The following is a 115,343-nucleotide window of genomic DNA, read 5'->3' on the forward strand; positions in this document are numbered from 1 at the left end:
CACGTTCACAATTTGCCAGTACGGTATGACGGTCATGACCGGTAAACAGTGCTTTTACATCCATCCATGCGCGGTAGATCTTACCACTGGTTGTTGTAGATGTTTCCATGTCACCACCTAAGGCGTTAACTTCTGTACCTAATGCCAGTCTGATTTCATGGCTTTCGCTGATCATAGATGAGAAAAGTGCTCTCAGATCATTATCTTCCTCTTTCAGTTCTCCTAACGCTTTTTCATAACCGTCGATGCGATCATTGTTGATTTGTACCAGATCATTCAGGATCTCTATGGTTTCCATTGTCGCTTGCATAAAATACATTTTTATTGGTTAACAGATAAGACCGTAACCGGCCCCTATGTTTGTGATTACCAATAGAAAAATTATGCCATCATGCCAAAAGTGCTATCCATAAGGGTTTGGAGAACTTAGCTGAAAAATAACGGGCAACAAGGACTGGAAGCTAGTCACCAGTTTGTGTAAATAAGGAGACGTGCTCAGGAATAATCAATGACCAGGCGTTCCTATAGGAATGTCAAATGACCAGGAGTTCCTATAGGAATTAAATGACCATACGTTCCTATAGGAATATTAAATGACCAGGCGTTCACATCGGAATATTCAATGCCGGCTGTCACATCATTTTAGCCCATTTACATCGTTTAAGCTATTTAGGCTTATATGAGGCGAAATTATTCATGAATTGGCCACCGGCTGCTTCACTGCCTGGCGTGCGATCAGTTTCCATTGGCTCCCCTCCTTCACCCAAACTAATAAGATATGCAGGTGTACATTGCCGGGTTTGCCATTATCATTTGTAGCGGCTGCCAGGTTATGTCTTACGATAGCGGTATTCCCACTTATTACAATTGTCTGGTCTGTGAGATCTATCGATAAGAAATCAGAATGGCCGCTTACAATATTCTCAACAAATGTGGACTTGTCTTCTATTTTCCCACCGGAGTGTCCATAAGTCAATTTTGCATCTGTCAGTTTTTCCAGGGTGGCTTTATCAGCGTCTACCATTGCTTTTCGCAGGGATTCTACCTGTGTGGCGACCGCCTTTTCATCTTTGGATTGGGCAAAAGTGAGCATAGTTATACAACAAAAAAAGACCAGTAAACAATACAATTTAGTTTTCATAAAACGTCATTATGGTTATATAATTTAAAAAGACAACACTATTAATATACTTCATTTCTATTTCCTTACGGCAAAAGCTACACGATAGAACTCATAGCCCTTCTCTGTTCGCCCCGGCATGTATTGCCTGCGATATTCCACCGCGCTGTTATCTTCCAGCAATTCCAATCCGAAGGCTTGTAAATATTTACGCAAAGTGCCTGGTTTCCAACCAAATGTCCACTTCTCTTCCAGTCCGGCTACATCATTGAGTAATTTCTCTCCGCCATAATAAGCCGCCGGCTCCCGCAATACTTTCTCATCCACATAGGTAAAAATCACGAAGGATCCTGGCGGAAATTTTTGCATGAAGTGAAAGGTGGCTGCGATGGCTTCTTCCTGCAGGTAATTGGTCACTCCTTCCCAGATAAACACGGTAGGCAGGGATGTATTCAGGGCCAGATCATCCAGCTCCTGTTCATTGAGATCAATCTGTAAATATTGAACATGTGCGGGCAGGGTGCCCAGCTTTTCTTTTTTGACAGCAGAGGTATTGGGATGGTCAATTTCAACTACCGGCAGCAGGCGCAGGAAATCCAGGCGAAGCGCCCGGGTATCGAAGCCGGCACCTAAGATCACCACTTGTTGTACCCCCTGGTTCACAGCTTGTTGCACAAGTTCATCGATGTACCTGGTTCGGGCTATGCCCGACGAGTAAGCGCCTGGGATCCTCTTTTGAATAATACGCTGAATCACGCGGCGGAATGTTGGCAGGGCAGCTAAACGTATGGCGATCCGGAGACCAGGGTCGAGGAAGTTGATGGCATATGGGTCATAGACCAGTTTATCATGTGGTCGCTGGCTTTCCAGGGCCCGGAATAACGCCATGTACTGGGCCGTCCGGCTGGCGGAGAATTTTTTCATAACGACGTAGTAGGTTGTGCTTAGGCTTAAAGATATAAAAAAACGCAGAAAGGCTTACGTAATGTAAGCCTTTCTGCGTTTTAATACTATATAAGTGTACTTTACCGCTAGTTCAACATATGTTCATGTTCCACAAATGCTTCGAATGCTTCCAGCGTCCAGGCCTGGTAGTCTTCAAGACCTATACCTAAACGTTCATCACGTTGAATTTCCTTATCATCCCTGGAGTCCCAGTAACCATTTGCGAGTGATTGAACATTTTCAGTAGTTGCTACTGATACTTCATTATACTCTTCGGGATAGCTTTTGTAATTTCCCATGGCCAGCTCCTGTATGGATTGCTTTACACTTTCTTTGTTATTCTTAGACATGGTATCTGTTTTTTGGTTCAGGATATAAAAAACAACAACCATTCCGCTATGCCAAAGTTGAGGCGTTCTTAAGATAATTTTAACTTATCGTTTAGGTTCTTTTTACATTTCCTGTTACTTCGCTTTCCTGCATTTTTTTTATTCACTTTCCTATATTTCCTGTTTCTTCACTTTCCTATATTTCCTGTTTCTTCGCTTTCTTACATTTCCTGTTTCTTCGCTTTCTTACATTTCCTGTTTCTTCGCTTTCTTACATTTCCTGTTTCTTCGCTTTCTTACATTTCCTGTTTCTTCGCTTTCTTACATTTCCTGTTTCTTCGCTTTCTTACATTTCCTGTTTCTTCGCTTTCTTACATTTTTTGGCTACCTATTTCTTCAATTTTCTTGCATCAACATATCCATTAAACAAAATTGGCTGCCTGTTGATCCCTATTACCTGCAATGTGCTATAGCCTCCTGTTGATACATTCAGGATCAGTTGACTTGCTTCGTTCGTATCCTTTGGTTTAATTACAATTGTCCATCCACCTTTCTTCTTCTCAGTCAACTTGTAATCAAACTTTGTGGATGTAAACTGGATACCTCCTTTTGATGGATCCATGGGCGCTGTATAGGCCCGGCCAAAATAAGGCAGATAACTGATCACAGAGTCCTTCGTTACGGTGAGATCATAATTGCCATTCAGCTGCCTGTCAGGCGAAGGCCCTGGAGGCATTGAAGACTGGGCTGTAAATACATATGTCTGGGTGTTTATCAGGTTTGTAATAGCTGCTTTTTTCTCATCGCTTTTGGATTGGGCAGAAGTGAGGCTGGGCAGGGATATAGCAATGGCCATAACGCCTGCTATCAGTATATTTTTCATAAAATGTTGTTTAGGTGAGTAACTGCGAATATCATTCCAATAAAATAATTGGTGAGTATTACAACTACTATCACATTTTCGTGTTATAACATATTTAATTTGCATCCCCGACCTTTGTTGGGCACTATCGAGGGACAATGACTAACTAATAAAGACTCACTCTTGCGAAATGTATTGCGTAAACTTACCAACTTGTGGGATAAGGTAGTGGGAGATCCGGCGGAGTTCACGCTGGAGAACCGTGCTTTCAACTCCATCAGTGTCATTACATTGGCACTCCTTACTGTACTGTTGCCATTCAATATGTGGCTGGGCCTCACTGCGATATGGATTATCGTACTGGTGTTGCTGATCCTGCAGATTTTCTTTCTCTGGCTTTCCAGGTTTAAACGCATTTACAATGTGAGTATGCTGGCTTATGTGATTGTCAGCTATATCACCCTGACGGCTACCTATTATCTGAACTCCGGCAGTCATGGCCCTGCGCTGCTGCTGTTTTTCCTGACATTCAATCTGCTGATTGCATTTAGTCCCCGAAAACAACACTGGCTCTGGGCGACCCTGCACCTGGTCATCCCCATCGCCCTGCTCACGAAAGAATACCTGCAACCCAGCTGGATTGAGGATAGTTACAAGAGTGCCCAGAACAGGTATATTGATCTTGCATCGAGCTATTTTGTGACGTTGACCTGCACTTTCCTGATCACCAATTATCTGCGTAACAACTATAACAGGGAGAAGAAGAATGCGGAAGACCGGGCGGACAAGATCGATATCCAGAATGCTAACCTTGAACAGCTGAACCAGAAAAAGGATAAGCTTTTCTCTATCATTGCGCACGACCTGCAAAGTCCGCTTAATTCTATTATTACGACCCTGCACCTGATTGCAGAATATGAATTGTCCGAAGAGGAGCGCAAAATGCTGGGCGATGAGCTGCTGACAATGACCAAGAATACTTCTAATATGCTCACGAACCTCCTTACCTGGTCCAAGATGCAGATGGATGGGCGGGGCGTTCGCCTATCACCCGTACATGTATACGATGTGGTACAAAGGGTATTGGCGATTCAACAGATTCTGGCAGATAAGAAGCATGTGACGCTGACCTCGAAAATTGACCCGGCGGTGTATGTGACGGCGGATAACAATATGCTGGAACTGATTATCAGGAACCTCGTTAATAATGCGATTAAGTTCACACCTAATAATGGGCAGGTAAAGATCAGCCTGAATGTGAAGGATGGTATTTGCCAGCTGATGGTGACGGACAATGGGATTGGCATCGATAGTTCGCATAAGGATGAGATCTTCTCGCTGAAGACGCAGTCTACCTTTGGAACGAACAATGAGAAAGGGATTGGATTGGGATTGGTGCTTTGTAAGGAATTGCAGGCTTTGCAGCATGGGGAGCTGTGGTTTGAGAGTGTGCCGGGTAAGGGAACGACCTTTTTTGCTACGATACCGGTGGCGAATCCGGCAGCGGATGGAAGGTTGTCGGCGTAAAAGGCAAGACGGGAAGGTTATTGAATAAAGAATTGTGTTATCTGGATATGAAGGAGATTGCGTTATCCGGATATAAAGGAGAATGACGGTATCCGGATAAGAAGGAGAATGACATTTTCCGGATATGAAGGAGAATGACGTTATCCGGATAAGAAGTAGAATGACGTTTTCCGGATATGAAGAAGAATGACGTTTTCCTGATATGAAGCCGAATTGTATTATCCGGATAAAAAACAGCGGAGCCGAAGACCCCGCTGCTTTCCGGGTTCCGCTTACTTATCCCACCAGAGAAAATCTGCCAAATTATTTACCTCCGGCACATTTGCCGCATTCCGGCTGGTCTCAGAGGCCGGATAACTCACCCTCCTGATAAACGTACTCAATAGCGCATTCGCTGGTAATTTAAAATCTTTGTATTTGTAATCATACCTCCGGGCATCTGTCCAGCACTCCGGCTGCAGGAACAGGGCCACATATTTCTCTTTGAAGATAAGATCCCTGGAGAATGCTGGTAATTGTGCCAGATAGGCTGCCTTGTCAGCCGCAGACACGCCCACTTTATCCATATTGGCTCCTATCCCATCCAGGTAAGCCTGGTAGGCCTTTGCCGGATCTGTGTCATAGTAAGCTTCGGCAGCTATGAACCTGGCTTCTGCATAGGTCAGCAACAGTAAAGGAGCCCCTGATTTACTATAATACCCGTTTACGGAGAGGTAGCACTGCCCCTTGTCTGTTCCGGAGCCTACGCGGCCTGCCCCATTTACTGTGCCCCTGTAATCACCATACCGGGTCGTATCGGTGATCAGCGGCAGACGGGGATCAAAAATGCCATAAGTGGTGCCATTCAGGGCATTGATAAAGGTGGCACTAAGCCAGCCATCCAGGTTACCGCTGGCATTGCCTACGGCGACTTCATTCCAGAGGCTCAGGCTTTCAAAACGGGTGATGGCAGCATCGTCACTATTGCTGATATATCCATTTTCCAGGGCAGCCAATACGGCAGCAGGATCATAGTTTGCCTGTTTGCTTAGGCGATTGAGTAAGCGTGCCTTGAGGGTATAAGCAGTTTTGATCCAGGCTGCGGCTGAACCGCCATGTACCAGGTCGTTTTCCGCATCCAGGGTAATGAGTGGGTCAGCCTGGTTGAGCGCAGCGATTCCCTTTTCTATGAGCAATAAGCAGGTATCGTAAATGGCTTCACCTTTGTCATAAGCGGGTGTAAGGTAGGTTGCTCCCTGCCATGCCTGGGAATAAGGCGCATCTCCCCAAAGATCTATCAGCATACTCATGTTGTAAGCCTCCAGGATCTGACCTACACCCATGTGCTGATAGGCGTTTTTCGCCGCAGCCAGGGCTTCCATCTGCCGGATGTCTTCAATTGTAAGGTAGATATTCTTCCAGGTACTGCTGGCATCTATATCATCATACACATCAGTGGCGCTGCTGGCATTGGGCGAAGCCAGCTGTTGTACATAATATGACGTGATATTGGCTACGTTGAAGACATTGACACCTGTCTGGTAGGTGACTTCTGCCAGGAGCCCGTTGATAGGTGGATGAGTGGTTTGATTTGGATTGGTCTGATTGACATCCAGGTAGCCTTTGGAGCAGGCTGTAATGGTGAGCATCAGGAAGATATATACTCGTTTCATGACTTTAGAATTGAAGGTTTACACTAAACAAAAAACTCCGTGTGGCAGGGTATGTAAAACCCGCAAAGCTATCAGCCCCATTACTGCTGGCGGCGGCAGAACTCGTTTCAGGATCGAAGCCTGTATACTTTGTATGCAGCCAGAGGTTATTGCCCGTAAATGAAACGGTAGCCCCTGAAATAGTATGGGTGGGTTTCAGCCAGCCGGCAGGCAGGGTATAAGACAGGCCTGCTGAACGGAGGCGGATCCAGGAAGCATTTTCAATGAACTTGTCACTGGCACCCCGGTAGTAATTCCTATAATAACCGGCTCCATAATCGATACCGTCAGGGCCTGTGCTTTGGCCGAGGTAAACAGCTTTCTGGTTCCGGGTACCATCTGCCAGCACGCCGTCAAACACGATTGTCTGGTTCCTGTTTTCCGTAATCTTTGATTCTCCGAAAGCGGCGAGGAAATTGGAAAGCTGGTTATACTTGTACTGCCCCTGTCTCACATCCAGCAATAATGAAAGTGTAAAGTTTTTGTAGCGGAAGGTCTGCAGGGTGCTAGCCATCCACTTAGGCAGGGTACTGCCCAGGTAGCGCTGATTGGTGACATCGTCCAGGATGGGGAAACCATTTGCCCCGATCAGCAATGGCAGGTCTTTACGCAAGGTCACACCATCATCATCATCTTTGGGATAGTAGCGTTTGTAACTACGGCCATAGAGTGCACCATAGGCCATACCGGGCACCAGTTTGCTGGTAACTGTTGAACTGAGGTAACCATACTGGCTGGAGATCACGATCTCTTTTAGTTCGGCTCCCTGTTGTTCATTCAGCTTGATCACCCTGTTTCTATTGGTAGAGAAATTGATCTTGAAATCCCAGCCAAAGTCCTTGCTGCGTACCGGCATTGCCGTGACTGTTACTTCCAGTCCTTTATTATTAATCTCACCTGCATTTACATAGGCCTGGTCATAGCCCGTTGCATTGGAAACGTATACGGGTACCAGCAGATCCTTACTCTTTTGCTGGTAAGCATTTACTTCCAGTCCTAAGCGGTTGTCCAGGAAACGGAGTTCCGTGCCGATCTCACTGGTATTGGTAAACTCCGGACGGAGATTGGCATTGCCCAATGTCCTGCTCTGGTAAAAAGGCACTGTGGTGCCGATAGGATCACCGGTTTCAAAGCCATTGGTAATCGCATATGCATCGCCGTCTTTACCGATTTGTGCATAAGAGAGTTTCAGTTTTCCATAACTCCACCATCCCGGTAGTTTGAACATATCAGAGAAGATATAGCTAAGGCTGGCGCTTGGATAGAAGTAACTGCGGTTATCGCGGGACAAGGTAGAAGTGAGGTCATTTCTGCCTGTAAGTTCCAGGAAGAGCAGGTTCTTCCAGCCCAGGGTGAGGTCGCCAAAGTAGCCATAGTTGCGATAGTCGAGGATATAGGAGTCCCCTTTCACACGTTTGGCATTGCCCAGTAAAAAGAGGTCAGGCACTACGAGGGTATCCCCTTCCACGCTGCTTCTGCGTACCCGTTGATCACGAAGGTCATGGCCGACTTTGAAATCAACCGAGAATTTCTCATTGAATGTCTTTGTGAAATTCGCCATCAGTGTGGATGTAAGGTTCCTGCTGCGCAGGTTGTATTCATCTATGAAACCATAGGCATTGTCATCGAGGTTGGGTGCTTCATCCACTACACCCAATGGCCCGGGGGCTGTATGTGTACGGCCGTCGGTATAGAAATCATTTCCGAAGCGGTAAGAGAAATTTAACCAGTCTATGGGTTTGTAAGTGATATAGGCGCTGGCTATTGCCCTGTTGACATTGTCTTTGAATTTATTGGTTGAGAGGGTGTAAATGGGGTTGTTTGTACCACTGCTATAAGTTTGTTGGGTGCCGTCCGGCTTCAGGTAATCTTTCATATTCCAGCGGGGTGCCCAGTAGATAATTTGTTCGCCATAACGATCGGAGTTCACCCTGTTGCCGCCGGAATTGATGTAATTGAGAGAAGCCCCGGCAGTCACCTTATCACTGATTTTGAAGGTGGCGTTCAGGCGGGCATTGTAACTGGTGTAGTCGCTAAAGGGGATGACACCATTCTGTTTGAAATAAGACACGGAACCCATTACCTGTGCGGCTTCGGTACCACCGCCCAGGCTGAGGGTATGCCGGGTTTGCATGCCGGTCCGGAATGCCTGCTTATAGTTATTATAGAGTGTAGCCGGGTGCGTAGGATCTTCCTGCCTGGCTTCGGCGACGGTGGGTCCCCAGGTGGGCCAGAAGCTGGCAGCATCGTATACGCCCAGGTAACCCTGTGTGTAGGTAGATTGCACATCGGGGGTTTTGTTTACCTGGTCAAAGCCGTACATGCCATTGTAGGAGACCTTGATCTTGCCGGCCTTTGCGGATTTGGTGGTGATGATGATTGCACCATTGGCAGCACGAATACCATAAAGGGCGGTAGCAGCGCCACCTCTCAGTACAGAAATATTGTCGATATCATCGGGGTTGATGTCTGAAGCGCGGTTACTCATGCCACGGGTTTCGGCACCGCCGGTGGTGTAGGTGCTATTGTCTATTTCCACACCGTCTATGATAAAGAGGGGTTGATTGTTTCTATCGCCGGCGAGGGAGTTGATGCCGCGAATGATGATACGGGAACTTTGCCCCGGGCCGCCGCCGGTACTGGTGATCTGCACACCTGCTACTTTGCCTTGCAGTGCATTGACTACATTGGGCTGGCGGTTTACATTCAGGTCTGCATTGTCTACCTGCTGAATGGTGTAGCCAAGGGCCCGTTTTTCCTTCTTCACACCAAAGGCGGTGACAACGACTTCGCTAAGGTCTTTTTGAGATGTCTGCATTACAACATCTATAGCAGCCTGATCGCCTACAGGTATTTCCTGTGTGGTGTAACCCACATAACTAAAGATGAGTGTGGCGTTGTTGTTTTTTAAAGTGATCGTGTAAGATCCTGCCGCATCAGTGTAGGCGTGATTCTGGGTGCTCTTTTCAATGATGACGACTCTTTCCAGTGCTTGTTTATTATCCCCGGCGGTGACAGTGCCGTGTACGGATTTTCCCTGCTGTGCAAGGGAAATCGAGGTGATGCATAACAGTAGCATCAGCCATGACAAAAATTGCATAAGCTGAATTTTAGGTGAACAATGTATCTGTACAGATGATTGAGTTAGACAAATCTTCCTTAGGCGATTGATTCTGGTTTCTCTTTAAATGTAGGAAATATATTTTACAAACAAACGCTTCCACCTTCGGCGGAAGCGTTTGTTTGAACGGGTGACCGGGTGCACCTCAATCTGTGGTATGAAAAATGATGATTTCTACTCTCCTGTTTTTTCTCCTTCCCTCTGGTGTTTTATTATCTGCAACCGGCTGTGATTCACCCGCACCACTGATCTGGCGTATATCGTTCCCCACACCATATTGTTGCATATAGGTGGCTACGGCATTCGCTCTACGCAATGATAAATTGTAATTATAATCATCATTGCCCGCATTGTCAGTATGCCCTGTCACCTGCAATTGTACACTTCCATCGCCGGGGATTTTTTTCATCAAACTATCAAGTGCTGTATGCAGCGCCGGATTTAACTCACTGCTGTTAAACTTGAACAAGATGTCAGGTATGACGAGGGTATCGGGTGGCGGCACAGGTTTCTTTACTATAAGTACGGGCGGGGCTGTTACATGGCAAAGGATCATCTCTACCCTGTTGTTATCTCCGCCACCTGCTGATGTGTCATATCTTGGATTGCTCTTCCCTTCTCCGCTGATCTGGAAATCATCAAAGCTGTAGCCTTCATTATATACCAGGAAAGTGGCTACGGCCTTCGCTTTATCGTAAGATATAATCTTATTGTATTCTTCAGAAGCTGCCTGCCAGGCGTGGCCTACGAGTTTAATACGCATGCTTGTATCTCCCCTGTAGTTTTTCAATGCCTCGTTGATCTGTTGTTTATATCGCTCACTGATGGTGGTATGGTCCTGGTTAAACAGGTCATCTTTCAGGATCAGGGTATCGCATCCTTCATGCGTTCCGTTCAAGGTATGCACCACAGTGCGGCCGGGGGTCAGGTTTTCAGGGATGGTATGCCTGTGATGTTCGGCATAGAGTGCAGCGCGGGTGGCCGCAGTATCCGGGCACATGGGCAATTGTTCATTGACGGGTGTGATACTAATGCTATCTATGAGCAGCTGTGCATTGCTATAGCCCGAAAAACCATTTTTGCGGATTGGTGCTTTGAAATTGCCCAGGATCAGGTGAGTGGCATTGTTAGGTGCCACATAGGTCTTCTCCAGGATGTACCAGGGCATTTTAGTATGCCAGAGTTTCTTTTGCTGGTCCACCTCATTGAGTTCCACGCTGACTGATTGCGACAGGCAACCAGCGTTTTCACTAAAGATAAACGCTGTATCAAAACGGAGTCCTATCCGTAAAGGATAATTCTCCGTATTCATATAGACCCTGATCTTATAGGCCTGTCCTTTTTGCAGGGCACAGAGGAGGCGGGTTTGAATATAGACCCTGGAATCCGGATTTTCTACCGGTCCTTCCTGCAGGAGGGATACATAGTGCTGCCCCTGCAAAGCGGCTCCGTTGCAGAGATATTTCATTTTGATCATCTCAGGTGCAACGGCCATCCACCCGCAGGGAGCGCAGGGCGCTATGTATTCCGTGCAGATATTTACTTCTTCAAAACTGGCATTCGGCACTATATTTTGTGCCATCAACAGCTTAGTACAGTAACAGAAAAATAATATCAGGAAGCTTAATTTCATTCAGCCACAATTTCCAATACTTTGCTGGATAATGGCTCATGACCGGATACATTGATACCCGCTTTCATGAGATAGTCACCCGAAAATATCTTATTGTGTTCATATAAATGAGATTCTTCGCCGGGCTTCAGGTTGATTTCCGTCACCCTGTATTGTCTTTGGGGATCTAAGCCCTGTAACTTCACCGGTGTGAAGTTTTCACCGAAACGTGTATGGAGGTTATAAGCGAATAATACGGATTTGGATTTTGCAGGATCCACATACATGAGCACTGCCCTGTTTTCCTGGTAAGGAGAGATGAGGCGGTACAGGTCACCATGTGCCAGTACAGGTTGCAGGCGTTTATAATTTGCTACTGCCTGCTGACTGAATGTCCATTCATCGGGAGTGAATTTATCCAGGTTGATGTCATATCCCAGTCTGCCCATCATGGCAACATCGGTGCGGAACTTCAGGGATTGTTTGCCCCATGAGGTTACGTGGTCTGCCACAGTGAATGAAGGGAAGAAATAAGAATAGCCCCATTGGATAAATACTCTTTCAAACGGATCTGTGTTATCACTTGCCCAGAACTCTGTGAAGTATTGGAGACCACCATAGTCCACCCTGCCACCGCCGCCGGAGCAGAGCATAATGGCCAGGTGCGGATACTTACTACGTATGCGTTTCAGCACCTGGTACAGGCTGCGGGTATATTCGATATACAGGGCAGACTGGTTGTCTTTCAGGTAAGGAGAATATGCATTTGTGATCATACGGTTACAATCCCATTTGATGTAGGCAATGCCGGGATTTGTAGTCATCATATGATCAACAATGTTGTAGACGAAGTCCTGTACTTTAGGATTTATGAGATCCAGGACCAGCTGGTTACGGAAGTAGTCCTCACTTCTGTTAGGCAGTTTGAGGATCCAGTCAGGATGCTGGTGGTACAGGTCACTGGCAGGGTTTACCATTTCGGGTTCGAGCCAGATGCCGAATTTCACCTTTTTTTCTTCCGCTGTTTTTACGAGGTAGCCCAGGCCATGGGGCAGTTTGGCTGTCATTTCCTGCCAGTCGCCCAGGCCAGCATTATCTGCGTTGCGTGGGTATTTGTTACCAAACCAGCCATCGTCCAATAAGAACAAGTCAGCACCTAATTTATGTGCATCATCGAACAGGGCAGTGAGTTTTTCTTCATTGAAATCAAAACCGGTCGCTTCCCAGTTATTCAGTAAAACGGTACGTGGTTGATCGCCATCGATCACACCATACTTAGCACCCCAGCGATGGAAGTTGCGGCTGATGGTACCGCGGCCATTATCACTGTAAGAAAAGATGAATGCAGGCGTTTCGAAGTTTTGATCAGGCTGTAATTTGTATTGGGAAGCGTAGGTGTTCATACCGGAAATCACGCGCAGCATGTTCAGTTCATCTACTTCAAATGCAAAGCGGAAGTTGCCCGTCCAGGCCAGGGTGCCTGCCATAACAGCACCATGTGTTTCAGTAGAAGGTTCATCTAAAGAAACCATATAGAAGGGCATCTGGTACATATCTGCACGGGTACCCAGTTTGGAATCGAGTATTTTGATGCCACTGGTCAGTTCATTTTCATCCATTTTCATTTCTTCTGCCCAGTCACCATGGAAATTGGTGAGGTAGTATTTATGTGCGTTGAAATGGAGAATGGACGATGCGAAATTGGCCAGTACGACAGCGCCTTTTTCTTTATGACTGATCTCTGTCCATACTTTGAAAACATCTTCTTTTGTATAGGTATTGACATGCAGTAATACGGTAAAAGGATATTTCGGATCACGCAGGGTGATGGTAGTGGCAGTTACGTTGTCGTCCGTCTTTACGGTGCTGCGGGTATTGTATAAGAGTTCAAGCGAAGGGTTGCCATCGGAATGAGTAACCTGTATAGCCGGTTCAAACAGATTGTTGGTGCCTGCGGGCGTATAGGCCTCCCAGCGTTCTACAGGGCGGAGTTGCTCACCACCATCGGCGAGCCTGGGACCGAAATATTTTTGCAATAAGTGGCCTTTCCCATCCACTTCAAATTCCAGTTGCAAATGATCTGTGCTGACAGTAAATCGTTCCTGTGCCAGGAGTCGTGTACCAGGTAAACAACAAAAAATAAAAAAAGCAATAGTGACCTGTTTAATCATAACGTAAAATGGTTAATTAGCTGGTTAAGCTATTACTTTTTTTCAACTTTTACTAACCATTTATCGATGAGCAGGCCGGCGGCGGTATCGCCTGTGGCATTGAGCAGGGTGGCGACAGGATCCAGCAGGGTACCGATGATCATGATTACCGGCAATACTTCCATAGGCAGGTGATAGGTACTTACGATGAGCATCTGACCTACGTAGCCTCCATTGGGGATCCCCCCCTCAATGATACTTACCAGCAATGCGATAACGAAGGCGAGGATCCAGGTATCTGTGCCGGTGACAGGACGGCTGACGAGGGCAAAGGCAACGGCGATTTTGATTACGGCTGCAATGGCAGAGCCCTCCTTGTGCAGCGCTGCTCCCAGGGGAATAGTCATATCGGCCACCAGGGGCGAAATGCCCATTTTACCAGCAGCCTCCCTGTTCGCCGGAATGGTGGCTACACTACTACAGGTGCCCAGGGCCATGGCAGAGGGTAAGAAATTATTTTTCCAGTACCGGCCTACCGCATTCCAGCCACCGGCAATGAATGCGTAGCAGGAAAAGAATAAAAGGTAGTAGCCAAAGGCGACCAGATGCCCGGTGAGTAGTGCATGGGCGTAGCTTCCAAAGATTCGGGGCCGGCGATGCCGCTTTGGTATGCGAAATAAGCCCCCAGGCCCAGTGGGGCGAGTTTCATAATATATGCCAGCAACTGTTTCATCACTTCATTGGCCGAGTGCAGGAATGCCCTGAATGCAGTGCCGCTCTCCCCTGCTTTGCGGGCGGCGATCCCAAGGAGGATGGAAAATCCCAGCATTGCCAGCATGTTCCTGCGGGACAACAATTCGTAAAACTCTTCGACGGTGAGCAAATGTACCAGCTGCTCTCCCGGGGTTTCGGCTACAGGTGTGGCCATGGCAGCCAGGTGTGGGATTTGATGGGTAACGGGGAATATAGAAATGATAACAATCGTAACAATTGTTGCGATACTTACAGTGCATGCAAAGACGGCTAATAATGCAGTCACGATCCTGGCCGTATGAAGGCGGGCCACTGCATCGGCGACGGCAAAGAACACCATGGGAATGACGGCGGTAAACAAAAAATTCAGGAACAGATCGCCTAATGATTTGATGACTGCCACCCGTTCACCGTAGTAAATACCTGCCAGGCTACCCAGGATGATTGCTGCGAGCAGCCAGCCTATGGAGCTATAATTTCTGCGCATAGCGGGATTTATCTGGTTAACAATCCGGCATCCAGTACGAACTGTGCGCCGGTGACATAGCGGGCCTTATCTGAAGCGAGGAAGACCACCATATTCGCCACATCGGAGGGCTCTACCCAGGGAACGTCTATGAGGTTGCCGGCGGAGCGTTCGGCAATTTCCTGCGGGGTAGCGCCTTCCAGTGCAGCCAGGCCATCATTCATAGGAGTATTGACACCAGTAGGATGGATAGATACGACCCTGATATTATGGGGGGCCAGTTCTATAGCCCAGGATTTGGTGAGGCCTGTCAGCCCCCATTTCGAAGCGGCATAATGGCTAAGGCGGTTCATGCCACGCAGGCCTGCGATGGAAGAATTATTAATAATTACGCCTGATTTTTGCCCAATCATAACAGGAATTACGTGCCTGCCAACGATCCAGGCACCTTTCAGATTGATATCGATCATGGCATCCCATTCTTCTTCCGGCATTTCGTGGGCAAGGCCATAGGCGCAGATACCGGCGTTGTTAAAGAGGATATCGATCTGTCCAAAGTGCCGGTAAGTGGCATCGACGGCGGCTTTGATGGCAATATTATCCCGCACATCCGCAGTAAAAGTGAGGCAGTCGGCACCTAAGGCTTTCACGTCTGTAGCCAGGGAATTGAGTTCATCCGGGGTACCGAGGGCATAACCGGGGTAGGCCAAGGGTTTTGCCAGGTCTACAGCGGCAATGTGCACGCCTTCTGCCGCCAGGGCTAATGCGGTAGCCCTGCCCTGACCGTGGGCGGCACCGGTAATAAATGCAACTTTATTTGCCATAGGAAGAGAGGTATTCGTCAATGTCTGTTTCCAGCACGTTGTTAAAAACATTGGTGGCGATCATCTGGCCGGCAAAGGCCACAAGTTCCACAATTTGTTGTGAGGTATATAGTTTTGCGATCTTTTCGAACAATTCATCGGGAATTCTGCCTTGTTCCCGGGCGATAGCGCTTCCAAAATCCATCAATAGCTGCTCATTTCCGGAGAATTTCAGGTCTTCCGGCACTTCCCCATGATCGATGATTATTTTGCGGAAAAAGGTGGTGCAAAGGGGGCAGTTACTTCCCACTGACACCGTATATGCAAAGAGGTATGCCGGGCGGTTACCAATAAATGTTTTGATCTGCTCATAAAGGGGGTACCAGTCCATATACACCTGAAAAGCCAGCAGAGAACGGCCCAGGGTTGCTTTCATATTTGTAATCCGGGCATTGTATTGAGTAGTATGCGCCGTGTATGCAGATTTAACATCTTCAGGCGTTTCTGATAGTGGCAGCGGGTCGATTCTGGGCATATTCAATGGTTATATGACCTAAAATACGATTTTCCTACAAAACAAGTGGACTAATTTGAATAATTTGGCCTGTGACTTGTACAAAACAGTAGATGCACAGTCGCTTTCATAATAGTTTTTTCCTTTAACTGTTAAATCTTAACTTTGGGGGTACTGATATTTTTATAGAGTACTGACAAAAATGTAAGTAATGAGAAAAGAAAGCTCTGCTAATACATTGAACAGGAATAAAATCAGCAACAACTGCGGCATGGCGTATACGCTGGACGTTATAGGCGGCCGATGGAAACCGACTATCCTGTGGAGCCTGTTGAATGGCAAGCTGCGGTACAGCGAACTGAAAAAATCTATTCCTGATGTATCTGAAAGAATTCTCGTCCTGCAGTTGAGAGAACTGGAAAAGGACGGGCTAATCAACCGCCTTGTTTATGCGGAAGTGCCTCCCAGAGTTGAATATGAACTCACCAAAGACGGGGCTTCACTCCAACCTATGTTACAGATTATTTCTGAATGGGGTGACATACACAGACCTAAAAAAACAAAAGATTAATTTGCTATTAAATAATTAAGACACGCAATAATGAGCATAGAAATATTTTTTACCATCTTCCTGGTGCTGTTGAACGGTTTTTTCGTTGCAGCGGAATTTGCTATCGTTAAGGTCCGATCCTCGCAGATAGAAGTCAATGCAGGGCGTAATAAGACCGTATCTGCGGTGGCCAAAGGCATCCTGAACAATCTTGACGGCTATCTGGCAGCAACACAATTAGGTATCACACTCGCATCTCTGGGCCTTGGCTGGGTAGGTGAAAAGGTGATGACTGAAATGATCATCAATTTATTTACCTCCATAGGTTTTAAACCTGATGTAGGTGTAGCGCAGAAAGTAGCGATTGGCTGCGCATTCCTCGCTATTACCATTTTGCACATTGTGTTTGGTGAGCTGGCACCCAAATCGCTCGCCATCCGCAAACCAGTGCCTACTACCTTTACAGTAGCATTGCCCCTCAAATTATTCTACATCGTTTTCCGTCCATTCATCTGGATCCTGAACGGCCTGGCCAATGTGATTCTCCGTATCATTGGTATCACACCTGTTCATGAAAATGAAGATATACATTCGGAAGAAGAACTCCGCGTGATCATTGCCGAAAGCCACCAGGGCGGCGTGATTGAGGAGACGGAGAAAGCCCTGATTCAAAATGTGTTCAACCTGGGCGACCGCCATGTATCCACCCTTATGACTCCGCGCAATGAGGTAGTCTGGCTGGATATCCAGGATAGTCCGGAAGTAAATAAAGCCAAGATCCTGAAACATAAACATACCATGTACCCGCTGGCAAACGGCGACCTGGATCATACTACCGGTTTTATTTATTCCAAGGACCTGCTGAGCGATAACTTCAGCACTGCTATTACCAACCTTTCCTCCCTGAGCCGCAAGCTGCTCGTGGTGACAGTGCATAACCGTACTTACCAGTTGCTGGAACTCTTCAAGAAAGAGCGTATTTACCAGGCGATGGTGGTAGACGAATTTGGTTCTATCAAGGGGCTTGTGACCATCAATGATATCGTGGATGCACTGGTAGGTGATATCTCTGAAACAAATGAATTTGAATACGAGGTAGTCCGCCATGAAGACGGTAGTATGCTGGTAGACGGTCAGCTGCCATTCGTAGAGTTCCTGGAGCTGATTGGCGTGGATGCTGACCAGCAAAGAGTGAATGTAACTAATTTCGTAACCCTGGGTGGTTTTATTCTCGATAAACTGGGTAAGATCCCGCAGAGCGGTGATAGCCTGAAATGGAAAAACCTGAAAATGGAAGTGGTGAAGATGGACCAGCATCGTATCGCAAAAGTACATATCAGTAATATTGAAAACGATCCTGAAGAAGAGGAATAACACGCAACGCTAATTTTCAGCTATGAAACCCAACTGGTTTAAATCCCTGTTGCCGCACCTGGCAGCCATCGTGGCATTGCTGGTTCTGGCGGTATTGTATTGCAAACCTGTATTAGAAGACAAGGTCATCAGTCAGAGTGATAATGTGCAGTGGCAGGCGATGGCCAAAGAATCCATGGACTATAAAAAAGAACATGGCATTCCTCCCTTATGGACCACGAGTATGTTTGGCGGTATGCCAACATTTCAGCTGGCCATGGAATCTCCTTATCACATCGATAGTGCTATTCCTGCTATCCTGACTTTGGGATTACCCAAGCCTATCAATGTACTCTTTCTTTCCGCACTTTGTTTTTATCTCCTTTGCGTGGTTATTGGTGCACGCCCATGGATTGGATTTGCCGGTGCGATAGCGTATACCTATGCCAGTTATTCCCCTATTATCATCGCCACGGGGCATGATACCAAGATGGTGGCGCTGGCGTACCTGCCGGCTGTAATAGCAGGCCTGATACTGATTACAAGGCGAAGTTACCTGGCGGGTACGGGTATCATGGCATTGTCTCTCTCCTACCTCATTGCTGCCAATCACCTGCAGATGACGTATTATTTCTTCCTGATCCTGGCGATTGTGGGCATTGCATATGCCGTGCATTGCATCAGGGAAAAAGCATTTCGTCATCTCATTACGGGTAGTTTACTGGTAATTTTAGCTGTTGGTCTTTCATTGGCCTCCAATGCGGTGAGCCTATGGACGACTTACCAGTATTCGAAAGAAAGTAACCGCGGGGGTAAATCACCATTAAGTCCATTGCCGGGTGAAACTGCTGAGCAACATGATGGAAAGGAATATGCTTTTCAATGGAGCTATGGTAAGTTTGAAACACTCACCCTGATTGCCCCGGATATTTACGGCGGTAGTTCCAATGGCAAACTGGATGAAAATTCGCAGACCTATAAAACATTGACCAATATTGGTGTGCCACCTAACCAGGCAGCACGCATGGTAAGCAGCTGGAACCTCTATTGGGGCGATCAGTCTATACTGGGCACTTCGGGACCTGTGTACCTGGGGGTGGTTGTTTGTTTGCTGGCATTACTGGGATTGTTCATCATCCGTTCCTGGCATAAGTGGTGGCTCATTGGGATCTCTGTGCTGGGCATCCTGCTGGCATGGGGTAGTAACTTTGCAGTGTTCAACTATTTCATGTTCGATCATTTCCCATTTTATGATAAGTTCCGCGCACCTTCGCAGGCTTTGATCATTCCGCAATTATCCTTTGCCATACTGGCGGTGATGGCATTGCAGGAACTGGTCAGCAACGAAATTAAAAAAGAGGTATTGCTGCAAAAACTGAAATGGTCCGGCTATATCATGGGCGGCCTGCTGGTATTGTTACTACTGGCATCTACCAGTGCACGCTATACTAATGCCAGTGGAGACAATGCGAACCCGCATAGTGACGATCAGTTTCATAGTCAGCTGGTACAACAGGCCCAGGGACATACTGAAATAGCTGACCAGCTGATGGCAGCAACGAGAGCAGACAGGTCTGATTTATTCAGGAAAGATGTGTTCCGCTCCATTTTCTTCGCAGCATTTGCCTTTGGGCTGCTGTGGTTTTTTATAAAAGGGAAATTACAGGCAAGGTATCTCACTATTGGTATTACGCTCTTAATAATGATCGATCTCATACAGGTAGACAGGCGTTACCTGAATGAAGATAGTTTTATGGATGCAGGTTCATATAGCATGCCCTTCCAGGCCACTCCTGCCGACCAGCAGATCCTGCAGGATAAGGATCCATATTACCGCGTTTTCAACCTGACACGTAATCCATTCCAGGATGCGATGACTTCTTATTTCCATAAGAGTGTGGGCGGTTATCATGCTGCCAAACTTCAATTGTACCAGGACCTGATCGAAAGACAGATTAGTCAGAACAACATGCAGGTGCTGAATATGCTGAATACAAAGTATATTATCACGAATAGTGTGGAAGGTCCGGTTGTGCACCGGAATCCGGATGCACTGGGCAATGCCTGGTTTATAAAGGCGATTCAATGGGTACCGGATGCGGATGCGGAAATGAATGCGTTGACGAACTTTCATCCGAAAGATACGGTGGTGATCGATCAGCAATACAAGCCGCTGGTAAATGCAGATTTTCAGTTTGATTCCAGTGCCACGATCTCATTACTTTATAATCACCAGGACACCATTGCCTATAAATCAAAGGCGGCAACACCTCAATTTGCCGTGTTTTCCGAGGTGTATTACCGCCAGGGATGGAAAGCATACATCGATGGAAAAGAAGCGCCTTATAGCAGGGTCAACTATGCTTTAAGAGGAATGTCCGTGCCGGCAGGAGAGCATAATATCACTTTCATCTTTGCACCGGAAGCCTATTATGCAGGTGTGAAATTATCACTGGGGAGTTATATAGTGATGTTGATCTTATTAGCAGGAAGTCTGGCATTGTACTTCCGGAAAAAATAATTTATGAAAGTCCGTCTTCCGTATTTTTTGAAGGCGGACTTTTGCTTTTCATCTATACATTTTAACTGTTCGTAGTAAAAACGCGCGATTACTGCTTTCCCAGAGCAAATTCCCCTATCTTGCGTGAAATTCAGGGCTGTCCTGCCCTTCGGCTATCTGCTTTACCATTTCATCTATACTTTTCTCCTGTCTGTAGCCAACAAACAATAGTACTGTAAAAACGCCCGTTTGAAGCGAAGCCGCTTTTCGTATAGTCGGACTATACGGGCGTGTATTTATTGGTATTTACGAATTGCTGCTATAGAAAGAACGCGTGAAGAAATCCCTTAGAAAACGTCTTAGAAAGCACTATGCTGCCCTAACTGTATTTAGCATAGTGACCTTTTTCATGGTAGATTCAGCAGCAAGAGGAGCCAGAGGCGTTAGTTACTATCCAATTAGCGCTACTACTGATCATGCTGCGTACGACTCCGTTATACCCGTGAAAGATTCTGTGGATACTTTAAAATATCCCATCAGGGACAGGCATTCCCCACAGCTCGTAGAGCCTGTGCAGAACGCTATTGACCTGAAAGATCCGAAAGGTATAAAGCGCGATGTAGAATACGATCCTGCAACAAAGGAATATATTATCTCCGAAAAAATTGGTGATAAATATTACAGGAATCCTACGTCTATGAGTTTCCAGGATTTCTATAATATGCAGGCCCGTAAAAGTGAGAATGACTATTTCATAAAACGGGCCTCCACACTGGGGAACCTGAACAGAAGCAGTGGTGTGGAACTGAAAAAATCAAATACACTTTTCGACAGATTATTCGGTGGCAATAAAGTTGATATCAAACCACAGGGTTACCTGGAGATCTCTATGGGTTATGCAGGGCAGTATATTAACAACCCTGTATTGACGGAGAATGCACGCCGCAGTGGCGGGTTTGACATGAATATGAATATCAACCTGAACGTAACTGGCAAGATCGGCGACAAACTAAAAATCATCACCAACTATAATTCCCAGTCCACTTATGATTTCGAAAACCAGATCAAACTGGAATACACCGGTTATGATGATGAGATCATCAAAAAGATGGAAGCAGGTAATGTCAGCTTTCCGCTGCCTACTACCCTGATCAGCGGGATGCAATCACTATTTGGCGTAAAGACCCAGTTGCAATTCGGCCGCTTAACTATGACCAGCGTGCTATCCAGTCAGAAGTCGCAGAAGCAGACGCTGACCCTGAAAGGAGGTAACCAGACGACCAGCTACACCATCAAGGCAGATGCGTATGATGAAAATAAGAATTTCCTGCTGGCACAGTTTTTCCGTGACACCTTCAACTATGCGATGGGGAACCTGCCTAATATCCGTGCGCTTTCCAACATTACACGTATTGAAGTATGGGTAACCAACAAAACTGGCACTACGACCAATACCCGTAATGTAGTAGGCCTGATGGACCTTGCAGAATACAATCCTTATAATACGAATGCCGTACACGTCGTAAGCAGTGGTAAACTGCCATACAACGGTATCAACGATCTCTATGGCAAACTCTCTGCTGACGATGCGGCCAGGCAGCCCAGTACTGTCATCTCTCAACTGCAATCCTATGGTCTTTCTGCCGTACAGGATTATGAAAAGACCTATGCACGTAAACTGGATAGTACTGAATATACCCTCAATAAAAAACTCGGTTACATTTCCCTGAACAGTGCCTTACAGGCAGACCAGGTGCTGGCTGTGGCATTTGAATATAGTTACAATGGCCGTACTTACAAGGTGGGTGATTTTGCGCAGGATGTACCACCGGATGCGACGAACAATAACAACAGCCGCATGCTGTTCCTGAAAATGCTGAAAGCTACTGCAGCACGCCCGATCCTGCCTATCTGGGACCTGATGATGAAGAACATTTATTCCACGGGTGGTTACCAGCTGAGTAGCAGTGATTTTTCTGCCGATGTATATTACAATGATCCGGGCAGCGATACCCGCGCCGCCAGCCCCAGACGTTATTTGCCGGATGCTGTCGGGACCTATAGCGGTGCACCGATCATTACCATTCTTAACCTGGACAACCTGAATAGCAATAATGATCCGCAACCGGATGGTGTGTTTGACTTTGTAAGCGGTTATACTGTAGATGTAAGCAATGGTAAACTGATCTTTCCTGTACTGGAGCCTTTTGGTAAGGACCTGGCCAAAGCTTTTGGAGGAGACGCAGCGCTGGAAAAGCAATACCTGTTTACCAAATTGTACGACACTACTAAAACCGCGGCGCAACAGTACTCCTCCCTCAACAGGTTTGTCATCAAAGGCAGTTATAAAGCAGGTAGTTCCTCTGAGGTTTCTTTGAATGCCTATAACATTCCTTCCGGTTCGGTTACCGTAACCGCAGGCGGTAAAACGCTCGTGGAGAATATCGACTATACGGTAGACTATAACCTGGGGAGAGTAAAGATCATCAATGATGGTATTCTCAGTGCAGGTACTACTATCAACGTCTCTTTTGAAAATAGTGGTTTGTACGGACAACAGGTACGTAACTATCTCGGTACACGCTTTGACTATGCAGTCAATGAGAAGCTGAACATCGGTTCCACCATCGTACACATGAGTGAACGCCCTTATACCAACAAAGTGAGTTATGGCGAGGACCCCATCAATAACACGGTTGTAGGTCTGGACGGTAACTACAACTCTGAATGGAAAGGACTCTCCCGCTTACTGAATAAGCTACCTAACTATAATACCAGGTCGCCCTCCACGATTAGCCTGACAGGTGAGGTAGCCCGTTTATTCCCGGGTCATAGTAAACTGATCAACGCCTTTGGTTCCAGCGAAGGACAGGTATACATCGATGACTTTGAAGGGACAGAAAGCAACTACGACCTGAAGACACCGAGTAGCAGCTGGGCACTGGCATCTACACCGGCAGGTGCGACAGATAGCTCAGGCAATATCCTGTTTCCCGAAGCTACGCTGGGTGATTCTGTCGATTATGGTAAGAACAGGTCCCTGCTCTCCTGGTATATCATTGAACCTACCCTGCAGGTAAACAGTACATCCAGCCAGCCCGCAGGGATTGACAAAAATGATCAGTCAGATCCCCGCACGCGGATCGTGTATCAAAAAGAGATTTTCCCGAACCTCTCTACGGATTATACTTCTACCCAGCTCACTACGCTTGACCTGGCTTATTATCCAAAAGAGCGTGGTCCATATAACTTTGAAGCCAGCCGTACGGAAGTCAATGCAGATGGTACCCTGAATAACCCGAAGAAACACTGGGGCGGTATCATGCGTGCCCTGGATAATACGGACTTTGAAACTTCAAATATCCAGTATATCGAATTCTGGGTACAGGATCCCTTCATCAATAACACGACCAGTACTGGTGGTGATCTGTATTTCAACCTCGGTGCGGTTTCCGAAGATGTGCTGAAAGACTCCTATAAGTTTTTTGAAAACGGGATGAAGGTACCCAGTACCACGCTTAACTACGATTCCAGTACCTGGGGGCATACACCTAATTATTCCACGCAGCTCACACGCGCTTTTGACAATGACGAAAGTGTAAGGGAATACCAGGACGTAGGCTATGATGGTCTGCGTAATGCAGACGAAGTGGCTTATCGTACACACTTCCTGAACCAGTTGCGTACCAACTTTGGTGTAAGCGCAGAGGTATATACCCAAGCCCTGGCTGACCCCTCAAACGACAACTATCATCACTACAGGGGAGACGATTATGATAAGGAGAAATACGGGATCCTGGCGCGTTATAAACGCTACGCTATGGCAGATGGCAACTCTCCCGCCACTACCAGCGGTTCCACGTATTCCACTGCTGCCACTAATATCCCGGAGTCCGAAGACCTGAACTTTGACAACACCATGAATGAAACGGAAGCCTATTTCCAGTACAGGGTACATTTGACTCCTAACATGGAAATTGGCCAGAACTATATCGTGGACAAGGTATCCGCGAATGTATCCTATACCAACGGCAGCACCGGCACCGAAACCTGGTACCAGTTCAAGATTCCGATCGAACAATATAATGCAGCGATCGGGGGCATTGCTGACTTCAAGTCTATCCAGTTCATGCGCATGTTTCTCACGAACTTCTCTGACTCAGTTGTGCTACGTTTCGGCAAACTGCAACTGGTCAGGAACCAGTGGAGACAGTACAGCTATGAGTTGCAAACAGGCTCCGGCGACCTGGTAACTACGGACGATGCAACCACTTTCAATACGACCTCCGTCAATATCGAGGAAAACGCCTCCCGTACTCCTATCAACTACGTACTGCCCCCGGGCTTACAGCGTGAGAGTACCCTCAGCACCAGCAATACGACCCTGCTGATGAACGAACAATCTCTCTCCTTACAGCTGGATAAACTGCAGGATGGCAAGTCAAGAGCAGTATACAAAACACTGGGTATGGACCTGCGCAGGTACAAGAAACTGCAGATGTTCGTACACGAAGAAGCCGTGGACGACGATAATAGTTTAAAGGATAAGGACCTGCAGGCAGTGATCCGCATAGGGAGTGATTATACTGAAAACTTCTACGAATACCGTATTCCGCTTACAAAAACAGCCTTTGGATCTACCTCGCAGGCTGCCATCTGGCCTACGGCGAATAATATCGATATCACCCTGACCGATTTCAGTACCCTGAAGCAAACCCGTAACAATGCCGGTGCCTCAACGGCGACCCTGTATGAAAAAACACTGGCCAACGGGAATGTGATCGGGGTAATCGGTAATCCGAACCTGGGTGATGTAGAAGGGATGATGATCGCCGTTTACAATCCCCTGGATGACGGACTGACTAAAAATGCAGAGGTCTGGTTCGATGAACTGCGATTGACAGGGCTGGATGAGAAAGGAGGTTATGCCGCTACAGGAAGACTGAATATGCAGCTCGCCGACCTCGGTCAACTGGCCGTGACCAGTACGATGCACACCGCTGGCTGGGGAGCGGTGAACCAAAGTGTGAATGAACGCGCGCAGGACAACCTCGTCTCTTACGATGCTTCTTTGAGCCTGGATATGGGTAAACTACTTCCTAAAAGGGCAAAGCTGATGGTTCCCCTCTATATTGGGCAATCTAAGACCACCAGCATGCCTGAATGGGATCCTTTTGACCTGGACATCAAACTGAAAGAAAAACTAAAATTAGCGGCTAATAAACACGAAAGAGACTCTATCAGGGCACAGGCAGAAGATGCCACCACAACCACCAGTTTTAACGTGACCAATATGCGCAAGATGAGTGACGGTAAAAAGAAGCTGAGACCCTGGAGCCTGGAGAACTTTGACATCACTTATGCGTATACCGGTACTAAGATGCATAGTCCTACAACCGAGAATTATGAATTGACCAAGAACAGAGGGGTGCTCGGATATAATTTTACAGGTACCAATAAATTCTGGGAACCATTCAAAAAGACCATCAAAAGCAAATCGCCCTGGATGAAGTTATTTAAAGACATCAATGTAAATCCACTGCCTTCGATGATCAGTTTCCGGGCAGACCTGACACGGCAATTCAGCGCGACTCAGCTCCGGAATGTAGGGAGTAATTATAAACTGACGGAGACGTACAACAAGTACTTCACCTTTGACCGTTACTATGGCTTAAAGTGGGACCTGACACGTAGCCTGAGCTTAGACCTGACAGCTACCAACAATGCCCGTATTGACGAACCAACCGGACGACTGAACTCCTCTGCCAAACGTGATACTGTATGGAACAATTTCCTGAAACTGGGTCGTAATACCAATTACTTCCAGACTTTCAATGCTACCTATACCCTGCCTTTATCCAAAATCCCGATCCTGAGCTGGACAAACTTTGCCGTACAATATACGGCGCAGTATAAATGGACGGCGGCTTCGCTTTCCAACCGCATCCAGGGAAATACCATTGAAAACACACAGGTTACCGCGGTGCTGGCAGAGTTTAAATTTACGGAGTTATATAATAAATCAAGGTTCCTGAAAGCTGTCACGGCGACAAAACAAGCGGCTAAGCCAACGACTAATGCAAAGAACCAGCCGGCTAAAAAAGAAGAAAAACTGCCTGAGCTATCGCCTTTGGTAAAGTCACTGTTCAGACCCATATTAGCCATCAGGCGGATCAATATCAACTACTCTGAAAACAACTATACAAGTTTGCCGGGATGGATGGACAGTACCCAGGCACTGGGTATGAACTGGCGAAGTATGGAACCGGGACTGGCGTTTGTATTCGGGTATCAGCCTGATAAAAACTGGTTCGACAAAAAGGCGGCAAAGGGTTTGATCTCGGCGGATACCCTCTTCAATAATCAGCTCATCCAGCAGTTCTCACAAAACCTGCAGGTACAGGCGCAGTTAGAACCTGTGCCTGGTTTAAGAATTGATATGAGTCTGACGAAGACATTCAGTAAGAATCATTCTGAAACCTTCAAGGACAGGTATGGTGTTGGCAACTATGAGCACCTGGATGGGTATGAAACAGGTGGTTTCCAGGTTACCACTATCATGCTGAAGACCTTGTTTATGAAGGGTGGACTAGCCAAAGCGTTTACAAATTTCAGGAGGTACAGAGCCATCTTATCAAAGCGGTACTGGTCAAAGAACCCTTATACACGGGACGCGTCCCTGCCTACCTACGATACCAGCGACAATGCTTACATGTATGGTTATGGCAGGTATGAGCAGAATGTACTGATCTCTTCTTTCATTGCGGCTTATACCGGGCAGGATCCGAATAAGGTGGGATTGATAGCCACTTCAGGTTTGGATAAGATCAGGAGTAACCCGTTCAGGAATATCATTCCATTGCCCAACTGGCGTATCACCTATGATGGTCTGGCCAAACTGGCACCTTTCAGCGATTTTGTGCAAACACTGACGCTGAATCACGCTTATGTGAGCAACCTGAGTATGAACTCGTACAATACCTCTTCCAGTTACATGGATATAAACTCCCTGGGGAATCCGAGTTTCATTGATTCTGTTTCGGGCAACTACGTACCTTACTATACCGTGCCGAATGTAACGATGATAGAGCAGCTCTCCCCTTTGTTAGGTGTGGACGTGACACTGAAGAACAATATGAATGTGCATATAGATTATAAACACACAAGATCATTGAGTCTGAGCCTGACGGATTACCAGCTGGTAGAGGCGCGGACAGCGGAAATCACTGTAGGTGGCGGGTATAGGTTGAAAGGTTTGCAGTTACCTTTTGCAGTAGGGAAAAATGGTTCACATAAACTGGATAATGACTTAAATATGCGACTGGATTTAAGTTACAGGAATGAGAAATCGGTCAACAACCAGCTGGACGGAGGTATTTCGACACCGACTTCCGGACAGAAAGTAATCAGTATAGCGCCGAGTATCGATTACGTATTGAATAAGCGGATGAACCTGAAATTTTATTATACCAGGAAACAAACAATACCGGTGTTGTCGACTTCGAGTCCGACAGTGACAACTACAGGTGGTTTGACTTTAAGATTTGTATTTGGACAATAAAAAGACGGCTGGCAGTAGGCCAGCCGTCCTTTTATTACCGGATATCTTTTCTGCTGTAAACATCATCCCCAAAGTTCACAAGATAATCAGAGGGGAATAAGGTACTCCTGATATAATAATCAGTAGTAATAATCTGTGCTCCTGACTCACAGGCTGCCTTATACCTTGTATAATCATTCGTTCTTGCCTCCTTTGTATCCATATCTGCACGTGTACGTACGATATAACCTTTGGCCACCATATTGCGAATTAATTGCTGATCCCTGATCGCATCATTGATAATCATAATCGCTGCTTCCGGTTGGCCTGCAGCAGCATTTACAAACAGCACACGTCCTTCCAGGGAAGGATGTCCCTGCATATAATCTGTCATTTTAGGGTCTTTTTCATCCAGGATGAAAATAAACTTACCTCTTGCCTGGGCAGTGGTAGGCCAGCCACCTTTCAGCACCGCAGCTTCCAGGGTCTTCTCCTTACCACGGATATCATCAGGGGTAATCAGTTTAGCCTTTCCTAAATAATCGATAATTTCCCTGTCGAGGCGGTCATATACCGCAGGTGTGAATGGTTCAGGTTTCGCAAATTCGGGGCGTTTGGAGATCTCATCTTTCGCATTCATGGTGATGAATACAGGGGAATGACCCGGGTTTGCATCAGACCATTTTTTCAGTTGTTCCAGTGCCATTTTGAAGGTAGGGCAATGGCTGTTTACATCCAGGTCCTGCATATGAAAGACTTTGAATCCCGGTTCTTTCATGACATCGGTATTGTAGACAGGTTTTACACCTAATTGTTCCAATACGTAGGGATGCGCATATTTCCCGCCTGCACTATCGGCATATACATCCAGCTCCAGTCCTCTCAGGCCGATGTCCAGCTGGTTCTCCAGCGACAGGTGGGTATATTCCAGGCCTAAAGCACCGTCACCGCTATGCTGGCGGATCACGTCCATCACTTTAGGGTCTATGGCAATTTTATAACTGTTGTGGGATCCGATGCGTTGTACTTTGTTCAGTGGTAACTGTTCCTCTCCGGGAAACGCGAATGCTGTAAGGCCCAGCATCAGGGCAATCATGGCTACTTTCATCTGTCAGTTTAAAGTGTTGTTTCTACAGACAAAGGTTAAAATTTATTTAGATGGGGTATATTAAGAAACTATTACCAGTTCACACAAAGATGTTATACAGACAGGAGACGCGAGGCCTCCTGTCTAATATACTTATCGTACTAAGAGGTTCGATTTGACATAATCGTAGCTCTTTTTGATACTTTCAAAGGGATCGATGCTGATCTGATCCTGCTCAACAAAGGCGTATTTCACGCCCGCTTCACTGGCGTTTGCAAAGATTTTTTTGAAGTCGACTACCCCGGAACCTACCTCGGCGAACTTAATTTCACTCATCAGGTCTTTCAAACCTTTCTCATCTTCACCAGGACCGGTTATTTTGCCCGCGGCTGACTTATCGATATCTTTTACATGCCACATGGAGAAACGGCCCGGATGCGCCTTAAAAAGGGCGATTGGGTCTATACCTGATTTCTCAGCCCAGAAGATGTCGAGTTCCAGTGTTACCAGGTTAGGATCAGTTTCTTTGAGCAGGATGTCGTAGCCGGTACCTTTTACATCGGGGAGTTGTTTGAATTCCCAGAAGTGGTTGTGATAGCCGACTTTCAGTCCTGATTTTTTGGCCAGTTCTCCCGCTTTGTTCAGCTGGGAGGCCATAAACCGGAAGTCTGCCCCGGTCAAATTGGAGATCAGGTTCATAGGAGGTACAGGTACTACCAGGTAATGTTGCCCTAATGTAGCGGCGATTTCCAGTTGTGCTTTCAGGGCATCGTCCTTGCCATTACCCCTGGTGAGGAAGTCGTTCAGCTGGTAGTGGCCGCTGTGGGTGCTGAGCCTGTTTTCAGCCAGGAGCGCCTTCAGTGCCTTAGGATCCAGGCCCCAGAACTTAGCTGGTGTATTGGGGCCACTATAGCTGTAGTAGGTCTCCACATGATTATAGCCTGTCTTTGCCACCTTCTGAATGGTATCCTTAACGTCTTTGGTCAGCTGATCCCGCAGGGTATATAGCTGGATACCGATTTGGGTAACAGTGTTTGCGCGACTTCGGCTGAAGATGTCCGACGGGTTCAACATAAGTCCGGCGGCGATCAGGCCGGCTTGTTGCATAAAAATTCTCCGAGAGCTCATGATGATTTTTTAGTTTTTAACGTGGGCATAAGAACAGTTCCATTTCATGTGCTTATTTATGAAGCACTGAAAGTTGAATGTACAAAAAATTAGTGTAGGATAAAAAAGTAAAGGGGCAATTGCTGTCCGAGGCCAGACAGAAAAGCCCCTTTGTTCGTACGTAGGATAGGGATATAGGATAGGTAATAATGCCTTAAGCAGCAATTGCAACTCAATTACTTATATTGTTCACTGTTTGGAATAAGATAGTTGGATGGAAAAAAGAGACACGCCTCCTGCGTGCATAATTCACTCTTTTCAGATTGTGGTGAAGTGATGGTTTCGTTAATGAAGGTTGCCCCAGATTGTAGCTGTTTAAGAATTTATACTCACTATTTGCACTAAATCACATGAAACAAAATTATATATCTTAATAAATCAAATTGTTAGTACTAATTGTATTCTTTTGTAGTTTTTTTACTACAAAAAAAGCAGCTCCCGTTTTGATGTTTACGCGTTACCCCGTATATTTACCTAATATCTCCATATGCCTAACATTTTAGTTGTAGACGATCAGGAGGTTGTACGTTATGGGACAACCCTCATTTTACAGAAATCCATAGAAGATGTGCATGTGAGTGAAGCGGGGAGTTTTGAAGATACTTTGAAAATTTTGGCTTCAAAACCATTTGATCTTGTGATTCTGGACATAGATATGCCTGGTGGTAATAATCACCAGATGCTGGATGTTATCCGCTTAAGGCATCCGGATATTAAAATTCTCATCTTCAGCAGTTATGACGAACAGATCTTCGGCTGGCGCTACCTTGAAGCGGGTGCCGACGGTTTCCTCTCGAAAAAGATGGGGATTGAAGAGATTAAAAATGCGACCAAGAGCCTGCTGAGAGATGAAAAATACCTAAGCCCTGCACTGAAGCAAACACTCCTCAATAATATCACCAAAAAGAAAACGACTGTCAATCCCCTGGACCGCCTGTCTAACAGGGAAAGCAATATTATGCAGTTGCTGATAAAGGGCTTGAGTGTGGCGGATATTGCAGATAAACTGAGTCTGCAGGTATCTACGGTGAGTACTTATAAGAAACGGATCTGCGAGAAACTGCAGGTGACGAATATCGTGGAGATGATCGAGAAGGTACAGTTATATTCTTGATGAGTGGGCCCCGCCGGGCTGTGATCCCGGCAGGGCGGCAAATTATTTCAGGTATTTTTTCAGGCGCAGCTTTTTAATCCCTTCTATCACTTCCCCTGCATTAAGCTTCGCTCCTGCTTCCAGCGTATGCGTATGATCTTTTGATCCAAAATAAGTACCCGCTACCTTCGCTTCCCCTTCCTGATCATATATATCCGCAATCAATGTATTGAGGTCTATAAAATCCACTCCTTCCCGCTCTGCGACCTGTTTTGCCCACAGACCATAATCCTGGTTATTTCTTGCTACTTTTCCATCCTTCCATACATTGCGGGGAATGGGTGAACACACGATGGGAGTTGCACCTTTGGCTTTGGCTTCTTTGATGATCTGCGCCAGGTACCAGCCGTAAGAATGCACAATTTCCTGTTGCCTGGTAATTGGATTATATATTTCCTTCTGCTCGTCGCCAATACCTTTGATAGTACCCCTGGCCCGGGCTGTATCATCCAGTGGGGCACCGTCATTATGACCAAATTGCATGATGACATAATCACCGGCCTGTATTTTGGACAGCACGGAATCCCAGAGTCCTTTGGTCCTGTAAGTACGGCTGCTGGTGCCACCCAGTGCACGATTTACCACCGTTATTTTTGTAGTATCAAAGTAATCGCCTATGAAATGCCCCCATCCCCACAGGTCGCCATCGCCCTTATCTTTCCCGTTTTTGACAGTACTATCGCCTATCAGGTACAAGGTAGGCTTATGCGGCGCTGCGCTCATTAAAAAGGCAGCGGTGATAACAGTTAACAACAGTTTGTACATTATTGGTAAATTTTAAAGTCACTAATTATTTGCCTGGACCAGGTGGACCTGAACCCAAAATAACCTTTGCGTAGGGGCTGAGGATCAGTGTATGTAAAATATTGCACTCCATCTACAAACACGCTACTGGTTCCATCTTTTACAACGATACGAATGGTATAAATATGATTTGCTTTGAGTAAATGTGCGCTGTCTGTATATTCCCGGATCAGTCTTCGCTCGCCGGTACCTTCATACTTTCTGAAGCGGGTCGTAGTGTTTGTATTACCTCCTATGCCGATATAGTACAATTGCAGGGAGTCGTATTCCTCCAGCACCCCATGACGTTGAAAGCCCGGGTTCTGCGCCATCCAGAACATATTGAGATCAGAAAGACGGTCATTGACTCCACCATTTACGGCCACCGTTCTTTTGTATTCAATGGTGAAATTGCCGCTCAGTTCCTTATTTAACCATACGGTAACGCCGCCTTTGGTATCCAGGACAAGTCTGCCGTTTGCAGTGTATACCCGGGATCCAGGTTTAGGCGCTATTTCTGCTTTCCACAATGTAGTATCCAGTGGCGTAGTAAAGCTGATTTTCTGCGCCAGGGCGATTTGTGAAAAGAGGAGTAAGATCAGTAATTGTTTCATCGTTTTATTCGTTGTAGGCATTTCCTGCCAGGTCTAACATAGCCATTGCCGTTAAGCCCCATTGTGCAACCGCGTTTGTAGATACACCGGGAGCTTCCTCCAAGGCATTTAATACTTCGGGACCATGCAGGGTATCCACTTTGGTACTCATCTTTTTAATACCTGCTTCGCCACCCAGGAATTCATCCCAGGCACGGGCAGCCAGTTTTGGGTCTTTCTTCACGCGGGCCGCAAATGCAGTGAGGCGGGCATGACCTTGTTTCAAATTCAGTTTGCCCAGTGATTTTCCCAATGCAGCCTTCTGTTCTTCGGGTGTCGCATTGTACAATGTACAATAGGCTATCCAGGCCTTTTCAAATGCAGGCATCGGGATCAATGCCACCAGTTCCATGCAGATTTCCGGTAGTCCAAATACGGCGCTCAGGTGAGATACGGAAATCTTATCTGCTGCTGCGGGGCGGAATTTGCCGGTAGCGAGTTCCATCTCTGCGGAACCGGTAAAGAATCCATGCGGTTGAGCAGCGATAGTTTCCATACTGTTGAGTAACCTTTCCTTCGCAAGCGGTGTTCCGTGCCTTTCCCATTCAGTGAGCCATGCAGCGGCCAGGGAGCCCCAATCCGTACCAAATGACACGCCTGCATATTTCCCATCCGGATCGCCAATAGGCTGCCCTATTTTACGTCCGGGTACAATTGTACGTAATGTATATGCAGCATCTACTTCTGCCTGCATCAGGTCTCCGACCCTTTCATCGGCTGTGAGGTAATAGTAGAAACGGCGATTGGCAACAGTTGAAATACGTAGTTGTTTAGCACTACATCCCCAGTGTTGTACATTGTGCCGGGAACCCAGCGGGGCAAACCTGCCGATATGATATACGTCTACTTCCCCCGTATGTCGTGTCATCGCCTCCGCCATGCGAAACGCATCTTTACGGCCGGTATGCAGGTAATAATACCAGAGCCAGAGGTCTGTAGACAATTCAGAATTATCCCAGGCAAAGCCTCCTACATCATAGCGCCACACATGCCGGTCACTATCATAGGTGTGCATCACATCGCCATAGTTCCAGAAGCCGTACCAACGTCTTTCTTCCACCTGTTGGTGATAATAGTTGAAATAAAAATCCAGTTGCTCCTGCATTTTATTTTTAGCCGGAGATGGCGTGAAGGCCTGGTTCCAGTTGCCCCCAAATACGCCGGCCAACTGCCATTGATTTGTTGCGCAGGTAATGGTATCCGGATCCTGGATGTAGGCGGCTACCTGGCTTAAAAACGCGTTATCAGGTGTAGCGGAGAGGGCCCAGATCTGTGCTTCGCTGGTACGGGCTACACCATGAGGGGTACCGAAACCAGGTTCGTAATCTTCGTAAGTAATATCTAATCCTTCCCGCTGCTTTTCGAAAGTATCCTGTCCCATACCATCATGATAAAAACGAAGATCCATGGCATTGGCCTTTGGCGCCCAGAACCACATCGTAACAACGGCCTCCGGGGTATGTGCATGGCGGATGTCCAGCTGGGCAGGATAGCTTTGCCAGAAGTTGCGGATGCCAAATGCAAGACCGCCACCAGGTGTACCTACATAAGCTGTACCGGAAGCCCTGCGGCCATAGGCCGACTGAATCCATCCATAACCTTCTTTAGTGCGCTTTTGAATTTCAAATGCATCAGGAGTAGGCTGAAATAAGGTATAATCTCCAAAATCAGGGATGTATTGCAATTTATCTTTGATAGCCGATACATCTTCTACTGTTTTCCCTGCGATCTGGGCATTTCTGGCGGCTTCTCCGGGGTCCCGGCGCAAACCGGTCAATCCTTTCACTGCCTCGGCAAAAACGCCTTCATTTTCTCCTGTAAAGCGAATGTGCCGGTTGTAGGTTTCACCATCGAGGGGAATACTGAACCGGATTCCTATACCACTGATGAAATCCTTATACTCATCCCCGTCATAAATGATGGTATGAAGGATGCGGATTGCTTCACTTTCTTCGTAAAAATAAAGCCGCACGATGAAGGGAAGTAAATTCTTTTTTGCGGCAGTGACATGAAGCCCGGTTATTTTGACCACCGCTCTTACCGGACCGGATTGTTCCACTATTACCGCTGTGATCTGTGATACATAATTATCATGAACTGTTGCCTGCTCTGCTGCATTTTGCACCTGTAATACCAGCTTTCCTTTTGTGGCTACAAGCTTTCCGTTTTTAGTGATGTTGCTGATTAAATATTCCCCGCTTTTTTCAACCCTGCATTGCAGCAATCCATTATCAATTAAATAATGGTCATCTTCCTCTTTTACTTTTACAAGCCCGCTGGCAGTAGACGTTGAGACGGTCTTCAACACCAGCTGATCTGTCAATCCTTTATTCGCGCCTATTGCGTGGGCAGTCCACTTCAGCGAGCCATCCGGCCAGTAAGCCAGTGGCCAGGACTGGAGGTTCACAGCCTGCCCGCTGCTTTCCAGTACAAATCCATGTGATTTCTTCACAGCCCCCTGCGGCCAGGGTACTCCCCAGGTAGCACCGATACTCAGTTTCGGCGCTTTATCACCCAGCCAGTGCAATGGCATATTATCCTGCATGTTGGTCCCAGGCATCCATGATTGTAAAGATGTTGCTATGGGTAACCCTGCACTTATAATCATCGATTGCTTCATAAAATCTCTTCGGGAAAGATTACCTTGTTCCATTTATTTTAATATTCGGTCTGACGGGTTTTTGCATTCCAGCTCCAAAGTAAAATCCGGGATGTGGAGGCTGGTTATAACTTACGTTTTGCCAGGCAATAGCGAGGCGGTACTGGGGATCCTGCATCCAGGTCGTAAACCTGTAGGCTGTAGGGATCGTGGTGGTATAAATGCGCAGTGCACTATTATCTGCTGTACGCCAGATCACTTCTTCACGCCAGTCACCAAAAAGATCCGCACTCAGGCAGGGTGTTGCTTTCGTACCATTATTTGCTACACATCCTGTAGCTGTCAGTAAATTGATTGTTGTATCCTTTTGCCAATCCCATTTATCAATCCGGTTCTTATCCAACAATTCGCGTGTCAGATCACCATCCCACCAGATCACGAAGTTGGTAGATGCCGGCGTTTTTGCTGTAATCGTTTTGCCATGTACATCTCTCAGTCCACCCGGACCGCCCCAGTTCTCAAAACCCGGATGTGTGGGATCAATGTCCGCCGCTACGCCCCTGCCTACGTCAGCACCTGGGCCCAGGCTCCACAAGATCTTCCCCGTAGCAGCATCAAACATGGCAACCCCAGGCGTTTGCAAGGCAATCGTTCTGTCTTCATTTTCATGAATGCCGAATACTTCCATACCCGGATGACCGGGATCCATATCGGTTAAATGGAGAGCATCGCCATGCCGCAGACCGGTTGTATATAATCCTTTGCCATTATCATCAACAGTCATGGCTCCTATGCAGATTTCATCTTTTCCATCCCCGTCCACGTCAGCTACGACCAGGCTATGATTGCCCATTCCTGAATAAGGATTGTTGCCATCATGTGTATCAAAGGTCCAGCGACTGCTTAATTGTCCATCGTGATAGTCCCAGGCAGCAAGTACAGACCGGCCATACCAGCCTCTCACAAATACTACACTGGGATGTATTCCATCAAGGTAAGCGATACCTGCCGTATACCGGTCGGCACGGCCACCGGTGCTATCATTGCCGCCATTACCACCTATCCCGCCCCATCCATCCAGGGGATAACGGTCGGGGATAAAGGGAACAGTGGCCATGGCAGCACCTGTCTGCCCGTTGAATACAGTCAGGTATTCAGGTCCGTCCAGGATCTTGCCATATTTACCATCATGTTCATCTGTAAGTTTGCGCCAGTCCTTGTCTTTATCACCAATGGCTTTGCCCTTTCCGTCGATTGTGCCATCGGCGGTTTTGCATACCAGTTCGGCTTTGCCATCGCCATCCAGGTCATAGACCAGCATCTGTGTATAGGCAGCACCCGAGCGGATATTTTTGCCAAGGTCTATGCGCCAGAGGAATTGTCCATCCAACGTATAGGCATCAATCAGCTGGTTGTCAGTAAGGCCTGTCTGCGGTGGATTCTTTGCATTGTCAGGATCCCATTTCAGGATGATTTCATAACGGCCATCCCCGTCCAGATCGCCCAGGGTTGCATCATTAGCACTATATTTTCCGGCAGGCCGGTTTAAAGGGATGTTGAGATACTGTTGTACCGGGGTATGTGCTTTTAACAAAAATTTATCGTTTCCAGGATGTTCGCGGCCATTGATTACAGGCACAACTGTCCATTTACTATCAAGCGTAGTATCTGTCCATGCAGCAGTGAAACAGTTTGCCTTGCTTAAAGGTGTACGATTTTGCAGTTTATGATCACGATAAACATTGAAGGCTACCTGCCCGGGGTCCGTGGCAAGCAGCCGCCAGCTGAGGAATACGCTATCCTGCTGGTGACGAACTACCACTATACCCCTGTCAAGGTATTCCATTTTTCTTTGCCCAAAAGCCGTGGAACACAGGCATAGCAACACAATAAACTTATACATCTAAGTAAAAATTACCGGAGGTGGTGGTGGTAAATCGGGCATAAATGTAAAAAAAATGTAGCATTGACACTATACCATAGAGCATTTCTAATTGCCGTTTGTCGATACAATTGTTATATTTATCTTAATGCAGGTGGATTTATAAAGATTTTTTATACTTTAGAGCATCATATCCAAATGCTAAAGGGGTATTATTTGCGAACTATTATCTCTTCTACGATTTACGATCTACCCGCCATGTAACCTGTTATTCCTTATCTGCAGCTAACTGTCAACCTTTTAAATTTATATGCGATGATTATTCAACTATGCGGACTTTCTGGCGCAGGAAAAACTACAATTGCTACCAGTGTAAAAAGAAAAGCCATGGCATATGGCACTCCCATTGAAATTATTGATGGTGACAGCTACCGGGAATTCCTTTGCAGGGACCTGGGATTTTCAAAAGAAGATCGTTGCGAAAACATCCGCAGACTGGGTTTCGTGGCCAGCCGCCTCTCCCGCCACGGCATCATATGCATTATCAGTGCAATAAACCCTTACAGCGCTATGCGCGAAGAGCTGACTAACGCTTATGAACATGTGAAAACAGTATTCGTTGATTGTCCGGTGGAAGAACTGGTACAAAGAGACACCAAAGGTCTTTACAAACGTGCAATGCTACCGGATCATCATCCTGAAAAACTACGTAATCTCACCGGTGTCAATGATCCTTTCGAAGTACCGTTGTCGCCTGATCTGCACCTAAAGACGAATGAAAAAACGGTGGCAGCCTGCACCAATGAGCTGTTCAAATTTATCCAGGCATCTATCCAGGCACAAACCATTTCTTACCGGGCAATAACAGCATAGATACAAATGAAGAAAAAAGTTGTAGTAATTACCGGTATGCACCGGTCTGGCACTTCATTGGTTACTCAATGGCTGCATAAGTGTGGCCTGCATGTGGGTGATCAGTTTTTGGGTGCCGGTATTGGTAATACAGAGGGGCATTTTGAGGATGTAGATTTTGTAGAAGCACACCGGGGCATTCTGCGCAACCTGACAGGCAATGATGAAGGTTTGTTAAATCTGGAAAATCTTTGCATTCCTGCCGGACAGGAAAAAGTATTACATGACCTGGTCGGCAGGAAGCAATCTGCACAAGCGCAATGGGGATGGAAAGATCCCCGCACCTGCCTGTTCCTGGATGCTTACCGCGTGATATTGCCGGAGGCAAAGTACCTGGTGATCTTAAGAGATTACAGGAGTGTAGTGAGTTCTCTTTTGAGCCGGCGTTTCAAAAAATCGGAACACAAATATGCCGTGAAAGGTGGTCTTCCACTATTGATATGGAAATACTTTAAAAAAACTTCCCGCAAAAAGAAGCTGTTACATCAACTGAGTGACAAGTACCTGAAAGCATGGATCACCTACAATCAACGTATCCTGCAGCACCTGCTCCAGCAGCCCACAGGCACCTGCCTGGTGATTGATCATACCTGTTTGTCGAAAACCAACCAGGGTATATATGATTACATCACAAGGGAGTGGCAGCTCGACCTGAATTATTATGATTTCTCGGAAGTCTATAAGGAAAATCTATTGAGTGATGTGTGGAATATCAGCGCATATGTGAAGGACAAAAGCCTGCTGGAAAAAGCGGAGGAATTGCAGGCAACCTTATTATTACACGCAGCTTATTAAAATTATTTATTATTTTGCCGGCTTTAGCGCCAAATGGAAAATTACAGCATCGTCATGCTTATTCTGGGGGTCATGATGGCACTCTCGGCATTTGCAGATAAATTAAAGAAGCCTTATCCTGTATTGCTCGTAACCGCTGGTATTGCGCTGGGTTTTGTGCCCGGTATGCCACAGATCACGATCAGTCCAGAAATCGTATTCCTGATCTTCCTTCCTCCTATGCTGTATGACGCAGCCTGTAATATCTCTATCCAGGAATTTAAAAATAATGGTAAAACCATTAATACGCTGGCTTTTACAGTTGTATTCATTACCACAGGCGGTATTGCACTACTGGCGCATTACCTGATGGGAATGGCCTGGCCACTGGCGTTTGTATTAGGTGCCGTGTTATCTGCTACTGATGCAGTAGCTGCTACCAGCATTACCAAGGGACTTGGTCTCAACCATAAGACGCTGACGATCCTGGAAGGGGAAAGCCTGATCAATGATGCCTCGGGTCTTATTGCTTATCGTTTTGCAGTGGCGGCGGTAGCAGGGAGTACTTTTATCTGGTATAAGGCAGGCTGGCAATTTATCCTGCTCATAGCCGGTGGGGTACTGCTGGGTGGCCTGGCGGGAAAGTTGTTACAATTCATCTTACATCATACGCGCCAGAATGGGATTGTAGCGATCAGCTTCACATTGCTGTTCCCTTTTGTGACCTATTCGCTGGCGGAAGATCTGCATGTTTCAGGTGTGATTGCAGTGGTGGTATTGGGGATCTTTACGGCCCGGCTTACGAGCATGTATTTCCCCGCTTCAACCAAAGCACAGTCCAAAGCCTTCTGGGATATCATTGTTTTCATTCTGAATGGCCTGGTGTTTATTCTTATCGGACTGGAGTTTCCTTATGTGATTCACAATGTAAAAAGTATACAGATCCTGCCACTGATCGGGTATAGTTTCCTGATCGTATTTGTTACGATTGCGATCCGTGTGGTACGGATCTTTTTAGAAAGCCGCCGGCACTATCTCACCTTCCGTAAAACAGGTACGGATAAGCATAAGAAGGCGTTGCTGGACTGGAAGACATGCCTTATCCTGGGCTGGTCGGGGATGCGTGGGATTGTATCTCTGGCTACTGCACTGGCACTGCCGGAGAAGCTGGATAACGGGCAGCCCTTTCCGCAGCGGGATACGATTATTTTTATCGCGGTATTGGTGGTGGTAATTTCCCTGTTGATGCAGGGGTTGACATTACCTATATTGGTAAAGTTGCTGAAGGTGAAGCCGGATGGGCATAAACAGAAGGCACTGGTATCGTGATAAAGCCGGATAATTACTTATTTCAGTTAAAGATAAAAATACAGATCACAGGGAGCATGAATTAATAAGTCCGGGTTCGTCCTATATAAATATTTTTCGCATACAGATAGGTATCTGCTGTAGGGCCGGGTGTTCCACTGGATCCTTCCATCTGCATATTAATGATCACATACAGTGGTTTGCCTACAAAATTGGCATTGTGTACGCCTTTCCAAACACCGTCAATATAATAGTGAATGTCTACATTGGTATCACTCACTTTCGTAATCCATGCCCGGTAGGTATGCCAGCTACCCGGTGATGATACGGTGGTCAATGTACTGGATACATCAGAAGAGGTTCTAAAAGTATTCTGCCAGTTGACAGCGCTACCTTTGAACTCCATAATATCGCTTTCGGGCGGCCAGCTGTTTACGCCGGTGAGCCAGAAGGCCGGCCATGAGCCGGTAACAGTAGGTACCTGGAAATCGCATTTCACTTCCCAGTTAGGAAATTGATCATTGACCAACACATGTTCTTTTGTGTTGATCGCGCCTGAATGATAATGAATAGCCAGGTATGGGCTTGAACTGCTGGTGCCTTCATCCCAGGTGATCTTTGCCGCCTTGATGGTAAGTACGCCATTGTTCAGGTAAATGTGATTGTGATCTGTACTGCTGCCATACATACGAGCAGTACCGTTATGATCGGAGCCCCATGGATACAGATAGTTCCAGGCGGCTTCAAAAGCAGTGTAACTGGCAAATGAGTTGCCATCTAATACCGTTTCCCATGTTTCGGCAGCTTCGGCAGCGGCGATAGCTTTGGCGCTGACTGCAGCGGGGGCTTTTTCCTGCCATTGCTTACCACAGGAAGATAGAAAAGGTGTGCTAAGTGCCAGCAGTACTGTGATTAAGATTTTCATAGAGTGGAAAGGTTTATGGATGAACAAAATGCTCCTGTGACCTGTGACACTCAATGATACGGGTTTTTCCTGTGTGGAGATAGCAGGAAAATAACCTGGGTTACTTATATATGAACCTTATTTAGAAAAGGCTGAGATTTATTGGGAAAACGTATTTTGGGGGCTATGCCAAATGCAATGCCTCTCCTATCCTCAATGGCTTTATTCTTTTCTCCAACCCGTTCTCCGTAGCCACCTGCTTAAACACCTTCAATGGTAAATCCAGCGGCTCATCGGACAAGTCAAAAGTTCCAAAATGCATAGGGATCGCATGCTTTGCCTGCAACTCTTCCATCGCTTTTATTGCCAGTGCCGGTGACTGATGCACAGGATGCATGAACCACTCCGGTTCAAAAGCACCAATGCCCAGTAATGCATAATCAAATCCTCCAAACACTTCCTGCAACTGCTGATAATGGGTATCATACCCACTATCGCCGCCGAAATAAATACGTCGCTGTGCAGACTCTATCACAAAGCCTCCCCAGAGCCGGCGGTTGGTATCAAATGCACCCCGTTTGCCCCAATGACGTGCAGGCACGTACGTGATCTTAATATGTGCTGTCTGATATTGCTGGTACCAGCCTGCCTCCTGGATCTGCTCTGAACTGGTAAATTCCCTGATCAAAGGCTCCATGCCCAGGCCTGCAAGATATGTCGCCTTCGGATTATTCCTCGCCAGTCTTTGCAATGTGGGTTTATCACAGTGATCTCGATGATCATGAGAAAGTAAAATATAATCCAGCTTGGTTAACAATATCGGGTTCACAGGAAAGGGTGATACTCTCTTCACTGCCAGAATATCCCCAAATACCGGATCAGTCAGCAGCCGTATTCCACCGATACGAATGAAGAAAGTACAATGGCCCAGCCATGCAATGACATCATCATCCCCATTCAGCCAGCTAGCGTCTGTCAGCACATCCGGCTTCCAGCGCAATTTCTCCTTCTCTGCCTTGAATCGGTTCTCCTTCATCTTCCAGCGGATCACTTCCATAAAAGAAGGTGAATATGGATGCTGCAAATTTACATAACGTCCACGTGCATCAACCGGAGTTCCTTTCCAGTTTTCGTCCTTAATAATAGTTTCCAATGCTGCATTGTTCACGTAACCTGCTGCCATGATTGCTTCCATAACTCAATTAATATCCCTAAAGATAATGTCTACAAATTTAACTTTGACAACATCTTCCTGATATAATTTGCTTCCGCCGAAGATCGTGTCTGGGTAAGGGTTTTAGAAAAGTATGCAGCGGCCTGTACATGATCTCCTTCCTGCATATACAGCTTGCCGAGTGTGGCATTCAGCAAATAATAATTGTTCATAAATGCGGAACGCTGCAGTGCAGATAGTTTTTCAAATGCGCTGTCCCGCTCGCCTGCATAATACAATGCTATTGCATAATTTAACGCTACAAATGGATTGGGTAAGAGTTGCCTGTATAGTTGTGCAATCATTTTCCAGTCCGTCTTCGCAAATGAACTTGCCGTACTGTGCAGATAAGCGATATAGGCCTCAATATGATAGGATGATAATTGTGTGCCCTTAGACAAATTAAAATAATGTGTACCCAGTCTGATCAGGTCCTCATTCCATAATGAACGGTCTTGTTGCTCCAGGTCCAGCAGTTCCCCATCTTCATCAAAACGGGCCTTAAAACGGGCAGCGTTGAACAACATAAGCGCATACAAGGCACTGCTGTCATTATTGCCCATATGGCTATCTAAAATGGCTTTATTCAGGATCAGTGCTTCCTCACACAACTCCTCCCGCAGCAATGCCTTTCCTTCTGCTGAAGTATGCCCTTCATTAAAAATAAGATAAATAATTTTATGTACGATGGGTAAGCGTTGGGTCATGGCCTCCGGTGCAGGTGTGACGAGCAGGATTTTTTCCTCCTTAATTTTTTGTCTTGCCCTGAGCAGTAATTTATCAACGCCATCGATGGTCATGCCCAGCAGATTCGCAATTGTCGCTACTTTGAAATTGACCACATACTTCAGGGTAATCACTACCTGCACCTTGGGAGCAAGGTCCGGGTGGGCGCAGGCAAATAATAAACGGAGCTGTTCATCGTCGGGGAAATCAGCAGAAAACGTCATTGCGGCATCTTCAGGTTCCGGTGCCTGGTGCAGGCGCAGCAGTTTCTTATCGTCCCTGAGTTTGTTCAGCGCCTTGTTCCTGCATACGCTGTAGATCCAGGCTGCAGGTTTGTCAGGCAACTGCCTTTCCCAGTGGGATAAAGCAGCTGTAAAGGCATCCTGAACCAGGTCTTCCGCCGTATCCAGGTCTATGTCTTTGGAAAAGCGCAACAGGGAAGCGACCATCTTGCCAAAGTGCTGTTTGTACAAACGGTCTATTTCCTGTTGCACTTTATTATGCTGATCAGCCATTCGGAAATTCTGAAATCAAAATAGGTCTTACTTCCATTTCCAGCTCCCCACGCTGTAATATCGGGCAGCTCCCTGCAATGGCAGCCGCCTGCTCCAGGTTTTCCGCATTGATCATGATATAACCACTAATGCCTTCTTTGGCTTCTATAAACGGACCGTCGGAAACAATGCCGTCTTTACTCACATAGCGCCCTTCAGGCCATAAGGGTTCCCCACCTATAAAACTATCCCCTAATCCTTCTACCCATTCCATCATTTCCTTTACACCTTCTTCCCGGTCCTGGTCTGTATATTCTTTTAATTTTTTCAGGTCTTCCCTGACGAGGAGCATGAATTTTTCCATAACTGTACAGTACTTTTAAATATGAGATAACAAAGGGAAATTATAGCTATTGCGATCAGGGCCCAGCGAAGCCAGGCGGCTACTGTAAAGGAGATGCCAATCCCTGTACCAAGTGCGATCCAGGCGGCCAGGCAGAGTGGACATTTGGGAATCAGCATGAGCAGGATGCCGGGCAAAAGGATCCGGGCGGGATGTACTTTCTTATGGATACTACGTTTGGCAACAACGGTGCTCATTCCTCCTGTAACCTGGTCCCCGCTGTGCTCACACCCGCAGTTCATGAGTGACAACATTTATGCTCCTTCACAACATCATATTTGTCATGATGCCTTACCCAATCCTGCAATCCGTTCTCTTCATTCCTGCCCTTAGGCATCAGATCCAGCATCACATAAGTACCCAGGAACTCCTCATTTCCCCTCGCATACGAGGAATATGTATGAAAGATCTGCCCATTCTCATCCTTATAAAAAACACTGATTCCCGGCAATTCCTCTCCCCCGAATTTACTCGTCTCGTAATTGTAATATACTGTATCCTGCTTTTTAAAAGATACATTATAATCAAAATTAAAGCTATTCTGTCCGGAAGATACCCAGGGGAAATTCCATCCCATGCGCTGTCTGAATGCTTCGATATTCTCAATGGGCGCTCTTGATACAGCCGCAAAGGACACATCATGATTATTCAGATGTACTAATGCACCCGGTACATGATCCGCCATGAAAGAACAGCCTACACAGCCCTCCTTCCAGTCCGGCCCCATCATAAAGTGTTGCACCAGCAGCTGACTACGGCCTTCAAACAAATCCGAAAGGGTCACCTTGCCATGAGGACCCTCAAATACATAATTCGTGTCTACCTTTTCCCAGGGCAGCGCCTGGCGCTCCTTCGCCAGCTTATCGCGGAGGTGGGTATATTCTTTTTCTTTTACCAGGAAGGCTTTGCGGGCTGCTACCCATTCATCATGATTTACGATACGATTTTCCATATTGTGTGGGTTTTATTTCCTTAATGACACAGGGAAATGGAAAATCCGGACAAAGGTTTTAATTTTATTTTATGAAATCAGAAGGACAATATAGAAAAGACATTTATCCGGGCCTGGAAGTAGGCATAATACTCAAAAAAGACCAGCGGAGCGGAAAGATTACTTATGGGATTGTTCAGGATCTGCTGACCTCAGCAGCATTTCATTCCAGGGGTATCAAGGTGCGACTGGAAGATGGACAGGTGGGGCGCGTACAGGTATTGGATACTGATCCTGACCTGGATTAAAAATAAAACATTCATGAAAGAGGGAATTCAGCAAAGGGGATGAAAACCATTTTCAGGAAAAAAGAGCTTGTATCAAAAGTAATCTGAAGGCATTGAGCATTTCATAAACAAAAAATCTCACCAGCAGGTACCCGGGTAAAATCCCGGAACTTTTACTTTTGATACAACCTCTTTAAAAATCCTATAATTTTATTTGCAAGAATGAAATACTATGCGCAGGTGCCGTATACACTGCTCCCTTCATACTACTCTCCCGCTGCTGCACCACATCCTTCCCGAAGGTATTCTCCTCAGCTATTCCCGGTGCATTCAACACATACACTTTCCAGTTCCCATTCTTATTTAAACTAATATCTATATCCTGTTGGGGATCCCTGTTCACAATCGCCAGGGTCAGTGTCTCCCCGCCAATTGTTGCGGATACATCGAGTGAGGGATTTCCTTCGAAAGACGGTCCTTCCACTTTTACGCCCACACTCTTATCTCCACACAAGTTCCTGTACATCATCATTGGATAAAAAATCGTCTGCAGGTACAAGCGATCCTTATCCGTCATGATTGGTGCCAGCACATTTACCGTCTGTGCCCAGGTCGCCATTCCAATTATATCCGCATGGCGATGGAAGATATTAAAAAATGTAGCCACACCCAGTGCATGGTTCCAGTTGTACTTCACTTCCAGTCCATAATCACCCGTGCCACCGGACTCCCAGATACCCCATTCATCCAGGGCAATTTTTACCGGTTTTTGGCGGCATGGAAAACGGTACCATTTATTGAAGTGCTCCACCTTTTCCGGTGCCAGTTCATGAATCAGTTTTGCCGTTTCTTCGATCCTTTTCTCCATCGAAGCGATAGAAGAAAACAGGGAAGCGGGCTTACCCGGCTGCGTTCCGGCATACAGGTGCAGGGATATAAAATCACAGACCGGATGCATCTCCGTCAGTACTTTCCTATTCCAATCATCGTTGTCACCAACCAGTACCAGGCGAATGTCCGGATCCTGCAATTTCATCAGTTTTGCAAAATACCAGGCCTTTTTAATATAGTCGTCAGGGCTTTGTAGTAAGCCTGCGTCTTCTTTGGCCGCTTCTTCATTTCCAAGCCCCCAATACTTAACATTATAGGGTGCTGCATGTCCATTCGTTTTACGTAAAGTAGCAAAGTAGCTGTTGCCGTTAGCATTGCAGTACTCTACCCAATCTGATGCCTCCTCTGCTGTACCAGTGTTCATATTCACGGTGAGGAAAGGGGCTGCGCCTATTTCGGCGCTATATTGCATAAATTCGTCTGTGCCAAAATGATTGCTGTCTTCCCCGCCCCAGATCAGGTTGCGCCTTACCGGCCGCTTGTCTGCAGGACCAATCCCGTCTTTCCAGTGATAGATCTTCGTCACGGTACCACCGGGATAGCGCATCAGTGGTGTATTGAGTTTTTTTACTTCGGAGAGCACATCCCTGCGGAAGCTGTTCGTAGATGCATCGAAGATACCTCCGTAAATAGCCCTGCCCAGGTGTTCTATAAACTGCCCGTAAACTTCCGGGGCTATTATACCCCTGATCTCATTTACATCCACATGAATGAAGGCTTTCTCTTTCAGCAATAAGCCCTTTACTGATGGCGGGATCATTAATCCGGCCATGATGCCACTGCCTGTTTTGAGAAATCCCCTGCGGGAAAAACCTGTAACATTATTATCCATTTCACTAAAATAATAATTCCTGGTGATACGGCTAATAATGCATTATGAGTGGATGTTGGTACAGGAATATCTGTTGGTGGTTAAAAATAAATTCAAACCGCAACACCACCCAGTCTGAAGGTCCTAGTGATGCGTAATAAACAGGGGGAATGCCAGCTGTTTAATCAGTTTATCTGCCTTACTTTCCTGGAAGAACCTTGACAGAATACTCCTGCCATAAGCACCCATCACGACCAGTGTATTCCTTTTAGGTGCCAGGTAAGAAAACAGTTCTACCTCCGGCTTCCCGTTTACAATCACAAACTCGGTATAACTATAATGACGGCTCAACCAGTCTGATACCTGCAATTGTTCATTTTCCTCAATCATCTGCCCGTTGTTCACTTCCAGTACAGTCGCTTTCACTTCATCCAGTTCAGGCAGCAGGTATACCAGTTGCTTCATGGCAAAGAAGGCTTCTTCACTGCCATCATAGCAAAATACGATCTCTTCAATTGGTGTAGGTTTGAATGGTGTGATCAGCACGGGGCATTCAGCACCTGCCAGCAGGATTTTCAGCATATTGTCAGGCAGGCCTTCCCTGGACTTATCGTTGGAGAATACACTATCTGTCACGATCAGGTCCACAAAGCGGCTTTCTGCCAGTACTTCTTTTAAAGTAACCCGTTGATTAGAATACATAGTGGCATTGATCCCTTTTTTGCGGCAGGTTTCCTTGAACAGGCCAATCTGTTGCTCCATTCTCTCATGTGTACGTTCAGGCAGATCTTCGGCCAGAATACCTTCTACATAGCTAGAGCCATACATTTCCTTCAGCGCAGAAGTAGTTTCACTGATCTTATCACACAGGAACACACCTACCAGTCTGGCTCTTGTGATACCGGAAAGATAGCAGCCAAAAGCAATCGTGTTTGCCATGTTAGGGCCATTCAGCACCAATAAAATCGTTTTCATATCAAACGTGTTTTATGTTTGTGAGCGATAATGCATTTTCACGGGACAGTTTAAATTGTTCGATCGCATCCCAATGCATCGTGTTCAGAATATTTTCGCATTTGCACCAGCCTCTCCTGGCCAGGGTGACACCCAGCTGCATATAGTCCACCTGTCGCATAATAGCTGCGCAGCTGCCTATTGCCAGGTATACTTTTTTCTCCACTGCTCTCCTCACCCATTCATCCCGCAGGTCCATCCGGCTGGGCTGCGCATTTATTTCCAAAGCAGTTGAAGTAGCCGCTGCTTTTTCAAACAGCAATTCCCAGTTTACGATGGAAGGTTTCTTCTTGCCTATTATCCTGTTGGAAGGATTGCCAATGCAATGGATAAATGGATGCTCACAGGCCGTGAGCAGGCGCTGGGTTACTTCCTTTTCTGTATCATTCAATACGATACCGGTCACCCAGTCAAACTGTTGTAGCAGAGAAGCGGGCAGCGCAGGCGTACCATCCTGTAAAATTTCTACGGTGAGTCCTTTTTTCAGGAATGTCCAGCCTATCTGTTCGTTAATGCGGTCTATATTACTGATCCATGCAGCCAGTCCTTTTTTGTCCTGCGTATCGCCGTGTGCAGCCGCTACTATGTATTCATAATGTGGAAAGGCATTCATGACGTAATGCGCCGTCGTTGCAATGCTGTCATGCAGATGTTCGTCTACATGCATACGCAGGTCACCTTTTACCTGGTGATGTGCGAGCAGGTTGGGCAACATATGTCGTGCAGCGCGGCGTATTTCCTTCCCGCTTTCCCGCAGTTCTGCAGGAATGAAGGCAATATCCAGCTGCTGGTAAATTCCCTCTTCGTTGGCACCTGCCACATGGTTGCCCATGCTATCGAACAGGCCTTCGGGGGTGAGGGTAAATCCTTTTTGTTCTGCCAGATCACTCAGGTGGAGCAGGTGCTCACGACTACCTGTAAAATACAGCCAGCTTGCCCCAAAGGCTGTAGCACCGGCCATCCTGATGTCTAGTTGCGTATGATTGTAGAGTACTACACAAATTCTGTTTCTGCCACTGAGCACAACGCTTTCTATATGTGGTAACTGCAGGATCTGTGTGGTTACCTGTTCGCGTTCCGGCTCATCCACCTGCAGCACGATGTCCAGGTCACCAATGGTTTCACAGCCACGGCGCAGGCTACCGGCTATTTCAGCATGTGCTACCCCTTTGATGAGGCGTAGTACACGCAGGATCTCATTGCCTTGCAGCAATGCATCCCAAAGCAGTAAACGGTTGGAAGAAGTTTTATGTAATTTGAGACTGCGTTTCAGCAAATCGAGTTTGACAGGGCTGATTTCACCTACATCATCCAGTCTGCCATATTGCAGTGCAGTGATGAGTTGATCCTTGTTTTGGATCCCGCAGGTCTCATGCAATAATTTCACGGTAGAGGGTCCGAAACCTTTTATTTCAAGGAGTTCCAGCAGTTCGAAAGGAACTTTATTTTTAAAGCGCTGATAGTGTTGAATACAACCTGCTTCCAGGTATTCCATGATTTCCCCCCTGATTACATCTGTCAGGCCTGTCACTTCCCGGAGGCGGGATCTGAATACTTCAATGTCTACAGGAAGTCTGCGCAGGCAGGTTGCCGCGCGGTCATAAGCCTGTACCTGATCGTAATGGTCTTTACCCATATACCTGTAGCAGGCAGCCATGTGGTGGAAGATATCCGCAATAGCGACATTATTTGGTGGCGAAGGCTGATATACGTCGATGTACATAACAAGGAGGGTTTATACACAAAGGTTCGCATATCTACGCCGCCCGCCAATGTTTGCCGTCAAAGGATAAAATGATAGTTGTCAGGGAGCTGAAAGCAGTTTTTCAAAACGGATAAATTCAGCCACACTCCAGGCCTGCGCCACCGTACCTCCCGCTGCATATGGGGCATCGCCATTATAAACTTCCGGAATCGAATACAGGCAGGACTCTTCCAGCGCCGTCTCTACATGACTGAATAATTCCCGCAATTCGTCATTTACACCTTCGGTTTTTATCACTGCTGCCGCATAGTGCCCCAGGAGCCATGGCCATACTGTGCCCTGGTGATAAGCATGATCCCGTTCCAGCTGACTCCCTCCATAATTGCCAACATAACGGGGATCGTGTGGAGACAGGGTACGCAGTCCTCTTATGGTTAAAAGATCTCTTTTTACAATTGCGACCACTGCTTGCTGCTGTGCTTCATTCAATGGAGAATAAGGCAATGCCACTGCAAAGATCTGGTTCGGCCTTACAGACCAGTCTGCAATTCCTTCATGCACTACATCTGCCAGGTATTGTTTGTGATCATCCCAGAAGCATTTTATAAATCCCTCAGCAATCAATGCAGGGAATCCACTCCATTCGGCTACAAATGCAGTATCACCTGCATCACGGGCTGCATCTATACAAAAGCAAACGGCATTGTACCAGAGTGCATTGACTTCAACAGGCTTGCCAGGTCTTTGCGTAACAGGCGTATTATTAATCACGGCATCCATCCACGTCAGCGCTTTGCCGGGATAAGCAGCGCTGATCAGGCCATCCGCCTCCATATGAATATTGAAAGCAGTGCCATACCTGTAGTGATATAAAATATCCTTCAGCAGATCGCCGTAGTTGTTCCAGACAGCAGCCGTTCCTACTTCGTACAGCGCATATTGCTGCAGTGCCCATACAAACCACATAGCTGCATCTACAGTTGCATACTTACTCTCATCCCGCAGATTGCCCGTATTGGGCAATAAGCCGTCTTTTAAGAGCACCCGTAGTAAAGACATGATACTTGTAAAGGCCGGCGCATTCCCGGCCAAAAACGTAAGCCCGGGCAGCGAAATACAGGTATCCCTGCCCCAGCTGCCAAACCAGTAATAACCAGCTTTGATACTAAGGCCTCCTGGTGTATATATGATAAACTGTTGAGCGGCCCTGAGTAAGTACTCCTTCGTGGTTTGTGGTACTGGTTTGGGTTCCCTGCATACCAGTTGCTGTTTTTCCGCGATGCCACCCGAAAAAATCACAGGTTCACCGGGTATTAATGTTACTTCAAAATACCCGGGACCATACAGGTCTTCCTGGTATTCATACCCTCTCTCCCGCTCTACGGGATATTCTACATTGTAGTACCAGTAACCGGCTTCGTTGAAACGGGCAGCTCCTGTCATTTGTAAAAAGAGGGATGAGTACTGCGGGTACAATTGCATACGAATGCCGTTATTTACATAGTGCACGGTTCTGTCAGCCTGCTCATCGGCCCTGCGCACCCAGTGCATATTTCTGAATGCTAATAATGGGTGGAGCTTTAAAATAAGCGGGGCACTGCCTTTTGTGAGGGTATACCGGATGGTCAGACTTCCTTCGTCATCCATCTGCAATTCCTTCGTTAGCGCAAAATCGCCTGCTTCATAAGTCCAGCATGGTATGGGCAATGGACTAAAGGAAGTGAGATATTGCGATCCTTCAGGTGCAAATACATTCGGGTATTTGTGAATGCCGAGATCATAAGTTTTGTCTCCATCTATTACTGTTTCGTCCAGACTGGCCAGCAAAACATGATGGTCTTCATCTATCTGGGGTTGCAGGGCAACAACAAGGCCGTGGTACTTGCGGGTATTACAACCGGCTATCGTTCCTGCGGCATAATTCCCTTTTGCCGCTACTGTCAAAAACTCCTTGCTGTTGGAAAAAGCCAAATCGTTCAGTTGTGAACGGTCAAAAATTGTGCGCATGGTCTCCGTTTTGTAAATCAATACTTCATTCGCGGCCTAATCGATCAGGCAATTGTAATCGTCTCATCCAGGTACACTTCCTGTACCCCATGAATTAATTCAATGCCCTCTTTAAACGGACGCTGAAAAGCTTTGCGGCCCATAATAAGCCCGGTTCCTCCGGCTCGTTTATTAATCACTGCCGTCTTAATGGCTTCCGCGAGATCCGACTCACCCGTGGACCCTCCACCTGAATTAATCAAGCCGATCTTTCCCATGTAGCAGTTGGCCACCTGGAAGCGGCAGAGGTCTATGGGGTGTGCGGTGCTCAGGGCATCGTACATCGCATCATTGTACACGCCAAACTTCAGGTCCCTGAATCCATAGTTAGTATCCGGCAATTTTTGTTTGATGATATCGGCCTGAATAGTGACACCGATATGATTGGCCTGACCAGTAAGATCAGCGGCCGTATGGTAGTCTCTTTCCGGGGTTTTAAAGGCTGCATTCCGGGTATAACACCACAGGATGGTGGCCATGCCCAGGGAATGTGCTTCTTCAAAGGCAACGGCTATTTCCTCAATCTGGCGATTGCTCTGTTCAGAGCCAAAGTAAATGGTAGCGCCTACTGCTGCCGCGCCCATATTCCAGGCTTCCTGTACGCTGCCGAAGAGAATCTGGTCGTATTTGACCGGATAGGTCAGCAGCTCATTATGATTCAGTTTTACAATGTAGGGGATCTTATGGGCGTATTTCCTGGCATGCAGGCCCAGACCGCCGATGGTAGAGGCAACGGCATTGCACCCCGCTTCAATGGCTAGTTTCACAATATTCTCCGGGTCAAAGTAGATAGGGTTCTTATAAAAGGAATAAGCGGCAGTGTGTTCGATGCCCTGGTCTACGGGCAGGATGCTTACATAGCCGGTATGGGCCAATCGTCCATGACCATAAATTCGGGCCAGGCTATTCAGCACGGGGGCTGGCCGGTTACTTTCGATGAAGGTCTGCTGCCAGTTGCCAGGGTGAACAATATCCTGGGCTGTAATCTTTTCGCAAATGTGTTCAAGCAGGCTGGGAGCATCTTCGCCCAGATAATTGGAAATAGATAACATGGTGTAGCTGTTTAATAATGCAGGAATCGCACAATTACCATGCCCACGGGTCAGAAACTGTAAGATGTACAAATGCAACGATACATGGTACACCATTTATCAATATTAACAAAAATAAAAAGACCGTCTCAAAACTGAGACGGTCTCCCTTTACAATCAAACTACTTATTTAAATCTTATAGTACGCTTTGCATGCCTTTTTCAGCCATACCGATCATCTGCACGATTTCTTCCGCTTCCACATCATCATCTTCATCGAGGTCGCTCAGAGAGAAGCGGATGTTGCCTTTACCGTCGATAATAAATTTGGAAGGCAGGCCGTTTACTTCGAACAGTTTAGCCACGCGGCTGTCTGTGGTGCTTCTCAGATCCATCAGGGCTCTGAAAGGATAGTTGTTTTCCATCATGTACTTAGCTGCTTCAGAAGTTGCCTTTTTAGGATCTTTTTCTGTTTCGAAGCTGTGTACGAAGAGGAATACAACGCTGGTGTCGTGTCTGAACTTGTTGAATACCTTCTGCATAACAGGGAAGGATTTCTTACAAGGTGTGCACCAGGTGGACCAGAAGTCCAGCATTACTACTTTACCTTTGAAGCTGTTCAGTGATACTTCACGGCCTTTTACGTCAGTGAGTACGAAGTCAGGCGCAGGTCTTTCCATCAGTTTGGAAGCGATAGACTCCTTCATACGGCGTTTAGCTACACCGGCAGTAGAATCTACGAACACAGCGAACTCACTTTCACTACCGTAGCTGTCCAGGTAGATTTCTTTTGCTTCCTCTCTCAACGCTACAGTAGCGGATGATTTCAGCATAGCATGCTTAATCAGTTCAAAAGCTTCTGCTTTCTTACCCATACCGGACAGTGCGATGATATAAGGCTCCTGCACACGGGTGAAGGAATTTGGATCATGCTGCTCATAGAGTGGTTTTACCAGGTCGAGTGCCTGTCTGTAATCGCCTTTCTTATTCAGCACCTTAGCTTTCGCAATAGTATAATTGGTATAGTTAGCAATAAATTCAGGAGTAAAAGCCTGTGAATCACCTTGTTTCTGGATGAAATCCATGGTGTCCATGCTGGGCTTCAACAGTGCCAGGGCTTCATTGAACATACCAACTTCGGCCAGTTTAACAGCAGCGTTGGTAGTAGCTGCGTTCTTGTAACCTCTTGAAGTCATGGATTTGATCATCTCTTTCACTTTCAGCGGCTGTTGTGCTTCTGCCATGCTGATAACAATCGAATATCTCGCCTGATCGTACAACGCTGTATTTAAACCGGTATCGCTGTTTGGATAATCAGCGCGTACCTTGTTAAAAGCGGAAATCTTTCTTGACAAATAGGTTTCTTCCAGTACACCACTGCTCAATTTTTCACCAATCGGATTATTCAACAGAGACTGCGCATTTACCTGTAAAAACGCAGCACCAAGAAGGCCCATCAGGAATAAAACTTTCATCTTCATGAGTATTTATCTGTTTATATTAACATTCAATTTTTCCGGGCAATAAATTGCCCTGCCCCACTTCACGAGGCAATCGTTAGTTAATCAGTATACGTGAGTTTATAATTTTCAGCTAAGCAGGTCCGCTTGCTGTTACTTTTCCATTAGTCCGCACATACCATTTGTTTGGGAAAGCGATGCAAAGTTACAACCTCTTCCATTCAAAACAAGCAAAATAGTACTACTTCTTATCATCAAAATCCCTGTTAACAAGAGCAATATCTATTAAATATTAACCCAAATAGTTATTTTTCAATATATTATATTATTTGCATTAGCAACCACTTATATTAAAAATTAACAAATATTAACAGATATTTAGTTATTCGATTTAGCAAATTTGAGAGGATAGTATCAGGGTAGGAAATAATAGTATATAAACTACCCTCTTTTTTGGGGTGGATGGAGGGAAAAGGTATGATTGGGTAATAAGTTATTGGTAGTCCGGGTATTATTTAAAAAAAGCGGGGCAACAGCTAATATTTCACCTGGGTGGTATTATATTATTATAGGCTTTTGATATAATTATAGGGTTCTACCTGGCAAATCCTATATTAAAGGAGGTTACTTTAAAACAACTTCTTGCCGGTTTCTTTTCGCCGGGTACCACGATCCTCCAGGGTCCTTTATCTACCGGCAATGCGTGTCCGTCACTTTCATCGGCCAGAATGACGACTCTGTCAGTAAAGGCCTCATCCAGTTCGGCGAGGGAGAATACCACTGCATAGCCGTCGGCACAGTTTACAAGTAAATATTTGGAAAGGTTACCGCCACGCAGTTGTGCGCCGGTAGTCACACCAGCCAGGTGCAGGATATCGGCCACTGCCACTCCTTTATAGGTATGGTCCCTGCCATCCTTGTCTTTGGCAGTGACGGTGGTCCGTTTCATCTTTGCAAGATCTTCTTTTGTCAGGTCCAGTTCTTTGGTGACTTCACCACCTACGTGAATTGTTTGTGCCTTTAATTGTTGGAAACCAAAAAATACAAAAAGGATACAGATGATTCTCATTTTTATCTATCGTTTTAATAATTGCTGGTAGTCGTCCGCCGTGTCGATATCCAGGGCACCTAGGGGGAAAGATACAATGGCTATGTCCCCGGTTGATTGCCGCAGGATTTGTCGCATGCCATCAGGCCCTTGTAGTTCCTTTAATGCAGGGAAGTAATGACTGCCGAAAAGTACGGGGGTGCCGATGGTATTTTCGTAGGTAGCGCCTACAATTCCTTTTCCAGTTACCTGCTGGTGTTGGATAAGTTTTTTGAGCAGGTCGGCATTCACAAAGGGCTGGTCACAAACCATGATGATGATATTGGCAAGCTCCGGGTGTAGCAGGTGCATTTCTGTAATGCCGATGCCGATGGAACTGCCCATGCCTTCTTCCCAATGATCATTTTCCACTACTTCGATGGGGAGCTCACGCAATGCCTCTTCCACAAGATCGCAGTTGGCACCTGTCACCACCATTACAGGTGCATCGACCGCCGCAATCGCTTCTTCTCCCATGTGGCGGATGAGGGTTCTGCCCTGGTAACGCAGGAGTTGCTTTGGCTGTCCCAGGCGGGAAGAATTCCCCGCTCCCAGTATCAGTACACCATAAGTATTCATGACTAACTGTTTTTAAGTTATAGGGAAAGGGTTAGCACAATTTAAGAAAAAAAAATAGGAGACCATAATTGCCTCACCAGGGTTACAGCCTGCTGGCAAGCTGAAGGCTGATAGTCCAAATGCTGCAAATGATCTCCTAGTAAGTTTATGAAAAAAGCAGTTGTACTAATGTAAATGCATAGTACATGCCAATTAAGACAATCAATTAATAATCAGTAATTTATCTAGTGCTCTGCCTGCTCAATAATTCCAGATTCGGGAAATTCTGTGTAAATAATGGAACGGATACCATGCTCAAATGCCCGTTCAGTCTGGTGAATAGCTGATTTTCGTCTCTTAAATATAACGCGTTTTAGGCAAAAACATTTTTGTTCCGGCTAAAAAATACTCAGATATATAGAAATGCTGAGAGGTTGTTTTAAAATGAATTTTGGAAAAAATACTGAGTGAATATTGTTACTTTAAAAAAACTTTCCTAGATTCAATGTGCATAATAAATGCATTGTTAACTGGTAGTAAAAATTGCGATTGATCTAAACCATATTTGTTTTTAACACAACTAAACAAACACATTCCTCAAAATCTAAACCGATAAACTAATTCATCAGAATCTCAACCAAAAGAAGACCCTGTAATTTTCATTTCTCTTACCAATTTTCAAAACCCAAAACGAAAACGATGAAAAAGTTAGCGTTTCTTATGTTCGTGCTTGTTGCAGGCACATCGATCGCTGTTGCCGTAAAAGCCAAGGCCGGCCAGTCCAAAGTAGTAGCATTCTGCCATTGTGAACCAGACCTGACCTGTAATTCTACCGGTGCATGGGGTATCAAAACCCAGATCTGCCCCTGATCTACATTTCACACTCTTTAATGCTGTTGAGAAGAGGGTGTGAACAGCACCCTCTTACTTCTATGATATCTTAGCCTTTGTTATGAAAAGAAAGCTATTGATTCTCTCTGCACTCTTCTGCAGTGCATTTATCATCATGTATATACTCGTCCGGGGTGCGGAACCGGATAGAATTGTTTCTTCGGTAAGCCGTCAATACACACACTATAAACTGGAAACATTGGATACGATTGCCTTTCCGGGGCGAGTCAGTATTATGCGTGCCGCAGGTGACAATATCTACGGTTACGTATATAGCAAAAAGACAGTTTTTAGTTATAATACCACTCAGCATCGCCTGGATACCTTTTTTAATGACGGCCTGAAAGCACTCCCTATCATTACAAGGATAGAAATTTCTCCAGATGCAAAGACCTTCTACCTCTTTGATGAAACGCAGGAGCAACTTACCGCATACCAACCCGAAAATAAAAGCATTGACAGCGTAAGTGCAGCTACATTCCTGACAAGGAAAGGGGCCCAGTTACATTATAAGGATAGTATTATTTATGAATTTACACATTTTGAGGATGGCGGACTTTCCGCTGACGGCTTCTTTGTGCATAATTCCCGTTATCAGTTCTTCATTCCATTCTATCACTCAGGGATTGTAAAATATGATCCTTCTGATAACAAGGTCGCTACTTTTCAAACCATCGATCAATCACCGCCCATTAATATAGCGGTTCCTACCGGTAATATTTACGCCCGCTCACCCAAGGCTGTTATTGTCAATTCGACTGCGACTGCCGATGCAGATCACCTCTATGTACTGTCTTACGTGCTTTCGCAGGATGCTGTCAAAAGTGGCTACCGGGGGCCGGCTATAGACGTTTACAATTTATCTGACTCTAAATATTCAGGCAGTTTCCGCCTGCCGGGATTTCAGAATAAACCTGTATTGCAACTGGCGAAATGCGGTGATACCCTCATCGCAGCTTATGAGAAAAACATCTTACGATTTAAACTGGAACAGCTATGAAAAAAGAATTTATCCTATACCCGATTGTAGGCTTGCTTAGCTTGTTGTTTATGTATGCGGCGATTGCAAAAACTATGGATTATGGATTCTTTGTATCTGAGATGAGCAAATCGCCACTGCTCATGAAGTACGACAAACAATGGTTGGCTCCGGGTGTGCTGGGTGTTGAGTTCCTGATAGTGGCTTTATTAAGTTTTGCTGGCACCCGCCAATCCGGCTTGTTTCTTTCGTTTTTTGTAATGCTGCTATTTACCTTATACCTGAGTACCCTGTATTTCTTTTATACAAACATCCCCTGCTCATGTGGAGGCATCTTAGGCAAGATGTCTTATCCCACTCATATTATATTCAATGCCGTTTTTACATTGCTGGCTGCAGCAGGTGTAATGCTGTATAAAACGAACAATGCAAAATGAAGTTAGTTAGCCAGTGCTTTTATTTCATCTTCTGTAAAGACCCGGGAGCGGATATGAAATCTTAGGCCTAATGGGATCTCCAGACTGAAACTGCTGCCCCTGCCGCTAATCACATCCAGGGTCAATTGGGTATGCCGCCAATATTCAAACTGGTCTTTGCTCATGTAAAAATTACAGCCGGCTACATTTCCCAGCAATACATCAGATTGCCCCACTTTGAACTCTCCATCCGGGAAGCACATCGGTTGGGAGCCATCGCAACAGCCACCGCTTTGATGGAACATCAAAGGGCCGTGTTGCTGACGGAGCTTTTCGATCAATTCGATGGCGGCCGGCGTAGCTAAAATTCTTGCTGTCATAATTTAAAAATTGCCGAGGTTCCTGCTGAACTCATCCAGTATTTTATACCATTTATTCCCTTCATCAATCAAAATCAGGGCTGCTCCCTTGCGGGCAGCAGCCCTCCTGTCCACATGATTCCTATTTACTAAAAGAATCCAAGCTTTTGCTTGCTATAAGATATGAGCATATTCTTCGTCTGCCGGTAATGATTCAGCATCATCTTATGCGTCTCACGACCAAAACCAGATTTTTTATAACCACCAAAGGGGGCATGTGCAGGGTAAGCATGGTAACAGTTTACCCATACACGGCCCGCCTGAATAGCTCTTGGCACCTGGTACAGTTCATGTGCATCACGTGTCCATACACCTGCACCCAATCCATACAAAGAATCGTTGGCGATAGCAATTGCTTCTTCAGTTGTTTTAAATGTAGTGACGCAACTTACAGGTCCGAAGATCTCCTCCTGGAATACGCGCATCTTGTTGTTGCCTTTTAATAATGTAGGCTGGATGTAATAACCATTTTCCAAACCACTGTTCTGTTTGAACGCTCCTCCACCTGTCAGCACTTCCGCACCTTCCTGTTTACCAATATCCAGGTAACTCAGGATCTTCTGGTACTGGTCATCACTGGCCTGCGCACCCATCATTACAGTCGAATCAAGGGGGTTTCCCAACTTAATCGCCTTGGTACGTTCAATAACCCTTTTAATGAAGGCATCGTAAATGTGCTCATGCACCAGAATGCGGCTGGGGCAGGTACATACTTCACCCTGGTTCAGTGCAAACATGACGGCACCTTCCACCGCCTTGTCCAGAAATTCATCATCAGCATCCATCACACTTTCAAAGAAGATGTTCGGACTCTTACCACCCAGTTCCATCGTTACGGGAATCAGGTTTTCGGAAGCATACTGCATAATCAGGCGACCTGTGGTGGTTTCTCCAGTAAAGGCTACTTTGTTCACCCGTGGAGAAGAAGCCAGGGGTTTACCTGCTTCAACGCCAAAACCAGTCACGATATTCAAAACCCCTTTTGGCAATACATGTCCGATCAGTTCCATCAGCACCATGATACTGGTAGGTGTTTGCTCGGCAGGTTTCACCACAACACAACAGCCTGCAGCTAATGCAGGCGCTATTTTCCAGGCGGCCATGAGGAGTGGGAAATTCCAGGGAATGATCTGGCCTACGATACCGATGGGTTCATGCAGGTTAATACTTACGGTAGTTTCATCATGTTCACTGAGCGAGCCTTCTTCAGACCTGATTACGCCCGCAAAATAGCGGAAGTGGTCTACCACCAGCGGCAGATCGGCAGCCCTGGTTTCGCGAATGGCTTTACCATTGTCAATGCATTCTACGGTAGCGAGGTAGTCGAGATTGTCTTCAACAATCTGGGCGATTTTAAGCAATAAATTACTGCGATACGCTGCGGCAGTTTTGCCCCAGGTTTCAAATGCTTTCTGTGCGGCATCAATAGCTTTGTCAATGTCCCTGGCATTGCCACGGGCCGCCTTTGTAAAGGGTTTGCCATCTATCGGGGAGATGTTGTCAAAGTATTCTCCGCTCGATGGCGCGACCCATTCACCATTGATAAAATGATCGTATTTTGATTTGAAGGAAGGGCGTTCCGCCACATTTGATGTGGGAGCCACGGCGACTGTGTTGCTCATTACGGTGGAATTTATTTACGTGAAACAATATTGCTAATATCAGTTATGTCAGATTGAGAGGAGCTGATTTTTGTACTTTTTTATAGCACGATTGTACTTAAAATTATTAAGTGTATTCAACACCCGATTAAATTTGTAATTAAGTCACATATTTATGAACTTTCCCTGCGAAATGCTTACCACTGCTTCATCTTTAACATATCCTTATTAAAAAATTAGCTTACCTTACCTTAAGTAATAATAAAATGATTTTGTCATGCAGGTTAAAAATCATTTAAACCACGTTGCACTTTCCTCGTCGCGCGAGCTCCAGACATTGGTAGAAAACAGAAGGATCTTCAATCTCAAAAATTGTGAGCTGAATATATTCGAAAGTTACGAGCAGGCTCAACATGTGCCGCTTACATTTCATGATCTCGTTATCACCTCTATGGTACGTGGGCATAAGGTGATGCACCTGATGGACCAGCCCTCGTTTCATTATCTTCCCGGGGAGACGGTGATTGTACCACCTCATGAAACGATGATCATCGATTTTCCTGAAGCTTCCCTGGACAACCCTACGCAATGTATTGCCCTGGCTGTGGACGATGCCTACCTGAAGGATACGATTGAATATCTTCACTCCTATTATAATATCGGGGAAGACAGGACGAACTGGCAACTCACCTTTAATAAATACCATTTTGAGAATGACGATGATATAACGGCGCTGATCAATAAATTGATTAGTGTATGTAGTAGTGGGGATAAGGCGAAGAATATCTATGCCGATCTGCACCTGAAAGAGTTGCTGATCCGTTTGATTCAAAGTCAGCACCTGGAACAGGCGCACTCGTCCTTGCATAGTTCGAATAATCAGAACCGGATGCAGTATGTATTGCACTATATACAGGAACATCTGACGGAGAAGATTGCGGTGGATGCGCTGAGCAGGAAGGCTTATCTAAGCAGGAATTTATTCTTTAAATGGTTTAGGGAGCAGTTCGGTATTACGCCTTTGGAATATATTAATAAAGAGCGGGTAAAATTGGCCAAACAGTTGTTGTCGCAGCCCTCTCAAAATGTAAATACTGTGAGTAAGCAATGTGGATTCAGTGATGTAAATTATTTTGTAAGAGTCTTTAAACAGGCGGAGGGGATTACACCAAAAGCGTATCAATCCTGTATTATTTAATTTAGTGGGGGAAGTATTTTAGAAATCCTATCATCAATGACCGGAACGCTTATTACTTAGTACAAAATGCCATTTCGGCTCCTACAGAGAAAATAGCGGCCAGTTTCTCATATATGGTCTTCACTTTTGCATCGGTCAACTGCCGGCTAATATCCGCCAGCCTGGGTATATTCAATCCATTCTCTTTTAGCACCTGGTTAATTTCCTGCAGACTCCACCCTTTCTCCCCGGCACACTTTCCTGTAATTTCCAGCGCTAGTGTATGTTGCAGCAACCTACAGGTGATATCACTGATCATCTCCGTTTCATAAATATTCAATGCATCCGGATCCATTCCATTATACAGCGCAAATATCCTGATCGCATCGTCGATACTCAGTTCCTGCAGCTCATATGGAATTGTCTCCCTAATCCTCTCCCGGGAAGTTACAATTACAGTCCACTTATATTCCGTCAGGTACGCCAGTTGCGCAGGATCCTGAGGTGCATTATCCATACAAAGCAACTTATTGCCACCCATTTGCAGCAGCTTATCCAGTACATCATGTACACTGGATAAATGCCAGCTGTTCATTAAAACTTTGAAATCATTTTCCAGCCACAAGGCATGCTGATAATGAGGCTGCCCCATTATATTGAGCCGCCTGATCGCGGTATTGAAAAACTGCTTCAGTAAAGCGGTTTTACCAATACCTGCTACGCCACTGATACACACTACCCTGTTTGAAATACCGGCAAAAGTATTGATCGCATCCAGGTCCGTCCGCCTTCCTTCGAACAGGTCTTCAGTAGGAGCAACGGTGATTAGAGAAGGAATCGACATTTTGTGCTGTTAGATAAGAAATATTAGATTTTGCCATCCTGGGGCATTACAATACCACTATGCGACATCCGCATCAGGCCGGAAAGCTGTTGAATTAGGGCAGGTTGCGCTGTTAACAGGGCCACCAACTCCTGTTCTGCACCTTCCTGGATAGACTGGTCGGTAGGAGATTTTCGAAGCGCCGCGATTATAGTTGCAGAAAGTCTGCTGCTAATCCATCTTGACAAAGGAGTTTCCAATGCGCCACCTATATTCAGATTAGCACTAAGGGCATTTACCGCACCGGCAGCGAGTTCTGAGATAGCTTGTTTATCCATGACAAACGAATTAATGATACTACAGATGTTAAAAGTAGGCTATCTATTATCAGGAACGAGTTAATGAGAAGTTAACAAACAAATAAACTACTTTTACACCGCATGAAAAAGACCATATTCTTACTCCTCATCAGCAGCCTGCTACCTTTATGTGGAATCGCACAAAAGGGACTTACTATTCAACACCTCACAGGCAATTTATACAGCTATGTCACCTGGCATGAAAACGATGGTGCGCAGTACCCTGCCACCGGCATGTACCTCGTCACCAAAAAGGGGGCTATTATCATCGATACTCCCTGGGATACCACCCAGATCAGACCGCTGAACGACAGCATTCAACGGAAGCATCACCAACCTGTTCTGATGGTCATTGCCACGCATCACCATGGTGACCGTGCAGGCGGATTTGATATTTATAAAAGGCTGGGGATCCAGACCTGGTCAACTCAATTAACTTATGCCTTGAATGCGCAGTATAAAGAGCCGACTGCGGCCTATACTTTTAAGAAGGATACGACCTTCAGGGTCGGTGGCTATGCATTGCAGACTTTTTACCCGGGAGAAGGGCATACAAAGGATAATATTGTGATCTGGTTTGGGCAGGATAAAGTACTCTATGGAGGATGTTTTGTGAAAAGCCTGGAAGCGAAAGATGCGGGCTACACCGGAGAGGCGAATCTCGCAGCCTGGCCGGCGAGTGTAGAGCGGGTAAAAAAGGCATTTCCAGGTGCCCGGTATGTGATTCCCGGACACCTGGGTGGTACGGATCCCCGTGCGCTGGATCATACCAGTGAATTGGCGAAAAAGCCACAATAAATATGCTTCGTAATTCCGCTTAATTCCCTGCATTCATTAACATTGCCTGGGATGTAATTTAAGCCGGCGGCATGCTTATGCATCTACGCTAATTTTTATCACCACCTTCCTCACCGGTACCGGCTTGTCAATCTTAATATTTGGCATGTGCAGGTCGGTGGGAAAGAAAATTGCAAACATCCCCTCTTTCAACACAGAGAAAAACAAAGGCTTCTCTGCAAACAGCATAAAATCCGCCTCAGGATCATAGGCCTTTGATGGCTGGTGATGCAGCATAAAATCATGACCTACCAGCTCCTCTCCTTTTAGCATGTATTGAATATCGATATACTTCCTGTGGGATTCCATCTGTTCTTCCGCAGTATCGACCGTATCATATTCATTCACTATTGCAAAAATGTCTTTCCCGTCTATTTCATATTTTCCCTTTTCCAACTTACTGAAGTCAGTGGAAAGTAAATATTCGAATGCACGGGCGAATTTGGGCCCTAGAAAAGTGTACCTTGAGTAATGTGCTAATGTATCCAGTATCATAGTTAAAATTTCAGCTTTAAATGACCACATGACATTCATATGGGTAATTTCGAAATAAAGAAATTTCTACCTCTCCAACCAAAGATTTACCATCCACCTCACTTAAAATTTCCGGATGAAAGATAATCAAAACCGCACAGCATTCGTACCAAAAGCGGACACTCTCCCTCCTCTACAATTCGCAACCAATTGATTTACAACCTACATTAATTTTGGCATTTTCTTAGTGCCCCAGCCATTCAAATAAAGATCTGCATGTTCAAGAATTATTTCAAGATCGCACTCCGAAACCTGTGGAAGCATAAAGGATTTTCCGCCATCACCATCTTCGGCCTGGCTATCGGATTGGCTACCTGCTTGCTCATCACCCTCTTCGTAACAGACGAACTGAGTTATGACAAGTTCAACGCCAATGCAGATAGAATTTACCGCCTGGATGCCGATTTCCTTATCAATGGCACCAGCTTCCACGAAAGAAATACGCCCGCTGGTTTTGGTCCCGCCCTGAAAAGAGACTTTCCGCAGATCGAAGAATACGTCCGCTTTGACAACATGGGCCAGGCCCTTGTCAAAAAAAACGAAGGGGACGAAACCCTGATTGAACAGAACACCTGCTTTGCTGATCCCGGGATCTTCAAAATATTCTCCCTGCCCTTCATTTCAGGTGATCCTGCTACGGCGCTTTCCCAGCCTAATACCCTGGTTATTTCCGAACGCATTGCGCGCAAGTACTTCCAGCGCACTGATGTACTGGGCAAGACCCTGAAAATGGATAATACGGAACTTTATACCATCACAGGAGTCATTAAGAATACGCCCAATCAATCCCACCTCCATTTTGACATGATCCGGTCTATGGGTCACCGTACAGATGGGATGATGGACAGATGGCTTAGCAATAGCTATACGACCTATATACTGGCAAAACCGGGTGTATCCGCATCGCGGGTACAACAGATCATCAACGAGGGCACAAAACGTTATATGGAGCCCGGCCTGCACAGTTACCTTGGCGAGGGCATTGCCGAACTGGAAAAACACGGTGGTTTCTTCCGCTACAATGCTCTTCCACTGCAGGACATCCACCTCCGTTCTACGAACAATGACGAGGCGGAACCTGGCGGCAATATCACTTACGTATACATCTTTATCATTACCGGAGTATTGATCCTACTCATTGCCTGCGTGAACTTCATGAACCTGAGTACTGCCCGCTCTGCAGGCAGGGCCAGGGAAGTAGGCGTTCGCAAAGTCTTAGGTTCTGAGAAACGCCACCTGGTGATCCAGTTCATCAGCGAATCGGTACTAACAGCATTTTTTGCTTTGCTGATCGCGGTAATTATTGCCGCCACCTTATTGCCTTATCTCAACAACCTTTCTGACAAATCCATCAGCCTGCACTGGAGCAATCTTACCTGGATCCTTCCAGGCCTTATTGTTACCTGTATGGTGGTGGGATTGCTGGCAGGGAGTTATCCCGCTTTCTTCCTCTCTTCTTTTGAGCCTGTGAAAGTCCTGAAAGGCAAATATTCAAAAGGCATGAAAGGCAGCTGGCTGCGCAATGGCCTGGTGATCTTTCAATTTACCGCAACTATATTAATGCTGGTAGGTACCCTGGTTATTTACAAACAACTGAAGTATATCAGAAGCAGCAATACTGGTTATAACCGTGAGCAGGTGCTGGTATTACAAAATATTGGTGCCCTTTGGACGCATGCAAAGAGTTTTCAGCAGGAGGTAAAACAAATTCCCGGGGTAGTTAACGCAACGATGACAATGTCCCTGCCCACATCTGAATATAAAAATACCAATTCCTATTCCAGAACGCCTATGGCCGGCGATGGCAAGTTGATGGCCCTGGTAGAATGGATGGTAGATGCAGATTATATCCCTACCATGGATATGAAGGTGGTAGGTGGCAGAAACTTTTCCCCCATGATGCCGAGTGATACTATGGCAGTATTGCTGAATGAAACTGCAGCGAAAATGCTGGGCTATGAAGACCTGAAAGATCGCTACCTATACAATGATGGCAAATTTCATGTCATTGGTATTGTGAAAGATTTCAATGCCGGTACAATGAAGAGTAAGATTCCACCGATTATTTTCAGGTTGGGGGAATATCGTCAGTACATGGCGATCAGAATTAAAAGTAATGACCTTACTGGTGTGGTAGCACAGATCAAAGACAGATACCAGGGCCAGCAGGATATGTCCGGCCAGCCATTCCGCTATACCTTTATGGACGAGGACTTTGACCATTTGTATAAGGCGGAGGAACGTACAGGACAGGTATTCAGCATCTTTGCTATCCTGGCGATTATCATTGCGGCCATGGGTGTATTCGGACTGGTAACCTATGCGGCGGAGCAGAGAGCTAAGGAGATTGGGATCAGGAAGGTGCTGGGCGCAAGTATCTCCGGTATTGTGGCGCTGTTGTCCAAAGAGTTTTTAAGACTGGTCATCGTGGCCATCCTGATAGCCACACCACTTTCTTATGTGTTGATGAACCGTTGGTTGCAGGATTTCTCTTATCGTACCAATATCGGCTGGACCGTGTTTGTGATTGCGGCGATGGTGGCGATTGGGATTACATTACTTACGATTAGTTTCAGGGTGATCAAGGCGGCGCTGGCGAACCCTGTGCATAGTCTGAAAGCAGAGTGATGGCGATAATAAATAGCCGCCACATTTAGGGGCATCACCTCGACCAATATAATGTCTATTCCAACTCCTGATTTGTCCGAATCAGGAGTTTCCTTCTTTTGCTGACCGGCACTCTCCTATAATTTTGTTGTCATGAACAAGATGATTATATGGTGCATGCCGGCACTCTTACTCTGCTTACAATATTGCCAGCCCGGTACAAAGGTGCTGCCTTCCCCAAACGGGATTGAATACATGCCGGAATATAAAACCTGGCAGGTGGTCAATGTAGAACACCGCACGGACAATAAAACCATCCGGGTGATTTACGGCAATCCTATCGCTGTCAAAGCTATCCATTCAAAACATACAAAGCCCTGGCCGGAGGGGACTATCCTGGCCAAAGCAGTCTTTGATGCAATTGTGGACAGTACGGGTATGTACACACCAGGTGCATTTCAGCAGGTTATGTTTATGGTCAAAGATAGTCAACGCTATAGTCAGACCCTTGGATGGGGTTGGGCAAGATGGAAAGGAGCGGATTTAAGTCCTTATGGGAAGAATGCTACTTTTACCAATGAATGCACTGGTTGCCACCGGCCGCAAAAAGATAAAGATTATGTATTTACTGATCCGAAGTTAATATATTAAGTGGCTGGCTCAATAGTAAAGCAACAATCGCAAACTATTCTTCTCCTGCTGCCGGCTATAACCAATGGAAAAAGGCAAAATTCCGCCGCTCCAGACACTTATATTTTAAGTCGCAGATTTACCTTCTCCATCCTTCCTGCTATCCAGATCACAATAAATGCCACAGCAATGCTCCTTAGGATGCCCCCTAAGCCGCTGCTCAGGAATTCAGGATAATGAAAATGAACCAATAGCATGAGTGAATACAATAAATAAGGGATCAGGTAACAAGTCAGTGTACTCGTTCCCGCAGGTTTGATAAATGAGAACCAATGCATCTTGCCCTTCCTATCGACTAACCAGATCATCAGGGCAAAGACTACGGTGCTAATCCCTGCACAGATCAGGACCCATGAAGGCGTAGATCTGATCTTTGAAATGCCTTCCGTATATGGTCGTACGCTCAGGCCAAGTGCGATAGCGGCTACGCCTATACCCAGTAATAACCCGATTGATTTTTTAGGCATCGCAGATATTACCACACCAGCCATGATCAAGGCAATAGAAGATGCATCGCCTATAACAGGGATATTCAATGAAAGCAGGCCCGTATGCTTTGCAAAATTTATGGCGAGAAAAAGAGCCAGCAGTGCTACCAATGCGGGGAATTTGCCCTTTACCAGTAAAAATACGGTGGCACTCACCAGGTAAGCCCAGCCTATAATTCCTAAGATACCCCACCAGGAGGGCCGCATCCATTGGCCACCTTCACCTTTGTATAGTGCCGCCATTGCCAGCAGCAGCGCAATGCCCACACCCTGGAGGAGGTATTGTTTCTGCTTATAATCCATCCAGATGAGGAAGAATCCGATGGTAATCAGGATTTCCCATATGGCATAAGGGAGGATCGCGGTCTCGCTATTATAGCTTTCCAGGTTTACATGGAAAAAACCCATTACTATCAGGGCAAGGGAACGGGTGAGGATGTGACCTTCTGTTTTGAAAAAGGATTCCTGTTTGACAATCCGTTTACCGATGGCAAATGGAATGGAAAGGCCTACGATGAACAGAAAAGCGGGAAACACGGTATCTGCGAAGCCCATGCCGTCATCGGCGGCTTTGGTATGTTCTATCCAGGATGGGATATTGCTGACACCACTGACATCGTTGACGAAGATCATGGTAAGCATGGTAAGGGCACGGAATGCATCGATGGATAAGAGACGTTGAGACAAGTTTTTCATAAGCGAACATTACATGAACAAAATAGGGAAATTTATTTACGCATATGATTTATTTATTTGAACTGTTGATTGGAACTACCACCTTAAAAGCGATTGGCCCGGGGAATACTGACCGCAGACCATTGCCGGATTATTCTATCTTTGCAAGACTATGAGCATTATTCCATTCAAATCAAAGATCAATGCCGACCAGCAATTAAAGGTGAGTCCCTTCAAAGAGGTGATCAAACCAACAGTCCCACACAAACACGCCAATTATTATGAACTGATCCTGCTGGAACAAGGTGGTGGATTCCACCAGATTGATGATCAGCAATATGATGTTACCCCTCCCACCGCCTATTTCCTGAAACCCGGCCAGACGCATTGCTGGAACTTCTCCCGCATTCCCACGGGATTCGTCATCCTGTTCCGCGAAGAAATCTTAAGCCGGGAATGCCTGGATATCGTCTATAACCTGCCTACAAACATCCCGCTCAGCAATAGTGAGACCCTGTTTGAACTTTCCCGGCGATTTAACCAGGACTTTCGCACGCCTGCCAGTCTGGCTGTATTAAACACCTACCTGCAACTGATTTTGCTCAAGATCAATGAGGAGATAAGGACCCCTTCGCCAGGCAATGCCGTGTTTAGTCCCATATATTACCAGTTTAAAAGCCTGGTCAACGAGCATTTTCTGAAAGTAAAGCAAATACAGGCATATGCCAGAATGCTTCATTTACCACCCGCACAGCTCACCAATATTTGCAAGGCGGCATCCGGCAAAACGCCCAGCATGTTGCTGAACGAACGCATTGTACTGGAGGCCAAAACCCTGCTGTCCAATACCCCGCTCTCTATTAAGGAAATTACGGATGCGCTGGAATTTTCCGATGCCTCCAATTTTGTGAAGTTTTTTAAGCTTTACACCAATCTTACCCCGGGGCAATACCGTGAACTGGCCATGGCCAAACAACAATAAGATACCATAAAATCAGGGTTTGACACCATGGGAAAGCAAGGCGGCCCAATTAATTTTGGAACCGATAGCCGCTATTATATGAAACTCATTTGCCCGCTTTTTGTTTTCATCTGCCTTATTGGTATCACGCTGACACATGCCCAGACCCTTTCCATCAAAGGAAGGATTATTGACGCAAAAAGTCAATCCCCGGTAGAATATGCCAGTGCCGCATTGTTCAGCATCCGCGATTCATCCCTGGTGGCAGGCAGCGTGTCCGATGCCAATGGTAACTTTGAAATAAAAAAGGTGCCTCAGGGCAAGTATCAGCTCCGAATCGCCTTCCTCGGGTATGAGACCCGGATCATTAAGGATATCAGTGGTTCAGACCTGGGTGTCATCCAGCTCAGTCCCTCCACCAGTATGCTCAGTGAAGTAGGTGTAACAGGTACGAAAATAGCCAACCTGAATAAGATCGATAAGCAGCAATATGAGGCCGGACAATTTGAGGCCGCCAAAGGTGGCTCCGCCATTGACGTAATCAAAAATTTACCTTCTGTCTCAGTAAATTCCCAGGGTGACATTACGATGCGGGGCGCTACAGGATTTATGGTACTCCTCAATGGCAAACCTGTACTGGCCGATGTACAGACGGTGCTGAGCCAGTTACCAGCCAATGCCATTGATCATGTGGAGCTTATCACCGCACCTTCGGCCAAATATGATCCTGATGGCAGGGGTGGCATCATCAACATTATTATGAAAAGGGGTATGGGCGACAATTTCTCTCTCAGCATCAATACGCAGGGAGGCTTGCCTGCTACGATAGATTATGATAACCTGGAAAAGCCCAAACGTTTTGGTGGAGATATGACTATTGCCTTTAAGAAAGGAAAATGGGATGTCTCTGCCGGGGGCAACTATACCCGCAATGATAATGAAGGCTACCGGGAAGGTGACGTATACACTAAAAATTTTGATAAAAATACAATCACCCGCTTCCCATCAAACGGGGAACGTAGCTTTGACCGTTACAACTATGCGGGCCGGGCATCCGTCAGCTTTGCTGCGGACCCAAAGAACATCATCTCTGCAGGATTCTATTCCGGCAAGCGCTACCAGGAAAGGCGGGCGGACCTGCTCTACCACAATACTACATCGGACCTGACAACGGGAGAACTTATCAACAGTGCTAACTATTTCAATTCTAATCTTCAAAGGAAAGAAGGAACTTTCAACCTGGGTAACCTGGACTTCACCCATACCTTCGGCAACAAGTCGACCCTCTCCGCCGGTCTTCAATACGAGCATGATAACCTGTACGGGGGTACGCTGAACCGCAACCTGCAATTTCCTAATACCAAGGATACCATTCAATTCGTAGACAATCCTTATCGGCGGCCAATCAGTGCATTCCGTGCAAAGGTGGATCATAGCACGCCTATTGGAACAGGTCAGTTGGAAAGTGGTTTACAATACCGCTATGATACCCAGGATGGCACCTTTGATTACAATGTGACACCCGCTACCGACCAGCCGGATCTGGAAAAATTCAGGGGTACTACGCATGCTGTCAATAAAATTTACTCCGTATACAGCCAATACAAGGGCAGGCAGGGCGCGCTGGAATACAACGGAGGCCTGCGATATGAGTATGCGGAAAGAACAGTGCGCCTGTCATACGATGATCACCCGCACCTGCTCAATCTTTCTAATCTCTTTCCATCGGCAAATGTGCTGTATCACTTTTCCAAATCATGGAGTGGAAAAGCTGGCTATAGTAAACGCATTCAGCGTACCAGCAACCTGGAATTAAATCCTATCCCGGAGCGGGAACATTCTGAAACCCTTGAAGAAGGGGACCCTGATTTATTGCCGGAGTTTGTAGACCTGGCTGAATTGGGCATGAACTATACTTTTGATAAAGGCTCTTTTTTTGGAACACTGTATTATCAGCAGATCAAAAATCCTATCCAGCGACTGAACAGCGTGTATGCAGATACCATATTGAACCGGGTCTATACCAATGCCGGTACTGCCAAATTGTTTGGACTGGAAGCGGGTCTGAATGTGACACCTGTCAAATGGTGGACACTGTACCTGGGCGCTAACCTCTATAATTACCGGGTGTATGGCAATATCCATATACTGGATGAACCGGTCACCATTTCCAATCAAAGATGGGCATACTCAATTAACGGGAATACCAGTTTCCAGCTGGACAAGACCTGGAATATCCAGCTAAGTGCCAATTACCTGTCGAAACGCCCCACAGGACAGGGCCAGGATGGCTCATTCCTGGTACCGAATACCACGATCAGGAAGAGTTTGATGAATGGTCGGCTGAAAGTAGCTTTATTGTGGCAAAATATGAATATGGGAATCCTGGGAGCGAATAAGCAGCGCATTACTACTTATGGCCCGGCATTTTTTACCACCACAAATTACATATCCGAGACGGATGTGCTGATGATAAATGTGGGATTCAGCCTGAATCGTATTGTCAGTAAGTTAAAGTTGCCGGTGAGTGAAACCGGGGAGCGGGAGTTTTAGTATTGTATCGTTAGCCTATACATTTATCAATTTAAACGGCGGAATTCGGAGGGGGATTTCCCTGTTTTGGTTTTAAACAACCTGGTGAAGTGAGAGGCATGTTCGAAACCTAATCTGAAAGCGATCTCGCTGATGGAATTCTCTGTGCCCAGCAGCAGTGACCTGGCATTGTTGACAATCTCCAGGTGGATATATTCCTGGGTGGTCTTTCCGGTATATTTCTGCAGCAGGTCCGACAGGTAGTGGGGAGATAAATTTAGCCGGGCGGCAAAATATCCGACCGTTGGCAGTCCCAGATCTGTTGCATCCAGGCGCTTGAAATAGTCCTTTAATAATCGTTCGAAGCGCTGTACCAGGTCCTTATTTACGCCGGAACGTGTATAAAACTGGCGGTCATAATAGCGGTTAAAATAATCCAGTAAAAGTGACAGGTTACTTACAATCAGGCCTTGTGTATGTTTGTCTATATTCTGACTATATTCTTTCCGGATCTTGTCCGCACAGTCCTTCAGGGTCTTTTCTTCATCCTCAGATACATGAAGGGCTTCGTTTACTTCGTAATTGAAAAAACTGAATGTATGCATTTTTTTGCCCGTCTCAGTGCCATGGAGTAAATCAGGATGAAAGAAAAGAGACCAACCCCGCTCAATACTAAAACCTTCGCCCGGTGTAACGACCTGCCCGGGAGCCAGGCAGATTAATGTACCGTTGTTAAAGTCATAACTCCCCCTGCCATATTTCATATTTCCCAATACAGTTTTGCAGGCGATGGTATAAAAACCCGCCCTGAGAAAAGCGCCGTTTGTGAAGGGAGGCGCTGAGGCTGTGTCGTGCTCAAGCAGACTTACCAAGGGATGTTTTGGCGGACTTAAGTGCAATAGTTGATGCAGATCGCTGATTGTATTAATATCAATATACCTGTTTGCCATGATCATTCATTTTTGGGAATAGACGGGTTGCCCTGCCGGCAGGGGCAACCCGCGAAATGATTTATAAGCCTAAATTTTGTTTGATCATCTGTTTGAATGCCACATCCCCTAATTGCTGTTTGGCCTGGAAATATTCTCCTGCCCTGTTGCCTACGGGGTAACGTAGTTGCTCCTGGTTATCCGTTGCAGCGGTGAAAATCATTTCAGCCACTTCATGTACATTCTCTGAATAATGACCGTCTGTATTTGAAATGAAGGTATTAAATGTTTTACGATATTCTTCGATGTCACCTACACCTGCTATGAGCATGGAACTGCCGCCGAAATTAGTTTTATATCCTGTAGGTTCGATCAGTTTACACCTGATGCCGACTACTTCCAGTTCATATTGCAGGGATTCAGTCAGGCCTTCGACAGCGAATTTGGAAGCATTGTACAGGGATCCATAAGGAACGCCCACGATGCCTGCTGTAGAAGTGACATTGACAATAACGCCTGAACGCTGTGCCCGCATAGAAGGAAGTACTTCCCGTATCATGTCAATCACACCAAGTACATTGGTATCAAATTCCCTGTGAATTGCTTCTTTACTGGCGGCTTCCAGGGCACCGATGACAGCAAAGCCGGCATTATTCACCAGTACATCGATATTTTTGAAGTCCTGTAGGATTGCTGCTACTGCCTGTTTGATACTTTCGGCATCGGTTACGTCCAAACGGTACAGCCTGATGCCATCCAGTTGTTGTAGTTCCGATTCTTTTTCGGGGGAGCGCATGGTTGCTGCTACATTCCAACCCTTTTGCTGAAACAATTTCGCTGTTTCTCTGCCAAATCCAGACGACGTGCCGGTAATCAATACGGTTTTGTTCATTTTGAAGTGTTTTTATTCCAAGGCAAAATTGGAGGGATGTGCCGGGTTTGAAGTATATATTTGGGGGAATCTCTTATACATTTGGGGGCTGATGTAATAATTGTCCAGGATTTACTTGCCTAAACTCCTATTCAAAGGTCTTCACATTTAAATTGTCTGAAAGACATTATTCCGAATGGTACTCATTCTCCAACTAAATCCTTTTACCAAACCCATCGGATAAAATCCTGCTACACTTTGTTAAATACCGCAAACGTCCTCTCCCATTTTCATAATAATTTCCCCTCCGCATCACCCAACTGTAGTTATGAAAACAATTGTAAACGATTACTTCAAGGGGCAAAATCCTTTATTACCTCCACGCGGAAAACTGTTTTATTATGATAAAAAATGTAAACGATTACGTTCCAACCAAGGGCTAATATCGCCTCATGCAAATGATTGCACTTTACTATTAAAAGGGGATTCCATTTTGTAAAACCAATTTTTTAAATCATCTCAGCATGATCAAACGACTACTCTTACAATGGTCGGTAGCCCTCCTATTGCTTCAACTAATAGGATTACCCACCACTCACGGGCAAAGCACCCTTACTGTAAGCGGTACTGTACGCTCCTCCACCGAACCTTTACCCGGTGTAAGCGTCTACCTGAAAAACAACATCAACATCGCTACCAAAACAGACGAAAACGGTCACTTCAAACTCACTGTCCCGGACAATGCTACCCTGATCTTCTCCTTCATCGGCTACCGCCGCCAGGAGGTGAATGTCAACGCCAGACCTATCCTCAACGTCACCCTCGCAACTGAAGATAAAGCCCTGGGTGAAGTCGTTGTAGTAGGTTACGGAAAGCAAAAAGCACCTACCGTTACCGGTGCTATCGCTACCGTGGGCGGCAAAGAACTCGTATCTACACCAGTATCCAATATCACAAATATGCTCGTAGGCCGCGCCTCCGGTATCAGCGCTGTTCAGGCCAGCGGTGAACCTGGGCAGAATGCTGCCACCATCCATATCCGCGGTATTGCCACCTTAAATGGCCAGGATCCGCTCATCGTGATCGACGGGATTCAACAGCCTGCGGAGCAACCTTACGTGGTTTTGAACGCAATGGATGCAAATGAGATCGAAAGCATCTCCATCCTGAAAGATGCCTCTTCTACCGCTGTATACGGGATCAGGGGTGCCAACGGCGTCATCATCGTTACCACCAAACGCGGTAAGCTCAATAAACCGCAATTTGGTTTTACAGGCAATGGCGGTTTTACCAATGCCACCTCCCTCCTGCCCATCCTGAACTCTTATCAATATGCCCTCTTCCGCAATGAAGGGATCCGCAACGCCGAAGCTGCAGGCAACAGCAGTTTTGACAACCTGCTCTTCACCGACAATGACCTGTGGAAGTTCAAAAATAACCGGGACTATACCCAGGATGAAATCAATAACCTTGAAATCGGGAATGCGGACAGACAGGCCCTGGCCAATAGTCCTGCGCTGTACTACAGCTCCCACAACTATTTTAAGGAAATCTTTGGCGGGCAGGGACAGCAGCAGCAATATAATATGAATATCTCCGGCGGGGTTGAAAAGGTGCGTTACTTTGCTTCCTTAGGCTACTACCACCAGCAGGGTATTCTCAACGACTACAATTACGGCGGGGCTAATACGAATTCAAATTTCAAGCGCTATAATTTCCGTTCCAATTTCGACATCGATGTATTCAAGAACTTCCAGATCAGCGTGAACCTGGCGGGGCAGTCGACCGTAGCACACCTGCCCTCCGGCGGCTATGGAGCCAATGACCAGGGTGACCGCTACCAGCTCATCATCCAGAAGATCTTTGAAAGCAGTCCTTTTGTGGGACCTAACTTCGTGAATGGGAAACTTGTGAATGGATTCATCGGCACCTCCGGCGACGGCATCAATCCCCTCGTAGACAAAGGCGGTAGTGGTGTATCCCCTATCAGTGACTTCCTTGGTGCCGGCGTGGTGAACCAGTACATCACCACCCTGACCAGCACCGTGAACCTGAAGCACCAGATGGATTACCTCACCAAAGGTCTGAACCTGAGTGGAAAGATTGCATACGACGACAGCTATACGAAAGGGTTTTATGAAGCGAAGAGTATTCCTTTGTACAAGGCAATGCGTGATCCTCGCAATCCAAATAATATTGTACTTGCAGGTGGTCAGCTGAATCCCGACTATACTTCTGACAACTGGGGTAATGGCTCCTGGCGCAAAGTGTACGTAGAAGCCTCTGTCGATTATGCACGCAGTTTTGGTAAGCACAACGTCACTGCCCTGTTCCTTGGCAATGCCCAAAAATATACTGCCAATGACCTGGCTTACAATACGCCATCCGGTTTGATGGGCCTGGTAGGTCGTGTTACCTACAACTTTAGTGAGCGTTACCTCTTTGAATTCAATATGGGTCTGAACGGTACGGAAAACTTCGCACCTTCCCGCCGCTTTGGCTACTTCCCGGCAGTATCTGCCGGTTGGGTGCTGACAAAGGAGCCCTTCTTCCCGAAGAATGACATCCTTACCTGGATGAAGTTCCGAGGGTCCTATGGAGAAGTGGGTAGTGACCGCCTGGAAAAACGTCGCTACCTGTACCTGCCGAATGGCTGGTCATCCGGTACCAGTGGTTATTATTTTGGCAACAGTAATGGTAGCAGTGCGAACCCTTATTTCTCCGGTGCCAGCGAAACCACGTTGGGGAATCCTGAAGTGACCTGGGAAAGAGCCAAGAAGCTGAACCTTGCTGCCGACATGCGTTTCTGGAAAGATAAGGTGACCCTATCCGCTACCATCTTCAGGGAGAAAAGAGATAATATCTTAGTCAACCTGCAAACGATCCCGGCTACCTATGGTGTCTCTTCTTCTATCGTGCCACCGGCCAATATTGGTCGCGTGAGCAACCATGGTTATGAAATAGAGCTGGGTTACAATGATAATATCGGCAAACTCAATTACTACCTGAAGGCTAACTTCTCCTACGCCAGGAATAAAATCGATTATATGGCCGAACCCTCTTACCAGTACCCTTGGATGAATGAAACCGGCTATAGTATTGGACAATACAAAGGCTATGTATGGGATGGTTTCTTCAACACTACTGAAGAACTGAATAACCGGCCGTATAACACGAATGGAAACCAGGCCAGACTGGGTAATATCCGGTATAAAGATATCAATGGTGACGGCATCATTGACACGAAAGACCAGGTGCCTATCGGCTATTCCAACCTGCCACGGATTGCTTATAACCTGACGATTGGTTTCTCTTATAAAGGTTTTGATATCTCTGCACTCCTGATCGGTACTGCACAGGGTTCGTTCCCGCAATCAGGTTATGTACTGAGCACCCCGTTTGCCAAGAACGTAGGTGCGGTATTCCAGCCTTATTACGATGGGCACTGGACACAGGAGAAATATGATAAAGGTGAGAAGATCACCTATCCATCCTTCTCTTTCAGTGGTTCAGGCCCTAATAACCTGTTCAGCGATTTCTGGCTGAAGTCTAACAACTTCAAACGCCTGAAGAACCTGGAAATAGGATATAGTATCCAGGACAGAAGGTTACTGACCCGTGCGCATATCAGCAATATCCGGTTCTATGCCAATGGCAATAACCTGATCACCTGGAGCAAGGAAGTGATGAAAGGTATTGACCCCGAGTTGGCCGATGATGGCAAGAACAGTATGGGATATATGTATCCGCTGACACGCACGTTCAACTTCGGGACCAATATCCAGTTCTGATTCACTAAAACTATTTAAGATGAAACCTTACTATATCATATGCATGGTGCTATTGCTGTTTGCCTGCCAGAAGGACTTCCTGCAAATGCCCATCTCCAATACAACGACGACAGACTCGATATTCTCTACTACCATCAAAGCACAGGGTGCTATTGCAAATGCGTATAAGATCGTACTGAGTCAGGGATTGCCATACCAGGGTAACTGGAACTCACTGATCCAGGACAATGCCTCCGGTGCGCTTACTTACGGCTTCTCCTGGACATGGGGATATGGGATCTCCACCAGTACCGGACTGACCGCTACCGGCAATACCGAAGACATGGATGGTTACGCTTATAATTTCACCACTATCAGGCAGGCCTACCTGGTCAAAGAAAACATCGACAAGGTGACTGATATGACGGATGCTGACAAGGCGATTGTGAAAGCAGAAATGACGGCACTGATAGCCTATCGTTATGAACAAATGGTAATCATGTATGGCGGAGTACCTATCGTCTCTAAGTCACTTACTGTAAATGATGACCTGAGCATTCCACGTGCACCCGTGGCCGAGGTGATGGATTCCATTAGCAGCTGGTGTGATGCGGCAGCAGCTGTATTGCCTTCTGTATGGACATCTACCTGGACAGGGCGTATGACCAAATCAGCGGCACTGGCTATCAAAGCGAAAGCATTGCTCTATGCTGCGCGTCCGCTCTTTAATACGGCTAGCCCCTACCTTGACCTGGGGGCAAACAACAACCTGATCTGCCTGGGGAATGCAGATGCAGGGCGCTGGCAAACAGCTGTTACGGCTGCAGAAGCTGTGATCAAAGAAGCCGAGAATAATGGCGGGATTAAGATCATCAATACGGGCAATCCCCTGGATGATTATGGTACTGCCACTTCCACGCCTGCCAATGCAGAGATCATTCTTGCATTTAAATACGATGCAGGTGGTAGCAGTATGAATACCTTTTACAACATGCATAACTGGCAGGCTTATGGGAATGGGCTGACGACCAGTTATCTCGAGAACTATTATAAAGCCGACGGTACAGACCAGGTATGGCCAAGCAGCAGTACCGCCTTCTCTGATTATATCACCCGGATGCAGGCCATGGAACCCCGGTTCAAAGCGAGTTTTAAGGCATGGGAAATAGACACCTGGAATAATCCGAATGATAATACCTGGGCGAATTCCAACCTATACCAGTGGGCGATGAATGTAGCGGCAGTGCCGGTGAAGTTCTATTATAAAGCGGGTACACGCAACTGGTTTGAGTTCCCGATTTTCCGTCTTGCTGCATATTACCTGAGTGCTGCGGAGGCATACAATGAAATGGGGCAATCTGCCAATGCGCTAACGAAACTCAATGTAATTCACCAGCGGGCAGGTTTACCAGCTGTAACAGAAACGGACCAGGCCAAACTGCGTACCATCATCCAGCGGGAATGGGCTGCAGAGTTCTTTGATGAGAACTACTGGCTGCATGATATCAAGCACTGGAAGAGAGCAGATATCGGGAATGGCCTGATTGGTGGCGTGATCCGTACGCTGCACTTCAATAGTGATGGCGGCGGGAAGATGACAGGGAATACGGATTATAATGATGGGCAAATGTACCTGGGTTTCTGGGCTCCCCGTCAGTATCTGAATCCTTTTCCGCAAACGGAAATCAACAAGGGAACACTGATTCAGAATCCGGGGTACTAAACAAGATTTACATTTCCTGCGTACCCAACCGATTCTCCTGGAAAAATGTACCGATCAAGCTTTTTAAAATTATTACAACATGCGCTACAGAACGCTTCTATATATGCTGGCCTTTTCCGGTAAAGTGCTGGCGCAATCCGTTCCTGATTCGATACCTACGGCCTCCGTGTCAAAGGTAAGCGGAGAAGAACTTTATAAAACACCGGCCGCGAATATTACCAATACCTTTTACGGGCGGCTGCCAGGTATTATTACCCAACAGGCCAGCGGTGAACCGGGATATGACAATGCAAATTTTGTGATCAGGGGTATTGGCACTTATGATAATAATGACCTCGCCATCTTTGTAGATGGATTCCAGGTGAATAATACCTACTTCCAGTATTTATCTGCAGTAGAAATTGCTTCGGTAAAATTGTACAAAGATGCCGCGGCACTCGCCGCCTTTGGGATGCGGGGTGCCAATGGCGTACTCTGGATCACAACGAAAAGAGGCCGGATCAGTAAGCCAACCGTACAGGTACAGGTAAGAAATGGCGTGCAACAGGCTGAGAATATCAATAAGCCTTTGCGCTCTTATGATTATGCCCGACTCTATAACCAGGCCGTGAGTAATGACCTGTATGCCGTGAATAACCACCAATATATTTACACACCTAAATATTCCGCCACACAGCTGGATGCTTATAAAAATGGTACGGGTACTGATATAGACTGGTTCGACGAGGTACTCAAAAAGAACGCAGTATTCAGGGATGCGAACATCACCTTTAGTGGTGGTGATACCAGTACCCGTTATGCTCTCATTGTAGACTACATGAAGAACCAGGGCCTGTACAATGTAGCCACCAATTCGACGACTTCGAATGCACAGATCCAGCGTTTTAACCTGCGGGCAAACCTGGATTTTAGTTTCTTTAAAATCTTCGAAGCAAAGGTGGATCTCGGTGGCCGTATTGAAGATCGGCGTTATCCAAACTTCAATGGACCTTCTTTATGGAATAACATGGCCGCCTATCCTTCCAATATTTACCCGGTGAAAGATGAAACGGGCAACTGGTCCGGCACCACTGTGTATTCCAACAACCCGGTAGCTTCCCTGAAAGGATTGGGCTGGGCATCTACACATGACAGAACATTGCAGGCAAATTTCAACCTGAAGGAAAAACTGGATTTCATTACACCGGGTTTATACCTGAATGAAGCGGTGAGTTTCAATACCTGGACCAGGAACTCCGCCAGCAAGACGGCCACCTATGCCAGGTATTACAATGGTGTAAAAACCACTACTGATGTAACAACTGATATCGTGGCGAGCAACAGTGCACCTACCAATCAATACGACTGGAAACAGGCCAACCTGAGCGCAGGTTATGACCGAACTTTTGGTCCTCATGCGGTACATGCGCTGGTAAATTATTTTGCAAGTAATTATATAGAAGACTGGAATGGTAGCTTCAATGGATCAGGATACAATACGGGCAATAATATCTTCCACCACTACACGAATTTAGGCGGTACTGTTGATTACACTTACCGGGAAAAATATATGCTGGGTTTTGGATTTGGATATAGTGGTTCTGACAACTATGCACCGGGCCACAACCATGGATTCTACCCTGCTATATCTGCAGGATGGATTGCATTGACCGATCCTTTGTACCTGAAAATCAGGGCTTCCGCAGGTAAATCAGGGAACGAGAATTCCCTGCAGGGAAGGTATTTGTTCCAGCAGTATTATGGTACCTCCACTGCCTTTTATACAGGTGTAACGAGTCTGAATGCCAACAGTGCCATTGTGCCGACCTACATTGCCAATCCCGATATCTTCGCAGAGCATAGTATGAAATACAATGTAGGTTTTGATATGACCCTGTTTAAAAAACTGGATATTATTGCAGATGCTTACCTGGATAAAAGGGGAGGTATTGTGACCTATGACCAGGCCAGTTATGCCGCTACAATTGGTACCGCACTGATGTTCAAGAACATCGGGAAGATGACTAACAAGGGACTTGAATTAACGATGAACTATCATGATAACTGGAAAGGATTGGGTTATCGTGTAGGCGGTAGCGTTTTATACCACAAGAATACGATAGATTACCAGGCGGAAATTGCTCCTGTAAATAGTTTTAGTAAAACTACGGGGCGGGCTGCCGGCACGCCAATGGGATTGATTGCGGAAGGGTTCTACCAGGTAGAGGATTTCAATGCAGATGGCACCCTGAAATCAGGATTGCCGGTTCCTGTATTTGGTGCGGTGCAACCTGGGGATATTAAATATAAAGATCTTGACAACAGTGGATTTGTAGATCAGAATGATGTGACTAAGATTGGAAAGCCCTCTTATCCTTCATTGTATTATTCATTCAATGCATCGCTGGACTATAAAGGTTTCGATGTATCCATTTTATTCCAGGGAGGAGCCGGTGCTGATTACAATATGCTGAATGCTACCACTCAGACCCAGGCATTTGTGAGCAATAACAATGCATTTCCGATGGCAAAGGGTGCATGGGCCTACTATCCGTCAGAAGGAATTGATACCAGGGCCACTGCTACTTATCCCAGACTGACGACCCAGGCGAATAGGAATAACTACAGGAATTCTACCTTCTGGATCAAGAAAAACAATTACCTGCGGATCAGGAATATTGAGGTGGGGTATACATTGCCGGAGGCATTTTTGAAGAGGGCGCACCTCAGCAACTTACGCCTGTTTATGAGTGCAACGAATCCTGTTACGATCAGTAAGCTCTTAAGGGACTACAATTTTGATCCGGAGACACCTACAGGTTATCCCGGACTGAAGTCGTATATCGGTGGACTCAGTGTTTCATTTAACTAATAAAATGATCATCATGCAGAAACTAACAATTTATATATTCATTTTGCTGGTGCTGAGTGCCTGTTCAAAAGATTTTTTGAATACGAAGATTGATTCATCTGAGACAGACAAGACCATCAATTCGGATTACAGCACATTGATTTCGCTGGGCAACGCACCTTATGCTTTTATCAGGAATGGGTTCCTGGCGATGGACAATAGCAACATCTTTGCGGCAGCAACGGACGAGGCGGAGGAGACATCTGCCTTGTCCAGCGCACAATTGTTTAACCTGGGGAGCTGGAATGCAACGACGAACCCGGATAACTATTATGCAGATTATTACAAGGGCATCCGGGCAGCGAATTATTTCCTGGAGCATTCTGTGAATTACAAGGATATCTTAGGTGCTAACAGGGATACGATCTCCGCTTCCGGGGCAATCAGTTATAAGAACGATGTGACAAATGTGGCCTGGTACAGAGCGGAGGCACATATTTTAAGGGCGTATTTCTATTTTGAGTTAACGAAAAGATATGGAGGGGTGCCGTTGGTAACGCGGGTGCTGGATGCGAATGAAAATACGATTATGCCGGCGGCAGATTATGATAGTGTGATGAATTTTATTGTGGCCGAGGTAGATGCATATAAGGACAGTTTACAGGTGAACTGGAAGACCTCTTCATTCTCCAACTATGATGGCAGGTTTACCAAAGGGGTGGCGCTGGCGCTGAAAGCAAGGACCCTGCTGTATTGGGCAAGTCCTTTGCATAATGCAGCCGGGGATGTGAGCAAATGGCAGCGGGCGGCAGCAGCGGCACATGATGTAATTGCGATGGGACTGTATAGTTTGTCCACCGATTACAGGAATTACTTTTTGCAGAACAATACCTTAAGCAGCGGTGAAACGATCCTGGCATCCAGGTATGCGGCAAGCAATACGATGGAGAAGCAGAATTACCCTATCAGTACCTCAGGTGGATTGAGTGGGGTAACCCCTTCGGAGAACCTGGTGGCAGATTATGAATATACCGGTACCCCGGATCCGGCACATCCTTATGCGAACAGGGACCCGAGGTTAGGGATGAGCATCGTGACGAATGGAAGTACCTGGAATGGCAGGGTGATTGATGAAGCACCGGGTGGTAAGGATGATATGGCGAATACGAATGCAAGTAAGACAGGGTATTACCTGAAGAAGTTTGTGAATGATGGGTTGAATTTAGTGCAGGGAGGAACGGTTACACATCATTGGGTCATTATGAGGTATGGAGAGATCCTGCTGGAATATGCGGAGGCGATGAATGAGGCGTATGGACCGGATAATGATAATGGGTATGGGATGACAGCAAGGGCGGCGATTAATCTGGTGCGGGCCAGGACCGGGGTGAATATGCCGGTGGTGACAGCGGCAACGCAGGATGAGTTCAGAACGGCGCTAAAGCATGAGCGGAGGATTGAGCTGGCATTTGAGGATTACAGGTACTGGGATTTGTTGCGCTGGAAGGATGCGGGAACGGCCTTGAATAAGCCGCTTTTAGGAGTGAAAATAAATGCCGGGGTATATAGTACGTTTACAGTAGAAGAGCGGGTTTTTGATGCCGCCAAGATGTATTATTATCCATTCCCGCAGACGGAAATCAGTATTTCAAAGGGGGTGTTGGTACAGAATCCGGGTTGGTAATTCATTCTTTTAAATTTTTGATTTATGAAACAGTCTATTATCATCATATTTCTTTTATCGCTCTGGGCCTGTAAGAAGGATGCTGACAGTTATGGCATTGCCAATATTTACATGCCGCAGGCGCTCAATGTATCTGGCGGGATTAACGCGAATTATGCGGTACCTACGGGTACAGATTCTTCGACGTACAATTATAGTATAGATGCCAGCACCGGGAAGCTCAATATTATCCTGGGGGTAGCGCAGGCCAGCACTTACAAATCCGAGGGGTATTCCGTCAATATTGTGACGGATGCAGATACGATTGCGTTGTTAAAATTTAATAGCATCCTGGATAATACGACCATACTGATGCCGGCTTCTTTGTATACGCTGCCTGCCTCTGTGAGTGTGCCTGCAGGGCAAAGCGCGGCCACATTTTCACTGGGACTGGATATTGAGCAACTGAAATCTTCCGAATATGAGGGTAAGAAACTGGCGTTGGCGGTAAAGATCCAGAGCACAGGGAAATTTGCAGTGGCATCGAATGCAGCAGTAACGATTGTGATTGTAGATGTAGATGCGCTGGTGATCGGGCCATCGAAGGATATCTCTGCCCAGTATCTTAAGAATACTTCTACGCCATTTACAGTGGCCGGCATGCATTCCGGTGGACGCTGGGGTACCCTGACGGACTGGAGTGCCAATACAGCAGCCAAGAGCCATGATGGCTTTGGGGGCTATGCGTCAGATGAAGGAGGTACGATAGACATGGAAAGTGGCTGGGGTTCACCGGCTATTCATAATGGCAAGATCTGGCAAACGACAGGTAGTGCATTGCCGGCTGGGACTTATACATTGGATGTATCTGACCTGGATTGGCAGGGTACAAAGGATCCGGCTTATATAGTGGTGGCTCCGGGCCTGGATACGATTCCGGATTATGCTGATATTGCAGGGAATACGAGCATACATTATACTTTGTTCAGTGCACCGAAGATTACGTTTACACTAACGGAGGAGACGAAGGTGACGGTGGGTTTTGCCGTGAATTATGTGCAGGATGAGCAAGGATTTAAGATTTATAGTGTGAAGTTGATGAATTATCCGAAGCATTTGTAAGATATTTTGGGGCTGTCTTGTGATAGAGACAGCCCTTTTTTTATGCTGTATACAACGGGTACACGTATTTCTTTAAATTTTTCTTGGTAATTAAATATTTTTGTGCATCTTTGCACTCCCTTGAAAAACGGGAATGGCTTCGTAGCTCAACTGAATAGAGCATCTGACTACGGATCAGAAGGTTTCTGGTTTGAATCCAGACGAGGTCACAAAAAGGAAAGGATTGCATAATTTATGTGATCCTTTTTTGTTTTATGGGGAATTTTTGAGGCTGCTATGAACGGCGTTAATGCAAATTGGAATTTTTTTAAAGCCTGATGACTGTATTTACAACAGTCACCAGACCATTGCCTTTAGATCGCTGATCTTATTTTATTGAGAATCTCCTTTATATCCTCAATGGTCGTCAGGGGGTTCAGAATCGTAAATTTCAGATAGAATTTCCCATCTACCTTTGTACTTGCCACCAGGACTTCCCCACTAAAGAATAACTGCTCTTTTATCTTCTTATTCAGTTCACATGGAGATACATTGAGCTTAGCCGGATAATATCTAAAGACTAATACCCCGAGATCGCTATGACTCAGCAATTGAAAATCTACCTGCTCTTCTATTAAGCATGCCGCTTCTTCCGCGGTGTCAATAATTGTATCTGTATAGGCACCCAGTTGCTGCCGGCCCATGAGGCGTAAGGTAAACCAGAGTTTTAAAGCATCGAATCTTCTTGTGCTCTGAGTGACTGATTTATTGATCTGCGCAGGCAGTGCATCATAATCCTGTTCTTTTGGATTCAGGTAATCTGCATGGTGCCTGATAATATTCAGGTGGAGCCTGTTCCGTACGATGAAGGCACTGGAACTGATTGGCTGGAAGAAAGATTTGTGGTAATCGATCGTCACAGAATCGGCTCGTTCAATCCCATCCAGTAAATACCTGTATTTGTCCGTCAGGAGCAGGCCGCAGCCGTAGGCCGCATCGATATGATACCATAACTGATGGCGTTGTGCTATGCCTGCAATGCCGGCTAAAGGATCGACATTACCGAAGTCGGTAGTACCGGCAGTAGCTATTACAGCAATGGGGATGTTACCCAGTTGACGTTCTTTTTGGATAGCTGCTTCAAGGGCACCCAGGTCCATTCTGAAACGTTCATCGGTAGCCACTTTTATGACTGCCTGCTCACCTAAACCCATCAGGGATGCATTCTTCTGGTTACTGAAGTGTGCCTTTTCAGAAACAAATATTCTGAACCTACTGGCTTCTATAGGGTGACCATCCAATTTGATGTTGTGATGCAGGTAGGTTAATGCATAATAATCTCTTGCCAGGAGTAAGCCCATCATATTACTTTGGGAACCGCCAGCGGTGAACACACCATCACATTGGTCATCGTAGCCGATTTGTTGTCCGGTCCAGTCAATGAGTTTACGTTCCATAAAGGTGCCTCCGGCACTTTGATCGTAGGTATCCTGGCTGCTGTTGATGGCGCTGATGATCACTTCTGCCGCCAGGGCGGGTATGACTACTGGACAATTGAGATGTGCGATGTATTGAGGCAGGTGGAAAGCGGTGGCGTGTTGGATGTATAAGCGATCTACCTCTTCGAACAGGCTTTCGTAATCAGGAAGTGGGGTGTCGAAGTCCACTTCTCTGAATTGGGCCAGTAAGGCGGCAGGTCTGATGCCGCTGAAAGGGCGTTTGTTATTTTCGAGGAAAGCTGTCACACGCGCTGCAGCAGCTGTGATAGCGGCGTTGTATTCCGCCGAGGCACCTCCGTAGAACAGGTCTTTTACTGGTGCGGCGATCAAAGTGGGTTGATTCATGATTGATTCATTTTTATAAAAGTGCTGTCAGGGTAATGAAGATGAAAGGTTGGATATATATTTTATTTGAACAGGCTTCCATAATGTTCTTCCATTATTAAATAAGGGTCATCCGTATGCGTTACCCCTCTGATCCCTATAAGACTCGTCTTACTCATCATTCGCAGCATCATTCGCCGCTCGCATTTCACCATCCGGTCATTCTCTTTTCTAAACCCGGCCACAAACGCATTTCTTCCATGTGCACATAAATGGTTGTTCACAAAAATGAGATCTCCTGACTCAGGGATAAAATCATTGTAAATCAATTGCCGTGCCTCCTCCCAGAAATGCCGCAAATGCGCCATGGCTTCCGGAGTCTGATCCGCTGCTTCATTATAGATTTGTTCGGCTGCATCGAAACGGATAAAGGGATGTTCCCTGTTGCCGTATAATACGGCAGTAGTGACCTCTTCTCCTTTTGCCATATCAGTTTCATAGTTGGCATCCTTCGGACATTTATAAATAGGCCGGAACAAGGACCCCATCTCCTCTCCCAGCGAACCATGTGAACGGATGCTATACAGTGAGCTGGGCACATTCTCTTCATTCCTTAAAAAAAGAAAACTGAGGAAATCAGCTGCGTTAAAGAGAAATGCGTCTTCAGTATGCACAAACAGGTCAGTTCTTGAGCCGGACCCGGTCTGGGTGAAATTCATCTTCTCATCGGGGATGATGGCATGCAGCAAGCCTCCACCTTTACGCTGGGCATAATACTGGACTGGTTTGGAAGGTACTGCTCCATGCAATAAGGCACAGATAAATCCATAGCGATTAATCCTCGTATAATCCATCTGTTTATAAGATGGCGGCGTGGGTCCCAGCTGATCCTGGTCTACATTTACCAGGCCTCTTAAAACAATCGCGCCATATTGGGAAGCGGAGAAGTCGGTACCGAAATTACTTAGCAGACGGGAAATACGCTCCGGCAATAACTGGAATGCATGCAAATGTAATTCTGCTATGAAGGCCGGGTTTTCGTAAGTGCCGAATGCCAGGGCCAGCATGTCGCCTAATTTTGTCAGGGCAGCGCGCTCGCGGGGAGTGATATCTATGATGAAAGGTGCCATTGGCGGGTAAGTGCGTGTTACGGGACGTAACACATCATGCATGGGTTCCATCATTGGTATGTTCGCTATATTGGGTTCCATATGTTTTCATTTTAGAAAGTGGATGTTGATATTGCTGACAGTTAAATGGTGGAGGATGATATGCCTTCCAGTTTAGAATTGGACGGTGATACCTCTTCCTTTTTAAATAGTGGATGTAGATAATTCTGCCAGGCTTCATCTCTGTAGGCAGCAGCCATTTTGCCACCATCTCTATGATTCCAGCCAGGAGGTTTGAGGACATAGCGTATTTTATCGATCAGGCGGGGTGCAGACCGGATATCTCTCCATAAATCCCGCCAGAGTAATAATTGTACCTGCCAGAGGCTCTTTGAATTGATCTCTTCACTTAGGATACCATACACCGGCTTTATATCATCCAGCTCCGTCTGGAAGGTGCCAAAGATCTTATCCCAGATAGAGAAGGTCTCCCCATAGTTTCTATCCAGGTAGATATAATTTTTGGCATGATGTACCCTATGAACCGATGGTGTGATGAACAGGTATTCCAGCAATCGTTGTTTGCCGACATAGCGGTCAAAATGATCATTGACATGCTCATACAAACCATATAGTCTGGCGATGGATTCGCAAATGAAGATCATGAACGGATCAAAACCTAAGATGGGCAGCCAGATAATGGTGAGGGGGATATGGAGGAACCCAAGGAATGATCCCCGCACAGCGACCGTTAGTTTCATTTCTTCGGCCGTGTGATGGACACCATGGATACACCAGAAGAAACGTACCTGGTGGCCTAAGAGGTGGACAAGCCAGAACATGAAATCGTATACCAGGTAGGCCAGGATCCAGATGTACCAGGCATCGCTGAGCGTGGTGAGCCGGTATTGGTAGAGCCAGGTCATAGTGCCGAAAATCATCACCTTGCCCAGGAAGAAGTAGGGAATGCTGTCAAGTACATAAGAGAAGACATTCACCCAACCTTCGCGGTTGCTTTCCATTTTTTTACTGATCACCAGTAATAGCCATTCTGTTATTACAAGGCCTAATACGACATAGCCGAAGATGCCCTGTAGTTTGCCGAGTAAGATGGGGAGATAAGTAGTCATGTTAACCAGGTCACTTTTTTCTCAATCCCTGTTCGCCGTTTATTAGAAGTATATGTTTCCAGGTCATAATAACCCATGTAGAAAAACCCGAGGCATCTCTCATTTTCTGCCAGTTCAAAGCGGTCCGCGTAGGCGATGCAGGCGGAACAGCTATCCCAGTAGCCGCCTATATCGTAGGCGGTACAGGTGAGGGCCATGTTTTGTACAGCGCAGGCTACAGCCGCCAGTTCTTCCCACTCTTCGATCACTACCTTTGTGCTGCGGCGCATGATGATGACGATGATGCATCCTGCCCGCGAGGGGTAGTTGATCAGGCGCTCGTACTGGCCTTTGTAGTAGTCCGCGAGGTAGCTGCCGAACTGTTTTAGTTGCTCGCCCTGTAGAACAATGAAGCGCCAGGGCTGGGTCATTTTATAATTGGGTGCCCAAATGGCATTGGTTAATACTTCTTCTATAAGCGGTTTGGGAACAGGTTTATCAATGTAGTAATCAGCGAAGATGCTTCGGCGATTACGGATGATGTCTGCAAGTAATGCACCCTTTGGCTGCATTACTTCAATGCGGTCTGTTGCACAGGCAGTAAGATCCTTGTTATGCATGCGAAAAGGACACGTTTGCTTTTTTATAAACAGCTATCGGGTTCCTCAACATACCTGCCAATTGAAGGCTGCCAGCCGGATCTGCCAGGTCGACCATCTGCTTATTGTTGCGCAGCTGTAAACGGTTCAGACAACTCAATATAAATTCCTCTGCGAAGAGGTCGTATTGTTCAAATTTCTCTGCATGTTCAGGATGATCCTCCTGATAAGCGTGAATCGTGGCGGCTACCAGTTGCCAGAATTTATCTTCCGGATAGTCACAATGTTCTACAAGGATCTGGCCTATGAAACGGAAGAAGCAATCAAATACATCTGTGAGAATGCTAAGTGCTCTTAACTCTTCAGGAACAGTTACACAGATCCTTCTACCCTTTTCAGGTATTTCTTCTTTGTAGCTAAATACCCCTATCTCTTCCGTTATGTCTTTCATGATGGCTTTTACGGGTACATGGTTTTCCATTACCAGGATCAGGTTTTCGCCATGAGGCATAAATACGAGGTCATGTTCGTAGAAGCAATGCAACAATGGAGTGAGGTAAGCCTGTAAATATTTTCTTAACCAGTCAGTTGTACTGATACCGGCAGCTTTGATCAGTTCATGCAATAAGGAGTTGCCATTGAAATCGATGTGGAGTAGTGCAGCCATGGTCATGAGTTGCTGACCAGGTTGTAACACCGTGGCTGGACTTTCACGCCAAAGGGCAGCGAGCATTTTATTGTATGCGCTGGTTTTACCAAATGGTTCGTAGTACATGTTACGATAGCCGACAGTGGCGACTTCACAGAGCAGGGTAAATCCAAGTTTTTGGATGTAAGGATCTGCTGCGATAGCTGATTTAATCCATTCTGTAATGGGAGGTGTGCTATCCATATAATAAGGTGTGAGGCCTCTTACAAATCCCATATTGAGTACGCCGATGGCGGTTTTGGTATAATGCTTATCAGGGTGGCTAAGATTATAGAAGGTGCGTATGGATTGCTGTGCGCTGAAATCGTCTGGACCTTCGCCGAGGCAAATCAATAAATTATTGGCGATGTCAGGAGCGAATACCATGGCTAGTTTATTGTACCACTGCCAGGGATGTACCGGGATGAAAAAGTAATCAGCAGTATCTACGCCTTTCTCTTTCAGGACTTTGTTGAAAGCAGTCAGCGTGCGGTCGCCCAGTTCTTTTTCCATTAATAAGTTGTAAGGCAGCGTATCTACAGCGGCATAACCTGTTCTGCTTTTGTGACCTGCGAGCCAGATCAGGCGGATGGGCGCATCGGCTTCTGGGGCATAGGCCCGGTAGTCGTTAGCATCAAAGCCGATGCGGCCGTTGTTCGCTACGAAACAGGGATGACCGCTGTTCATGGCGTGTTCAAGGGTTTGGTAGCCGGCGTTTACGAGGTCTGATGAGGTGAGGGTATGGTTGGCCATCATGTAGGTGCTGCCATAGAGGGTGTTGGTGATCTCTTCAAGATAGCTGGGTAGCTGCGAGGTGGAGATATTTAACAGGTCTTTGAATTCGAGGATGAAGTGGAGGCTGTCGATGGCACCGCTTGATTTTTTCAGGGATGATTTGTCGATGTACCAGTGGTTCAGGCTGAGGATGCGGGCACGGAAGGTGTATGTGATTGGGTCGGAGGATTGGGTGTCAGGATTTGAGGTGGATTCTTTTGTATCTAATGCAGCTGTTGCAACCAGAGCTCCCGGTGCTGTCAGACGATAATATCCCCATCCCCCTTCTTCATATTCCAATACGGGTGCGAGCAACAGCTCGTGGGTAAACTCACTGATGATCTTACATACGTGCAACCTGTTGGCACATGCCCATAGCGCTGGTTGTAAATTGGCGACTACCTGTGCGGCTTGTTTCATACTATCATTTTTCATACTTATCAATTTTCATTATGTGCTAATACAGACCTTTGTGATGTCTGTGTTCTGATTATATAATAATACATGGCTGTTACCATGGCAAAGCCTGTAAAAGCTACCATAAATGGCATGCGCAGATTAAACTGGTCTACCAGTACCCCCGCCATGGTACTTGCTATTAATACTCCCATATTCTGGAAGAAATGGATTTTACTATATTCGATTGCGTATGCTACCGGATCACTTACATGAAAAAGCAATGCATCGAAGCGTACTGCTGCCTGGAAGAAAGACCAGCCATAAATACAGCGGCCGATAAACACTGCGCCAGCCATAGGATAGCCCTGCAATAACAAGCCTGCGAGTCCGAAGAGTAACGCTGAGATAATACCCTGGTATACATTGCGCTGTCCCTGGCGTTTCTTATTTACATAGAGGCCGATCATGGCGACTACTGCGGGAATGGCGTACACTGCACCGGAGAGCATTTGGCTATTGCTGTTTGTAAGGCTTTCCCAGTATTTTACAAAAAAGGGCCGGATAAGGAAGTCACTGAAGTAAAGGATCATGGTGACGATGCCTAATTTTAAGACCATTCCCTGTGGCCAGATACTGGTTTTGACCTGCTGTGTATTTTCTGCAGGTGGGATTGCTTCTGTAGTTTTCAGCAAATAGAGGCTCATACCTGATTGTATAAAATCGCCTGCTGCCATGCCAAGAAAGATCCATGCAGGCGAGAGCCAGTCGATGAGCATACCGCCAAAGACAGCACCGAGCACACTGCCGCAGTGAATGATCACTGCCAGCAGTCCGATAATGCTGGTATGATCTTCTTTCTTTGTAATGCGCAGGATAAAAGGGTATACCAGCAGGTAACTTCCTTTAAAGACAATGATCGATAAGGAGACTATCCAGAACTGTGTGTAGCTGGTGATAAAAAAGCAGGAGGCTGCTAAAATACCTGCTACCAGTTGCGTATATACGAGTATGCGCAGTTCTGATTTGCCTTTGGAGAGCCAGGCCCACAAGGGGAAGGCGATCATGACGGTGGCACATACGGTGCTGAAATAGAAGCCTACGGCTTTGGGATCAGTAATCCCAAACCGGGATTTGAAGAAATGAGGGTAGAAAGGGTGTAAAAGATAATCACTCACCACGGCTACGAGGGTCATGACGATCAGAAAATTCCTCACTTTCATATTGAGATCAGTTCAGAAATGGGTTGTAAAATTTGTTCATCATCCGTCACCATAAATTGCTGAAAAGCTATCCTTTTCTCAATCGCATAATGATCCACACCCGTCATCTCCCTAATCAGGATCGCATTGCGATAGCAACCCATACCCAGGTCCGGCGTAGATAATCCATGCGTATGCAATTCCGCATTCTGCACATAGATATCTTTCCCGATATTATAATTTCGCCCCACATCAAATCTTCCCTTCTCATCAAATGCAATCCTGTCTTTAATATTATTTAAGAAAGCCGGCATGCTATAATGATAACCAGTAGCAAGGATCAATCCTTCTGTATGATGCCTGTAGTACTTCTCTACTTCTTCCTGGTAAAAATCGAGCGTGAATCCATCATCATACGTTACCTTCTTCAATGCAGAATTGGTGCGCAGTGATACCGTGATATCATGCTGCAATCTTTTTGTATACAGCAAATCGAAGATATTGCCAATGAGATCGTTATTAATTCCTTTGTATAAGTGTCTTTGGTTACGGCTCAGCAGGTCTCTCTTTTCCATAGGCAATGCATGGAAGTAATCAACATACTCAGGAGAAGTCATTTCCAGTGTGAGCTTACTATATTCAAGCGGGAAGAAGCGTGGTGATCGGGTGATCCAGTGCAGCTGGTAGCCATATGTATCGATGTCCTGCAGTAAATCGTAATAGATCTCTGCAGCACTTTGCCCACTTCCTACGATAGTGATACTGCGTTTGCTTTGGAGACCTGCTTTGTTATCCAGGTAACTAGATGAATGAATGGCGTTTTGCATATGTTCTTTGCACATGGCGGGAACATATGGCACGGTACCGGTACCAAGTACGAGTCGTTTTGCATGGAGGATGCCATTGTTCGTTTGCAGCGTATAGTGCTGCTGGTGATCGTTCCAGCCGATATCGTCTACCCTTGTATTCCAGTGAAGGTTGTGCAATTTTTTCACTGCCCACTGGCAGTATTTATTGTATTCATGGCGCAGAATTTTGAAGTTCTCCCTGATGTAGAAGGAGTAAATGCGTCCTTCTTCTTTCAGGTAATTCAGAAAGCTGAAGGGGCTTGTAGGATCGGCCATAGTTACAAGATCCGCCATGAAAGGAACCTGGAGTGTGGTGTCCTGGAGCAGCATACCAGGATGCCAGTTGAACCCTTCGCGCTGATCCAGGAAGATGCCATCTAATGATTTGATCTCCTGTGTCATGGCGGCGAGGCTGATATTGAACGGCCCTGCACCGATAGCTGCAAAGTCGTAAACCTTTTGAGTATGCATAAAATAGTTATTGTTGAAGTGGTAAATCCTGGGTTAAGCGCAGTTTTTCAGTGATGTAAAACTAGGTATACCATAATAGATTGGCAATCGCCTGTGTGGGGTAAAAACAGGGTAGTAAGGGATGGTAAAGGGATACCCTTTAGAGGGTATATGGCTATGCACAAAAATGCGCTTTCACCTTCGGCAAAAGCGCATTTTTGTGCATAGCGGTAGTGGCCTGAAGCGGGCTAAAAAACAAGAAGCTTACATGCGAGGTATATAACAGGCATAATTACACCAGATTATTCTCTATAGCGAAGCTCGCCAGGCCAACTGCCGAGTGAACATTTAATTTCTTCATGATGTTTTTTCTATGCGTATGCACTGTATGTGGGCTTAGATTCATGGCAGCAGCTATCTCTTTGTTGGCCTTGCCAGATGCTATCTGCTGAATGATGGCTGTCTCCTTCCCTGTAAGTATTGTTGTATTAAACGAAGTATTACGTCTGTCATCCAACAGGAGATCAACTATAAAGGGGGCATATTTCTTTCTTCCCTGCAAAGCTCCTGTAATGGCTTCCTGCAATTCCTGTTTCCCACACTCTTTTGTGAGATAACAATAAACATTCAGTTCCAGTGAGCGAAGGATGTGCGCTTTCGTCTGCTGATTGGAGATAATGATTACTTTGCACGAGGGAATGAGGGCGGACATTGTGCTTACGACTTCTGGACTGAAGAATGCCGGGTTATAATCGAGGATCAATATATCAGGATAGTATGATTGCAACACATGTTTAAACTCTTCTGTGTTTCCCGCTTCCTGTATTACATAAGGGTTTTCCTGACTAACGAGCAGACTTCTGATCCCTTCTCTATACACAGGCTGTGCATCCGCCAGTAGGATACGGATTGTGTCTGTCTTGTTCATTATTCTGTTACGTTAAATAATGACCTTATTGAACCGATAAAGATATGACGGGAAAATAGTCCGGATACAGCAGTGCCTCCCTTAATAATAAGGGAATAAGTTAACAAAAATCATCATAATAAGTAGTTTACACAGGCACGCTCATTGCTGGTTTGCGGAGTACCTGTTTTTTATTTTTTGTCGTCTTCTTGTTTCTTCTGCCCCACCAGATGTACACACCAGTCACAGGCAGGGAAGCAGCAATAAGGGAGACAAAGAAAGCGAGCATTTTTCCGGGCAGTCCTAATATACTGCCTACATGCAGATCGTAATTTAACGAAAGTAGCTTCTCTCCATTGTTGCGGCTACCGGGCGTACTTCTTCTCAGCAGCTTTCCACTGTGCTGATCATAGAACGTTCTGGTGTTGGTATAATAGGGCCTGTTGGCATTGCGGGCATATACGGACACTGCTGCTTTATTATTTTTAGGGATTGTCACAAAAAGGGATGTGGCTGCCGGGTCCTTTTGCAGGGCAGCATGCAGTATTTTATCCATGGAATACGGACGAAGATCAAGGGTATCACTGCTCAGGGCGGGCAATTCAGTGCCGGACTTACCACCGTTTGCTGTCCACTGCACTGCTTTGCTGAACCATTCAAAACTCCAGACCAGGCCCGTCAGAGCGATTACCAGTAAGATGAACATGGCATAGAAACCGGCTATGTTGTGCAGGTCATAATTCTTGCGTTTCCATTTCGTATCCTTCTTCCATTTAAACCATACACGCTGTTTCATCGCAGCTTTGTTTTTCGGCCACCAGAGTATGATGCCGGAGATGAGCATTACGACGAAGACGACAACACTCCAGGAGACGATACTTTTTCCCAGCTTTGGTCCCATCAGCAGGTTAATATGCAGGTTGACAACAAGGTTAAAGAACTCCCATTTGGTATTTTCCACTTTTACGACTGCACCTGTATAGGGGTTCACGTAGACTTTATAGAAATATTCGAAGTAGCCGCTGTGCAGTACTTTTTCTTCATTCACTTTTACTGCACGGAAGTAAACAGTTCTGTCAGGCGCTGTTGGTACTTCGGCTACCTGTAATGGTTTATCGGCACCAATGGCCTGCTGCGCATTGGCCTGTAAGGTGGAGAGGGGTAAACGTATCCCATTCGCAGGTATATTTACGTACATACGGTCATGATAGACCACAGGTTTTATTTCTTCAATAAAAGCATACAAACAACCGGTGATACCCAGTATTAAAACAACAAGCCCGGAACTAAGCCCGAGCCATAAATGTAATTTGCCAGTGATCTGCTTAAAGGTCATAAGTTTGCTTTAAAGATTTGACAAAAGGTTGTATCAGGAATGATACAACCTTTTGTCAGTAATTAGGTATTCTTAGAAACGATAGCTTGTTGACACGCGGAGGTTCCTTCCTGCTTCGGCCTGCCAGTAATAAATATGGTTGCCGTTGTTGTCGTAAGAAGGTGCCCCTGTGTACAGGTATTTATTCAATACGTTATTTACATTCATTTTAATATCAAACCTGTTGATGGAATAACCGATACCAGCATCGAGGCGGAAGTAATCAGGCAGGAAGTTTTCTGACTTATCATATACCTGACCTGCGATACGACCTATCTGCCACTGGTAACCGGCAAAGATGCCTAAGCCTGTCAGTACGCCGCTGTTCACCCTGTAATTCACCCAGCTGTTCTGGATATGCTTAGCTGTACCGGAGATGTAGTTGCCTACCAGGTTCGCATATGCATCTTTGGTTACCTGGCCATCCGTGTAAGCGTAATTGATCAGTACATTCAGACCTGGTGCGAGTTGTCCTTTTACATCTACTTCCACCCCTTTGATTTTCTGCTGCCCGTTTGTACGGCTATAGATGAAACCAGCGGTAGGTGATTCATGTTCCAGGTCAGCAGCCAGTACATTGTTTTTCACGATCTGGTATACTGCTACGTTGGTGCTGAGACGGTCGCCAAACCAGTTTTTCTTTACACCCAGTTCGATGTTGGAACCAGTGAGTGGCTTGAATGTTTTACCTTCCCAATCTGTACCTCCATTCTGCATAAACACTTCATCGTATACGAAGTAAGCACTCAGGCTGTTGTCTATTGAGTAACTCAGACCTACACGGGGCGTGAACTTACTTTCATTCTTCGTAATCGCGTATGGCGTGTTATAAACGTTGGTGGTATAGCGGCCAGCCAGGGTGACGCGGAGGGTATTGTCCAGGAAACCCAGTTCATCCTGGAGATATTCAGTATAGTAACCGTAGTCGTATTCAACGCCGGTCACACGGATGTTTTTGGAACGATCCCATACAGGCTGGGTTACGTTGTTATAGGTAGGCTTGTAGATATTGAAGGTGGTATCGCCCAGGGGTTGAGACTGGTTCCAGTCTGCCCAGTATTGGCTACGCTTCATATCTACAGCGGCGAGTATGTTGTGGGTGATACTACCGGTCTGGAATTTACCGTTTACGAACATCTGTCCGGTGCGGTTGATGGCCAGTGCATCCCAGATCCCGATATTTCTCTGCAGCAGACTATCATTGAATGAAGAAAAATAAGAAGGCCACATGCTCTGACCTTTCTGGTCGTAGTGCAGGTAAGCTATCTGTGCAGTGAATTTCCAGTTGTCGTTGAACTTGTGTTCGAATGTACCGGTCAGACTCTGGTCAGTGATCTTGGTAGGATCCAGTTTAGGATCAGCGGTGGTGAAGTTGATGGGCAGGTCAGCATAACCTTTCCTGGAGAATGCGTAGTTGCTACCGATCACCTGTTCCTGTACAAATTGACGATTGTATTCCAGGGTAACAGAAGTTCTGTCGTCAACCAGGTATTTAATAACGGGTGCGATGGAATAACGGTTGTTGAACTCATAATCACGGTGAGAATCGCGCTGTGTACCCATTACGTTGAGGCGGTACAGCAGACGGCCATCTTTGGATAGTTTGCCATCCAGGTCCAGGGTACCCCGGTAAGAATTGAAGCTACCTACTGTGAGGGCGACTTCGTTATTATTTTTTAAACCGGTAGGTTTCTTGGTCACAACGTTGTAAAGACCGGAAGGTTCACCACTGGAGAGCATGAAGCCGGCAGGACCTTTGATCACCTCGATGCGGTCTACCATGCTCATATCTTCGGTGAGAGGGCTCCATGGGCTGCTTACAACGTTCATCCCGTTCCTGAAGGCGGTGAGCTGGGAGCCGCGCGCCTGCATTTTGGTATAGATGTCCCAGTGACCGATGCGCATACCGCCGGAGATGTTCCTGGAAACGTCTTCCTGCATATCGAAGATCTGCTGATCGCGGATGGTGCCGGCGGTGAGTACTTCGATGCTTTGTGGCACGTCTTTGAGGGGCGTTGTGATACGAAGGGTAGGTGAAGGCTGGCTGACTTTGTAGTTATTACCATCGGCTACGACTACTACCTCTTTCATTTGCTGATTGGTAGCGTTGAGCTGGATGGAAATGTGGGCCACCTTATCTTCTTCTACAACCACTTCCTGGGATACGGTTTCATAGCCGATAAGGGATACCTGTACGGTATATGAACCGGGTTTTATTTTTTTGAAAATGAATTCACCATTTTGGTCAGTAACGATTCCTCTGCCGGTGCCTTTGATTTGTACGGTCACAAATGGAGCAGCCTGTCCGTCGGCGGTAATGACTTTACCTTTGATAGCGGAGAGGATTTCATCGGCTTTAGCAATGTTCGTGAAGGAACAAAGTAGTAGAGAAAAGAGAACAGTTGTGGTTATAGTGTATCGTGCAAAGAAATGCGTCATAAGGGTCCTGTTTATATGTCTTTGGTTTTTGTCTTTGGATTTTGGACCGCAAAACTACGTGACACACAGGGCTATTGATTTACGCAAAAAGGAAAAGTTGTAATCGTATCGGGAAAAAGTATAAATATTTGGTTGAAAGTAAGTTAGATTGACATTATAATTAGGAGTTACAACTTGTATTAGGGTATAAATAACAAAGCCGGCTTCATGCCGGCTTTGTTATTTGAGATTTTCTTTTTAATAGTAGATGTCTACTTTACCATTTGGCGTGCCGTTGGTGACAATAGTGGCATGTTGTCCGCAATCGGTTACGGCATTGGCTGCTGTCCATGACAGGGCAGCCTGGCTACCGCCTTGCAACTGGATCTGAATATTACTGAAGGTGGTCTTCGTTGTATTCGGATAGTCGGTACAAACGACGGGGTAATACACTTCCAGCGATTCTGCAGCCCAGTAGAGTTTCTGGATGTTGCTCACGGAGAGGTTGATGGACGAATAACCGGAGAAAGCAGAGGTGTAGTTATAGTTGCTGCCGCTGCTGCCTGTGAGGGTCATGATACCAGTGAGGCTGGTACCGGCATTTACCCTGACGAGGTTACTGAAGATAGCGGTGCCGTTGGAACCATCTACGTACCAGTTGGCAATTGCCCAATAGTTGCCACCGCCTGCAGCAGAAGGGCCCCATTGTAAAACGGGTTGCAGGATGTAGGAGCTGTTCTGGAGGCCATTGAACATGAAGATGGTTTGACCATTGGAGGTGGAGGGTGCGGGAGGCACGGTCCAGGTAGTAGAGAAATAAGAAATGGGTGTGGATACCGGGTTACTCCAGTACGTGTAAGCGATCCAACCTGAGGCGAGGGGTTTAACCTTCCTGGCTAAGGGGGAAGCGCTGTTTACGTTGCCGGGGTAATCGGGTAGTGAACTTACATCGGCATGGATAGCGCCGAAGTCTTTAGAGACTTTGCCAGTGGCATCGTCAATGGCTCTTAAGCGGCCGCCCTGTACATCCAGGTGCTGGCCTGGTTCGAGTTTGCTAACCTTTTCAGAGGGGCGCCAGCCGCCAGGTGTGAGTACCATACCGGTATGATCTGCATCGTTGGCAGTAGCGGTAGCGGTGGAAACTGGGCTAGTGTCCGGAGCAGATTTGGTGGTTTCTTTGCCGCATCCAGCAAAGAAGAGGGCGATGCTGAGGAGCAGGCCGCCAACATAGGTGTGTTTCATGTGTGATTGGGTTTTCCAGGTTATTATGAGTATTATTAAAGTTAGCTTGTATAGATGCGGTGGGAGGAACAGGGGATGGTTTTTAAGGGGTTTTTAAGGACGGCATAGACTTTTAGTACTTTTTAGTTTCTTTGCTGTATGAAAAGGGAATTACGGCTAACCGCAGATGGCTCACACACCATCGCTATTCCGGACATGAATGTGACGTACCACAGTACCCATGGTGCAATACAGGAGAGCATGCATGTATTTATTCAGGCTGGTTTGCAGGCGCTGCAACTACCTGCCATACGCATTTTTGAAATGGGCTTTGGCACCGGCCTGAATGCCTTGCTGACCATGCAGCATACCACTGCACCTGTGTATTATTACTCCGTAGAACAGTTCCCTTTAACAGCAGAAGAAGTAGCAGGATTGAGTTATGGCAATGCTTTGCATGCCTATCCCTGGAATGAAGATGTAAAGATCAGCGAACAATTTACTTTGCATAAAGCGCACGCATCCTTATTGGATGTAAATCCTGCGCAGACTTTCGACCTTATTTATTACGATGCTTTTGCGCCTGGCGCACAGCCTCATTTATGGACGAAAGAGATTTTTGAAAAACTATATGGGTTATTAGTGCCGGGTGGCATCTTAGTTACTTATTGTAGTAAGGGAGATGTAAGGAGAGCGATGCTGGCAGCCGGCTTTAAGGTGGAGAAATTGGCGGGACCTCCGGGCAAGAGAGAGATGTTACGTGCCCAACGACAAATGTCCCAACATTAGTTGAGACACCTGTTCTTTACATTTACACAGCTTATTTTTGTACTACCTGGGTACGCAGACTTTCCACGAGTGCTCCTACCCTTCCGATCAGCTGATCAGACAAACCATTTTTCTTTGCACCTTTTACCAGGTCAGCTACGAATGCATCGAAGTCGCCATTATCAGCTTTGCCATTCATGCGTGAGTTCTGCGCCGGATCATGTGCTGCGGTCATACTCTTGCCACCATAAGTATAAGAGGTAGAGCCTGTACCTACGCATACGAAATCAGTCAGGTTCTTGCTCAAAGCTTCAAAACCACTGGTATTACCAGCAGTTACTTCGGCCAGGAGTGTCGTAAAAAAGCCATTGATTTCAGGATCTGCTGCAATCACGAAGATGGTGCTATCCACTACGGAGCGAATGCCCAGACGGCCTTGTTGAATTTTAGTACCTGGATTAGCAGGGTCATTGACCATGGTAGAGCCCCCCAATGAATCATACAATGTTTTAGTAGTTTCCATTTTATCTGCATCTTTCTTGCACGAAGTGAGGAACAGGCCTGTGCCGAAGATACCAGCAAATAATAACAGTGCTGCGTTGTTTTTCATTTTCTATTTTTTACTGATAAAGAGATGATAAATTTTTCCTGTGATGGATTGCGCCATTGCCGGACAACCTTTCTCCATGTCTTCGGCGCTGGGCACAAATCGTGTAGTCGTATAATGAAGTGACTGACTGCACCTGCTGATGATATCATTGGCATCGGCCAGCAGTGGTGAATAGGTAAATACTGCAATCCGTGTGGAAGCATTGACCAGTACATGATCTACACCGGGCTGGGCATAGAGCCAGGCCTGCACTTTTTCTCCTTCTTCAGGACTCATTTGCTGTTCGATATCCATCCTTGCCATAATGCGTGTATGCGCATCAGGTGCTTTGGGCCTTGTAACCAGGTAAATATGTATGATGAGTACGAGTATCAGGCACACGAGGGTACCACCCGCCCATGGCAGGATTTTCAGAGCTTTCCTTATCATAAAGTAAAGTGTAAAAAATTAAGAGATGGGTTATTTGCCCACAAGCTTCCTTATCTGACGATTTAGTATTGCTACATATTCAGATACGCGAAAAAAATCCAGCCGGATTTAAAGCTGAAAAATATTTTTTAAGGGGTTGAATAAAATTGAATGGGCTTAATCGGTGAGGTATTCCCCTTTAAGAATTCGTTCAAGCCTGAAATATCCCAGGTGCAATTGATCGGGCCGAGCGTCTGGACCAGCAGGTGATAATTGCAAAGCATATTGTGCCCTGACATTTTCAGAAAGGATATCTTCGATCAGTGCAAAGTCGTCTATGTCTACCCCATACTTGTCATCAATGTGTGAGGTAGCACCGGGAAATGAAGTGTGTTTGAAGAATGCGGTGGCCTTTGCTTTTTTTAGTGCTTCGTTTTTTTCTTTTCCGGTGGAGAGCAGTTTGTAATGAAATTCTTCCATTTCATTTTCTTTGTAACCACCGAGATTGATGAAGTAGAGTTGTGCGCCTCCACTCACTTTTTCTGCGCGGGGAACAACCTGTACCTGCATGTCTTCTACCAGGGTGACTTCTCTGAAACCATCGATGTGCAGATTACCTTTTGCTTCCGGCCAGAAGGCTTCCAGGGAAGGTACCAGATCTTTCAGCGTTGCTGCGATACCAAAGAACACATCGTGTTGCTCTGTGTGTCTGCCTGCAGGCTTACATCCTGCAAGGATCATAAAAAGTTTTAGCTGTTCCATAGTGATGAAAATATTGTCGTGTCTTCGCCCCAATAGAGATGCATGTAGGAGGCGACAACGTTTTGTTGTTTGTATATGGGTGTTGATACTACTTTGCCACGGGCATTGGTGACTTCGCCGATGGTGGTAACAGCACTGTTTTCTTTAGCATGTGAGTAGTGAAATTCGTGTCCTTTCAGGACAATGTCGCCGATTTGAATTTTGCGATAACCGAGCGACATGCGGCTATTTTCCATACTGGTTTCTATGTCAAGTACGCCACACATTTCATAGCGTTTGCCCTGTGCATCTGTAATGCCTTTGCCCAGGTACATCATGCCGCCGCATTCTGCTATTACACGTCCACCATTTTCACAATATTCGCGGATAGCTTTGCGCATCTCCACGTTTTCTTCCAATAAAGAAAGATTCAATTCGGGGTAGCCTCCGGGGATGTAGAAAAGATCCATATCGGGCAGTGAGGATGCATGAGTTGGACTATAAGTAAATACCTCTCCCAGTTGTCTGAGTGCGCGAAGATTTTCTTCGTAGAGAAAATTAAAGACCTGATCACGGGCCACACAAATTTTTAATTTCCCAGGTGGAGGAATTGCTGAGGCCCCGGATGGTTGCCTATGTTGCGCTGTTAATTCAAGTAGTTGATCAAGGTCTACCGACTTACTGATATGAGCAGCTGCTGCTTCGATAATGGCGTTATAATCATTTTCAGGAGAGATGGCCAGCCCAAGATGCCGGGAAGGAATTTTGATGGCTTCATTTGGGGAAATGTAACCTAATGGTGTGATTCCTACATCCACACAGGCATCTTTTAAAAACTGGTAATGGCTTTCAGAACTGACAAAATTGAAGATCACGCCGGCTATCTTTAATTCCGGATTGAAATTTTTCAGGCCATAGAGTAAGGGTGCGACAGAATAAGCCATTGCTTTTGCATTCATGACCAGTATTACGGGCAGATCCAGGAGCATTGCAATGGATGCGCTGCTCCCCTCCGATTTCACAGCACCGTCGAACAAGCCCATTACACCTTCTACAATCGATACATCCGCATCATTGCTGTAGCGACTGTACAATTCCTTCACATGATCTTCGCTCATCATAAAGGTATCCAGGTTAATGCCGGGGTTCAGTGAAGCGGTTTGGTGATGGGTAGTATCAATGTAATCCGGTCCGCATTTGAAAGGCTGTACTTTCAGGCCCCTGTTATGCAAAGCGCGCAGCAATCCTAAGGTGAGTGTAGTCTTGCCCGAATGGCTGGATGGTGCTGCGATTAAAAACTGAGGCTTCTTCATTTGGTCAAAGATAGTACATTTGCAAAATTATCTATACGCCCAACGCTATGCAGCAATTAAAACCCATCATGTTTGTAGGCACCGCTTCAGACGTAGGGAAAAGTTTTATTAATACCGGTTTCTGCCGCATCTTTAAAGAGGATGGTTACCAGCCAGCACCTTTTAAGGCGCAGAACATGTCGCTCAACAGTTTCGTTACACCAGACGGGCTGGAGATAGGGCGTGCGCAGGCGGTGCAGGCGGAGGCTTGTGGCCTGCCCTGTAGTGCTGATATGAACCCGGTATTGCTGAAGCCTACGAATGATAAGGCATCGCAGGTGGTGCTGATGGGGAAACCTGTGGGCACACAGTCGGCTTACGACTACTTCATGGGGAATAATAAGCAGGAGTTATTCAATGCGGCCAGGGCGGCGTTTGACAGGTTGCATGCGCAATATAGCCCGGTAGTGATGGAGGGTGCGGGCAGCATCAGTGAACTGAACCTGAAGCACAGGGATATTACTAATATGCGCATGGCATTGCATGCGGGTGCGGATGTATACCTTGTTGCGGATATTGACAAAGGTGGCATTTTCGGGAGTGTGTATGGTACGATAGCGCTTTTACCTCCTGAAGAAAAGGCATTGCTGAAAGGGATTATCGTAAATAAATTCAGGGGGGATGCACGTTTGTTCGAAAGCGGCAAGACTATGCTGGAAGAGCTTTGCGGTGTACCGGTGGTAGGGATCATTCCTTATAGCAAGGATATTTATGTGGAGGAAGAGGACTCTGTGGCACTGGCCGGTAAGCAGCAACAGGCAGGTAGTGGCAAGGTGAATGCGGTGGTGGTATTACTGAACCGCTTGTCTAATTTTACGGATTTTACGGTACTGGAAAAGGACGAGCGGGTACACCTGTATTATAGTAATAACCCGGCTGAAATAGCGCAGGCAGATATTGTGATTATTCCGGGTAGTAAGAATACGATTGCGGACCTGGTGGACATTAAAAACAATGGTGTTGCTACGGCGGTAACGCAGGCTTTTAAGGCAGGTAAAACGGTGATCGGCATTTGTGGTGGGTACCAGATGATGGGACAGTGTGTTGAAGATCCTGCTGGTGTGGAGGGAAGTGTTTCTTTTATGCCCGGGCTGGGTTTGCTGCCGGTAACGACAGTATTGACTGAGGAGAAGACGACGAAGCAGTGTCGTTTTAAGTATAAGAATATAGATACGGTGTGTGAGGGGTACGAGATCCATATGGGGATTACGGCGGAAACTACGTCATTGAAAGGAATGGAAGGGAAGAGTACACCGGCTCATTTAAATACAATGTCCCAGGGCCATGGTGATGGCTATTTATTGCATGACCGCTGCTGGGGCACATATATTCATGGCATTCTGGATAACCCTGTAGTTGTGGATGACCTGCTGTCGCCCTTTAGTCCGGAGGCAGCGGTTCCTTTCGATTACAATAAATATAAACATACGCAGTACGATAAACTGGCACAGCATCTGCGCGAGCATATCGATATTGCCTACATTTACAGTCAATTAAAAAGTGAACAATGATATTAGGTCATGGAGATGACAGGTATTTGTATTCCCGGGAAATTCTTGCTGACTTTAGTTCTAATGTTTATTACAAAGGGCTTTCCATTGGTTTGGTACAACACCTGAGCACGCAACTTTTCAGATTAAAAAATTACCCGGAGGCGAATGCACAGAGTTTGCAGGAAGCCCTGGCGCAGTGGCATGAGATCAGGCCTGCGCAGGTATTGGCGACGAATGGCGCTACGGAAGCGTTCTACCTGGTGGCTCATGCCTGGAGGGGGCAATCGGCTACAATAGTAATTCCGGCATTTGCTGAATACGAAGATGCCTGCAGGATCAATGATCTGACTGTGTCTTACCTGGAATGGAATGCCTTGAAGCAGGACAGTACTTTTGAGACGGCGCTGGTGTTTTTGGGTAACCCGAATAACCCTACAGGGGCTTTGCTGCCGGTAGATTTTCTGCGCCGGTTATTGCAGCATAATCCATTTGTAACATTTGTGGTGGATGAAGCGTATGTAGACTTTACGTTATCAAGGGAGTCGATGGTGGGTTCATTGGAGGATCTGGCTAATTTGATTATTATTAAATCATTGACGAAGACGTATGCGATCCCCGGTTTGAGGCTGGGGTATTTGTTAAGCAATGATTCGGCGATAGAGAAAATAACGGCTTCTAAAATGCCCTGGTCGGTGAATGCGCTGGCAATTGAGGCGGGCTTGTACATTACGGCACATAAGGAGAAGCTGACATTTAATGTAGAAGATTTATTACAGGATACGGCGGCTTTGATGGCGGCCTTGAGTATACATGTGAATGTGATACCGACGCATACCAATTTCTTTTTGTGTGAGCTGGTACGGGGTACTGCGGCGGAACTGAAGGCTTACCTGGTAGAGGAACATGGTTTGCTGATCAGGGATGCCAGCAATTTTAAAAGCTTGGGGGAAAGACATTTCCGGGTGGCGACACAGACACCGGATAAAAATGCTTTATTGGTTAAAGGGATCAATGCATGGATGGAAAGATGATATGGATTCCTTTGGTAGTGGGGTATGTGCTGGATTTGCTGTTGGGAGATCCGAGGTGGTTGCCGCATCCGGTTCGTCTTTTTGGGAATACGATTGGTTTAGGGGAAAGGTGGCTGAATGGGGAGAGAAGCCTGGATGGGGGGATGGCTCGGGGGAAGGGAGCAGCAGCTCGGGAGGAACGAAGAAACGACCCTGCTTATCGCTTTTTGAAAGGGGCTTTAATGACCGTAGTACTCTGCCTGGGAGTCTATGCATTCTTTTATTACATGCAGGTAGTACTGCCTGTATGGGGCAGGTATATTTTCAACAGTATCTTCGTTTTTTACGGATTGGCCAATAAGAGCCTTTTACAGGAAGGTAAAGCAGTTTATGACACATTACTCCAACAAGGCCTGGAAGCGGGCAGAAAACGCCTTTCCTGGATCGTAGGCAGGGATACTTCCAAACTGGAGGAGAACCAGATCCGGATAGCAGTATTGGAAACGCTGTCGGAGAACCTGAGTGATGGGGTGATTGCACCTTTGTGTTTTTATGCGGTGGGGGGTGTACCGGCAATGATGCTCTATAAGATGATCAACACCCTGGATTCTATGATTGGGTATAAGAATGAGCGTTATTTATACTTTGGCCGGTTTGCTGCCAGGCTGGATGATGTCGCGAATTATATTCCTGCGCGGATCACTGCCCTGCTCATGGTGGTCTTGACGTGGAGTCGGCGGGGCTGGCAGTATATTTTAAAATATGGGCATCAGCATGCGAGTCCTAATTCCGGGTACCCGGAGGCTGCCCTGGCAGGAATTCTGAATTGCCGGTTTGGCGGTCCGAATGTATACCATGGCGTACTGGTTGAGAAGCCATATATCGGGGAGCAACAGCGGGTGATCAAACATGAGGAACTGGGAAGGGTGATGTTTATAAATCACGCAGTGACGTTCGTGGTGGTAGTGCTGATTGCGGTGCTGAGAGGAATGCTCCGGATTTAAGTTCTTTTGATGGTTGTATTTTTATTTCTACCTTTTATTTCGTTGCATCTATATAAGCTTTTATGCTTTCAAAGGCATTTTCTGGCCGCAAATCTCTTGTCCACCAGGAGATCTTAGCTCCCCTATCCAGGAACAGCCATTGTCCGCTTTCGGATGCAGCTAACTGGTGAGCAAGGGTTTTATTGGGATGCTCAAAATTCTGTGGATCGATATAGAGCGGCAGATCGATCTGCCTGCTTTCCAGGTATTGTTTGGCAGCTATATCGGCACCCGGAATATTTTCGCTGCTATGAATACAAATAAATACCACATTGGTATCTTTCGCATAATATTCCTTTGCCCGCTGGACTTCTGCAAATGAGTTATCCTTAAAATTAGTTTCTGGCAGGCTCCACATGTACACAAAGACCGTTTTGCCACGCAGGCTTTTCAAAGAGAAATCATTTCCCTTCATGTCTTTTAACAATACATCCGGCATTGTCCGCATTTCCTGACGCAAATTAACGGCCGCCATCATCCGCTGGCGATTGCTTTTGGTGATTGAATCTACGTATTGCTGGTAGCTGTTAATCTTAAAATAATAGGTCGTAAACAAATCTTTAGCAGCAGAGAGAAATGCAGCGGGGCGATTTAAACCCCAGGAAAGCAGGACACGCATCCGCTTAATGGCCTCCACGCGGTTGCCCGTCTGCATCAATAAAAGTGCACCCAGTTCCTCTTCCCGTGCATGATAGAAGCCACCGGATGTTTGTGCATCTTCTGCTTTCTTAAAGTATTTTATACCATTGGTATAATCCCCTTTCTGGTACAAGACCGCTGCATAGCTGTAAAGTATACTTACACCATAAGTGGTTATGTAGGATTGGCGCAGGTACCAGTTGGGATAGATGGTATCGAATCTCCGGGGATCCGTGTCAATATAAGGCAATACCAGTTGTTCTGCTTCATTAAACCGCTTGCCGGCTACCAGGGCTTGGGCAGCTTCGGAGATCGCCCAGCGTTTTGCACCGGCTCCTTTGATCTGAGCGATCCAGCTGTTGACCTTCTTAAAGTCTCCTTTTTCTGCGTAGGCACGGGCACACACTACCTTGCTATTATCTGCATCGAAGTTATTCGCCTCCTGCTGCTCAATCATCTTTTCCATAACGATTGGGGCCAGCTGGCACCTGACAGCTGGTTCGAGATAAGCATATTCAGGCTTATATTGTGCTACAGCCCTGAAAGAAAGCATACAAAGGCTAAGGCATAAGAAATTATAATACTTCATCATTGTTTTTATTTTTCCGGGTTTTCCCTGACTGCATCTATCATTCCATGTACCACCTGATATCCCATTTCGTTTAAAAGTCCTGCGGGTCTTTTTACTTTTCCTATTCCTTCTTTATTTAAAATAATGTAATCGCCCTCCCATGCCCTTTCTAAATTTGCACTTTCCAGATGTAGCGCAGTAGCCATTGGATTTTTCTTTGTGACCGGATCTTTCAGATCGAGGTAGAGATCCAGGTTATAGCCTTTCCTGTCGAGGTAATTAGCAACATCCGTGGCCGTAGAGGCAGCCGCCTCATATGTATGAATACAGATGAACACGACATCGGGATTATTGGCGTAAGATTCTTTTACGCGTTGTAAAACCGGGAATGAATTATCGTATAAATCGGTTTGATCGATTGTCCAAAAGTAGATGAATACTGTTTTACCACGGAGGCTACTCAATGAAAAGCCGTTTCCCTTCTCATCTTTCAATTGTATATCCGGCACCTGGATGTTTACGGTTTGCATTTTCTTTAATGTCTCGTCCTTAATCCTTTTGTACAACCAGGCGGTGGCAGATGCTACCTTTTGCTGATAATCAGGTAAGCACTTTTTGGCGGCGGCCATGAATTCTTTATTCCTGTCAGGCGCACCACTTATCAAAGAATGCATTTCCATGCTGGCTTCACTGGTCTTGCCCATATGCATATACAGGAGTGCGAGCAATTCTCTTTGCCGGAAGTCAAAGAAAGTATGCCCTTTATCTACATCCAGGGCAGCCTGCATATAACGCATAGCAGTTTTATAATTGCCTTTATGGTACTGTACTTCAGCGTAATAATAAAAGAACCTGATTGCGTCATCCTTATATACCAGGAGTGTGGGGCCCATATACCCATTTGCATCCTCTTTGGTCAGATCCAGGTGAAGGTACGGTTGCAGGAGAACTTCCGCTTCTTTATAATGTTTGTTAGTCAGCAGGATGCGGACAGCAGAACAGGCAGCCTGATGTTGAAAGGTTTGATTTTTGAAATCTTTGAGCCAATATCTGACTTTGTTCATGTCTGCCCGGTCGGCATATGCCTCCACCAGGTAGACTTTCGCCCGGTCGGCATCACCGTATTTAGCTTCAAAGGTGCGGGTCATTTTCTCCATGATGGCAGGATCACCCTGGGTTTTGATCCGGTCTTGGGAGAATTCTGCCTGGGAATCATACTGGGCTGTGGCCTGCATGGTCTGCAGACTAAGACAACAAAACAAGAAAGTAGATAATTTCATAGTATAGGATTCAGTAAGAGAGAATTAAGCACCGATTATGCCAGGCTTTCCCCTTCTGTATGGTGGTTAATTGTCCCCAACCGCAACAAAGTTAAATTAATTTACTACTTTTACCCCCGGTTTATGGTTTTTATCCTCCTTTCTGGCGGATAAAATTAAAAGGGAATCCGGTGTGAATCCGGAACAGTTCCCGCTGCTGTAAGTTCCATCAATCGCTTTTAACATCTGCAAAGCCACTGTTCCTGCAGGAACGGGAAGGCGTTAAAAGTGGAACGAGTCAGAAGACCTGCCAAAAACTATCACTACTTATCCAATGCTTTCGGGAAAAAAGTACAGGGATTGCAAACAACATGCGCAGTGTTTGCTCTTGCCGCCTTTTCTCCTGTCCGCTTGTTTAATCGTTAACGGGTAATTAACTGCATTAAATGTTTTAAAAGGTATGGCTATTAAAGATCTGACCAAAGTTCAGAAGATGGTTTTTATTTGCAATGGTGGGACCTGTGCTAAAGGTGGTGCAGACGAAAACACTTCAGCTTTGAGGGCACACCTCACCAAACATGGTATGGATGATGAGATACATACTGTTCGCACAAAGTGTATGGGACAATGTACCAGCGGACCGATTGTATTTATTCATCCTGAAGGTGCCTGGTATGGTGGCGTAAATCCTGAGATTGCACGTGATATTGTGACCCAGCATCTCTTACAAAACACTTTACTGAAACCACAACTTTGCTTTCCGGAAGCAGAAAAAATGGAGTTACAGCCTGTAATGTTTAGCACAGCGAAAGCAGAATAAACTCAGCGTTACAGCAACATGTACAAACCATTCAGCAGACTGGGTTCTGCCGTTATTTTATTATGCGGTATGACCGTAAATGCACAGACAACAACTCAAATCAGGGGTATTGTAACAGACAATACTGATCAAAAGCATATTCCGGGAGCTACGGTGGTAATTGTGGAAACCGGCCTACATGCAGGTAGCGCAAACATTCATGGTGTTGTTACCGGTGAAACCGGTGAATTTACCATTGCCAATGTAGCCAGCGGAGAATATATGTTAAAGGTTACATCTACTGGATATGAGGCCTTGACTAAAAAGATTAAAGTCATTGCAGGCAACGGCAATACGTACAACATTTCGCTAAAACCAGACCTGCTCAACCTTTCAGAAATCACTGTTTCCGCCGCCACTACCCGGCCCGGGGAAAATAAGATGGATCTGCTGGCCATGCAACTGCAACCAGTAAAATCTGCACAGGATTTATTGAGAACCGTACCTGGGCTATTCATTGCCCAACATGCCGGGGGTGGTAAGGCTGAACAGATCTTTGTACGGGGTACTGACAATGATCATGGTACTGATTTCGCGATTTTCTTCGACGATATCCCGGTGAACATGCCTTCGCATGCACATGGCCAGGGATATGCCGATATGCACTTTATGATTCCGGAAGTAGTAGGCAGGGCCAGCTTTTTCAAAGGGCCTTACGATGCTGGTCTGGGTGACTTCTCTATCAGCGGTGCCGCTCAGTTCCAGTCTCTGTATAAGCTGGACAGGAATGTGGCAAAAGTGGAATATGGAAGGTATAATAGCCCGCGTGGATTGGTGATGCTGCACTCACCGGAGTGGAGAAATCAAAATGCTTATATCGCGGCTGACTATAGTTATAACGACGGTTATTTCATTCATAAACTACATTTTAAACGGCTCAATTTATTTGGCCGCTACAATGTGCAGCTTAGTCCGGCGACAGACCTGAGCGTTACTGCATCAGGATTTAACAGTAGCTGGGATGCTTCGGGTCAACTGCCCCTACGGGCCATCAACGCCGGTAAACTGAACAGGTATGGATCTATCGATCCTTCTGAGGGAGGGTCTACGAGCCGGGTGAACCTGAGTATAAAGACGAGTACGAAGTTGGGGACGAATGGTACATTCAATAACATGTTGTACTATACTAAAAACAATTTTTCCCTGTATTCTGACTTTACCTTTTTCATGACGGATACCATACATGGAGATGAGATCAGGCAATGGGAAGCGAGAGATCTGTTTGGCTACAAGGGTACTTATAAGCGCTTTGATTCTATAGGGCATACTGCTTTGCAAACGGAGGTTGGTCTGACCACACGTACAGATTTGCCTGATAATGGCAGGGACCATGTGGAGCAAAGAGTGCTGTTAAGCGTGGATGCAGTGAATACCGCTCAGATCACCAATTACAGTTTTTATATTAAAGAGAACTGGCAGTTTCATCCCAGGTGGCATATGCAGTTAGGATTACGAAATGATCTGTTTGACTTTAATTTCCAGGACAAACTTGATAAGAGCAATGATGGCAGTAAGGTGGTGTACCGCTTTAATCCAAAACTGCACCTTTACTATGATATGTCTGGCAATGTAACGCTGTATGCAAAGGCGGGCACTGGTTTTCATTCCAATTTCATACAAGCAGTAGTCAGTAAAGAGCAACCTGCGAACCCGGTACCAACTTCTTATGGTGGGGACCTGGGTACGAATTTTAAAATTGGTCAGCGGGCGCTGTTTAGTATTACGGGCTGGATGCTGTATGTAGGATCGGAATACCGCTTTGTAGCGGATGATGGCTCTTTTGAAGAAATCGGCAATGCCAGGAAGATTGGTATGGATGCGAGTATCCGGTATCAGCTCTCCAATGCGTTGTGGGCGGATGTGAACCTGAACTATGCACATGGTGTGCTGAGGGATGCACCTAAAGATGCAAACCAACTGCCATTGCATCCTAAGTGGAACTCTACGGGTGGCCTCACCTACAGGCACCCCAGTGGTTTAAATGCCAGCCTGCGCTACCGCTATATGGGAGAACGGCCTGCTACTGAAGATGGAAGTGTGCAATCGGCCAGCTATTTCATTACAGATGCGGTTGTGAAATTCACGCATCCGAGGTATGAGATAGGTATATATGCGGAGAACCTGTTTAATACACAGTGGGCAGAGGCGCAGTTTTATGACGAATCAAAATTAAAAGGAGAAGCGGAGCCGGTGTATGATTTTCACATCACCCCCGGTACGCCATTGTTTATAAAAGGAAGTCTGAGTGTATATTTTTAGATTATGGGAACCGATATATCAGGATTTATTGTATTGGCCGTACTTGGTCTGCGTCATGGGCTGGATCCGGACCACATCACAGTGATTGACGGGTATACTTACCGCCTTCATATGAACAGGAGCACCTGGAGCAGATGGGTAGGTACCCTCTTTACATTTGGACATGGAATAATGGTGACTGCCATTGCTTTGTTCCTTTGTATTCTAAAGAATAATTTTAATATTCCCCCCTTGCTGGATCTTGTGGTGGAATGGACAGCCTCGCTGATGTTGTTATTTATGGGGATCTCGAACCTGGTCTACCTGAAAAGAGGGCAGGTGCAAATGGCTGGCATCCGGAAAAAACTGCTGCCGAAATCATTCGGGAATAGTCTGAACCCGTTTACAGTAGTCCTCACAGGTATTATCTTCGGCTTTATCTTCGATACTTCTTCGCAAATTGCGGCTTTTGGGTATGCGGTCGCGGTATCCAATCAATGGGTTTATGCGGTATTGGGGGGCGTGGTGTTTTCACTGGGGCTGATCCTGACAGGGACCTGCGATTCCATGTTGCTCAGTAAACTGCTTAAGACCTTTGACCAGCGGAAAATCCAGAATCACCGATTCAAATTAAATGTACTGATTACAATCATGTGTTTTGCCATTCCTATCTATAAATTGCTTAGTACCTGGAATGAGTCCCTCGAATTGAGCGATACACAGAACAATATTGTGGGAATAATTTTTATAAGTATCATTATTTCATTGTACGCTGATTTATATTTGAGGCACAAATTCAGCAAATCAGACAATGGAACAGAATGAGCATATCAAGGACAAATCCATCAGCGTACTAGGCTGTGGCTGGCTCGGCCTACCATTAGCCGGGCTTTTTGTTCAACAGGGCTACCGGGTTAAAGGGTCTGTGACCAGTGAAGAAAAGCTGGAAGCGCTGTTTGACAAGGGCATCCTCCCCTACCAGTTAACGATTTCAGACAAGGAAATCAATTGTTCTGATCTACAGGGGTTCCTGGAGAGTGAGATCCTTGTCATTAATTTCCCGCCCAGCCGCAGGCCGGATATAACAACTTATCACCCCGCCCAGATAGCCTTGCTGATACAGGCGATAGAGGCGAGTCCGGTGAAACATGTGTTGTTCATCAGTTCTACTTCTGTATATCCTGACCTGAACAGGGAGATTACCGAACAGGACATCGTGCCGGCTACCAAGGGAAGTGGGCAGGCATTGCTGCTGGCGGAGAACCTCTTACTTTCACAGACGAGGTTTACCACCACTATACTTAGATTAGGAGGATTGATTGGTTATGACCGTATGCCGGCACGCTTCCTGGCTGGAAAGAAAGATGTGGAGAATGGGGATGCACCGATTAATGTGATACACCAGGATGATTGTATAGGACTGATCAGTGCGCTTATTGAACAGGAAGTGTGGGAAGATATCTTTCATGCGGCAGCAGATGAGCATCCGACCCGAAGGATATATTATACCCTGGCGGCCGAAAAAGCAGGCCTGGAAGTTCCGACCTTTGCGGAAGGCAAGCCGCTGTGTTTTAAAATTATCAATTCAGATAAGATCAAGCGTCGTTTGCATTATACATTCAAGCACCCTAATCCCCTGGCATTATTATGAAAGGAATATTAATATGCGGACATGGCAGCAGGGACCCTGAAGGAGTACGTGGATTTAAGGAACTGGTAACGCTGCTGAAAGAACGCTATCCTTCGTACATGGTCGACTATGGCTTCCTGGAGTTTTCCCATCCCGTATATGCAGCAGCGGTAGAGCGGATGTACCTGGCGGGTGTCAGGGAGATCCTGGCGATTCCGGCCATCCTGTTTGCCGGTGCGCATGCGAAGAATGATATTCCTTATGAGATGAATACTTTGCAGCACCAGTATGAAGGCCTGACTATCAGGTTGGGCAGACATATAGGGATTACTCCCGCTATCCTGAAACTTGCGCAGAAACTAATATTGGCAGCGGGTGGTACCGGAGATCTTTCCGATGCATGCTTGCTGGTGATAGGAAGAGGTACTTCTGATCCGGATGCAAATGCGGATGTAGCAAAGATGACGAGGATGCTGTGGGAAGGAATGGGATTTGGATTTGCGACAACAGCATATATAGGGGTAACAAAGCCATTATTGCAGGAGGCCTTGCCGATTGTAAATCTCCTGCCTTATAAGAGAGTGATTGCTTTACCGGTGTTTTTATTTACAGGCATCCTGCTGAAGAAGATCTATGGGCAGCTGGAAGAATACAGATCGCAGACTGATAAAGAGATCCTGTATACTCCAGGATTTGAGTGTGATGAACTGTTGTTGGAGACGATAGATGAGCGGATCAGGGAAGTGGAGATCGGGCGACCGGAGATGAACTGCCAGTTGTGTAAATACAGAACCCAGATCATAGGGTTTGAGGAAGAAGTAGGCAAAGAGCAGGTGGGGCATCACCTGGCAGTGAAAGGAATATTGTTTGAAGAGGAGGAAAAGATTGAAACGGGTAACAAAGTTTTCACCAGGTTTAAAAAGATTTTGGGAATCTGAGTTATGGCAAAACAGGGTAAAATATACGGTGTATCTCTTGGCCCCGGTGATCCTTTACTGATCACAGTAAAAGGCCTGCAGGTGCTGCAGCAGGTGGATAGGATTTACTACCCCGGCTCTTTGCTGGAAGACGGCAGTACTATCAGTTACTCGCTGGGCATCCTGCAATATCATGCGCTGGATGAAAGTAAATTCAGGGGAATGTTCCTGAAGATGAGTACAGAAAGAAGTGAAGTGGCGGCAACCTATGCGAATACTTTTTTGCAGATGTGGG

At 46.2% G+C, this 115,343-nt stretch carries 90 protein-coding genes, 1 tRNA gene, 1 pseudogene and 1 riboswitch (2 of these 93 cut by a window edge); of the genes and pseudogenes, 35 read left to right on the top strand and 57 right to left on the bottom strand.

Features of this window, described 5'->3' with window-relative positions:
* From DXN04_RS20715 to DXN04_RS20735, 5 genes are all read right to left on the bottom strand, one after another.
* A protein-coding gene (locus tag DXN04_RS20715; protein WP_116855309.1) for a PA2169 family four-helix-bundle protein crosses the window boundary here: on the bottom strand, positions 1-310 show its 5' portion. Its footprint begins 146 nt before the window's first position; 310 of the gene's 456 nt are visible here — the first part of the coding sequence; its start codon is at positions 308-310; the stop codon falls past the left edge of the window.
* A 384-nt stretch (positions 311-694) separates the two neighbouring features.
* Entirely contained in the window at positions 695-1,141 is a 447-nt protein-coding gene (locus tag DXN04_RS20720) for a nuclear transport factor 2 family protein (RefSeq protein ID WP_116855310.1), read from the bottom strand.
* Between the two features lie 57 nt (positions 1,142-1,198).
* Positions 1,199-2,044, bottom strand: a complete 846-nt coding sequence (locus DXN04_RS20725; protein ID WP_116855311.1) for a class I SAM-dependent methyltransferase — start codon at positions 2,042-2,044, stop codon at positions 1,199-1,201.
* Between the two features lie 107 nt (positions 2,045-2,151).
* On the bottom strand, positions 2,152-2,415 hold the full coding sequence (locus DXN04_RS20730) for a hypothetical protein (protein WP_147320009.1): 264 nt from the start codon (positions 2,413-2,415) through the stop codon (positions 2,152-2,154).
* Positions 2,416-2,782: 367 nt separating this feature from the next.
* On the bottom strand, positions 2,783-3,277 hold the full coding sequence (locus DXN04_RS20735) for a DUF4251 domain-containing protein (protein ID WP_116855313.1): 495 nt from the start codon (positions 3,275-3,277) through the stop codon (positions 2,783-2,785).
* Between the two features lie 162 nt (positions 3,278-3,439).
* Here DXN04_RS20735 and DXN04_RS20740 point away from each other — a divergent pair, with 162 nt between their 5' ends.
* The gene (locus tag DXN04_RS20740) at positions 3,440-4,783 is read left to right on the top strand and encodes a sensor histidine kinase (RefSeq protein ID WP_147320010.1); all 1,344 of its coding nucleotides are present in this window, start codon (positions 3,440-3,442) and stop codon (positions 4,781-4,783) included.
* 272 nt (positions 4,784-5,055) lie between these two features.
* Here DXN04_RS20740 and DXN04_RS20745 read toward each other — a convergent pair whose 3' ends face one another.
* The 7 genes and pseudogenes from DXN04_RS20745 to DXN04_RS20775 all read right to left on the bottom strand — a co-directional run bounded on the left by DXN04_RS20745 (position 5,056) and on the right by DXN04_RS20775 (position 15,914).
* Positions 5,056-6,435, bottom strand: a complete 1,380-nt coding sequence (locus tag DXN04_RS20745) for a SusD/RagB family nutrient-binding outer membrane lipoprotein (RefSeq protein WP_116855315.1) — start codon at positions 6,433-6,435, stop codon at positions 5,056-5,058.
* Between the two features lie 4 nt (positions 6,436-6,439).
* Positions 6,440-9,574: a SusC/RagA family TonB-linked outer membrane protein gene (locus DXN04_RS20750; RefSeq protein WP_233525647.1), complete on the bottom strand. Its 3,135-nt coding sequence runs from the start codon at positions 9,572-9,574 to the stop codon at positions 6,440-6,442.
* Positions 9,575-9,740: 166 nt separating this feature from the next.
* A complete protein-coding gene (locus DXN04_RS20755; protein WP_158569095.1) occupies positions 9,741-11,177 on the bottom strand; it encodes an OmpA family protein in 1,437 nt (478 codons plus the stop codon).
* A gap of 47 nt (positions 11,178-11,224) precedes the next feature.
* Entirely contained in the window at positions 11,225-13,378 is a 2,154-nt protein-coding gene (locus DXN04_RS20760; protein WP_116855318.1) for an alpha-galactosidase, read from the bottom strand.
* A gap of 32 nt (positions 13,379-13,410) precedes the next feature.
* A pseudogene (locus tag DXN04_RS35830) lies at positions 13,411-14,597 on the bottom strand (dicarboxylate/amino acid:cation symporter).
* A gap of 8 nt (positions 14,598-14,605) precedes the next feature.
* Positions 14,606-15,400, bottom strand: a complete 795-nt coding sequence (locus tag DXN04_RS20770; protein ID WP_116855319.1) for a mycofactocin-coupled SDR family oxidoreductase — start codon at positions 15,398-15,400, stop codon at positions 14,606-14,608.
* The gene (locus DXN04_RS20775) at positions 15,390-15,914 is read right to left on the bottom strand and encodes a carboxymuconolactone decarboxylase family protein (protein WP_116855320.1); all 525 of its coding nucleotides are present in this window, start codon (positions 15,912-15,914) and stop codon (positions 15,390-15,392) included. The genes DXN04_RS20770 and DXN04_RS20775 overlap by 11 nt, the downstream gene beginning before the upstream one ends.
* A gap of 190 nt (positions 15,915-16,104) precedes the next feature.
* On the opposite strand from DXN04_RS20775, the gene DXN04_RS20780 reads away from it, so the two are divergent.
* The 4 genes from DXN04_RS20780 (at position 16,105) to sov (ending at position 27,857) form a co-directional block, all read left to right on the top strand.
* Entirely contained in the window at positions 16,105-16,464 is a 360-nt protein-coding gene (locus DXN04_RS20780; protein WP_116855321.1) for a winged helix-turn-helix transcriptional regulator, read from the top strand.
* A 30-nt stretch (positions 16,465-16,494) separates the two neighbouring features.
* The gene (locus DXN04_RS20785) at positions 16,495-17,817 is read left to right on the top strand and encodes a hemolysin family protein (RefSeq protein ID WP_116855322.1); all 1,323 of its coding nucleotides are present in this window, start codon (positions 16,495-16,497) and stop codon (positions 17,815-17,817) included.
* A 22-nt stretch (positions 17,818-17,839) separates the two neighbouring features.
* Positions 17,840-20,317 (top strand): YfhO family protein, encoded by a 2,478-nt coding sequence (locus tag DXN04_RS20790; RefSeq protein ID WP_116855323.1) that lies wholly within the window; start codon positions 17,840-17,842, stop codon positions 20,315-20,317.
* 313 nt (positions 20,318-20,630) lie between these two features.
* Positions 20,631-27,857 (top strand): T9SS outer membrane translocon Sov/SprA, encoded by a 7,227-nt coding sequence (sov, locus tag DXN04_RS20795; protein WP_233525649.1) that lies wholly within the window; start codon positions 20,631-20,633, stop codon positions 27,855-27,857.
* Positions 27,858-27,891: 34 nt separating this feature from the next.
* Here sov and DXN04_RS20800 read toward each other — a convergent pair whose 3' ends face one another.
* Complete coding sequence (locus tag DXN04_RS20800; protein ID WP_116855325.1) at positions 27,892-28,944, bottom strand: phosphatidylinositol-specific phospholipase C1-like protein; 1,053 nt, start codon at positions 28,942-28,944, stop codon at positions 27,892-27,894.
* 132 nt (positions 28,945-29,076) lie between these two features.
* Entirely contained in the window at positions 29,077-30,051 is a 975-nt protein-coding gene (locus DXN04_RS20805) for a sugar phosphate isomerase/epimerase family protein (RefSeq protein ID WP_116855326.1), read from the bottom strand.
* 526 nt (positions 30,052-30,577) lie between these two features.
* Between DXN04_RS20805 and DXN04_RS20810 the strand changes: the two genes are divergently transcribed.
* Positions 30,578-31,204, top strand: a complete 627-nt coding sequence (locus tag DXN04_RS20810; protein ID WP_116855327.1) for a response regulator — start codon at positions 30,578-30,580, stop codon at positions 31,202-31,204.
* 42 nt (positions 31,205-31,246) lie between these two features.
* Here the strand turns inward: DXN04_RS20810 and DXN04_RS20815 are convergent, their stop codons facing one another.
* The 4 genes from DXN04_RS20815 to DXN04_RS20830 all read right to left on the bottom strand — a co-directional run bounded on the left by DXN04_RS20815 (position 31,247) and on the right by DXN04_RS20830 (position 37,181).
* The gene (locus tag DXN04_RS20815) at positions 31,247-32,008 is read right to left on the bottom strand and encodes a rhamnogalacturonan acetylesterase (RefSeq protein WP_116855328.1); all 762 of its coding nucleotides are present in this window, start codon (positions 32,006-32,008) and stop codon (positions 31,247-31,249) included.
* On the bottom strand, positions 32,008-32,640 hold the full coding sequence (locus DXN04_RS20820; RefSeq protein WP_199415094.1) for a DUF6250 domain-containing protein: 633 nt from the start codon (positions 32,638-32,640) through the stop codon (positions 32,008-32,010). Before DXN04_RS20820 ends, DXN04_RS20815 begins: the two co-directional genes overlap by 1 nt.
* A 4-nt stretch (positions 32,641-32,644) precedes the next feature.
* On the bottom strand, positions 32,645-35,239 hold the full coding sequence (locus tag DXN04_RS20825; protein WP_199415095.1) for an exo-rhamnogalacturonan lyase family protein: 2,595 nt from the start codon (positions 35,237-35,239) through the stop codon (positions 32,645-32,647).
* 79 nt (positions 35,240-35,318) lie between these two features.
* Positions 35,319-37,181 (bottom strand): rhamnogalacturonan lyase, encoded by a 1,863-nt coding sequence (locus tag DXN04_RS20830; RefSeq protein ID WP_116855331.1) that lies wholly within the window; start codon positions 37,179-37,181, stop codon positions 35,319-35,321.
* 294 nt (positions 37,182-37,475) lie between these two features.
* Here DXN04_RS20830 and cysC point away from each other — a divergent pair, with 294 nt between their 5' ends.
* From cysC to DXN04_RS20845, 3 genes are all read left to right on the top strand, one after another.
* A complete protein-coding gene (gene cysC / locus DXN04_RS20835) occupies positions 37,476-38,033 on the top strand; it encodes an adenylyl-sulfate kinase (protein ID WP_116855332.1) in 558 nt (185 codons plus the stop codon).
* Positions 38,034-38,039: 6 nt separating this feature from the next.
* Positions 38,040-38,867 (top strand): sulfotransferase, encoded by an 828-nt coding sequence (locus tag DXN04_RS20840; protein WP_116855333.1) that lies wholly within the window; start codon positions 38,040-38,042, stop codon positions 38,865-38,867.
* Positions 38,868-38,939: 72 nt separating this feature from the next.
* Complete coding sequence (locus DXN04_RS20845) at positions 38,940-40,175, top strand: Na+/H+ antiporter (protein ID WP_233525650.1); 1,236 nt, start codon at positions 38,940-38,942, stop codon at positions 40,173-40,175.
* 61 nt (positions 40,176-40,236) lie between these two features.
* On the opposite strand, the gene DXN04_RS20850 is transcribed toward DXN04_RS20845, so the two are convergent.
* The 6 genes from DXN04_RS20850 to DXN04_RS20870 all read right to left on the bottom strand — a co-directional run bounded on the left by DXN04_RS20850 (position 40,237) and on the right by DXN04_RS20870 (position 44,846).
* Positions 40,237-41,079 carry a LamG domain-containing protein gene (locus DXN04_RS20850; protein WP_116855335.1) on the bottom strand — a complete coding sequence of 281 codons (843 nt, stop codon included), beginning with the start codon at positions 41,077-41,079 and terminating at the stop codon, positions 40,237-40,239.
* 163 nt (positions 41,080-41,242) lie between these two features.
* Entirely contained in the window at positions 41,243-42,253 is a 1,011-nt protein-coding gene (locus DXN04_RS20855; RefSeq protein WP_233525651.1) for an MBL fold metallo-hydrolase, read from the bottom strand.
* A gap of 29 nt (positions 42,254-42,282) precedes the next feature.
* Positions 42,283-43,512: an RNA polymerase sigma factor gene (locus DXN04_RS20860; protein WP_116855336.1), complete on the bottom strand. Its 1,230-nt coding sequence runs from the start codon at positions 43,510-43,512 to the stop codon at positions 42,283-42,285.
* A complete protein-coding gene (locus DXN04_RS20865; protein ID WP_116855337.1) occupies positions 43,505-43,855 on the bottom strand; it encodes a YciI family protein in 351 nt (116 codons plus the stop codon). The genes DXN04_RS20860 and DXN04_RS20865 overlap by 8 nt, the downstream gene beginning before the upstream one ends.
* Positions 43,819-44,136: a hypothetical protein gene (locus DXN04_RS34605; RefSeq protein ID WP_147320011.1), complete on the bottom strand. Its 318-nt coding sequence runs from the start codon at positions 44,134-44,136 to the stop codon at positions 43,819-43,821. Before DXN04_RS34605 ends, DXN04_RS20865 begins: the two co-directional genes overlap by 37 nt.
* Positions 44,133-44,846, bottom strand: a complete 714-nt coding sequence (locus DXN04_RS20870; RefSeq protein WP_116855338.1) for a DUF899 domain-containing protein — start codon at positions 44,844-44,846, stop codon at positions 44,133-44,135. Before DXN04_RS20870 ends, DXN04_RS34605 begins: the two co-directional genes overlap by 4 nt.
* Positions 44,847-44,917: 71 nt before the next feature.
* Here DXN04_RS20870 and DXN04_RS20875 point away from each other — a divergent pair, with 71 nt between their 5' ends.
* Positions 44,918-45,133 (top strand): YwbE family protein, encoded by a 216-nt coding sequence (locus DXN04_RS20875; protein ID WP_072357996.1) that lies wholly within the window; start codon positions 44,918-44,920, stop codon positions 45,131-45,133.
* 181 nt (positions 45,134-45,314) lie between these two features.
* On the opposite strand, the gene DXN04_RS20880 is transcribed toward DXN04_RS20875, so the two are convergent.
* The 8 genes from DXN04_RS20880 to DXN04_RS20915 form a co-directional block, all read right to left on the bottom strand.
* Positions 45,315-46,835 (bottom strand): alpha-L-arabinofuranosidase C-terminal domain-containing protein, encoded by a 1,521-nt coding sequence (locus DXN04_RS20880; RefSeq protein ID WP_116855339.1) that lies wholly within the window; start codon positions 46,833-46,835, stop codon positions 45,315-45,317.
* Positions 46,836-46,958: 123 nt separating this feature from the next.
* Positions 46,959-47,789 carry a universal stress protein gene (locus tag DXN04_RS20885; RefSeq protein ID WP_116855340.1) on the bottom strand — a complete coding sequence of 277 codons (831 nt, stop codon included), beginning with the start codon at positions 47,787-47,789 and terminating at the stop codon, positions 46,959-46,961.
* Position 47,790: 1 nt separating this feature from the next.
* On the bottom strand, positions 47,791-49,551 hold the full coding sequence (locus DXN04_RS20890) for a DNA polymerase III (RefSeq protein ID WP_116855341.1): 1,761 nt from the start codon (positions 49,549-49,551) through the stop codon (positions 47,791-47,793).
* Between the two features lie 81 nt (positions 49,552-49,632).
* The gene (locus DXN04_RS20895) at positions 49,633-51,540 is read right to left on the bottom strand and encodes an amylo-alpha-1,6-glucosidase (protein WP_116855342.1); all 1,908 of its coding nucleotides are present in this window, start codon (positions 51,538-51,540) and stop codon (positions 49,633-49,635) included.
* A 44-nt stretch (positions 51,541-51,584) separates the two neighbouring features.
* The gene (locus tag DXN04_RS20900) at positions 51,585-52,727 is read right to left on the bottom strand and encodes a class I fructose-bisphosphate aldolase (RefSeq protein ID WP_233525652.1); all 1,143 of its coding nucleotides are present in this window, start codon (positions 52,725-52,727) and stop codon (positions 51,585-51,587) included.
* A gap of 80 nt (positions 52,728-52,807) precedes the next feature.
* Entirely contained in the window at positions 52,808-54,085 is a 1,278-nt protein-coding gene (locus DXN04_RS20905) for a TlpA family protein disulfide reductase (protein WP_158569096.1), read from the bottom strand.
* Between the two features lie 580 nt (positions 54,086-54,665).
* Entirely contained in the window at positions 54,666-55,139 is a 474-nt protein-coding gene (locus DXN04_RS20910; RefSeq protein WP_116855344.1) for a molybdopterin-dependent oxidoreductase, read from the bottom strand.
* 6 nt (positions 55,140-55,145) lie between these two features.
* On the bottom strand, positions 55,146-55,736 hold the full coding sequence (locus tag DXN04_RS20915) for a nucleotidyltransferase family protein (RefSeq protein ID WP_116855345.1): 591 nt from the start codon (positions 55,734-55,736) through the stop codon (positions 55,146-55,148).
* A gap of 678 nt (positions 55,737-56,414) precedes the next feature.
* Here DXN04_RS20915 and DXN04_RS34855 point away from each other — a divergent pair.
* The 3 genes from DXN04_RS34855 to DXN04_RS20925 all read left to right on the top strand — a co-directional run bounded on the left by DXN04_RS34855 (position 56,415) and on the right by DXN04_RS20925 (position 58,022).
* On the top strand, positions 56,415-56,585 hold the full coding sequence (locus DXN04_RS34855) for a hypothetical protein (RefSeq protein WP_158569097.1): 171 nt from the start codon (positions 56,415-56,417) through the stop codon (positions 56,583-56,585).
* A gap of 82 nt (positions 56,586-56,667) precedes the next feature.
* Complete coding sequence (locus DXN04_RS20920) at positions 56,668-57,606, top strand: hypothetical protein (RefSeq protein WP_116855346.1); 939 nt, start codon at positions 56,668-56,670, stop codon at positions 57,604-57,606.
* Complete coding sequence (locus DXN04_RS20925) at positions 57,603-58,022, top strand: MauE/DoxX family redox-associated membrane protein (protein ID WP_116855347.1); 420 nt, start codon at positions 57,603-57,605, stop codon at positions 58,020-58,022. The genes DXN04_RS20920 and DXN04_RS20925 overlap by 4 nt, the downstream gene beginning before the upstream one ends.
* A 2-nt stretch (positions 58,023-58,024) precedes the next feature.
* Here DXN04_RS20925 and DXN04_RS20930 read toward each other — a convergent pair whose 3' ends face one another.
* Together DXN04_RS20930 and DXN04_RS20935 are read right to left on the bottom strand one after the other, a co-directional pair.
* Positions 58,025-58,381 carry a DUF779 domain-containing protein gene (locus DXN04_RS20930; protein ID WP_116855348.1) on the bottom strand — a complete coding sequence of 119 codons (357 nt, stop codon included), beginning with the start codon at positions 58,379-58,381 and terminating at the stop codon, positions 58,025-58,027.
* 128 nt (positions 58,382-58,509) lie between these two features.
* Positions 58,510-60,042 (bottom strand): aldehyde dehydrogenase family protein, encoded by a 1,533-nt coding sequence (locus DXN04_RS20935; RefSeq protein WP_116855349.1) that lies wholly within the window; start codon positions 60,040-60,042, stop codon positions 58,510-58,512.
* 256 nt (positions 60,043-60,298) lie between these two features.
* Between DXN04_RS20935 and DXN04_RS20940 the strand changes: the two genes are divergently transcribed.
* Positions 60,299-61,219 (top strand): AraC family transcriptional regulator, encoded by a 921-nt coding sequence (locus DXN04_RS20940; protein ID WP_116855350.1) that lies wholly within the window; start codon positions 60,299-60,301, stop codon positions 61,217-61,219.
* Positions 61,220-61,271: 52 nt separating this feature from the next.
* Here DXN04_RS20940 and DXN04_RS20945 read toward each other — a convergent pair whose 3' ends face one another.
* Together DXN04_RS20945 and DXN04_RS20950 are read right to left on the bottom strand one after the other, a co-directional pair.
* Positions 61,272-62,042, bottom strand: coding sequence for a P-loop NTPase family protein (locus tag DXN04_RS20945; protein WP_116855351.1), 771 nt, complete (start codon positions 62,040-62,042; stop codon positions 61,272-61,274).
* A gap of 23 nt (positions 62,043-62,065) precedes the next feature.
* On the bottom strand, positions 62,066-62,359 hold the full coding sequence (locus tag DXN04_RS20950; protein ID WP_116855352.1) for a hypothetical protein: 294 nt from the start codon (positions 62,357-62,359) through the stop codon (positions 62,066-62,068).
* Positions 62,360-62,461: 102 nt separating this feature from the next.
* Here DXN04_RS20950 and bla point away from each other — a divergent pair, with 102 nt between their 5' ends.
* Positions 62,462-63,178, top strand: a complete 717-nt coding sequence (gene bla / locus DXN04_RS20955) for a subclass B1 metallo-beta-lactamase (RefSeq protein WP_116855353.1) — start codon at positions 62,462-62,464, stop codon at positions 63,176-63,178.
* A 75-nt stretch (positions 63,179-63,253) separates the two neighbouring features.
* Here the strand turns inward: bla and DXN04_RS20960 are convergent, their stop codons facing one another.
* Positions 63,254-63,712, bottom strand: a complete 459-nt coding sequence (locus tag DXN04_RS20960; protein WP_116855497.1) for a YhcH/YjgK/YiaL family protein — start codon at positions 63,710-63,712, stop codon at positions 63,254-63,256.
* A 255-nt stretch (positions 63,713-63,967) separates the two neighbouring features.
* On the opposite strand from DXN04_RS20960, the gene DXN04_RS20965 reads away from it, so the two are divergent.
* A complete protein-coding gene (locus DXN04_RS20965) occupies positions 63,968-66,379 on the top strand; it encodes an ABC transporter permease (protein WP_116855354.1) in 2,412 nt (803 codons plus the stop codon).
* Positions 66,380-66,511: 132 nt separating this feature from the next.
* Entirely contained in the window at positions 66,512-67,009 is a 498-nt protein-coding gene (locus DXN04_RS20970; RefSeq protein WP_116855355.1) for a cytochrome P460 family protein, read from the top strand.
* Between the two features lie 98 nt (positions 67,010-67,107).
* Here the strand turns inward: DXN04_RS20970 and DXN04_RS20975 are convergent, their stop codons facing one another.
* The gene (locus tag DXN04_RS20975; protein ID WP_116855356.1) at positions 67,108-68,232 is read right to left on the bottom strand and encodes a DUF5009 domain-containing protein; all 1,125 of its coding nucleotides are present in this window, start codon (positions 68,230-68,232) and stop codon (positions 67,108-67,110) included.
* Positions 68,233-68,383: 151 nt separating this feature from the next.
* Between DXN04_RS20975 and DXN04_RS20980 the strand changes: the two genes are divergently transcribed.
* Complete coding sequence (locus tag DXN04_RS20980) at positions 68,384-69,193, top strand: AraC family transcriptional regulator (RefSeq protein ID WP_116855357.1); 810 nt, start codon at positions 68,384-68,386, stop codon at positions 69,191-69,193.
* Positions 69,194-69,271: 78 nt separating this feature from the next.
* Positions 69,272-71,725, top strand: a complete 2,454-nt coding sequence (locus DXN04_RS20985; protein WP_116855498.1) for an outer membrane beta-barrel family protein — start codon at positions 69,272-69,274, stop codon at positions 71,723-71,725.
* 26 nt (positions 71,726-71,751) lie between these two features.
* On the opposite strand, the gene DXN04_RS20990 is transcribed toward DXN04_RS20985, so the two are convergent.
* Together DXN04_RS20990 and DXN04_RS20995 are read right to left on the bottom strand one after the other, a co-directional pair.
* On the bottom strand, positions 71,752-72,654 hold the full coding sequence (locus DXN04_RS20990; protein WP_116855499.1) for a helix-turn-helix domain-containing protein: 903 nt from the start codon (positions 72,652-72,654) through the stop codon (positions 71,752-71,754).
* A 61-nt stretch (positions 72,655-72,715) separates the two neighbouring features.
* Positions 72,716-73,525, bottom strand: coding sequence for an SDR family oxidoreductase (locus DXN04_RS20995; RefSeq protein ID WP_116855358.1), 810 nt, complete (start codon positions 73,523-73,525; stop codon positions 72,716-72,718).
* 503 nt (positions 73,526-74,028) lie between these two features.
* Between DXN04_RS20995 and DXN04_RS21000 the strand changes: the two genes are divergently transcribed.
* From DXN04_RS21000 to DXN04_RS21025, 6 genes are all read left to right on the top strand, one after another.
* Positions 74,029-77,295, top strand: coding sequence for a SusC/RagA family TonB-linked outer membrane protein (locus DXN04_RS21000; protein WP_116855359.1), 3,267 nt, complete (start codon positions 74,029-74,031; stop codon positions 77,293-77,295).
* 19 nt (positions 77,296-77,314) lie between these two features.
* On the top strand, positions 77,315-78,997 hold the full coding sequence (locus tag DXN04_RS21005; protein WP_116855360.1) for a RagB/SusD family nutrient uptake outer membrane protein: 1,683 nt from the start codon (positions 77,315-77,317) through the stop codon (positions 78,995-78,997).
* A 79-nt stretch (positions 78,998-79,076) separates the two neighbouring features.
* Positions 79,077-81,848, top strand: a complete 2,772-nt coding sequence (locus DXN04_RS21010; RefSeq protein ID WP_116855361.1) for a SusC/RagA family TonB-linked outer membrane protein — start codon at positions 79,077-79,079, stop codon at positions 81,846-81,848.
* 13 nt (positions 81,849-81,861) lie between these two features.
* Positions 81,862-83,511, top strand: a complete 1,650-nt coding sequence (locus DXN04_RS21015; RefSeq protein ID WP_199415096.1) for a RagB/SusD family nutrient uptake outer membrane protein — start codon at positions 81,862-81,864, stop codon at positions 83,509-83,511.
* Positions 83,512-83,535: 24 nt separating this feature from the next.
* Positions 83,536-84,612: a DUF5013 domain-containing protein gene (locus tag DXN04_RS21020; RefSeq protein ID WP_116855363.1), complete on the top strand. Its 1,077-nt coding sequence runs from the start codon at positions 83,536-83,538 to the stop codon at positions 84,610-84,612.
* 135 nt (positions 84,613-84,747) lie between these two features.
* Positions 84,748-84,821 (top strand) — tRNA-Arg (locus tag DXN04_RS21025).
* Positions 84,822-84,965: 144 nt separating this feature from the next.
* On the opposite strand, the gene DXN04_RS21030 is transcribed toward DXN04_RS21025, so the two are convergent.
* The 11 genes from DXN04_RS21030 to DXN04_RS21080 all read right to left on the bottom strand — a co-directional run bounded on the left by DXN04_RS21030 (position 84,966) and on the right by DXN04_RS21080 (position 99,531).
* The gene (locus tag DXN04_RS21030; RefSeq protein WP_116855364.1) at positions 84,966-86,435 is read right to left on the bottom strand and encodes a pyridoxal phosphate-dependent decarboxylase family protein; all 1,470 of its coding nucleotides are present in this window, start codon (positions 86,433-86,435) and stop codon (positions 84,966-84,968) included.
* Positions 86,436-86,497: 62 nt separating this feature from the next.
* Positions 86,498-87,625: a Fe(II)-2OG oxygenase family protein gene (locus tag DXN04_RS21035; protein WP_233525653.1), complete on the bottom strand. Its 1,128-nt coding sequence runs from the start codon at positions 87,623-87,625 to the stop codon at positions 86,498-86,500.
* A 41-nt stretch (positions 87,626-87,666) separates the two neighbouring features.
* Positions 87,667-88,653: a sterol desaturase family protein gene (locus DXN04_RS21040; RefSeq protein ID WP_116855365.1), complete on the bottom strand. Its 987-nt coding sequence runs from the start codon at positions 88,651-88,653 to the stop codon at positions 87,667-87,669.
* Positions 88,650-89,252 (bottom strand): nitroreductase family protein, encoded by a 603-nt coding sequence (locus DXN04_RS21045; protein ID WP_199415097.1) that lies wholly within the window; start codon positions 89,250-89,252, stop codon positions 88,650-88,652. The genes DXN04_RS21040 and DXN04_RS21045 overlap by 4 nt, the downstream gene beginning before the upstream one ends.
* On the bottom strand, positions 89,245-91,128 hold the full coding sequence (locus tag DXN04_RS21050) for an IucA/IucC family protein (RefSeq protein WP_116855366.1): 1,884 nt from the start codon (positions 91,126-91,128) through the stop codon (positions 89,245-89,247). Before DXN04_RS21050 ends, DXN04_RS21045 begins: the two co-directional genes overlap by 8 nt.
* Before the next feature lie 5 nt (positions 91,129-91,133).
* A complete protein-coding gene (locus tag DXN04_RS21055) occupies positions 91,134-92,312 on the bottom strand; it encodes an MFS transporter (protein WP_199415098.1) in 1,179 nt (392 codons plus the stop codon).
* Positions 92,309-93,610: a lysine N(6)-hydroxylase/L-ornithine N(5)-oxygenase family protein gene (locus tag DXN04_RS21060; protein WP_116855367.1), complete on the bottom strand. Its 1,302-nt coding sequence runs from the start codon at positions 93,608-93,610 to the stop codon at positions 92,309-92,311. Before DXN04_RS21060 ends, DXN04_RS21055 begins: the two co-directional genes overlap by 4 nt.
* A 271-nt stretch (positions 93,611-93,881) precedes the next feature.
* A complete protein-coding gene (locus DXN04_RS21065) occupies positions 93,882-94,517 on the bottom strand; it encodes a response regulator transcription factor (RefSeq protein ID WP_116855368.1) in 636 nt (211 codons plus the stop codon).
* Positions 94,518-94,644: 127 nt separating this feature from the next.
* Entirely contained in the window at positions 94,645-95,832 is a 1,188-nt protein-coding gene (locus DXN04_RS21070) for a PepSY-associated TM helix domain-containing protein (protein WP_116855369.1), read from the bottom strand.
* 72 nt (positions 95,833-95,904) lie between these two features.
* Positions 95,905-98,310, bottom strand: coding sequence for a TonB-dependent siderophore receptor (locus tag DXN04_RS21075; protein ID WP_116855370.1), 2,406 nt, complete (start codon positions 98,308-98,310; stop codon positions 95,905-95,907).
* Between the two features lie 237 nt (positions 98,311-98,547).
* Positions 98,548-99,531, bottom strand: coding sequence for a hypothetical protein (locus DXN04_RS21080; RefSeq protein ID WP_116855371.1), 984 nt, complete (start codon positions 99,529-99,531; stop codon positions 98,548-98,550).
* Positions 99,532-99,669: 138 nt separating this feature from the next.
* Here DXN04_RS21080 and mnmD point away from each other — a divergent pair, with 138 nt between their 5' ends.
* Positions 99,670-100,299 (top strand): tRNA (5-methylaminomethyl-2-thiouridine)(34)-methyltransferase MnmD, encoded by a 630-nt coding sequence (gene mnmD / locus DXN04_RS21085; protein ID WP_116855372.1) that lies wholly within the window; start codon positions 99,670-99,672, stop codon positions 100,297-100,299.
* Between the two features lie 31 nt (positions 100,300-100,330).
* Here the strand turns inward: mnmD and DXN04_RS21090 are convergent, their stop codons facing one another.
* The 4 genes from DXN04_RS21090 to DXN04_RS21105 form a co-directional block, all read right to left on the bottom strand.
* The gene (locus DXN04_RS21090; protein WP_116855373.1) at positions 100,331-100,888 is read right to left on the bottom strand and encodes a group I truncated hemoglobin; all 558 of its coding nucleotides are present in this window, start codon (positions 100,886-100,888) and stop codon (positions 100,331-100,333) included.
* Between the two features lie 3 nt (positions 100,889-100,891).
* The gene (locus DXN04_RS21095; protein ID WP_116855374.1) at positions 100,892-101,317 is read right to left on the bottom strand and encodes a hypothetical protein; all 426 of its coding nucleotides are present in this window, start codon (positions 101,315-101,317) and stop codon (positions 100,892-100,894) included.
* 156 nt (positions 101,318-101,473) lie between these two features.
* Positions 101,474-102,058 carry a DUF1543 domain-containing protein gene (locus DXN04_RS21100; RefSeq protein WP_116855375.1) on the bottom strand — a complete coding sequence of 195 codons (585 nt, stop codon included), beginning with the start codon at positions 102,056-102,058 and terminating at the stop codon, positions 101,474-101,476.
* Positions 102,046-103,350, bottom strand: coding sequence for a cobyrinate a,c-diamide synthase (locus DXN04_RS21105; protein WP_116855376.1), 1,305 nt, complete (start codon positions 103,348-103,350; stop codon positions 102,046-102,048). The genes DXN04_RS21100 and DXN04_RS21105 overlap by 13 nt, the downstream gene beginning before the upstream one ends.
* A gap of 47 nt (positions 103,351-103,397) precedes the next feature.
* On the opposite strand from DXN04_RS21105, the gene DXN04_RS21110 reads away from it, so the two are divergent.
* From DXN04_RS21110 to cbiB, 3 genes are read left to right on the top strand one after another with little or no spacing between them, the layout of a single operon-like run.
* Positions 103,398-104,900 carry a cobyric acid synthase gene (locus tag DXN04_RS21110; protein ID WP_233525654.1) on the top strand — a complete coding sequence of 501 codons (1,503 nt, stop codon included), beginning with the start codon at positions 103,398-103,400 and terminating at the stop codon, positions 104,898-104,900.
* Positions 104,897-105,913: a pyridoxal phosphate-dependent aminotransferase gene (locus DXN04_RS21115; RefSeq protein ID WP_116855377.1), complete on the top strand. Its 1,017-nt coding sequence runs from the start codon at positions 104,897-104,899 to the stop codon at positions 105,911-105,913. The genes DXN04_RS21110 and DXN04_RS21115 overlap by 4 nt, the downstream gene beginning before the upstream one ends.
* Complete coding sequence (gene cbiB, locus DXN04_RS21120; RefSeq protein ID WP_116855378.1) at positions 105,898-106,896, top strand: adenosylcobinamide-phosphate synthase CbiB; 999 nt, start codon at positions 105,898-105,900, stop codon at positions 106,894-106,896. The genes DXN04_RS21115 and cbiB overlap by 16 nt, the downstream gene beginning before the upstream one ends.
* 34 nt (positions 106,897-106,930) lie before the next feature.
* Here cbiB and DXN04_RS21125 read toward each other — a convergent pair whose 3' ends face one another.
* On the bottom strand, positions 106,931-108,166 hold the full coding sequence (locus tag DXN04_RS21125) for a TlpA family protein disulfide reductase (protein ID WP_116855379.1): 1,236 nt from the start codon (positions 108,164-108,166) through the stop codon (positions 106,931-106,933).
* Between the two features lie 5 nt (positions 108,167-108,171).
* On the bottom strand, positions 108,172-109,425 hold the full coding sequence (locus DXN04_RS21130; RefSeq protein WP_116855380.1) for a redoxin domain-containing protein: 1,254 nt from the start codon (positions 109,423-109,425) through the stop codon (positions 108,172-108,174).
* Positions 109,426-109,532: 107 nt separating this feature from the next.
* A riboswitch (cobalamin riboswitch) is annotated at positions 109,533-109,733 on the top strand.
* 131 nt (positions 109,734-109,864) lie between these two features.
* On the opposite strand from DXN04_RS21130, the gene DXN04_RS21135 reads away from it, so the two are divergent.
* The 6 genes in view from DXN04_RS21135 to cobI are tightly spaced (at most 18 nt apart) and all read left to right on the top strand, a layout consistent with a single transcriptional unit that may run on beyond the window.
* Positions 109,865-110,224, top strand: coding sequence for a (2Fe-2S) ferredoxin domain-containing protein (locus DXN04_RS21135; RefSeq protein ID WP_116855381.1), 360 nt, complete (start codon positions 109,865-109,867; stop codon positions 110,222-110,224).
* Between the two features lie 18 nt (positions 110,225-110,242).
* On the top strand, positions 110,243-112,522 hold the full coding sequence (locus tag DXN04_RS21140) for a TonB-dependent receptor (RefSeq protein ID WP_116855382.1): 2,280 nt from the start codon (positions 110,243-110,245) through the stop codon (positions 112,520-112,522).
* A gap of 3 nt (positions 112,523-112,525) precedes the next feature.
* On the top strand, positions 112,526-113,326 hold the full coding sequence (locus DXN04_RS21145) for a HoxN/HupN/NixA family nickel/cobalt transporter (RefSeq protein ID WP_116855383.1): 801 nt from the start codon (positions 112,526-112,528) through the stop codon (positions 113,324-113,326).
* A complete protein-coding gene (locus DXN04_RS21150; RefSeq protein WP_116855384.1) occupies positions 113,313-114,152 on the top strand; it encodes a Rossmann-fold NAD(P)-binding domain-containing protein in 840 nt (279 codons plus the stop codon). Before DXN04_RS21145 ends, DXN04_RS21150 begins: the two co-directional genes overlap by 14 nt.
* On the top strand, positions 114,149-115,069 hold the full coding sequence (locus tag DXN04_RS21155) for a sirohydrochlorin chelatase (protein WP_116855385.1): 921 nt from the start codon (positions 114,149-114,151) through the stop codon (positions 115,067-115,069). The genes DXN04_RS21150 and DXN04_RS21155 overlap by 4 nt, the downstream gene beginning before the upstream one ends.
* Positions 115,070-115,072: 3 nt before the next feature.
* Positions 115,073-115,343, top strand: partial view of a precorrin-2 C(20)-methyltransferase gene (gene cobI / locus DXN04_RS21160; RefSeq protein ID WP_116855386.1) — the beginning only. It continues 437 nt past the right edge of the window; 271 of the gene's 708 nt are visible here — the first part of the coding sequence; it begins with the start codon at positions 115,073-115,075; the stop codon falls past the right edge of the window.

It is taken from the genome of Chitinophaga silvisoli, from assembly GCF_003412465.1.
In the GTDB taxonomy this organism is placed as follows: Bacteria; Bacteroidota; Bacteroidia; order Chitinophagales; family Chitinophagaceae; genus Chitinophaga; species Chitinophaga silvisoli.

Excerpts from the sequence above, each read along its gene's own strand:
- DXN04_RS20720 (WP_116855310.1), bottom strand. The coding sequence starts at position 1,141 with ATGAAAACTAAATTGTATTGTTTACTGGTCTTTTTTTGTTGTATAACT.
- DXN04_RS20725 (WP_116855311.1), bottom strand. The coding sequence starts at position 2,044 with ATGAAAAAATTCTCCGCCAGCCGGACGGCCCAGTACATGGCGTTATTC.
- DXN04_RS20730 (WP_147320009.1), bottom strand. The coding sequence starts at position 2,415 with ATGTCTAAGAATAACAAAGAAAGTGTAAAGCAATCCATACAGGAGCTG.
- DXN04_RS20735 (WP_116855313.1), bottom strand. The coding sequence starts at position 3,277 with ATGAAAAATATACTGATAGCAGGCGTTATGGCCATTGCTATATCCCTG.
- DXN04_RS20745 (WP_116855315.1), bottom strand. The coding sequence starts at position 6,435 with ATGAAACGAGTATATATCTTCCTGATGCTCACCATTACAGCCTGCTCC.
- DXN04_RS20750 (WP_233525647.1), bottom strand. The coding sequence starts at position 9,574 with ATGCAATTTTTGTCATGGCTGATGCTACTGTTATGCATCACCTCGATT.
- DXN04_RS20755 (WP_158569095.1), bottom strand. The coding sequence starts at position 11,177 with ATGGCACAAAATATAGTGCCGAATGCCAGTTTTGAAGAAGTAAATATC.
- DXN04_RS20760 (WP_116855318.1), bottom strand. The coding sequence starts at position 13,378 with ATGATTAAACAGGTCACTATTGCTTTTTTTATTTTTTGTTGTTTACCT.
- DXN04_RS20770 (WP_116855319.1), bottom strand. The coding sequence starts at position 15,400 with ATGGCAAATAAAGTTGCATTTATTACCGGTGCCGCCCACGGTCAGGGC.
- DXN04_RS20775 (WP_116855320.1), bottom strand. The coding sequence starts at position 15,914 with ATGCCCAGAATCGACCCGCTGCCACTATCAGAAACGCCTGAAGATGTT.
- DXN04_RS20780 (WP_116855321.1), top strand. The coding sequence starts at position 16,105 with ATGAGAAAAGAAAGCTCTGCTAATACATTGAACAGGAATAAAATCAGC.
- DXN04_RS20785 (WP_116855322.1), top strand. The coding sequence starts at position 16,495 with ATGAGCATAGAAATATTTTTTACCATCTTCCTGGTGCTGTTGAACGGT.
- DXN04_RS20790 (WP_116855323.1), top strand. The coding sequence starts at position 17,840 with ATGAAACCCAACTGGTTTAAATCCCTGTTGCCGCACCTGGCAGCCATC.
- DXN04_RS20800 (WP_116855325.1), bottom strand. The coding sequence starts at position 28,944 with ATGAAAGTAGCCATGATTGCCCTGATGCTGGGCCTTACAGCATTCGCG.
- DXN04_RS20805 (WP_116855326.1), bottom strand. The coding sequence starts at position 30,051 with ATGAGCTCTCGGAGAATTTTTATGCAACAAGCCGGCCTGATCGCCGCC.
- DXN04_RS20810 (WP_116855327.1), top strand. The coding sequence starts at position 30,578 with ATGCCTAACATTTTAGTTGTAGACGATCAGGAGGTTGTACGTTATGGG.
- DXN04_RS20815 (WP_116855328.1), bottom strand. The coding sequence starts at position 32,008 with ATGTACAAACTGTTGTTAACTGTTATCACCGCTGCCTTTTTAATGAGC.
- DXN04_RS20820 (WP_199415094.1), bottom strand. The coding sequence starts at position 32,640 with ATGAAACAATTACTGATCTTACTCCTCTTTTCACAAATCGCCCTGGCG.
- DXN04_RS20825 (WP_199415095.1), bottom strand. The coding sequence starts at position 35,239 with ATGCCTGGGACCAACATGCAGGATAATATGCCATTGCACTGGCTGGGT.
- DXN04_RS20830 (WP_116855331.1), bottom strand. The coding sequence starts at position 37,181 with ATGTATAAGTTTATTGTGTTGCTATGCCTGTGTTCCACGGCTTTTGGG.
- cysC (WP_116855332.1), top strand. The coding sequence starts at position 37,476 with ATGATTATTCAACTATGCGGACTTTCTGGCGCAGGAAAAACTACAATT.
- DXN04_RS20840 (WP_116855333.1), top strand. The coding sequence starts at position 38,040 with ATGAAGAAAAAAGTTGTAGTAATTACCGGTATGCACCGGTCTGGCACT.
- DXN04_RS20845 (WP_233525650.1), top strand. The coding sequence starts at position 38,940 with ATGATGGCACTCTCGGCATTTGCAGATAAATTAAAGAAGCCTTATCCT.
- DXN04_RS20850 (WP_116855335.1), bottom strand. The coding sequence starts at position 41,079 with ATGAAAATCTTAATCACAGTACTGCTGGCACTTAGCACACCTTTTCTA.
- DXN04_RS20855 (WP_233525651.1), bottom strand. The coding sequence starts at position 42,253 with ATGGAAGCAATCATGGCAGCAGGTTACGTGAACAATGCAGCATTGGAA.
- DXN04_RS20860 (WP_116855336.1), bottom strand. The coding sequence starts at position 43,512 with ATGGCTGATCAGCATAATAAAGTGCAACAGGAAATAGACCGTTTGTAC.
- DXN04_RS20865 (WP_116855337.1), bottom strand. The coding sequence starts at position 43,855 with ATGGAAAAATTCATGCTCCTCGTCAGGGAAGACCTGAAAAAATTAAAA.
- DXN04_RS34605 (WP_147320011.1), bottom strand. The coding sequence starts at position 44,136 with ATGAACTGCGGGTGTGAGCACAGCGGGGACCAGGTTACAGGAGGAATG.
- DXN04_RS20870 (WP_116855338.1), bottom strand. The coding sequence starts at position 44,846 with ATGGAAAATCGTATCGTAAATCATGATGAATGGGTAGCAGCCCGCAAA.
- DXN04_RS20875 (WP_072357996.1), top strand. The coding sequence starts at position 44,918 with ATGAAATCAGAAGGACAATATAGAAAAGACATTTATCCGGGCCTGGAA.
- DXN04_RS20880 (WP_116855339.1), bottom strand. The coding sequence starts at position 46,835 with ATGGATAATAATGTTACAGGTTTTTCCCGCAGGGGATTTCTCAAAACA.
- DXN04_RS20885 (WP_116855340.1), bottom strand. The coding sequence starts at position 47,789 with ATGAAAACGATTTTATTGGTGCTGAATGGCCCTAACATGGCAAACACG.
- DXN04_RS20890 (WP_116855341.1), bottom strand. The coding sequence starts at position 49,551 with ATGTACATCGACGTATATCAGCCTTCGCCACCAAATAATGTCGCTATT.
- DXN04_RS20895 (WP_116855342.1), bottom strand. The coding sequence starts at position 51,540 with ATGCGCACAATTTTTGACCGTTCACAACTGAACGATTTGGCTTTTTCC.
- DXN04_RS20900 (WP_233525652.1), bottom strand. The coding sequence starts at position 52,727 with ATGGTGTACCATGTATCGTTGCATTTGTACATCTTACAGTTTCTGACC.
- DXN04_RS20905 (WP_158569096.1), bottom strand. The coding sequence starts at position 54,085 with ATGAAAGTTTTATTCCTGATGGGCCTTCTTGGTGCTGCGTTTTTACAG.
- DXN04_RS20910 (WP_116855344.1), bottom strand. The coding sequence starts at position 55,139 with ATGAGAATCATCTGTATCCTTTTTGTATTTTTTGGTTTCCAACAATTA.
- DXN04_RS20915 (WP_116855345.1), bottom strand. The coding sequence starts at position 55,736 with ATGAATACTTATGGTGTACTGATACTGGGAGCGGGGAATTCTTCCCGC.
- DXN04_RS34855 (WP_158569097.1), top strand. The coding sequence starts at position 56,415 with ATGAAAAAGTTAGCGTTTCTTATGTTCGTGCTTGTTGCAGGCACATCG.
- DXN04_RS20920 (WP_116855346.1), top strand. The coding sequence starts at position 56,668 with ATGAAAAGAAAGCTATTGATTCTCTCTGCACTCTTCTGCAGTGCATTT.
- DXN04_RS20925 (WP_116855347.1), top strand. The coding sequence starts at position 57,603 with ATGAAAAAAGAATTTATCCTATACCCGATTGTAGGCTTGCTTAGCTTG.
- DXN04_RS20930 (WP_116855348.1), bottom strand. The coding sequence starts at position 58,381 with ATGACAGCAAGAATTTTAGCTACGCCGGCCGCCATCGAATTGATCGAA.
- DXN04_RS20935 (WP_116855349.1), bottom strand. The coding sequence starts at position 60,042 with ATGAGCAACACAGTCGCCGTGGCTCCCACATCAAATGTGGCGGAACGC.
- DXN04_RS20940 (WP_116855350.1), top strand. The coding sequence starts at position 60,299 with ATGCAGGTTAAAAATCATTTAAACCACGTTGCACTTTCCTCGTCGCGC.
- DXN04_RS20945 (WP_116855351.1), bottom strand. The coding sequence starts at position 62,042 with ATGTCGATTCCTTCTCTAATCACCGTTGCTCCTACTGAAGACCTGTTC.
- DXN04_RS20950 (WP_116855352.1), bottom strand. The coding sequence starts at position 62,359 with ATGGATAAACAAGCTATCTCAGAACTCGCTGCCGGTGCGGTAAATGCC.
- bla (WP_116855353.1), top strand. The coding sequence starts at position 62,462 with ATGAAAAAGACCATATTCTTACTCCTCATCAGCAGCCTGCTACCTTTA.
- DXN04_RS20960 (WP_116855497.1), bottom strand. The coding sequence starts at position 63,712 with ATGATACTGGATACATTAGCACATTACTCAAGGTACACTTTTCTAGGG.
- DXN04_RS20965 (WP_116855354.1), top strand. The coding sequence starts at position 63,968 with ATGTTCAAGAATTATTTCAAGATCGCACTCCGAAACCTGTGGAAGCAT.
- DXN04_RS20970 (WP_116855355.1), top strand. The coding sequence starts at position 66,512 with ATGAACAAGATGATTATATGGTGCATGCCGGCACTCTTACTCTGCTTA.
- DXN04_RS20975 (WP_116855356.1), bottom strand. The coding sequence starts at position 68,232 with ATGAAAAACTTGTCTCAACGTCTCTTATCCATCGATGCATTCCGTGCC.
- DXN04_RS20980 (WP_116855357.1), top strand. The coding sequence starts at position 68,384 with ATGAGCATTATTCCATTCAAATCAAAGATCAATGCCGACCAGCAATTA.
- DXN04_RS20985 (WP_116855498.1), top strand. The coding sequence starts at position 69,272 with ATGAAACTCATTTGCCCGCTTTTTGTTTTCATCTGCCTTATTGGTATC.
- DXN04_RS20990 (WP_116855499.1), bottom strand. The coding sequence starts at position 72,654 with ATGGCAAACAGGTATATTGATATTAATACAATCAGCGATCTGCATCAA.
- DXN04_RS20995 (WP_116855358.1), bottom strand. The coding sequence starts at position 73,525 with ATGAACAAAACCGTATTGATTACCGGCACGTCGTCTGGATTTGGCAGA.
- DXN04_RS21000 (WP_116855359.1), top strand. The coding sequence starts at position 74,029 with ATGATCAAACGACTACTCTTACAATGGTCGGTAGCCCTCCTATTGCTT.
- DXN04_RS21005 (WP_116855360.1), top strand. The coding sequence starts at position 77,315 with ATGAAACCTTACTATATCATATGCATGGTGCTATTGCTGTTTGCCTGC.
- DXN04_RS21010 (WP_116855361.1), top strand. The coding sequence starts at position 79,077 with ATGCGCTACAGAACGCTTCTATATATGCTGGCCTTTTCCGGTAAAGTG.
- DXN04_RS21015 (WP_199415096.1), top strand. The coding sequence starts at position 81,862 with ATGCAGAAACTAACAATTTATATATTCATTTTGCTGGTGCTGAGTGCC.
- DXN04_RS21020 (WP_116855363.1), top strand. The coding sequence starts at position 83,536 with ATGAAACAGTCTATTATCATCATATTTCTTTTATCGCTCTGGGCCTGT.
- DXN04_RS21030 (WP_116855364.1), bottom strand. The coding sequence starts at position 86,435 with ATGAATCAACCCACTTTGATCGCCGCACCAGTAAAAGACCTGTTCTAC.
- DXN04_RS21035 (WP_233525653.1), bottom strand. The coding sequence starts at position 87,625 with ATGGAACCCAATATAGCGAACATACCAATGATGGAACCCATGCATGAT.
- DXN04_RS21040 (WP_116855365.1), bottom strand. The coding sequence starts at position 88,653 with ATGACTACTTATCTCCCCATCTTACTCGGCAAACTACAGGGCATCTTC.
- DXN04_RS21045 (WP_199415097.1), bottom strand. The coding sequence starts at position 89,252 with ATGCATAACAAGGATCTTACTGCCTGTGCAACAGACCGCATTGAAGTA.
- DXN04_RS21050 (WP_116855366.1), bottom strand. The coding sequence starts at position 91,128 with ATGAAAAATGATAGTATGAAACAAGCCGCACAGGTAGTCGCCAATTTA.
- DXN04_RS21055 (WP_199415098.1), bottom strand. The coding sequence starts at position 92,312 with ATGAAAGTGAGGAATTTTCTGATCGTCATGACCCTCGTAGCCGTGGTG.
- DXN04_RS21060 (WP_116855367.1), bottom strand. The coding sequence starts at position 93,610 with ATGCATACTCAAAAGGTTTACGACTTTGCAGCTATCGGTGCAGGGCCG.
- DXN04_RS21065 (WP_116855368.1), bottom strand. The coding sequence starts at position 94,517 with ATGAACAAGACAGACACAATCCGTATCCTACTGGCGGATGCACAGCCT.
- DXN04_RS21070 (WP_116855369.1), bottom strand. The coding sequence starts at position 95,832 with ATGACCTTTAAGCAGATCACTGGCAAATTACATTTATGGCTCGGGCTT.
- DXN04_RS21075 (WP_116855370.1), bottom strand. The coding sequence starts at position 98,310 with ATGACGCATTTCTTTGCACGATACACTATAACCACAACTGTTCTCTTT.
- DXN04_RS21080 (WP_116855371.1), bottom strand. The coding sequence starts at position 99,531 with ATGAAACACACCTATGTTGGCGGCCTGCTCCTCAGCATCGCCCTCTTC.
- mnmD (WP_116855372.1), top strand. The coding sequence starts at position 99,670 with ATGAAAAGGGAATTACGGCTAACCGCAGATGGCTCACACACCATCGCT.
- DXN04_RS21090 (WP_116855373.1), bottom strand. The coding sequence starts at position 100,888 with ATGAAAAACAACGCAGCACTGTTATTATTTGCTGGTATCTTCGGCACA.
- DXN04_RS21095 (WP_116855374.1), bottom strand. The coding sequence starts at position 101,317 with ATGATAAGGAAAGCTCTGAAAATCCTGCCATGGGCGGGTGGTACCCTC.
- DXN04_RS21100 (WP_116855375.1), bottom strand. The coding sequence starts at position 102,058 with ATGGAACAGCTAAAACTTTTTATGATCCTTGCAGGATGTAAGCCTGCA.
- DXN04_RS21105 (WP_116855376.1), bottom strand. The coding sequence starts at position 103,350 with ATGAAGAAGCCTCAGTTTTTAATCGCAGCACCATCCAGCCATTCGGGC.
- DXN04_RS21110 (WP_233525654.1), top strand. The coding sequence starts at position 103,398 with ATGCAGCAATTAAAACCCATCATGTTTGTAGGCACCGCTTCAGACGTA.
- DXN04_RS21115 (WP_116855377.1), top strand. The coding sequence starts at position 104,897 with ATGATATTAGGTCATGGAGATGACAGGTATTTGTATTCCCGGGAAATT.
- cbiB (WP_116855378.1), top strand. The coding sequence starts at position 105,898 with ATGGATGGAAAGATGATATGGATTCCTTTGGTAGTGGGGTATGTGCTG.
- DXN04_RS21125 (WP_116855379.1), bottom strand. The coding sequence starts at position 108,166 with ATGATGAAGTATTATAATTTCTTATGCCTTAGCCTTTGTATGCTTTCT.
- DXN04_RS21130 (WP_116855380.1), bottom strand. The coding sequence starts at position 109,425 with ATGAAATTATCTACTTTCTTGTTTTGTTGTCTTAGTCTGCAGACCATG.
- DXN04_RS21135 (WP_116855381.1), top strand. The coding sequence starts at position 109,865 with ATGGCTATTAAAGATCTGACCAAAGTTCAGAAGATGGTTTTTATTTGC.
- DXN04_RS21140 (WP_116855382.1), top strand. The coding sequence starts at position 110,243 with ATGTACAAACCATTCAGCAGACTGGGTTCTGCCGTTATTTTATTATGC.
- DXN04_RS21145 (WP_116855383.1), top strand. The coding sequence starts at position 112,526 with ATGGGAACCGATATATCAGGATTTATTGTATTGGCCGTACTTGGTCTG.
- DXN04_RS21150 (WP_116855384.1), top strand. The coding sequence starts at position 113,313 with ATGGAACAGAATGAGCATATCAAGGACAAATCCATCAGCGTACTAGGC.
- DXN04_RS21155 (WP_116855385.1), top strand. The coding sequence starts at position 114,149 with ATGAAAGGAATATTAATATGCGGACATGGCAGCAGGGACCCTGAAGGA.